This is a genomic window from Caulobacter sp. GW821-FHT10A06 (assembly GCF_059415805.1).
Window position 1 is genome coordinate 723,232 of record NZ_JBWKNY010000001.1, and the last position, 109,521, is coordinate 832,752.

Annotated in this window: 114 protein-coding genes and 3 pseudogenes (1 of these 117 only partly in view); 78 read left to right on the forward strand and 39 right to left on the reverse strand. The window is 67.3% G+C overall.

All coding sequences use genetic code 11. The annotated features are described in order from the left end of the window. The first annotated feature begins 306 nt into the window (after window positions 1-306). The 29 genes and pseudogenes from AC07NF_RS03150 to AC07NF_RS03290 all read left to right on the forward strand — a co-directional run bounded on the left by AC07NF_RS03150 (window position 307) and on the right by AC07NF_RS03290 (window position 24,100). On the forward strand, window positions 307-684 hold the full coding sequence (locus AC07NF_RS03150; protein WP_494631081.1) for an NADH-quinone oxidoreductase subunit A: 378 nt from the start codon (window positions 307-309) through the stop codon (window positions 682-684). Next, on the forward strand, window positions 654-1,250 hold the full coding sequence (locus tag AC07NF_RS03155) for a NuoB/complex I 20 kDa subunit family protein (RefSeq protein WP_492081828.1): 597 nt from the start codon (window positions 654-656) through the stop codon (window positions 1,248-1,250). Before AC07NF_RS03150 ends, AC07NF_RS03155 begins: the two co-directional genes overlap by 31 nt. Continuing rightward, on the forward strand, window positions 1,247-1,840 hold the full coding sequence (locus AC07NF_RS03160; protein ID WP_454716355.1) for an NADH-quinone oxidoreductase subunit C: 594 nt from the start codon (window positions 1,247-1,249) through the stop codon (window positions 1,838-1,840). Before AC07NF_RS03155 ends, AC07NF_RS03160 begins: the two co-directional genes overlap by 4 nt. 20 nt (window positions 1,841-1,860) lie before the next feature. Then, entirely contained in the window at window positions 1,861-2,256 is a 396-nt protein-coding gene (locus AC07NF_RS03165; protein ID WP_492810942.1) for a hypothetical protein, read from the forward strand. Between the two features lie 2 nt (window positions 2,257-2,258). Further along, window positions 2,259-3,509, forward strand: a complete 1,251-nt coding sequence (locus AC07NF_RS03170) for an NADH-quinone oxidoreductase subunit D (protein ID WP_494631067.1) — start codon at window positions 2,259-2,261, stop codon at window positions 3,507-3,509. After that, the gene (locus tag AC07NF_RS03175; protein WP_454716350.1) at window positions 3,506-3,838 is read left to right on the forward strand and encodes a nuclear transport factor 2 family protein; all 333 of its coding nucleotides are present in this window, start codon (window positions 3,506-3,508) and stop codon (window positions 3,836-3,838) included. Before AC07NF_RS03170 ends, AC07NF_RS03175 begins: the two co-directional genes overlap by 4 nt. Before the next feature lie 10 nt (window positions 3,839-3,848). Next, window positions 3,849-4,538 (forward strand): NADH-quinone oxidoreductase subunit NuoE, encoded by a 690-nt coding sequence (gene nuoE, locus AC07NF_RS03180; RefSeq protein ID WP_492810938.1) that lies wholly within the window; start codon window positions 3,849-3,851, stop codon window positions 4,536-4,538. Window position 4,539: 1 nt separating this feature from the next. Further along, window positions 4,540-4,764, forward strand: coding sequence for a hypothetical protein (locus AC07NF_RS03185; RefSeq protein WP_454716348.1), 225 nt, complete (start codon window positions 4,540-4,542; stop codon window positions 4,762-4,764). Beyond that, a complete protein-coding gene (locus AC07NF_RS03190; protein ID WP_492810935.1) occupies window positions 4,761-5,027 on the forward strand; it encodes a hypothetical protein in 267 nt (88 codons plus the stop codon). Before AC07NF_RS03185 ends, AC07NF_RS03190 begins: the two co-directional genes overlap by 4 nt. A gap of 3 nt (window positions 5,028-5,030) precedes the next feature. Continuing rightward, complete coding sequence (gene nuoF, locus AC07NF_RS03195; protein ID WP_492925777.1) at window positions 5,031-6,350, forward strand: NADH-quinone oxidoreductase subunit NuoF; 1,320 nt, start codon at window positions 5,031-5,033, stop codon at window positions 6,348-6,350. 5 nt (window positions 6,351-6,355) lie between these two features. Next, entirely contained in the window at window positions 6,356-8,416 is a 2,061-nt protein-coding gene (gene nuoG / locus AC07NF_RS03200; protein ID WP_494631050.1) for an NADH-quinone oxidoreductase subunit NuoG, read from the forward strand. Window positions 8,417-8,419: 3 nt separating this feature from the next. Continuing rightward, on the forward strand, window positions 8,420-9,481 hold the full coding sequence (gene nuoH / locus AC07NF_RS03205) for an NADH-quinone oxidoreductase subunit NuoH (RefSeq protein ID WP_494631046.1): 1,062 nt from the start codon (window positions 8,420-8,422) through the stop codon (window positions 9,479-9,481). Beyond that, entirely contained in the window at window positions 9,481-9,720 is a 240-nt protein-coding gene (locus AC07NF_RS03210; RefSeq protein WP_494631041.1) for a hypothetical protein, read from the forward strand. Before nuoH ends, AC07NF_RS03210 begins: the two co-directional genes overlap by 1 nt. 231 nt (window positions 9,721-9,951) lie before the next feature. Continuing rightward, entirely contained in the window at window positions 9,952-10,443 is a 492-nt protein-coding gene (gene nuoI, locus AC07NF_RS03215) for an NADH-quinone oxidoreductase subunit NuoI (protein WP_184719347.1), read from the forward strand. 82 nt (window positions 10,444-10,525) lie between these two features. After that, complete coding sequence (locus AC07NF_RS03220) at window positions 10,526-11,143, forward strand: NADH-quinone oxidoreductase subunit J (RefSeq protein WP_291878130.1); 618 nt, start codon at window positions 10,526-10,528, stop codon at window positions 11,141-11,143. Beyond that, window positions 11,140-11,445 carry an NADH-quinone oxidoreductase subunit NuoK gene (nuoK, locus tag AC07NF_RS03225; RefSeq protein WP_013079344.1) on the forward strand — a complete coding sequence of 102 codons (306 nt, stop codon included), beginning with the start codon at window positions 11,140-11,142 and terminating at the stop codon, window positions 11,443-11,445. Before AC07NF_RS03220 ends, nuoK begins: the two co-directional genes overlap by 4 nt. A gap of 8 nt (window positions 11,446-11,453) precedes the next feature. Beyond that, window positions 11,454-13,538: an NADH-quinone oxidoreductase subunit L gene (nuoL, locus tag AC07NF_RS03230; RefSeq protein WP_494631027.1), complete on the forward strand. Its 2,085-nt coding sequence runs from the start codon at window positions 11,454-11,456 to the stop codon at window positions 13,536-13,538. Further along, window positions 13,535-15,037, forward strand: coding sequence for an NADH-quinone oxidoreductase subunit M (locus AC07NF_RS03235; protein WP_494631024.1), 1,503 nt, complete (start codon window positions 13,535-13,537; stop codon window positions 15,035-15,037). The genes nuoL and AC07NF_RS03235 overlap by 4 nt, the downstream gene beginning before the upstream one ends. A 7-nt stretch (window positions 15,038-15,044) precedes the next feature. After that, window positions 15,045-16,490 (forward strand): NADH-quinone oxidoreductase subunit NuoN, encoded by a 1,446-nt coding sequence (gene nuoN, locus AC07NF_RS03240; protein ID WP_492810924.1) that lies wholly within the window; start codon window positions 15,045-15,047, stop codon window positions 16,488-16,490. Next, the gene (locus AC07NF_RS03245) at window positions 16,477-17,232 is read left to right on the forward strand and encodes a biotin--[acetyl-CoA-carboxylase] ligase (protein WP_492810923.1); all 756 of its coding nucleotides are present in this window, start codon (window positions 16,477-16,479) and stop codon (window positions 17,230-17,232) included. Before nuoN ends, AC07NF_RS03245 begins: the two co-directional genes overlap by 14 nt. Beyond that, entirely contained in the window at window positions 17,229-18,014 is a 786-nt protein-coding gene (locus AC07NF_RS03250) for a type III pantothenate kinase (RefSeq protein WP_494631706.1), read from the forward strand. Before AC07NF_RS03245 ends, AC07NF_RS03250 begins: the two co-directional genes overlap by 4 nt. Further along, window positions 18,014-19,693, forward strand: coding sequence for a ribonuclease J (locus AC07NF_RS03255; RefSeq protein WP_494631013.1), 1,680 nt, complete (start codon window positions 18,014-18,016; stop codon window positions 19,691-19,693). Before AC07NF_RS03250 ends, AC07NF_RS03255 begins: the two co-directional genes overlap by 1 nt. A 111-nt stretch (window positions 19,694-19,804) precedes the next feature. Beyond that, entirely contained in the window at window positions 19,805-20,221 is a 417-nt protein-coding gene (mce, locus tag AC07NF_RS03260) for a methylmalonyl-CoA epimerase (protein WP_454760122.1), read from the forward strand. A gap of 1 nt (window position 20,222) precedes the next feature. After that, window positions 20,223-20,483 (forward strand): DUF1467 family protein, encoded by a 261-nt coding sequence (locus tag AC07NF_RS03265; RefSeq protein WP_492810917.1) that lies wholly within the window; start codon window positions 20,223-20,225, stop codon window positions 20,481-20,483. Between the two features lie 18 nt (window positions 20,484-20,501). Continuing rightward, window positions 20,502-20,709, forward strand: a pseudogene (locus AC07NF_RS03270) (hypothetical protein); the annotation flags it as partial. A 29-nt stretch (window positions 20,710-20,738) separates the two neighbouring features. Beyond that, a pseudogene (locus tag AC07NF_RS03275) lies at window positions 20,739-20,840 on the forward strand (hypothetical protein); the annotation flags it as partial. Next, the gene (proS, locus tag AC07NF_RS03280; RefSeq protein WP_494631005.1) at window positions 20,807-22,138 is read left to right on the forward strand and encodes a proline--tRNA ligase; all 1,332 of its coding nucleotides are present in this window, start codon (window positions 20,807-20,809) and stop codon (window positions 22,136-22,138) included. The pseudogene AC07NF_RS03275 and the gene proS, both read left to right, overlap by 34 nt. After that, window positions 22,138-23,418: a lipoprotein-releasing ABC transporter permease subunit gene (locus AC07NF_RS03285; RefSeq protein WP_494630999.1), complete on the forward strand. Its 1,281-nt coding sequence runs from the start codon at window positions 22,138-22,140 to the stop codon at window positions 23,416-23,418. The genes proS and AC07NF_RS03285 overlap by 1 nt, the downstream gene beginning before the upstream one ends. Continuing rightward, a complete protein-coding gene (locus AC07NF_RS03290) occupies window positions 23,411-24,100 on the forward strand; it encodes an ABC transporter ATP-binding protein (protein ID WP_492810912.1) in 690 nt (229 codons plus the stop codon). The genes AC07NF_RS03285 and AC07NF_RS03290 overlap by 8 nt, the downstream gene beginning before the upstream one ends. Here AC07NF_RS03290 and AC07NF_RS03295 read toward each other — a convergent pair. Then, on the reverse strand, window positions 24,097-25,326 hold the full coding sequence (locus AC07NF_RS03295; protein WP_494630991.1) for a hypothetical protein: 1,230 nt from the start codon (window positions 25,324-25,326) through the stop codon (window positions 24,097-24,099). The two genes, AC07NF_RS03290 and AC07NF_RS03295, sit on opposite strands and share 4 nt — an antisense overlap. Before the next feature lie 44 nt (window positions 25,327-25,370). After that, window positions 25,371-26,327, reverse strand: coding sequence for a nucleoside hydrolase (locus AC07NF_RS03300; protein ID WP_494631705.1), 957 nt, complete (start codon window positions 26,325-26,327; stop codon window positions 25,371-25,373). 168 nt (window positions 26,328-26,495) lie between these two features. On the opposite strand from AC07NF_RS03300, the gene sidA reads away from it, so the two are divergent. The 4 genes from sidA (at window position 26,496) to AC07NF_RS03320 (ending at window position 31,263) form a co-directional block, all read left to right on the forward strand. Continuing rightward, window positions 26,496-26,585, forward strand: a complete 90-nt coding sequence (gene sidA, locus AC07NF_RS03305; RefSeq protein WP_156136740.1) for a cell division inhibitor SidA — start codon at window positions 26,496-26,498, stop codon at window positions 26,583-26,585. Between the two features lie 47 nt (window positions 26,586-26,632). Further along, window positions 26,633-30,064, forward strand: a complete 3,432-nt coding sequence (dnaE, locus tag AC07NF_RS03310; RefSeq protein WP_494630984.1) for a DNA polymerase III subunit alpha — start codon at window positions 26,633-26,635, stop codon at window positions 30,062-30,064. A 118-nt stretch (window positions 30,065-30,182) separates the two neighbouring features. Next, a complete protein-coding gene (locus AC07NF_RS03315; protein ID WP_494630979.1) occupies window positions 30,183-30,533 on the forward strand; it encodes a GFA family protein in 351 nt (116 codons plus the stop codon). A 97-nt stretch (window positions 30,534-30,630) separates the two neighbouring features. Continuing rightward, entirely contained in the window at window positions 30,631-31,263 is a 633-nt protein-coding gene (locus AC07NF_RS03320) for a class I SAM-dependent methyltransferase (RefSeq protein ID WP_494630976.1), read from the forward strand. A gap of 30 nt (window positions 31,264-31,293) precedes the next feature. Here the strand turns inward: AC07NF_RS03320 and AC07NF_RS03325 are convergent, their stop codons facing one another. Next, window positions 31,294-31,944, reverse strand: coding sequence for a haloacid dehalogenase-like hydrolase (locus tag AC07NF_RS03325; protein WP_494630971.1), 651 nt, complete (start codon window positions 31,942-31,944; stop codon window positions 31,294-31,296). Window positions 31,945-32,310: 366 nt separating this feature from the next. On the opposite strand from AC07NF_RS03325, the gene rpsB reads away from it, so the two are divergent. The 17 genes from rpsB to AC07NF_RS03410 all read left to right on the forward strand — a co-directional run bounded on the left by rpsB (window position 32,311) and on the right by AC07NF_RS03410 (window position 49,316). Next, window positions 32,311-33,183 carry a 30S ribosomal protein S2 gene (gene rpsB, locus AC07NF_RS03330; RefSeq protein WP_492810898.1) on the forward strand — a complete coding sequence of 291 codons (873 nt, stop codon included), beginning with the start codon at window positions 32,311-32,313 and terminating at the stop codon, window positions 33,181-33,183. Between the two features lie 154 nt (window positions 33,184-33,337). Beyond that, a complete protein-coding gene (tsf, locus tag AC07NF_RS03335; RefSeq protein ID WP_492810896.1) occupies window positions 33,338-34,276 on the forward strand; it encodes a translation elongation factor Ts in 939 nt (312 codons plus the stop codon). 179 nt (window positions 34,277-34,455) lie between these two features. Then, a complete protein-coding gene (pyrH, locus tag AC07NF_RS03340; protein ID WP_494630963.1) occupies window positions 34,456-35,193 on the forward strand; it encodes a UMP kinase in 738 nt (245 codons plus the stop codon). Between the two features lie 28 nt (window positions 35,194-35,221). After that, window positions 35,222-35,788 carry a ribosome recycling factor gene (gene frr / locus AC07NF_RS03345; protein ID WP_492810893.1) on the forward strand — a complete coding sequence of 189 codons (567 nt, stop codon included), beginning with the start codon at window positions 35,222-35,224 and terminating at the stop codon, window positions 35,786-35,788. Between the two features lie 50 nt (window positions 35,789-35,838). Then, the gene (gene uppS / locus AC07NF_RS03350; protein ID WP_492810892.1) at window positions 35,839-36,615 is read left to right on the forward strand and encodes a polyprenyl diphosphate synthase; all 777 of its coding nucleotides are present in this window, start codon (window positions 35,839-35,841) and stop codon (window positions 36,613-36,615) included. Then, window positions 36,593-37,420, forward strand: coding sequence for a phosphatidate cytidylyltransferase (locus tag AC07NF_RS03355; protein ID WP_492810891.1), 828 nt, complete (start codon window positions 36,593-36,595; stop codon window positions 37,418-37,420). Before uppS ends, AC07NF_RS03355 begins: the two co-directional genes overlap by 23 nt. Continuing rightward, the gene (gene dxr, locus AC07NF_RS03360; RefSeq protein ID WP_494630958.1) at window positions 37,408-38,610 is read left to right on the forward strand and encodes a 1-deoxy-D-xylulose-5-phosphate reductoisomerase; all 1,203 of its coding nucleotides are present in this window, start codon (window positions 37,408-37,410) and stop codon (window positions 38,608-38,610) included. Before AC07NF_RS03355 ends, dxr begins: the two co-directional genes overlap by 13 nt. 21 nt (window positions 38,611-38,631) lie before the next feature. Beyond that, window positions 38,632-39,828: a M50 family metallopeptidase gene (locus AC07NF_RS03365; protein ID WP_494630953.1), complete on the forward strand. Its 1,197-nt coding sequence runs from the start codon at window positions 38,632-38,634 to the stop codon at window positions 39,826-39,828. A gap of 20 nt (window positions 39,829-39,848) precedes the next feature. Further along, window positions 39,849-42,212: an outer membrane protein assembly factor BamA gene (bamA, locus tag AC07NF_RS03370; RefSeq protein ID WP_492810886.1), complete on the forward strand. Its 2,364-nt coding sequence runs from the start codon at window positions 39,849-39,851 to the stop codon at window positions 42,210-42,212. Between the two features lie 2 nt (window positions 42,213-42,214). Further along, complete coding sequence (locus AC07NF_RS03375) at window positions 42,215-42,853, forward strand: OmpH family outer membrane protein (RefSeq protein WP_492810884.1); 639 nt, start codon at window positions 42,215-42,217, stop codon at window positions 42,851-42,853. A 53-nt stretch (window positions 42,854-42,906) separates the two neighbouring features. Beyond that, complete coding sequence (gene lpxD, locus AC07NF_RS03380) at window positions 42,907-43,926, forward strand: UDP-3-O-(3-hydroxymyristoyl)glucosamine N-acyltransferase (protein WP_494630946.1); 1,020 nt, start codon at window positions 42,907-42,909, stop codon at window positions 43,924-43,926. Window positions 43,927-43,928: 2 nt separating this feature from the next. Beyond that, window positions 43,929-44,408 (forward strand): 3-hydroxyacyl-ACP dehydratase FabZ, encoded by a 480-nt coding sequence (fabZ, locus tag AC07NF_RS03385; protein WP_291878197.1) that lies wholly within the window; start codon window positions 43,929-43,931, stop codon window positions 44,406-44,408. Continuing rightward, window positions 44,405-45,196, forward strand: a complete 792-nt coding sequence (lpxA, locus tag AC07NF_RS03390) for an acyl-ACP--UDP-N-acetylglucosamine O-acyltransferase (RefSeq protein ID WP_492810879.1) — start codon at window positions 44,405-44,407, stop codon at window positions 45,194-45,196. The genes fabZ and lpxA overlap by 4 nt, the downstream gene beginning before the upstream one ends. Before the next feature lie 9 nt (window positions 45,197-45,205). Then, window positions 45,206-46,048 carry a UDP-2,3-diacylglucosamine diphosphatase gene (gene lpxI, locus AC07NF_RS03395; protein WP_494631704.1) on the forward strand — a complete coding sequence of 281 codons (843 nt, stop codon included), beginning with the start codon at window positions 45,206-45,208 and terminating at the stop codon, window positions 46,046-46,048. Further along, window positions 46,048-47,217 (forward strand): lipid-A-disaccharide synthase, encoded by a 1,170-nt coding sequence (lpxB, locus tag AC07NF_RS03400; RefSeq protein ID WP_494630941.1) that lies wholly within the window; start codon window positions 46,048-46,050, stop codon window positions 47,215-47,217. Before lpxI ends, lpxB begins: the two co-directional genes overlap by 1 nt. A 57-nt stretch (window positions 47,218-47,274) precedes the next feature. Further along, complete coding sequence (gene fliK / locus AC07NF_RS03405; protein WP_494630939.1) at window positions 47,275-49,056, forward strand: flagellar hook-length control protein FliK; 1,782 nt, start codon at window positions 47,275-47,277, stop codon at window positions 49,054-49,056. Beyond that, window positions 49,053-49,316, forward strand: coding sequence for an EscU/YscU/HrcU family type III secretion system export apparatus switch protein (locus AC07NF_RS03410; RefSeq protein ID WP_494630937.1), 264 nt, complete (start codon window positions 49,053-49,055; stop codon window positions 49,314-49,316). The genes fliK and AC07NF_RS03410 overlap by 4 nt, the downstream gene beginning before the upstream one ends. A gap of 96 nt (window positions 49,317-49,412) precedes the next feature. Here AC07NF_RS03410 and gltA read toward each other — a convergent pair whose 3' ends face one another. Together gltA and gltX are read right to left on the reverse strand one after the other, a co-directional pair. Beyond that, window positions 49,413-50,693, reverse strand: a complete 1,281-nt coding sequence (gltA, locus tag AC07NF_RS03415) for a citrate synthase (RefSeq protein ID WP_492811763.1) — start codon at window positions 50,691-50,693, stop codon at window positions 49,413-49,415. Window positions 50,694-50,769: 76 nt separating this feature from the next. Beyond that, window positions 50,770-52,185, reverse strand: a complete 1,416-nt coding sequence (gene gltX / locus AC07NF_RS03420; RefSeq protein ID WP_494630934.1) for a glutamate--tRNA ligase — start codon at window positions 52,183-52,185, stop codon at window positions 50,770-50,772. Window positions 52,186-52,392: 207 nt separating this feature from the next. On the opposite strand from gltX, the gene AC07NF_RS03425 reads away from it, so the two are divergent. Both AC07NF_RS03425 and AC07NF_RS03430 read left to right on the forward strand, forming a co-directional pair. Then, a complete protein-coding gene (locus tag AC07NF_RS03425) occupies window positions 52,393-54,528 on the forward strand; it encodes a ComEC/Rec2 family competence protein (RefSeq protein WP_494630932.1) in 2,136 nt (711 codons plus the stop codon). Window positions 54,529-54,558: 30 nt separating this feature from the next. Beyond that, window positions 54,559-55,314, forward strand: coding sequence for an isocitrate lyase/PEP mutase family protein (locus AC07NF_RS03430; protein WP_494630930.1), 756 nt, complete (start codon window positions 54,559-54,561; stop codon window positions 55,312-55,314). 164 nt (window positions 55,315-55,478) lie between these two features. Here the strand turns inward: AC07NF_RS03430 and lexA are convergent, their stop codons facing one another. The 7 genes from lexA to AC07NF_RS03465 all read right to left on the reverse strand — a co-directional run bounded on the left by lexA (window position 55,479) and on the right by AC07NF_RS03465 (window position 61,111). Then, window positions 55,479-56,186, reverse strand: coding sequence for a transcriptional repressor LexA (gene lexA / locus AC07NF_RS03435; RefSeq protein ID WP_454716296.1), 708 nt, complete (start codon window positions 56,184-56,186; stop codon window positions 55,479-55,481). A gap of 171 nt (window positions 56,187-56,357) precedes the next feature. Beyond that, window positions 56,358-57,143, reverse strand: coding sequence for a class I SAM-dependent methyltransferase (locus AC07NF_RS03440; RefSeq protein ID WP_494630924.1), 786 nt, complete (start codon window positions 57,141-57,143; stop codon window positions 56,358-56,360). 50 nt (window positions 57,144-57,193) lie between these two features. Then, window positions 57,194-57,985, reverse strand: coding sequence for a signal peptidase I (gene lepB, locus AC07NF_RS03445; protein ID WP_494630920.1), 792 nt, complete (start codon window positions 57,983-57,985; stop codon window positions 57,194-57,196). Between the two features lie 63 nt (window positions 57,986-58,048). Continuing rightward, the gene (locus AC07NF_RS03450) at window positions 58,049-58,615 is read right to left on the reverse strand and encodes a lysophospholipid acyltransferase family protein (RefSeq protein ID WP_494630917.1); all 567 of its coding nucleotides are present in this window, start codon (window positions 58,613-58,615) and stop codon (window positions 58,049-58,051) included. A gap of 86 nt (window positions 58,616-58,701) precedes the next feature. Further along, window positions 58,702-59,490, reverse strand: coding sequence for an indole-3-glycerol phosphate synthase TrpC (gene trpC, locus AC07NF_RS03455; RefSeq protein ID WP_492925866.1), 789 nt, complete (start codon window positions 59,488-59,490; stop codon window positions 58,702-58,704). After that, window positions 59,487-60,512 (reverse strand): anthranilate phosphoribosyltransferase, encoded by a 1,026-nt coding sequence (trpD, locus tag AC07NF_RS03460; RefSeq protein WP_494630912.1) that lies wholly within the window; start codon window positions 60,510-60,512, stop codon window positions 59,487-59,489. Before trpD ends, trpC begins: the two co-directional genes overlap by 4 nt. Before the next feature lie 2 nt (window positions 60,513-60,514). Then, complete coding sequence (locus AC07NF_RS03465) at window positions 60,515-61,111, reverse strand: anthranilate synthase component II (protein WP_454760095.1); 597 nt, start codon at window positions 61,109-61,111, stop codon at window positions 60,515-60,517. 115 nt (window positions 61,112-61,226) lie between these two features. On the opposite strand from AC07NF_RS03465, the gene AC07NF_RS03470 reads away from it, so the two are divergent. Beyond that, window positions 61,227-61,433 (forward strand): hypothetical protein, encoded by a 207-nt coding sequence (locus AC07NF_RS03470; protein ID WP_494631703.1) that lies wholly within the window; start codon window positions 61,227-61,229, stop codon window positions 61,431-61,433. A 39-nt stretch (window positions 61,434-61,472) separates the two neighbouring features. On the opposite strand, the gene trpE is transcribed toward AC07NF_RS03470, so the two are convergent. Both trpE and AC07NF_RS03480 read right to left on the reverse strand, forming a co-directional pair. Further along, entirely contained in the window at window positions 61,473-63,008 is a 1,536-nt protein-coding gene (gene trpE / locus AC07NF_RS03475; protein WP_494630908.1) for an anthranilate synthase component I, read from the reverse strand. Further along, a complete protein-coding gene (locus tag AC07NF_RS03480) occupies window positions 63,008-64,969 on the reverse strand; it encodes a peptidyl-prolyl cis-trans isomerase (protein ID WP_494630903.1) in 1,962 nt (653 codons plus the stop codon). The genes trpE and AC07NF_RS03480 overlap by 1 nt, the downstream gene beginning before the upstream one ends. 139 nt (window positions 64,970-65,108) lie before the next feature. Between AC07NF_RS03480 and tpiA the strand changes: the two genes are divergently transcribed. Together tpiA and aspS are read left to right on the forward strand one after the other, a co-directional pair. Beyond that, a complete protein-coding gene (gene tpiA / locus AC07NF_RS03485) occupies window positions 65,109-65,870 on the forward strand; it encodes a triose-phosphate isomerase (RefSeq protein ID WP_492810849.1) in 762 nt (253 codons plus the stop codon). 89 nt (window positions 65,871-65,959) lie between these two features. Continuing rightward, window positions 65,960-67,798: an aspartate--tRNA ligase gene (aspS, locus tag AC07NF_RS03490; RefSeq protein WP_494630895.1), complete on the forward strand. Its 1,839-nt coding sequence runs from the start codon at window positions 65,960-65,962 to the stop codon at window positions 67,796-67,798. A 67-nt stretch (window positions 67,799-67,865) separates the two neighbouring features. On the opposite strand, the gene AC07NF_RS03495 is transcribed toward aspS, so the two are convergent. The 3 genes from AC07NF_RS03495 to AC07NF_RS03505 form a co-directional block, all read right to left on the reverse strand. Beyond that, entirely contained in the window at window positions 67,866-68,735 is an 870-nt protein-coding gene (locus tag AC07NF_RS03495; protein ID WP_494630893.1) for a pentapeptide repeat-containing protein, read from the reverse strand. 99 nt (window positions 68,736-68,834) lie between these two features. Beyond that, window positions 68,835-69,326: a pentapeptide repeat-containing protein gene (locus tag AC07NF_RS03500; RefSeq protein ID WP_492810844.1), complete on the reverse strand. Its 492-nt coding sequence runs from the start codon at window positions 69,324-69,326 to the stop codon at window positions 68,835-68,837. 70 nt (window positions 69,327-69,396) lie between these two features. Further along, window positions 69,397-72,123, reverse strand: a complete 2,727-nt coding sequence (locus tag AC07NF_RS03505; protein ID WP_494630888.1) for a TSCPD domain-containing protein — start codon at window positions 72,121-72,123, stop codon at window positions 69,397-69,399. 278 nt (window positions 72,124-72,401) lie between these two features. On the opposite strand from AC07NF_RS03505, the gene AC07NF_RS03510 reads away from it, so the two are divergent. Then, window positions 72,402-72,797, forward strand: a complete 396-nt coding sequence (locus tag AC07NF_RS03510) for an NADH:ubiquinone oxidoreductase subunit NDUFA12 (protein WP_492810840.1) — start codon at window positions 72,402-72,404, stop codon at window positions 72,795-72,797. A gap of 5 nt (window positions 72,798-72,802) precedes the next feature. After that, entirely contained in the window at window positions 72,803-73,447 is a 645-nt protein-coding gene (locus tag AC07NF_RS03515) for a DUF2155 domain-containing protein (RefSeq protein WP_494630880.1), read from the forward strand. On the opposite strand, the gene aat is transcribed toward AC07NF_RS03515, so the two are convergent. Genes aat through aroQ form a run of 4 tightly spaced genes read right to left on the reverse strand, consistent with a single transcriptional unit; the run spans window position 73,384 to window position 76,419 of the window. Then, window positions 73,384-74,037, reverse strand: a complete 654-nt coding sequence (aat, locus tag AC07NF_RS03520; protein ID WP_494630876.1) for a leucyl/phenylalanyl-tRNA--protein transferase — start codon at window positions 74,035-74,037, stop codon at window positions 73,384-73,386. The genes AC07NF_RS03515 and aat overlap by 64 nt on opposite strands. A 13-nt stretch (window positions 74,038-74,050) precedes the next feature. Continuing rightward, entirely contained in the window at window positions 74,051-75,397 is a 1,347-nt protein-coding gene (gene accC, locus AC07NF_RS03525; protein WP_494630872.1) for an acetyl-CoA carboxylase biotin carboxylase subunit, read from the reverse strand. A gap of 5 nt (window positions 75,398-75,402) precedes the next feature. After that, window positions 75,403-75,918 carry an acetyl-CoA carboxylase biotin carboxyl carrier protein gene (accB, locus tag AC07NF_RS03530; RefSeq protein WP_492810834.1) on the reverse strand — a complete coding sequence of 172 codons (516 nt, stop codon included), beginning with the start codon at window positions 75,916-75,918 and terminating at the stop codon, window positions 75,403-75,405. A gap of 60 nt (window positions 75,919-75,978) precedes the next feature. Further along, a complete protein-coding gene (gene aroQ / locus AC07NF_RS03535) occupies window positions 75,979-76,419 on the reverse strand; it encodes a type II 3-dehydroquinate dehydratase (protein WP_454716275.1) in 441 nt (146 codons plus the stop codon). Between the two features lie 79 nt (window positions 76,420-76,498). Between aroQ and thiS the strand changes: the two genes are divergently transcribed. Beyond that, window positions 76,499-76,699 (forward strand): sulfur carrier protein ThiS, encoded by a 201-nt coding sequence (gene thiS, locus AC07NF_RS03540; protein ID WP_492810831.1) that lies wholly within the window; start codon window positions 76,499-76,501, stop codon window positions 76,697-76,699. Window positions 76,700-76,744: 45 nt separating this feature from the next. Then, window positions 76,745-77,554, forward strand: coding sequence for a thiazole synthase (locus tag AC07NF_RS03545; RefSeq protein ID WP_454716272.1), 810 nt, complete (start codon window positions 76,745-76,747; stop codon window positions 77,552-77,554). Here AC07NF_RS03545 and AC07NF_RS03550 read toward each other — a convergent pair. From AC07NF_RS03550 to AC07NF_RS03575, 6 genes are all read right to left on the reverse strand, one after another. After that, window positions 77,551-77,934: a type II toxin-antitoxin system VapC family toxin gene (locus AC07NF_RS03550; RefSeq protein ID WP_494630860.1), complete on the reverse strand. Its 384-nt coding sequence runs from the start codon at window positions 77,932-77,934 to the stop codon at window positions 77,551-77,553. The genes AC07NF_RS03545 and AC07NF_RS03550 overlap by 4 nt on opposite strands. After that, window positions 77,931-78,197 (reverse strand): type II toxin-antitoxin system Phd/YefM family antitoxin, encoded by a 267-nt coding sequence (locus AC07NF_RS03555; protein ID WP_494630858.1) that lies wholly within the window; start codon window positions 78,195-78,197, stop codon window positions 77,931-77,933. The genes AC07NF_RS03550 and AC07NF_RS03555 overlap by 4 nt, the downstream gene beginning before the upstream one ends. A 67-nt stretch (window positions 78,198-78,264) precedes the next feature. Next, window positions 78,265-79,005, reverse strand: coding sequence for a DsbA family protein (locus AC07NF_RS03560; protein WP_494630856.1), 741 nt, complete (start codon window positions 79,003-79,005; stop codon window positions 78,265-78,267). 26 nt (window positions 79,006-79,031) lie between these two features. Beyond that, window positions 79,032-80,447, reverse strand: a complete 1,416-nt coding sequence (locus AC07NF_RS03565; RefSeq protein WP_492810827.1) for a M48 family metalloprotease — start codon at window positions 80,445-80,447, stop codon at window positions 79,032-79,034. 145 nt (window positions 80,448-80,592) lie between these two features. Beyond that, window positions 80,593-83,349, reverse strand: coding sequence for an Rne/Rng family ribonuclease (locus AC07NF_RS03570; RefSeq protein WP_492810825.1), 2,757 nt, complete (start codon window positions 83,347-83,349; stop codon window positions 80,593-80,595). Beyond that, a complete protein-coding gene (locus tag AC07NF_RS03575) occupies window positions 83,273-83,491 on the reverse strand; it encodes a hypothetical protein (RefSeq protein ID WP_291878285.1) in 219 nt (72 codons plus the stop codon). Before AC07NF_RS03575 ends, AC07NF_RS03570 begins: the two co-directional genes overlap by 77 nt. A 366-nt stretch (window positions 83,492-83,857) precedes the next feature. On the opposite strand from AC07NF_RS03575, the gene AC07NF_RS03580 reads away from it, so the two are divergent. The 3 genes from AC07NF_RS03580 to prfB all read left to right on the forward strand — a co-directional run bounded on the left by AC07NF_RS03580 (window position 83,858) and on the right by prfB (window position 88,792). Next, window positions 83,858-85,048, forward strand: a complete 1,191-nt coding sequence (locus tag AC07NF_RS03580; RefSeq protein ID WP_494630852.1) for an N-acetylmuramoyl-L-alanine amidase family protein — start codon at window positions 83,858-83,860, stop codon at window positions 85,046-85,048. 170 nt (window positions 85,049-85,218) lie between these two features. Further along, window positions 85,219-87,585, forward strand: a complete 2,367-nt coding sequence (locus AC07NF_RS03585) for a penicillin-binding protein 1A (RefSeq protein ID WP_492810822.1) — start codon at window positions 85,219-85,221, stop codon at window positions 87,583-87,585. 84 nt (window positions 87,586-87,669) lie between these two features. After that, a protein-coding gene (prfB, locus tag AC07NF_RS03590; protein ID WP_494630849.1) for a peptide chain release factor 2 occupies window positions 87,670-88,792 on the forward strand; the annotation gives its coding sequence in 2 pieces (ribosomal slippage) (window positions 87,670-87,738 and window positions 87,740-88,792; 1,122 coding nt in all). 71 nt (window positions 88,793-88,863) lie between these two features. Here prfB and AC07NF_RS03595 read toward each other — a convergent pair. Continuing rightward, window positions 88,864-89,181 (reverse strand): helix-turn-helix domain-containing protein, encoded by a 318-nt coding sequence (locus AC07NF_RS03595; RefSeq protein ID WP_494630847.1) that lies wholly within the window; start codon window positions 89,179-89,181, stop codon window positions 88,864-88,866. A 79-nt stretch (window positions 89,182-89,260) separates the two neighbouring features. Between AC07NF_RS03595 and AC07NF_RS03600 the strand changes: the two genes are divergently transcribed. Then, the gene (locus AC07NF_RS03600; RefSeq protein ID WP_492810818.1) at window positions 89,261-89,629 is read left to right on the forward strand and encodes a VOC family protein; all 369 of its coding nucleotides are present in this window, start codon (window positions 89,261-89,263) and stop codon (window positions 89,627-89,629) included. 58 nt (window positions 89,630-89,687) lie between these two features. On the opposite strand, the gene AC07NF_RS03605 is transcribed toward AC07NF_RS03600, so the two are convergent. The 5 genes from AC07NF_RS03605 to AC07NF_RS03625 form a co-directional block, all read right to left on the reverse strand. Next, window positions 89,688-90,182 (reverse strand): bactofilin family protein, encoded by a 495-nt coding sequence (locus AC07NF_RS03605; RefSeq protein ID WP_494630842.1) that lies wholly within the window; start codon window positions 90,180-90,182, stop codon window positions 89,688-89,690. Further along, window positions 90,163-91,314 (reverse strand): M23 family metallopeptidase, encoded by a 1,152-nt coding sequence (locus tag AC07NF_RS03610; RefSeq protein WP_492810814.1) that lies wholly within the window; start codon window positions 91,312-91,314, stop codon window positions 90,163-90,165. Before AC07NF_RS03610 ends, AC07NF_RS03605 begins: the two co-directional genes overlap by 20 nt. A gap of 234 nt (window positions 91,315-91,548) precedes the next feature. Then, window positions 91,549-92,010, reverse strand: coding sequence for a peroxiredoxin (locus AC07NF_RS03615; RefSeq protein ID WP_172271364.1), 462 nt, complete (start codon window positions 92,008-92,010; stop codon window positions 91,549-91,551). 72 nt (window positions 92,011-92,082) lie between these two features. Then, complete coding sequence (gene tyrS / locus AC07NF_RS03620) at window positions 92,083-93,408, reverse strand: tyrosine--tRNA ligase (RefSeq protein ID WP_494630832.1); 1,326 nt, start codon at window positions 93,406-93,408, stop codon at window positions 92,083-92,085. Between the two features lie 95 nt (window positions 93,409-93,503). Continuing rightward, on the reverse strand, window positions 93,504-93,554 hold the full coding sequence (locus tag AC07NF_RS03625) for a hypothetical protein (protein ID WP_024265744.1): 51 nt from the start codon (window positions 93,552-93,554) through the stop codon (window positions 93,504-93,506). A 42-nt stretch (window positions 93,555-93,596) separates the two neighbouring features. Between AC07NF_RS03625 and AC07NF_RS03630 the strand changes: the two genes are divergently transcribed. After that, a complete protein-coding gene (locus tag AC07NF_RS03630; RefSeq protein ID WP_494630830.1) occupies window positions 93,597-94,697 on the forward strand; it encodes an anhydro-N-acetylmuramic acid kinase in 1,101 nt (366 codons plus the stop codon). Between the two features lie 4 nt (window positions 94,698-94,701). Continuing rightward, a pseudogene (locus tag AC07NF_RS03635) lies at window positions 94,702-94,818 on the forward strand (hypothetical protein); the annotation flags it as partial. On the opposite strand, the gene AC07NF_RS03640 reads toward AC07NF_RS03635, so the two are convergent. Both AC07NF_RS03640 and AC07NF_RS03645 read right to left on the reverse strand, forming a co-directional pair. Continuing rightward, window positions 94,814-96,094, reverse strand: a complete 1,281-nt coding sequence (locus tag AC07NF_RS03640; RefSeq protein ID WP_494630828.1) for an NAD(P)/FAD-dependent oxidoreductase — start codon at window positions 96,092-96,094, stop codon at window positions 94,814-94,816. The pseudogene AC07NF_RS03635 and the gene AC07NF_RS03640 sit on opposite strands and share 5 nt — an antisense overlap. 94 nt (window positions 96,095-96,188) lie before the next feature. Then, entirely contained in the window at window positions 96,189-96,839 is a 651-nt protein-coding gene (locus AC07NF_RS03645; protein WP_454716254.1) for an alpha/beta hydrolase, read from the reverse strand. Between the two features lie 180 nt (window positions 96,840-97,019). Between AC07NF_RS03645 and AC07NF_RS03650 the strand changes: the two genes are divergently transcribed. Genes AC07NF_RS03650 through AC07NF_RS03695 form a run of 10 tightly spaced genes read left to right on the forward strand, consistent with a single transcriptional unit; the run spans window position 97,020 to window position 104,443 of the window. Beyond that, window positions 97,020-97,481, forward strand: a complete 462-nt coding sequence (locus AC07NF_RS03650; protein ID WP_494630825.1) for an Rrf2 family transcriptional regulator — start codon at window positions 97,020-97,022, stop codon at window positions 97,479-97,481. Continuing rightward, window positions 97,478-98,608, forward strand: a complete 1,131-nt coding sequence (locus tag AC07NF_RS03655; protein WP_494630823.1) for a cysteine desulfurase family protein — start codon at window positions 97,478-97,480, stop codon at window positions 98,606-98,608. The genes AC07NF_RS03650 and AC07NF_RS03655 overlap by 4 nt, the downstream gene beginning before the upstream one ends. Continuing rightward, complete coding sequence (gene sufB, locus AC07NF_RS03660; protein WP_454716251.1) at window positions 98,608-100,077, forward strand: Fe-S cluster assembly protein SufB; 1,470 nt, start codon at window positions 98,608-98,610, stop codon at window positions 100,075-100,077. Before AC07NF_RS03655 ends, sufB begins: the two co-directional genes overlap by 1 nt. Continuing rightward, entirely contained in the window at window positions 100,074-100,463 is a 390-nt protein-coding gene (locus AC07NF_RS03665) for a hypothetical protein (RefSeq protein WP_494630814.1), read from the forward strand. Before sufB ends, AC07NF_RS03665 begins: the two co-directional genes overlap by 4 nt. After that, complete coding sequence (gene sufC / locus AC07NF_RS03670) at window positions 100,456-101,202, forward strand: Fe-S cluster assembly ATPase SufC (RefSeq protein WP_494630812.1); 747 nt, start codon at window positions 100,456-100,458, stop codon at window positions 101,200-101,202. Before AC07NF_RS03665 ends, sufC begins: the two co-directional genes overlap by 8 nt. Next, window positions 101,199-102,227 carry a Fe-S cluster assembly protein SufD gene (sufD, locus tag AC07NF_RS03675; protein WP_494630809.1) on the forward strand — a complete coding sequence of 343 codons (1,029 nt, stop codon included), beginning with the start codon at window positions 101,199-101,201 and terminating at the stop codon, window positions 102,225-102,227. The genes sufC and sufD overlap by 4 nt, the downstream gene beginning before the upstream one ends. Beyond that, window positions 102,227-103,441 carry an aminotransferase class V-fold PLP-dependent enzyme gene (locus AC07NF_RS03680; RefSeq protein ID WP_494630806.1) on the forward strand — a complete coding sequence of 405 codons (1,215 nt, stop codon included), beginning with the start codon at window positions 102,227-102,229 and terminating at the stop codon, window positions 103,439-103,441. The genes sufD and AC07NF_RS03680 overlap by 1 nt, the downstream gene beginning before the upstream one ends. 8 nt (window positions 103,442-103,449) lie before the next feature. Then, window positions 103,450-103,824 carry an SUF system Fe-S cluster assembly protein gene (locus AC07NF_RS03685; RefSeq protein ID WP_494630804.1) on the forward strand — a complete coding sequence of 125 codons (375 nt, stop codon included), beginning with the start codon at window positions 103,450-103,452 and terminating at the stop codon, window positions 103,822-103,824. Window positions 103,825-103,838: 14 nt separating this feature from the next. Further along, a complete protein-coding gene (locus AC07NF_RS03690) occupies window positions 103,839-104,243 on the forward strand; it encodes a HesB/IscA family protein (protein WP_492810795.1) in 405 nt (134 codons plus the stop codon). Then, a complete protein-coding gene (locus tag AC07NF_RS03695) occupies window positions 104,243-104,443 on the forward strand; it encodes a hypothetical protein (RefSeq protein ID WP_492810794.1) in 201 nt (66 codons plus the stop codon). The genes AC07NF_RS03690 and AC07NF_RS03695 overlap by 1 nt, the downstream gene beginning before the upstream one ends. Here the strand turns inward: AC07NF_RS03695 and AC07NF_RS03700 are convergent. Then, entirely contained in the window at window positions 104,440-105,228 is a 789-nt protein-coding gene (locus AC07NF_RS03700; protein ID WP_494630801.1) for a lysophospholipid acyltransferase family protein, read from the reverse strand. The genes AC07NF_RS03695 and AC07NF_RS03700 overlap by 4 nt on opposite strands. Window positions 105,229-105,241: 13 nt before the next feature. Beyond that, window positions 105,242-105,802 (reverse strand): TetR/AcrR family transcriptional regulator, encoded by a 561-nt coding sequence (locus AC07NF_RS03705; protein WP_494630800.1) that lies wholly within the window; start codon window positions 105,800-105,802, stop codon window positions 105,242-105,244. Window positions 105,803-105,897: 95 nt separating this feature from the next. Between AC07NF_RS03705 and AC07NF_RS03710 the strand changes: the two genes are divergently transcribed. The 3 genes from AC07NF_RS03710 to AC07NF_RS03720 are packed head-to-tail and all read left to right on the forward strand — an operon-like array spanning window position 105,898 to window position 107,681. Continuing rightward, a complete protein-coding gene (locus AC07NF_RS03710; protein ID WP_494630799.1) occupies window positions 105,898-106,872 on the forward strand; it encodes a glycosyltransferase family 9 protein in 975 nt (324 codons plus the stop codon). Then, the gene (locus tag AC07NF_RS03715; RefSeq protein WP_494630798.1) at window positions 106,873-107,277 is read left to right on the forward strand and encodes a DUF6165 family protein; all 405 of its coding nucleotides are present in this window, start codon (window positions 106,873-106,875) and stop codon (window positions 107,275-107,277) included. After that, window positions 107,274-107,681 (forward strand): ACT domain-containing protein, encoded by a 408-nt coding sequence (locus tag AC07NF_RS03720; protein ID WP_494630796.1) that lies wholly within the window; start codon window positions 107,274-107,276, stop codon window positions 107,679-107,681. The genes AC07NF_RS03715 and AC07NF_RS03720 overlap by 4 nt, the downstream gene beginning before the upstream one ends. On the opposite strand, the gene AC07NF_RS03725 is transcribed toward AC07NF_RS03720, so the two are convergent. Both AC07NF_RS03725 and AC07NF_RS03730 read right to left on the reverse strand, forming a co-directional pair. Continuing rightward, on the reverse strand, window positions 107,668-108,471 hold the full coding sequence (locus tag AC07NF_RS03725) for an enoyl-CoA hydratase/isomerase (protein ID WP_492810784.1): 804 nt from the start codon (window positions 108,469-108,471) through the stop codon (window positions 107,668-107,670). The two genes, AC07NF_RS03720 and AC07NF_RS03725, sit on opposite strands and share 14 nt — an antisense overlap. Window positions 108,472-108,605: 134 nt before the next feature. Next, window positions 108,606-109,521: the 3' portion of a GGDEF domain-containing protein gene (locus AC07NF_RS03730; RefSeq protein WP_492810782.1), read on the reverse strand. Its footprint extends 146 nt past the window's final position; only the last 916 of its 1,062 coding nucleotides appear in the window; its start codon lies off the right edge, out of view — the gene reads right to left on this strand; the stop codon is at window positions 108,606-108,608.

Consider the following 109,521-nt stretch of genomic DNA (forward strand, 5'->3'; position numbering starts at 1 on the left):
TCCGCATATCCCTTCGCCGAAGCGAAAGTGCGACCCGCCCTGCGGCGAGGGGCGTCTGATATGTCGCTCGAAGACTCGTGTCAACGGCCATATCGAAGAAGCGACAATTCGCTGCTGTGCGACACCCGAATTCGTGTGGATAGTCGCCAAGAACAGCTGTGGGGCCTGATCATCCGGACCCTTGTTTTTCCCAGACCGGCGTTAGGGAAAGCAGGTCTAGTTGCGATCGTTTCTCAATGTGCCTCGGGCGTTTGAAGCGTTGACGACAGTGGGCTACAACCCGCTCGATTCAAGCCAAGGGCTGTCATGACCGCCTTCCTTCTCCAGTATCTGCCGATCGTGATCTTCCTAGGGATCGCGGCGGCTATCGGCATCGTCTTCATTCTGGCGGCAGCCGTGTTCGCGCCGAGGGCGCCGGACCCGGAAAAGCTCTCCGCGTACGAATGTGGCTTCAACGCCTTCGACGACGCGCGCATGAAGTTCGACGTCCGGTTCTATCTGGTGTCGATCCTCTTCATCATCTTCGACCTGGAAGTGGCGTTCCTGTTCCCCTGGGCGGTCACGCTGATGAAGCTGCCGCACGACGCGGCCCAGTTCGCCTTCTGGTCGATGATGACCTTCCTGGGCGTGCTGACCGTCGGCTTTATCTATGAATGGAAGAAGGGCGCCCTCGAATGGGAGTGATCGTTCCCGCCACCACCGTTCCGGCGCTTTCTGGCGGCCGCTCGACGGTCGAGGGCTATGACCCCAAGCTGCACGACCCGTTCTTCGACGGCGTCTCGCAACAGCTGGCCGACAAGGGCTTCATCACGGCCGCCGCCGACGATCTGATCACCTGGGCACGCACGGGCTCGCTGATGTGGATGACGTTCGGCCTGGCGTGCTGCGCCGTCGAGATGATGCACTCGGCCATGCCGCGCTACGACCTGGAGCGCTACGGCTTCGCGCCGCGCGCCAGCCCGCGTCAGTCGGACGTGATGATCGTCGCCGGCACGCTGACCAACAAGATGGCTCCGGCCCTTCGCAAGGTCTACGACCAGATGCCGGAGCCGCGCTACGTCATCTCGATGGGCAGCTGCGCCAATGGCGGCGGCTACTACTATTACAGCTACAGCGTCGTGCGCGGCTGCGACCGCGTCGTGCCGATCGACATCTACGTGCCGGGCTGCCCGCCCACGGCCGAAGCCCTGGTCTACGGCGTGCTGCAGCTCCAGAAGAAGATCCGTCGCATGGGTACGATCGAGCGATGAGCCAAGATCTCGAAACCCTGGGCCAGGACATCGTCGCCCGCGCGCCCGGCGTGCTGGGCCATTCGGTGGCGTTTGGCGAACTGACGATCGTGGCCAAGGCCGAGGGCGTCGTCGACACCCTGACCTTCCTGCGTGACGACGCCGCGACCCGCTTCCACCAGTTGGTGGACCTGACGGCGGTCGACTATCCCGAGCGCGCCGCGCGCTTCGACGTGGTCTACCACCTGCTGTCGATGGTGAAGAACACGCGCATCCGCTTGAAGGTGATGACGGACGAGGACACCCCGGTGCCCAGCGTCACGCCGGTGTTCCCGGTCGCCGACTGGTTCGAGCGCGAGGCGTTCGACATGTACGGCGTGTTCTTCTCGGGCCATCCGGACCTGCGCCGGATCCTGACCGACTACGGCTTCCACGGCCATCCGCTGCGGAAGGACTTCCCCATGACGGGTTATGTGGAAGTTCGCTACGACGACGAGCTCAAGCGCGTCGTGTACGAACCCGTCAAGATTACCGAGTTCCGTGCGTTCGATTTCCTCTCGCCCTGGGAAGGCGCCAAGTACGCGCTGCCCGGTGACGAGAAGGCTCAATAGCGAGCAGGGGATGATCACTCATGGGTTTGCGACGGCCGACGTTCCGTTCCGCCACCTCGTTCTTTCTGGTCGCCTTTTCGACTGCGTTCCTGATGACCATCGGGATGCGGCTGACGGGGTGGTTCACCAAGGCGCCGGTGATCAGTCCGGAGCAGAACAAGTCGTTGGGCGTCGCGATCATGGTTTCGGTGATCATGCTGGCCGTCGGCGCCAGCATCCGGCGAATGGAAGTGGCCGAGCTGCGCAGCGCGCTGCTCGGAGCGGCTTCCGTCCTGCTGGCTCTGCCGCTCTCACAGGCCGCGATTTCTCAAAGCTGGGACGTCGCGACCACCATCATCACCTTGCTGGGCGTGGTTCTGCTGATCGCAGGACTGCTTGTGTCGCTCAGCATCGAGCAGCGTAACGAAGGTCCGTAGCCATGACCGGCACGAACTCGCCCGCCGCGGCGACCGACTTCTTCCGTGACGAACCGACGACTCCGGCCATCCCGGAGACGCCCGTCCGCAAGTTCAACATCAACTTCGGCCCACAGCACCCGGCCGCGCACGGCGTGCTGCGCCTGGTGCTGGAGCTGGACGGCGAAATCGTCGAACGCGTCGATCCGCACATCGGCCTGCTGCATCGCGGCACCGAGAAGCTGATGGAAGCGCGCACCTACCTGCAGAACATCCCGTACTTCGACCGCCTCGACTACGTGGCGCCGATGAACCAGGAGCATGCGTTCTGCCTGGCCATCGAGAAGCTGCTGGGCGTCGAAGTGCCCAAGCGCGGCCAGATCGTCCGCGTGCTGTTCTGCGAGATCGGCCGGATCCTGAACCACCTGCTGAACGTGACCACCCAGGCCATGGACGTCGGCGCCCTGACGCCGCCGCTCTGGGGCTTCGAGGAACGCGAGAAGCTGATGATCTTCTACGAGCGCGCTTGCGGCGCTCGTCTGCACGCCAACTACTTCCGTCCGGGCGGCGTCCACCAGGACCTGACGCCCGAGCTGATCGACGACATCGAGACCTGGGCGAAGGCTTTCCCCAAGATCTGCGACGACATCGAAGGCCTGATCACCGACAACCGTATCTTCAAGCAACGCAACGTCGACATCGGCGTCGTGAGCAAGGAAGACGCCTGGGCCTGGGGCTTCTCGGGCGTGATGGTGCGCGGTTCGGGCATCGCCTGGGATCTGCGCCGCAACCAGCCGTACGAGAACTACAACGAGTTCGAGTTCGACATCCCGCTGGGCAAGAACGGCGACTGCTACGACCGCTATCTGTGCCGCATGCAGGAAATGCGTGAGAGCACCAAGATCATCCTGCAGGCCGTCGCCATGCTGCGCGGCACGCCGGGTCCAGTGCTGACCGAGGACAACAAGGTCAGCCCGCCCCGTCGCGCCGAGATGAAGCGCTCGATGGAAGCCCTGATTCACCACTTCAAGCTCTATACCGAGGGCTTCAAGACGCCGGAAGGCGAGGTGTACGCGGCCGTCGAGGCCCCCAAGGGCGAGTTCGGCGTCTACGTCGTCAGCAACGGCACCAACAAGCCGTACCGCGTGAAGATCAAGGCTCCGGGCTTCTCGCACCTCGCGGCCATGGACTGGATGAACCGCGGCCACCAGCTGGCCGACGTCTCGGCCATCCTGGGCTCGCTCGACATCGTGTTCGGCGAGGTCGACCGGTGAGCCTGGAAGCTATCGCCCAGGCGCAACTCGACGCCTACAACGCTCAGGACCTGGACGCCCACTGCGCCCACTTCGCCGACGACGTCGTCGTGGCGGGCCTGAATGGCGACGTGGCGCGCACGGGCCTCGACGCCTATCGCGCCTTCTACGCCAAGACCTTCGCCGAGTTCCCCAAGAACAACGCGAAGCTGCTGAACCGCATCGTGGTCGGGTCCAACGTGATCGACCACGAGCATGTCGACCGCGGCAACGGCGATGCGCCGTTCCAGGTCGCCGCCATCTACACCTTCAAGGGCGACAAGATCGTCCGCGTGGATTTCGCCCGATGAGCGCCCTGAAATGAGTGTGAGACGTCTCGCCAAAGAGCAGCCCGCCAGCTTCGCCTTCTCCAAGGACAGCCAGGCCAAGGCCGATTGGTGGAAAGCCAAGTATCCCGCCGTCCGCAAACAGTCGGCGGTGATCCCGATGCTGTGGCTGGCCCAGAAGCAGGAAGGCTGGATTTCCGAGCCGGCGATCCAGGAGATCGCCAAGCAGCTGGAAATGCCGGTCATCCGCGTGCTGGAAGTGGCCACCTTCTACGTGATGTTCCAGCTGCAGCCGGTCGGCAAGGTCGCCTTCGTGCAGCTGTGCGGCACCACGCCGTGCCAGCTGCGCGGCGCGCTGGACCTGAAGGCCGTGCTGAAGGCCAAGATCGGCGACGCCAACCACGTCTCGGCCGACGGCAAGTTCAGCTGGGAAGAGGTCGAGTGCCTGGGCGCGTGCTGCAACGCCCCGATGGCCGCGATCAACGACTACTACTACGAGGACCTGACGCCGGAGAGCCTGGCCCAGATCCTGGACGACTTCGCGGCCGGCAAGGACCCGAAGCCGGGCAGCTACGAAGGCCGCGTGTCGTCGGAGCCGAAGGGGGCGATCCACACCCTGACGGACCCGAAGCTGTACGACGGCTCGTACGCCAAGAAGATCAAGATTCCGAACCTGCCCGAGAAGCCCAAGGCTACGAAGGCAAAGCCGGAGCCGACCGCCTAACATGACCGCCGACGCCGTCCTCCAGAAGAAGCGCCTGACCGTGATGATCGCCATCACCTCGGTCTGCTTCGTGCTGGCCGGCGTGGCGATCGTTGGCGCGGTGTCGCTGAAGATCGACTGGCTGCTGCCGGTCTTCTTCGTGGCGCTGGTCGGGGGTCTTGGCTCGCAGATCTGGTTCATCCTGGGCTGGATGCGCGCGGCCAAGAGGGAAGGGACTTCGTCATGATCGACGACAGCGCCCTGAACACCCGCAAGGCGGCCTATTTCGACACCATCCGGGCCCTCGGCCGCCGCGAACGCGGCATGGGGCTCGTGGCGTGCATGGTCGGCGCGATCCTGTTGATCTGGGGTCGCACCGCGCAAGGCGCGCCGTTCTGGGCGGTTGTCGCCGGTCTCGTCACGATTGGCGCGGGCTGGCTGCTTTTCGCCTATGTCATCATTCGTCGGACGCGCTATGTGCGCGCCCATCCATTCGATCCGCAAAGCTGAGTCATGGTCGGTATCCTCGAAGACAAGGACCGCATCTTCACGAACCTCTACGGTCTCCAGGATTGGGGCCTCGAGGGCGCGAAGAAGCGCGGCTGCTGGAATGGCACCAAGGACATCCTGGACGCCGGGCGCGACTGGATCATCGACAACATGAAGAACTCCGGCCTGCGCGGCCGGGGCGGCGCCGGTTTCTCGACCGGCCTCAAGTGGTCGTTCATGCCCAAGGAAGTGAAGGACGGTCGTCCGCACTACCTCGTGGTCAACGCCGATGAATCCGAGCCGGGCACCTGCAAGGACCGGGAGATCATGCGGCATGACCCGCACCTCCTGATCGAAGGCTGCCTGATCGCCTCGCGCGCCATGCTGGCCCACGCCTGCTACATCTACATCCGTGGCGAGTACGTCTTCGAGCGCGAGCGCCTGGAAGCGGCGATCAAGCAGGCGTACGAGGCCAACCTCGTGGGCAAGAACAACGTCCATGGTTGGGACTTCGATATCTACGTCCACCACGGCGCCGGCGCTTACATCTGCGGTGAAGAGACCGCTCTGCTGGAAAGCCTGGAAGGCAAGAAGGGCCAGCCGCGCCTGAAGCCGCCGTTCCCGGCTGGCGCTGGCCTCTACGGCATGCCGACCACGGTCAACAACGTCGAGAGCATCGCCGTCGCCGGTACGATCCTGCGTCGCGGCGCCGCGTGGTTCGCGGGTTTCGGCCGTCCCAACAACGCCGGCACCAAGCTGTTCTGCGTCTCGGGCCACGTGAACCTGCCCTGCAACGTCGAAGAAGCCATGAGCATCCCCTTCCGTCAGCTGATGGAAGACCACTGCGGCGGCATCCGCGGCGGCTGGGGCAACCTCAAGGCCGTCATCCCGGGCGGCTCGTCGGTTCCGATGATCCCGGCCGAGCAGTGCGAAGACCTGCCGATGGACTTCGACGCCCTGCGGAACCTGAAGTCGGGTCTCGGCACGGCCGCCGTCATCGTCATGGACAAGGACACCGACCTGGTCCGCGCCATCGCCCGCCTGTCGTACTTCTACAAGCACGAGAGCTGCGGCCAGTGCACGCCCTGCCGCGAAGGCACCGGCTGGATGTGGCGCGTCATGGAACGCATGGCGACCGGCGAGGCCGATCCGAAAGAGATCGACACCCTGCTGGACGTCACGACCCAGGTCGAGGGTCACACCATCTGCGCCCTGGGCGACGCGGCCGCCTGGCCGATCCAGGGTCTGTTCCGCCACTTCCGCCACGAGGTGGAGGAGCGGATCGCTTCCTATCGTAGCGGTCGCCTGCACGTGCAGGGCGCCAAGCTGATCGCGGCGGAGTAACAAGAATGGCTATCGCCAAGGTCAACGGCGTCGAGGTCGAGTTCGAGCCCGGCATGACGGTTCTGCAAGTCGCGGAACTGGCTGGGGAAGAGATCCCGCGCTTCTGCTATCACGAACGTCTGTCCATCGCCGGCAACTGCCGGATGTGCCTGGTCGAGGTTAAGCCCGGCCCGCCGAAGCCGCAGGCGTCTTGCGCCCTGCCGGCCGCCGAGGGCCAGGAGATCTTCACCAAGACTCCGATGGTCAAGAAGGCCCGCGAAGGGGTGATGGAGTTCCTGCTCATCAACCACCCGCTGGATTGCCCGATCTGCGACCAGGGCGGCGAGTGCGACCTGCAGGACCAGGCGGTCGGCTACGGCCGCGACGACAGCCGCTACGACGAGAACAAGCGCGCGGTCGAAGAGAAGGCCATGGGCCCGCTCATCAAGACCGTGATGACGCGCTGCATCCAGTGCACCCGCTGCGTCCGCTTCATCACCGAAGTCGCCGGCTCGCCGGAGATCGGCCTGATCTCGCGCGGCGAAGACGTTGAAATCACGACCTATCTGGGCGCGGCGGTGACGTCGGAGCTCAGCGCCAACGTGATCGACCTGTGCCCGGTCGGCGCCCTGACCTCCAAGCCCTACGCCTTCGAAGCCCGTCCGTGGGAACTGAAGAAGACCGAGAGCGTCGACGTCATGGACGCCCTGGGCTCGTCGATCCGCGTCGACGCCCGCGGCGCGGCCGTGCTGCGCGTCCTGCCGCGCATCAACGAGGACGTCAACGAAGAGTGGATCTCGGACAAGACGCGCTACGCCGTCGACGGCCTGGGCCGTCAGCGCCTGGACCGTCCGTATGTCCGCGTGAACGGCAGCCTGAAGCCGGCCACCTGGGCCGAAGCCTTCGCCGCCGTCGCTGGCAAGATCAAGGCGACCGCGCCGGACCGCATCGGCGTCATCGCCGGCGACCTGCAGGACGCTGAAAGCCTGAAGGCGACCAAGGACCTCTTCACCGCCCTGGGCGTGAAGAACCTGGATAGCCGCCAGGACGGTTCGGCCCTGGGCGCTGGCCCGCGCGAAAGCTGGCTGTTCAACTCGACCCTGGCCGGCATCGAGAATGCCGACGTGGTGCTGTTCGTCGGCGCCAATCCGCGCCTTGAGGCCCCGGTCCTGAACGCTCGCTTCCGCAAGCAGTGGATCGCCGGCAAGACCCGCTTCGGTGTCATCGGCGAGCAAGCCGACCTGACGTTCGACTATGACTACCTTGGCGCTGGCGCCAAGACCCTGTCGGGCCTGGCCAAGGCCAAGAACGACTTCGTCGCCGCCCTGAAGGCCGCCGAGCGTCCCGCCATCATCATCGGCCAGGGCGCTCTGTCGCGCGCCGACGGCGGCGCGATCCTCAAGGCCGCCGCCGGCCTCGCCAAGACCGTCAAGGTCGTGCGTGAAGGCTGGAACGGCTGGAACGTCCTGCACACCGCCGCCGCGCGCGTGGCCGGCCTCGACATGGGTTTCGTCCCGGCCGAAGGCGGTCTGGCCGCTAGCGACATGCTGAAGCCGGGCGCCGTGGACGTCCTGTTCCTGCTGGGCGCCGATGAGTGCGAGGCCTCGGCTTCGAGCGCTTTCAAGATCTACCTGGGCACGCACGGCGACGCCGGCGCGCACAAGGCCGACGTGATCCTGCCGGGCGCCGCCTACACGGAAAAGAACGGCCTGTATGTGAACACCGAGGGGCGCGTCCAGCTGGGCCGCCGCGCGGTGTTCCCGAAGGGCGAGGCCAAGGAAGACTGGTCGATCCTGCGCGCCCTGTCGGAAGTGCTGGGTCACAAGCTGCCCTACGACAGCCTGGACCAGCTGCGCGCCAAGCTGTTCGCCGACCACCCGACCTTCGGCCAGATCGACTATGCGCCCGGTTCGGTCGCCACGTCGTTCGATGTCGGCGCCCTGGGCGCTGACGGCGAAGCCTCGGACGCGCCGTTCGAAAGCCCGATCAAGGCTTTCCACCTGACCAACCCCATCGCGCGCGCCAGCGTGACCATGGCCGAATGTGCGGCCGTGGCTTCCGGCGCCGCCAAGATCGCGGCGGAGTAGACCGTGGGCCCGACGAATCCGCTTCTCTGGTTTGGTCTCACGACGGGCGGCATCCTGCTGGTCGTGATCTGGGTTCTGCTGAGCCTGGCCTTCCTGCTGCTCGCCGACCGCAAGATCTGGGCCGGCGTCCAGATGCGCAAAGGTCCCAACGTCGTTGGTCCCTTCGGCCTGCTGCAGTCCTTCGCCGACTTCTTCAAGTTCGTGCTGAAGGAAATCGTCATTCCGGCCGGCGCCGACAAGGCGATCTTCCTGCTGGCGCCGCTGGTCAGCCTGATCTTGGGCTTCGTCGGCTGGGCCGTGGTGCCGTTCGCGCCGGGCTGGGTCGTGTCGAACCTCAATGTCGGCATCCTGTACCTGCTGGCGATGAGCTCGCTGGGCGTCTACGGCATCATCATGGGCGGCTGGGCTTCGAACTCGAAGTATCCGTTCCTGGGCGCCCTGCGTTCGGCCGCTCAAATGGTGTCGTACGAAGTCTCGATCGGCCTGATCATCATCACGGTGATCCTGCTGGCCGGTTCGATGAACCTGTCGACCATCGTCGAGAAGCAGTCGGGCTGGTTCTGGAACTGGAACGTCTTCGGCGGCGGCCTGAAGAACATCATCCTCGTGCCGGTCATGATCGTCTCGATGGGCATGTTCTACATCTCGGCCCTGGCCGAGACGAACCGCCCGCCCTTCGACCTTCCGGAAGCCGAATCCGAACTCGTGGCCGGTTACCAGGTCGAGTACAGCTCGACCCCGTACCTGCTGTTCATGGTCGCCGAGTATTCGAACATCGTCCTGATGTGCGCCATGATCAGCGTGCTGTTCTTCGGCGGCTGGAACCCGGGCTTCCCGATCACCTTCACGGCCGGCTGGCCGCCGTTCCTGGTCAACTTCCTGTTGGCCTTGGTGTTCTACGCCAAGATCGTCTTCTGGTTCTTCATGTTCGCCATGGCGAAGGCCATCGTGCCTCGCTACCGCTACGACCAGCTGATGCGCCTGGGTTGGAAGGTGTTCCTGCCGACCTCGCTGGTGCTGGTGGCCGCGGTCGCCGCGTGGCGCGTGTTCGGTCCGGGGGCCTGATGCGCCGCGCCCTGATCCTTGCTGTAGGCCTTTCCGGCCTTGCCCTGACGGCCTGTGCGGGCGTCGCGGCGGCGGATCGGTCCTATTCGCTGGGCGATGGGGTCGTCAGCTACGACGACCTGCGTCGCGAAGGCGACAAGTGCAAGGCCTCGGGCGGGATCATCCAGGCCAAGCAGGACGGGGGAGACCCCGCCCAGCTGTCGAACTACACCTGCGTCATTCCCAAGGCTGGGAAATGAGGCGGATTGTCCTCGGGATCGTGACGGTGGGCCTCCTGGCCGGCTGTTCGACCTGGGGACGCGGTATTCAGCGACCGCCGCAGCGGACGCACGATGAGCAGGTCGAGGCGCGACGAGATCGCGACGCCAAGACCAACAAATGCGTCATCGAGCAGACGATGCGGCGGCAGCAGAAAGAGCAGGGCAGGGACGTCCGTCCTTTCCCCAAGGAAAAGTGTTAGGAGAGCTCTGGTGTTCCAGCGCATCACTCAAGCGGCCAAGGGCGCGGCCCTTCTGGACTTCGCCGGCGCCTTCGGCCTGGCCATGAAGTACCTGGTCGCGCCGAAGAAGACGGTGATCTACCCGAACGAGCGTGGCCCGCAGTCGCCCCGTTTCCGGGGTGAGCACGCTCTGCGCCGTTATCCGTCGGGCGAGGAGCGCTGCATCGCGTGCAAGCTGTGCGAGGCCATCTGCCCCGCCCAGGCGATCACGATCGAAGCCGAACCGCGCGAGGACGGCAGTCGCCGCACGACCCGCTACGACATCGACATGGTCAAGTGCATCTACTGCGGTCTGTGCCAGGAGGCCTGCCCGGTCGACGCCATCGTGGAAGGTCCGAACATCGAGTTCGCGACCGAGACCCGCGAAGAGCTCTACTACGACAAGGAACGCCTTCTCGATAACGGCGACCGTTGGGAACGCCTGATCGCGAAGAATCTGGAGTTGGACGCGCCCTACCGCTAAGGGAGGGGCGAATCCGAAGCGGGCGGCGCGTCGTTCTGGCGGGCCGTCGTTGGACTTAAGTTATCAGGGGAGCCCTGGGCCGATGCCCTTGCAGGCGATCGCTTTCTATTTGCTGGCATTCGTGACCATCGCGGCGGGTCTTCTCGTCGTGTCGGCGCGCAATCCCGTGCACTCGGTGCTCTTCCTGATCACCGCCTTCTTCTCGGCCGCCGGCCTCTTCGTCCTGTTGGGCGCGGAGTTCCTGGCGATGCTGCTGATCGTCGTCTACGTCGGCGCGGTGGCGGTGCTGTTCCTGTTCGTCGTCATGATGCTGGACGTCGACTTCGCCGAGCTCCGCCAGGGCTTCGCCCAGTACCTGCCGATCGGCGGTCTGGTCGGGGGCATCCTGACGCTGGAGATGGTGTTCGTCGCCGCCACGGTGGCCACCAACGGCGCGGCCTCGAAGAACCCGCTGCCGAACGCCTCGCCGGGCGGCGTCCCCAACACCGAAGCGATCGGTCGCGTGCTCTACACCGATTACGTCTTCTTCTTCCAACTGGCGGGCCTGGTGCTGCTGGTCGCCATGATCGGCGCCATCGTCCTGACCCTGCGCCACAAGCCGGGCGTCAAGCGCCAGGACATCGGCAAGCAGGTGGCCCGCACGCCCAAGACCGGCATGGAGCTGGTCCAGATCAAGCCGGGTGAGGGGATCTCCGAATGATCGGCCTGCCGCACTATCTCGTCGTCGCCGCGATCCTCTTCACGATCGGCGTCTTCGGCATCTTCGTGAACCGCAAGAACATCATCGTCATCCTGATGTCGATCGAGCTGATCCTCTTGGCGGTGAACATCAATCTCGTGGCGTTCTCGGCCTACCTGCACGACGTGGCGGGGCAGATCTTCGCCATGTTCGTGCTGACCGTCGCCGCCGCCGAGGCGGCCGTGGGTCTGGCCATCCTTGTGACCTTCTTCCGAAACCGCGGCGACATCGCGGTTGACGACGCCAGCATGATGAAGGGCTAAGCGACGTCATGCAGACGCTTGTCACCATTCTCGTTTTCGCGCCGATCATCGCCGCGGCCATCGCCGGCCTGTTCGGCCGCCGCATCGGCAACGTGGCCTCGCAATCGGTCACCACCGGCGCGCTGATCCTGGCCTGCGGCCTGTCCTGGTACACGTTCAGCCAGTGGACCTGGGGGCACATGGAGGCCTTCACCGTCCACCTGCTGCCGTTCATCAGCATCGGCGACTTCCAGGCCAACTGGTCGATCCGCATCGACGCCCTGTCGGCGACCATGCTGATCGTGGTCACGACGGTTTCGGCCCTCGTGCACATCTATTCCTGGGGCTACATGGCCGAGGACGACAGCAAGCCGCGCTTTTTCGCGTACCTGTCGCTGTTCACCTTCGCCATGCTGTCGCTGGTCACCGCCGCCGACTTCATGCAGCTGTTCTTCGGCTGGGAAGGCGTGGGCCTGGCCTCGTATCTGCTGATCGGCTTCTGGTTCAAGAAGCCCTCGGCCAGCGCCGCGGCCATCAAGGCCTTCGTGGTCAACCGCGTCGGCGACTTCGGTTTCGCCCTCGGCATCATGACCACCTTCTGGGCCTTCGGCACGATCCAGTTCGCCGAGCTGTTCCCGATGATCGCCAGCCATGCCGGCAAGACCTGGGAATTCGCCGGTCACACCTGGCCGCTGATGGATATCGCCTGCTTCCTGCTGTTCATCGGCGCGATGGGCAAGTCGGCGCAGTTCTTCCTGCACACCTGGCTGCCGGACGCCATGGAAGGCCCGACCCCGGTCTCGGCCCTGATCCACGCGGCCACCATGGTGACCGCCGGCGTCTACATGCTGTGCCTGCTGTCGCCGATGTTCGAATACGCCCCGGTGGCCAAGAACATCGTCACGGTCATCGGCGCGGTGACGGCCCTGTTCGCCGCCACGGTCGGCCTGACCCAGAACGACATCAAGCGCGTGATCGCCTATTCGACCTGTTCGCAGTTGGGCTACATGTTCTTCGCGGCCGGCGTCGGCGCCTATCAGGCGGCCATGTTCCACCTGTTCACCCACGCCTTCTTCAAGGCCTTGCTGTTCCTGGGCGCCGGTTCGGTGATCCACGGCATGCACCACGAGCAGGACATGCGGAAGTACGGCAATCTGGCCAAGCTGCTGCCGGTGACCTTCCTGGCCATGACGATCGGCACGATCGCCATCACGGGCCTGGGCTTCCCGCCGCTGCACCTGGGTTTCGCCGGCTTCTACTCGAAGGACACCATCATCGAAGCGGCCTTCGCCGCCGGTGGCCACAATTCGATCGCCATGTTCGCGTGGGTGATCGGCGTGCTGGTGGCGGGTCTGACCTCGTTCTACTCGTGGCGCCTGGCCTTCTTCACCTTCAACGGCAAGGCCCGTTGGGGTCATGACGACCACCACGCTCACGACGATCATGCGCACGACGCCCATGGCGCCGCGCACGAGACGCACGACGAGCCTCTGGCCGATGACCACGCGCACGACGACCACGGCCATGGCCATGGTCACGACCACAAGCCGCACGAGAGCCCTTGGGTGATGCTGTTCCCGCTGGTCGTGCTGTCGCTGGGCGCGATCCTGGCCGGCTTCGTGTTCGTCGACTACTTCGTCGGCCACCACCAGGAAGAGTTCTGGCGCGGCGCCATCTACACCGCCCCGACCAACCACGTGCTGCACCAGGCGCACGAAGTGGCCGAGTGGGTGAAGTGGAGCCCGCTGATCGCCTCGCTGCTTGGCCTGCTGATCGCGGTCTATGTCTACCTGATCAAGGGCAACGAGCGCCTGGGCCTGAAACTGGCCGAGCGCAAGGGTCCGCTGTACGTCTTCTTCTACAACAAGTGGTTCTTCGACGAACTCTACGCGGCCACGTTCGTGCGCTTCGCCAAGTTCCTCGGCGACCTGTTCTGGAAGGGCGGCGACCAGAAGATCATCGACCGGCTGGGCCCGGATGGCGTTTCCAACCTCTCGTATGAGATCGGAAAGCGCACCGGCAAGCTGCAGACCGGCTATCTCTACCACTACGCGTTTGTCATGCTGCTCGGCGTCGCCGGTCTGCTGACCTTCGCCCTGTACGCCTTCCGTTGAGGGGGACGGAGCTAATGAGCGGCCTTCTCAGCCTTACGACCTTCGCGCCGATCGTCGGCGTCGCGGTGATCCTCGCCGCGCGCGCCTTCAACGGCGAGAGCGCCAAGACCGACACGCTGGCCAAGTGGATCGCGCTCGTGACCACCTTGGTCACGTTCGGCCTGTCGATCGTCCTGACCCTCCAGTTCGACCCGAAGAACTCCGGCTTCCAGTTCGTGGAAGACTTCGCTTGGTTCGCGGGCATCCACTACCGCATGGGCGTCGACGGCATTTCGGTGCTGTTTGTCCTGCTGACCGCGTTCCTGCTGCCCATCTGCATCATCGCCAGCTGGAAGTCGGTCGAGAAGCGCGTCGTCGAGTACCTGATCGCCTTCCTGGTCCTGGAGACCCTGGTGATCGGCGTGTTCTGCGCGCTGGATCTGATCCTCTTCTATCTCTACTTCGAGTTCAGCCTGGTTCCGATGTTCCTGATCATCGGCATCTGGGGCGGCAAGCGCCGGATCTACGCGGCCTACAAGTTCTTCCTCTACACGCTGCTGGGTTCGATCCTGATGCTGGCCGCCATCCTGGCCATGATCAACATCGCCGGCACCTCGTCGATCCCGACGCTGATGACGTTCAAGTTCGCGCCGTGGCTCCAGACCTGGCTGTGGCTGGCCTTCTTCGCCTCGTTCGCCGTGAAGATGCCGATGTGGCCGGTGCACACCTGGCTGCCCGACGCTCACGTGGAAGCCCCGACGGCCGGTTCGGTCATTCTGGCCGGCATCCTGCTGAAGCTCGGCGGTTACGGCTTCATGCGCTTCAGCCTGCCGATGTTCCCCAATGCCTCGGAGATGTTCCAGCCGCTGGTGTTCGTGATGTCGGCCATCGCCATCGTCTACACCTCGCTGGTCGCCTTCCGTCAGACCGACATCAAGAAGCTGATCGCCTATTCGTCGGTCGCCCACATGGGCTTCGTGACCATGGGCATCTTCTCGGGCAACGCGGCGGGCGAGCAGGGCGCTCTGTTCCAGATGCTGAGCCACGGGGTGATCTCCGGCGCGCTCTTCCTCTGCGTCGGCGTCGTCTATGACCGCATGCACACCCGCGAGATCGCTTTCTACGGCGGCCTGACCAACCGCATGCCGCACTACGCCTTCGTGTTCCTGCTGTTCACGATGGGCAATGTCGGCCTGCCGGGCACCTCGGGCTTCGTCGGTGAAATCCTGACGATGACCGGCGTCTACAAGGCCTCGACCTGGACGGCGATCGTGTCGGCCACCGGCGTGATCCTGTCGGCCATGTACGCCCTGACCCTGTACCGCCGGGTCATGTTCGGCGAGATCACCAATCCCGAGCTCAAGACCATCACGGATCTGGACGCTCGCGAGATCCTGCTGTTCGTGCCGCTGATCGCGATGACCCTGATCCTGGGCGTCTATCCCAATCTCGTGTTCAACCTGACCGCGACGTCCGTCGACGCGCTCGTCGGCGCCTGGCGCGCCGCCGTGGGCGGGTGAGGAGCCAATGACCTTTTCCGACCACTTCTCGCTCGTCCTGCCTGAGATCGTCCTGGCGATCGCGGCGCTGGTTCTGCTGGTCGCCGGCGCCTTCCGGGGCAAGGTCGGGGCCATCTTCACCCTGGCCGCCGTCGCCTCGCTGGTCGCGGCCGCCGCCACGGCGGTCCTCGGCCCGCATGGTCACGCCTTCGGCGGCGTCTACGCGGCCGACGCCGCGGCGACCTACGCCAAGGTGGCCATCTACCTCTCGAGCGCCATCGCCGTGGTGCTGGGCGACCGCTGGCTGGCTCAGCGCGGCGACCAGAAGTTCGAATACGCCGTCCTGGTTGTCCTGGCCGCCCTCGGCATGGGCGTCACCGCCTCGTCGGGCGACCTGATCAGCCTGTATGTGGGCGTCGAGCTGCAATCGCTGGCCCTGTACGTCCTGGCCGCCATGCGCCGCGACGACGCCAAGTCGTCGGAAGCGGGCCTGAAGTACTTCGTGCTGGGCGCGCTGTCGTCGGGCCTGCTGCTGTACGGCAGCTCGCTGATCTACGGCTTCACCGGCTCGACCCACTTCAGCCAGATCGCCCTGGCCGCCGCCCATGGCGGTTCGCACGGCGTGGGCCTGCTGTTTGGCTTGGTGTTCCTGATCTGCGGCCTGGCGTTCAAGGTCTCGGCCGCGCCGTTCCACATGTGGACACCGGACGTCTACGAAGGCGCCCCGACCCCGGTCGTCGGCTTCTTCGCCGCCGCGCCGAAGCTGGCCGCCATGATGATGTTCGCCCGCGTGCTGGGCGACGCTTTCCCGGGCTCGGTCGACCAATGGCGCCAGATCCTGGTGATCGCGGCCCTGCTGTCGGTCTTCGTCGGCGCCTTCGCGGGCCTGGCCCAGACGAACCTCAAGCGCCTGTGGGCCTATTCCTCGATCGCTAATGTCGGTTACGCCCTGCTGGGTGTCGCCGCCGGCGGTGAGGTCGGCCTGCATGCGATGCTGGTCTTCATGGTGCTCTACATGGTCGATGTCACCGGCTTCTTCGCCTGCCTGCAGGCGCTGAACCGCGACGGCAAGCCCATGGAGACGATCGAGGACATGGCGGGCCTGATCAAGGAACGTCCGGGCATCGCCCTGGCCATGACCGCGTTTTCGCTGTCGGCCCTGGGCCTGCCGCCGTTCTCGGGCTTCTGGTCGAAGTACTACGTCTTCAAGGCCGCGCTGGGCACGGGCGATGTGCTGCTGCAGTGGGCCGCCGTTCTGGGTCTGGTCGGGTCGGTCGTCGCGGCGTTCTATTACCTGCGCCTGATCAAATCGATCTGGTTCGACGCCTCGACCGGTTCGGTCGACGCGCCGTCGCCCTCGGCCCGCGCCGTCGGCTATGCGGCCGCGTTCTTCTCGTTCCCGATCGTGCTGGTGGCCCTGGTTTGGCTGGATCCGGCCGCCAAGGCCGCCGCGGCCGCCTTTGGTCACGCGTGACGTGACGGGCGTCCCGCCCGTCGTCGTCCTCGACGAGATCGACTCTACCAACGCCGAAGCCCGTCGCCGGGCCGAGGCGGGCGAGGCCGGCCCCGTGTGGCTGGTCGGCCTCCGCCAGACCTCGGGCCGCGGCCGTCGCGGTCGGGCCTGGGAAACGGGCGAGGGCAACCTCGCCGCCACGCTGCTCTTCCGCACCGACAAGCCGCCAGCCGAGGCCGCCCAGGTCTCGTTCGTCGCCGCCCTGGCCGTGGCCGACATGCTGGGTCAGTACGTGCCGGCCTCGCTGGTCAGCCTGAAGTGGCCCAACGACCCGCTGCTGGGCGGCCTGAAGGTCAGCGGCATCCTCATCGAGTCCGGCGCTTCACCCCAAGGCGGTCTGTGGATCGCCGCCGGCATCGGCGTGAACCTGGCCCGCAAGCCGATCGACGCCGAGCGTCCCGCTACCTCGATCGCCACCTATCGCGAGATCCCACCGCCGCACCCGACCGAGGCCATCGAGGCCCTGGCCGGCGCGTTCGAACGTTGGTTCCGGACCTGGGGCGCCCTGGGCTTCCCGGCCATCGCCGACGCCTGGACGGCCCGCGCCCACGGCCTGGGCGAGCCCTGCGTCGCCCGCCTGGGGACCGAGACGGTCGAGGGCATCGCCGAAGGCCTGGACGGCGACGGCGCGCTGCGCCTGCGTCTGGATGACGGGCAGGTCCGCCGGATCACCGCCGGTGACGTCTTCTTTGGAGCCGCCTGATGCTGCTGGCCATTGAACAGGGCAACACCAACACCATGTTCGCCATTCACGACGGCTCGTCGTGGGTGGCCCAGTGGCGTTCGGCGACCGAGAGCACCCGCACCGCCGACGAGTACGTCGTGTGGCTGTCGCAGCTGCTGTCGATGCAGGGCCTGGGCTTCCGGGCCATCGACGCGGTGATCATCTCCAGCGTCGTGCCGCAGTCGATCTTCAACCTGCGCAATCTCAGCCGCCGCTATTTCAACGTCGAACCGATCGTGATCGGCGAGAACGCCAAGCTTGGCATCGACGTCCGTATCGAGAAGCCTTCCGAGGCTGGCGCCGACCGCCTGGTCAACGCCATCGGCGCGGGCATGGTCTATTCTGGCCCGCTGATCGTCATCGACAGCGGCACCGCCACCACCTTCGACATCGTGGCCGCCGACGGCGCGTTCGAGGGCGGCATCATCTCGCCCGGCATCAATCTTTCGATGCAGGCCCTGCACGAAGCGGCGGCCAAGCTGCCCCGCATCGCCATCCAGAAGCCGGCCGGTAACAGGATCGTGGGGACGGACACCGTCTCCGCCATGCAGTCCGGCGTGTTCTGGGGGTATATCTCTCTGATCGAGGGTCTCGTCTCGCGCATCAAGGCTGAGCGCGGCGAGCCCATGACCGTCATCGCCACCGGCGGCGTCGCCTCGTTGTTCGAGGGCGCCACCGACAGCATCGACCACTTCGACTCCGACCTGACGATACGGGGTCTTCTCGAAATCTATCGTCGAAACACCGTTTCCGAGACCTGATGAAAAAATCCAAGAACGACGAGCTCGTCTTCCTGCCGCTAGGCGGGTCGAACGAGATCGGCATGAATTTCAACCTGTATGGCTTCGGCCCGGCGCACGATCGCAAGTGGATCGTGGTCGACCTGGGCGTGACCTTCGGCGACCAGACGACGCCCGGCGTCGAGATCATCCTGCCCGATCCGTCGTACATCGAGCCCTATGCCAAGGACATCGTCGGCATCGTCCTGACCCACGCCCATGAAGACCACCTGGGCGCGGTGCACTGGCTGTGGCCGCGCCTGAAGGCGCCGGTGTTCGCCACGCCGTTCACCGCCTTCCTGCTGCGCGAGAAGCTGCGTGACGCCGACCTGCTGGACGAGGTGTCGATCACCGAAGTGCCGCTGGGCGGCAAGTTCTCGCTGGGTCCGTTCGACCTGGAACTGATCACCCTGACCCATTCGATCCCCGAGCCGAACGGCTTGGCGATCAAGACGCCGCTGGGCACGATCCTGCACACCGGCGACTGGAAGATCGATCCCGAGCCCCAGCTGGGCGCGCCGACCGACGACGCCGCGCTCCGTCGCCTGGGCGACGAGGGCGTGCTGGCCATGGTCTGCGACAGCACCAACGTGTTCGTCGAAGGCGAGGCCGGTTCGGAAGCCGACGTCCGTGTGGCGTTGGGCAACCTGATCCAGAGCCTGTCGGGCAAGATCGCCGTGGCCTGCTTCGCCTCGAACGTGGCGCGCATGGACACCGTGATCCGCGCGGCCCAGGCCAGCGGCCGCAAGGTCTGCCTGGCCGGTCGCTCGATGCACCGCATGGCCGCCGCCGCCCGCTCGGTCGGACTGCTGCAGGGCCTGGAGCCCTTCATCACCGACGACCAGGCCAAGCACATGCCTGAGAACGAGATTCTCTTCCTGTGCACCGGCAGCCAGGGCGAGGCCCGCGCGGCCCTGTCGCGCATCGCCGACGGCAGCCACCCGCATGTGAAGCTGGGGCAGGGTGACCACGTGGTCTTCTCGTCGCGGGTCATCCCGGGCAACGAGATCCCGATCCGCAACCTGCAGAACAAGCTGGCCGATCGCGGCGTGCGCCTGCACACCGAACGCGACACGCCCGGCATCCACGTCTCGGGCCACCCGTGCCGTGAAGAGCTGCGCCAGATGTATGCGTGGGTGCGCCCGCACATCGCCGTGCCGACCCACGGCGAGCGTCGTCACCTGATCGAGCACGCCGCCTTCGCCAAGGACCTGCAGGTCCCGCATGCGGTCAGCCCGCGCAATGGCGACATGGTGCGGCTGGCGCCCGGCCAGCCGGGCATTATCGACGAGGTGCCGGCCGGTCGTCTGTACGTGGACGGCGGCGTGGTCACGCCCGAGAATGGCGACGCCCTGCGCGAGCGCCGTCACGCGGCGTTCAACGGCATGCTGGCCGTGTCGATCGTCCTGGACGGTCGCAACAAGATCGTCTCGGGCCCGCAGGTGCGCGGCATCGGCCTGACCGGCGACGAGGAATACAGCCTGGACGACGCCCTGGACGACCTCGCCGAGGAAGCCGAGGGCGCCTACAAGAAGCTGCAAGGCGACACTCGCGAGCTGGACGAAGCGATCGAAAGCGCCATCTCGCGCGCCGTGAAGAAGGCCGCGTTCCGCATCTGGGAACGCAAGCCGGTCGTCGAGACGACGGTCCTGCGGATCTAATGAGGGTAGGGCGGCCACGGAAACGCCGTGGTCGCCCTATCTTTCCGCGCTGCGGCCCTGGTGCTAGGCCAATCGGCAAAGACCAGAAAAGCGCAGCGGGAGCTCTCTAGGATGATCGGCAAGCTCAACCACGTCGGCGTCGCCACGCCGTCGATCGACGACTCGGTGAAGATGTACCGCGACCTCCTAGGCGCCACCTCGGTCACCGAGAAGTGGGCGATGCCCGAGCAGGGGGTCTGGGTCTGCTTCGTCAACCTGCCCAACAGCCAGATCGAGCTGATCGAGCCCTATGGCGAAAGCTCGCCGATCCACGGTTTCCTGGCCAAGAACCCCAAAGGCGGCCAGCACCACATCTGCTTCGAGGTCGAGAACATCTACGAAGCCCGCGATGACCTGGTGGCCAAGGGCGCGACCGTGCTGGGCGAGCCCCGCATCGGCGCCCACGGCACGATGATCATCTTCGTTCACCCCAAGGACATGGGCGGCCTGCTGGTCGAGCTCATGGAAACCCCGAAAGAAGCTCACTGACATGAGCCCGATCACCTGGTTCGCCATCTACCTGACCATCTGGTGGACGGTGCTGTTCGCCGTGCTGCCGCTCGGCTCGCGCAGCTTCCACGAGGCGGGGATCACGCCGCCGCCGGGCGCGGATCCCGGCGCGCCGGTCAATCCGAACCTGAAGCGCAAGTTCATCACCACGACCTGGGTCTCGGCCATCGTGTTCGTGGTGTTCTTCGTGATCGTGCACTTTCACCTGGTGACTCTGCCGGATCTTCCGGCCGCCATCTGACGTGCGAATGCACAAGCCTTGGGCGCGATGCGGTCGATTTGCCTGCATTCGCCCAAGCCTTGGGCGAACCACCTCATTGTTAGCGCTTCCCATGGATGGTCGTGCCCCAACGCCCGTTCGGTCGGTAAGGTGACTTCAGGAGATCGGCCTAGCCGGTCTCGCTCTGTGGCGTCTTCCCCGACGATGACTTGAAAGGCCGCGCGGCGATCCGCGCGGCCTCTCTTTTTTCCACGGTGGAGCCTTAGTTTAGCCTCGCGCGTTGCCAAGCTGTCGGGGGAGGGGCTATCTCAGGCCCTTCTCGAATTCCCGGAGTTTCCACGCGCATGCGCTTGTCGCGCTATTTCCTGCCGGTGCTGAAGGAAGCACCGTCCGACGCCCAGATCGTTTCGCACCAGCTGATGCTTCGCGCCGGCATGATCCGCCAGGAAGCGGCGGGCATCTATGCCTGGCTGCCACTGGGTCTGCGTGTGCTGAACAAGATCGAGCAGATCGTCCGCGAGGAAATGGATCGCGCTGGCGCCATCGAGCTGCTGATGCCGACCATCCAGCTGGCCGAGCTGTGGCGCGAAAGCGGTCGTTACGACGACTACGGCGACGAGATGCTGCGCATCACCGACCGCCACAAGCGCGAGCTGCTGTTTGGCCCGACGGCCGAAGAGGTCGTCACAGACATCTTCCGCGCCTCGGTCAAGAGCTACAAGGACCTGCCCAAGAACCTCTACAACATCCAGTGGAAGTTCCGCGACGAGCGCCGTCCGCGCTTCGGTGTGATGCGCGGCCGTGAGTTCCTGATGAAGGACGCCTACAGCTTCGACCTCGACGCTGACGGTGCACGCAAGTCCTACAACCGCATGTTCGTGGCCTATCTGAACCTGTTCGCGCGGATGGGCCTAAAGGCCGTGCCGATGCGCGCCGACACCGGCCCGATCGGCGGCGACCTGAGCCACGAGTTCATCGTCCTGGCCGAGACCGGCGAAAGCGCCGTCTTCTGCCACAAGGACCTGGTCGAGATGCCGGCCCCGGGTCCGGACCTCGACTGGATTAATGGCGACCTGCAGCCGCTGGTGAACCAGCGCACGGCGCTGTACGCCGCGACCGAGGAAATGCACGACGAAGCCGCCTTCAACGCGCTGCCGGAAGGCGACCGCCTGTCGGCGCGCGGCATCGAGGTCGGCCACATCTTCTCGTTCGGCACCAAGTATTCCGAGCCGATGAAGGCCACGGTCCAAGGGCCGGACGGCCAGCAAACGCCGGTCCAGATGGGCAGCTACGGCGTCGGCGTCTCGCGCCTGCTGGGCGCGATCATCGAGGCCAGCCACGACGAGGGCGGCATCATCTGGCCGGAAAGCGTCGCGCCGTTCGACGTCGGCATCGTCAACATGCGTCAGGGCGACGAAGCCTGCGACGCGGCTTGCGAGACCGCCTACAACGCGCTGAAGGCCGCCGGTAAGGACGTGCTGTACGACGACACCGACGCCCGCGGCGGCGCCAAGTTCGCCACCATGGACCTGATCGGCCTGCCCTGGCAGCTGATCGTCGGCCCCAAGGGCATCGCCGAGGGCGTGGTCGAGATCAAGAATCGCAAGACCGGCGAGCGCCACACGGCCTCCCTGGAATCCGTCCTCGACGGCCTGACCAAGAGCAAGACCGCCTGATGCCAGACGCCCGCGCCGCCGGTCCCTTCAGTCGCTGGGAGCGCTCTGTCGCTCGCCGGTATCTGTTCGCCAAGCGCAAGAACGGCGGCGTGGCGCTGATCTCGGTCATCTCGTTCAGCGCGGTGATGTTGGCGGTCTTCGCCCTCATCACCGTGATGAGCGTCATGAACGGTTTTCGGGCCGAGCTGCTGGGCCGGATCCTGGGCTTCAACGGCCACCTCTACGCTCAGTCGCCGATGATCAATGGCCCCGACCGCGACACCGTGATCCGCCGGATCAGGGCCGCGCCAGGCGTCATCCAGGCCGCGCCGATGGTCGAAGCCCAGGCCATGGTGCTGGGCCCGACCCAGGTGACCGGCGCCATCGTGCGCGGGGTCACCACCTCGGACCTGCGGCACATGTCGCTGATCGCCAGCAACATCAAGAAGGGCTCGATGGACGGCTTCGGCGTCGGCGAATACGGCGGCGAGATCGTGCTGATCGGCGACCGCATGGCCCAGAGCCTGGGCGTGCAGCCCGGCGACCCCATCACGCTGATCTCGCCCTCGGGTCCGTCCACCGCCTTCGGCAGCTCGACCCAGGAAAAGAACTACATCGTCGGCGGCGTCTTTAGCGTCGGCATGAGCCAGTTCGACGAGGCCTTCGTCTATATGCCCCTGGAGCAAGCCCAGCTGTTCTTCGGTCGCGACACCTCGGTGGACTATGTCGAGATCAAGCTCGATGACCCCGACAAGGCCAAGGAGCTGAAGCACGACGTCGAGGTCGCCAGCGGCCCCGGCGCCCTGGTCAGCGACTGGCAGGACAAGAACCACAGCTACTTCACCGCCCTGCAGGTCGAGCGGAAGGTCATGCGCCTGATCCTGGGCTGCATCGTCGCCATCGCCACCCTGAACATCATCTCCAGCCTGGTCATGCTGGTGAAGAACAAGGGCAAGGACATCGCCATCCTGCGCACCATGGGCGCGGGGCAGGGCGCGATCCTGCGGATCTTCGTCATGGCCGGCGCCTCGATCGGCGTGGCCGGCACCGTGTGCGGCCTGGCCCTGGGCGTGGTGTTCTGCGCCTACATCACCCCGATCCAGAACTTCGTGGAATGGGTCACCGGCACGGCCGTGTTCAGCGCCGACGTCTACATGCTCTCGCACATCCCGGCGAAGATCGACTGGACCGAGATCGCGGGCATCGTGTCCCTGTCGGCCCTGTTCAGCATCCTGGCGACCCTGCCGCCGGCCTGGCGCGCCTCGCGTCTCGATCCGGTGGAGGCGCTGCGTTATGAGTGATCCTATCCTGGCCCTGCGTGGGGTCGAGCGCGTCTACAAGACGGAAGCCGGCCCGCTGCCCGTGCTGCGTGGCGTCGATATCGACGTCTATCCGGGCGAGGTCGTCGGCCTGATCGGGCCCTCGGGCTCGGGCAAGTCGTCGCTGCTGCACTCGGCGGGCCTGCTGGAGCGGCCCGACGCCGGCTTGGTGGCCCTGGAAGGCCGCGACTGCTCCAAGCTGTCCGAGCGCGTGCGCACCCGCATCCGCTTGGGCACGGTCGGCTTCGTCTACCAGTTCCACCATCTGCTGCCCGAGTTCTCGGCCATCGAGAACGTGGCCATGCCGCTGACCATCGCCGGCAAGAGCCGCAAGGACGCCGAGGCGCGCGCCAAGGAGCTGCTGGAAAGCTTAGGGTTGGGCCATCGCCTGACGCACCAACCGGCCCAGATGTCGGGCGGTGAACAGCAGCGCGTGGCCATCGCTCGCGCCCTGGCCAATCATCCGAAACTGCTGTTGGCCGACGAGCCGACGGGCAACCTCGACCCGGCGACCTCGGCGGCGGTGTTCCAAGCGCTGTATCAGGTGTGCCGCCAGCAAGGCGTCGCGGCCGTGATCGCCACGCACAACATGGAGCTGGCTCGATACATGGACCGGGTGCTCGCCCTGAGAGACGGCCACCTGGAAGCGCAGCAGTTTAGCTAGAACTGGTGGCGGAAGGCGGTCTGCACGACCGTCTGACGCTGGCGCGCATCCAGGGCGAAGCGCGTGCGGTCGCGGCGGAAGCTGTCGATATACAGCGCCTCGAACACGACCTGGGCGTTCGGCTTGACGTCCCAGCGATAGGCCGCCAGCCCCGACCAGCCGTGCTCGGCATTGTTGTCGAACGCCTTGTTAGTGCGGTCCGTCGTCGAGAAGTGGTCCAGGCGTGCGGTCGCCGAACCCGGCCCCAGCGCCTTGCTGGCCGAGACATAGGCCGCCTCGAAGCCGACATCGGCCCAGATGCCGAAGGCATTGGAATAGCCCATCAGGGTCTCGCCGGTCATGACTTGGGCCTTCACCGCGACGGCGTCCAAGTCGAGCCGCATCCCCAGGTTCCAGAACCGCGTCTCCCACGACCATTCGCGGTCGGCGTTGACGCTGGTCCGATCGCCCTCGTTGTCATAGCGGAAGAGATCGAAGGCCAGCCGCGATGACGGCCGCCACTCGATCCGTCCGTAATAGCCGAACCGACCGTCGATCTCGGCCAGGGGCGTGGTCGACGGCGCTTGGCGCGAGGCCATGCGCCCGGCCAGCGGCGGCAGCGGGAAACGACCGAAGACCGGCGACTTGATGTCGTGCAGCGCCCAGCCCCGGAAGGTCAGCTCGGTGCCGGAGGTGTCGCCGTTCTTGAAGACGCCGACCGTGAAGCCGAACGTCTGGCCGGCCAGGCTGCGCCGGATTGTGGCCTCGACCCCGACGACCTTGGTCTCCTCGGCCACCCAACTGTTGATCGCTGAGGGCGTGATGGTGTCGGGCACGGACCAGTCAAGGCCGTCATGTTCGAGTGAGATGGTTGGATAGAAGACGCCGGCTCGGGCCGACAGGCGCAGGGCCGAGCCCGGCCGCGAGCGATAGGCCAGATAGCCTTCGCCAAGGTCGACCAGATGCCGCTGGCCGTCCTGGCTCTCGGCCACGACCACGGCCGACAGGGTGTCGGTAAAGCGCGGGTTCCAGACCAGGGCGGCCTCGCCCAGGCGCAGGCCCTGGTGGTCGTCGCCGAACCGGGCCTTGCCCAGGCCGCCGTCGATCCAGGATGTCTCGCCATCGGCCGCTGCCAGGCGCAGATCGACCAGGCCTGAGAGGGTGTCGCGCGAGAACAGGTCCGCCTGCGCCCACGCCGAACCGGCGCTCGCCAAGACCAGGGCCGTCCCCACAACGGTCGAAGCCACTCTCCCCATGATCCGAAGTCTGAGGGAAGACCGCTGCGATTGAGTTAAAGCAGGGCCGTCTTCATGGCCGCGAAGAAACCGGCTTGGTCGATCTTCTTGATCACCCGCGCATTGGGCGGCCGGCGCTTCAGGGCCGGATCGGCGATCTCGATGTCCGGCAGGATCGAGTGCGAGACGCTGAGATAGCCACGGGTCAGCTCGCCCAGGGTCTCGACGTCGACGACGCAGTCCTCGGCCTCCAGGATCAGGCTTTCGTCCAAGGCCATGGCGCAGGTGAGGGCGTCCGGGTGCAGGCTGCCGTCCAGCCCCTCGGTCTCGCGGGCGAAGGCCAGGGAGGCGCGGTTCACGTCGGTGAAGAAGCGGGCCTTGTCGGTGCCCAGGGCTTCCAGTTCCGCCAGCTGCGCGGTGCTCCACAGGCCGTCGTTCAGCGTCAGGGTCCAGGTGGCGATCGTGAGGTTGAAGCCGGCGTTGACGACGATCTTGGCCGCCTCCGGGTCGACATAGAAATTGTACTCGGCCGCCGGGGTGACATTGCCGACGCCATTGTCCGTGCCGCCCATGACCCACAAATGCTTCAGGGCCTTGGCGATGCGCGGCTCGCGTAGATAGGCGAGGGCGATGTTGGTCAGCGGGGCCTGGGCGATCAGGGTGATCTCGCCGGGGGCGTCCATGATCCGCCGCACCAGTTCGTCGACCGCGTGGCCGTCGGCGGGGCGCTGGGCGGCCTGGGCGAAACCGCTGTCGCTCATGCCGTCGTGGCCGAAGACATAGGCCGCATCCAGGGGCGCGCGGGTGAACGGCGCCTGGGCGCCCAGATAGACCGGGATCCCGGCCTGGCCGCATTGCTCCAGTGTGACCAGCGCATTCTCGGCATGCTGGACGAAGCCGACATTGCCGTGGGCGATGGTGATGGCTTCGACGGTCACGCCGGGGCGGGTGAGGGCCAGCACCAGCGAGAAGACGTCGTCGCCAGCGGTGTCGGTGTCGATGATCAGGCGCATGGCGTCGATCTGAACCGATCCGGCGGGCTTGGCCATATCGATTATCGCTGTGGTGCGCGGCCTAACAAGTGACTCGGGCAAAGAAAATGCGGTGGAACGTCGCGGAACATCTTGTGAACAGAACAAAACCGGAATATGGAACAAAACAAGAAATCTGTGGAGGCTCTTATGATCCGTATCGCGCGTGAGTCTTTGGCCCTTGTGTCGGTCGCCAGCTTCGTCTGGATGATGTGCACGGTCGCCCAGCTGGTGGCCTGAATCGTGTAGATGAGGCTCTGGTGAGAGTCGCGTAGCGGAGGTCGGTCATGGCGGATGCGGAAGGACAGGGTTTCGTCCACCTGCGGGTCCGCTCGGCCTATTCGCTGCTCGAGGGCGCCATCAAGGCCGATCAGATTGGCAAGCTGGCCGCCGCGATCGGCATGCCGGCGGCGGCGATCGCCGACCGGGCCAATCTGTTCGGTGCGCTGGAATATTCGTCCTATGCCAAGGACGCGGGGGTTCAGCCGATCATCGGCTGCGCCATTCCCGTCGTCGGCATCGGCGGCGGCCCGACCGAGCGTTGGGCGCGTGCGCCGACGATCATGCTGCTGGCCCAGAACGAGCTGGGCTATCTGAACCTCTCGGAACTGTCGTCGATCGCCTATCTCGACAGCGCCGAATTGCCCGAGCCGGTCGTGCCCTGGGCCAAGATCGCCGAGTACAGCGAAGGCCTGATCATGCTGTCGGGCGGCACGGACGGTCCGGTCGACGCCCTGTTCGCCGCCGGCAAGAACGCCGAGGCTTCCGCGGCTTTGGCCGAGATGCACCGGGTGTTTGGCGACCGCTTCTATGTCGAGCTGCAACGCCACGGCCTGCCCAAGCAGGCGGCGGCCGAGCCGGGCCTGGTCAACTGGGCCTATGACCACGACGTCCCGCTGGTCGCCACCAACGACGTCTATTTCGCTAAGGAAAGTTTCTACGACGCGCACGATGCGCTGCTGTGCATTTCCGACGGCTCGTTCGTCGGCCAGGACGAGCGCCGCCGCGTCACGCCCGAGCACTGGTTCAAGCCGGCGGCGGACATGCGCAAGCTGTTCTCCGACCTGCCGGAAGCCTGCGACAACACCCTGGATATCGCCCGCCGTTGCGCCTTCATGGTGCACAAGCGCGACCCCATCCTGCCCAGCTTCCCGACCGGTGACGGCCGCAACGAAGCCGAAGAGCTGCGCCACCAGGCGCGCGAGGGCCTGAAGGCGCGCTTCGTGGGCCTGACCATGTCGGCGCCCGAACAGGACTACTGGGACCGGCTCGAGTTCGAGCTGAACATCATCGAGAAGATGGGCTTCCCCGGCTACTTCCTGATCGTGTCGGACTTCATCAAGTGGGGTAAGAACCACGGCATTCCGGTCGGTCCGGGGCGGGGTTCGGGCGCCGGGTCGCTGGTCGCCTGGGTGCTGACCATCACCGACCTGGACCCACTGCGGTTCGGCCTGCTGTTCGAGCGCTTCCTCAATCCCGAACGGGTTTCGATGCCCGACTTCGACGTCGACTTCTGCCAGGAGCGACGCGAAGAGGTGATCTCCTACGTGCAGGAGAAGTACGGGCGCGATCGCGTGGCCCAGATCATCACCTTCGGTTCCCTTCAGGCTCGCGCCGTGCTGCGCGACGTCGGTCGCGTGATGCAACTGCCGCTGGGCCTGGTCGACCGTCTTTGCAAGATGGTGCCCAACAACCCGGCCGCGCCGGTGACCCTGGCCCAGGCCATCGACTTGGAGCCGCGCCTCAAGCAGGCCAAGAAGGAAGACGCCAACGTCTCGGCCTGCCTGGACGTAGCCCTGCAGCTGGAAGGCCTGTTCCGGAACGCCTCGACCCACGCCGCCGGCGTGGTGATCGGCGACCGGCCGCTGACCCAGCTGACCCCGCTGTACAAGGATCCGCGTTCGGACCTGCCGGCCACTCAGTTCAACATGAAGTGGGTCGAGAGCGCCGGCCTGGTGAAGTTCGACTTCCTGGGCCTGAAGACCCTGACCGTGCTGGACCGCGCGGTGAAGCATCTGAAGAAGCGCGGCTTCGAGATCGATCTCGGCAAGCTGCCCTTCGACGACGCCACGACCTACGAATTGCTTGCCTCCGGCCAGACGGTCGGCGTGTTCCAGCTGGAAAGCCAGGGCATGCGGGACACGCTGCGCAAGATGCGCTGCGGCTCGATCGAGGAGATCACCGCGCTGATCTCGCTCTATCGCCCGGGCCCGATGGATAACATCGACACCTTCGTCGACTGTAAGTTCGGCCGCAAACCCGTCGACACCCTGCACCCGTCGCTGGAGACGGTGCTGAAAGAGACCTACGGTGTCATCGTCTATCAGGAACAGGTGATGCAGATCGCCCAGATCCTGGCGGGCTACAGCCTGGGCGAGGCCGACCTTCTGCGTCGCGCCATGGGTAAGAAGAAGAAGGAGGAGATGGATCTCCAGAAGATCCGTTTCGTCTCCGGCGCCAAGGAGAAGAACGTCCCCGAAGAACAGTCGGGCTCGATCTTCGAACTGGTGGCCAAGTTCGCCGGCTACGGCTTCAACAAGTCGCACGCCGCCGCCTACGCCTTCATCTCGTACCAGACAGCCTGGCTGAAGGCGAATACGCCGGTCGAGTTCTTCGCCGCCTCGATGAGTCTGGACTTGTCGAACACCGACAAGCTGGCCGTCTTCCACCAGGACGCCCGCAAGTTCGAGATCACGGTGCGCGCGCCGGACGTCAATGTCTCGGGCGCCGACTTCGAGGTCGAGAACGGCGAGGTGCTGTACGCCTTGGGCGCCATCCGCAACGTCGGCCTGGAGGCCATGAAGCACCTGGTAGCGATCCGCGAGGAAGGCGGGCCGTTCCGCGACATCTTCGACTTCGTCGAGCGGATCGATCCCAAGCAGGTCAACAAGCGCGCCATCGAAAACCTGGCGCGGGCCGGGGCGTTCGACCAGATTCACAAGAACCGCGCCCAGATCGTGGCCTCGGCCGACGTGCTGATCGCCCACGCGCAGAGCTGCCACGCCGACCGTCAAGGCGGGCAGGGCGGTCTGTTCGGCTCGGATCCGGGGGCAGGGCGTCCGCGCCTGGCCAAGACCGAGAACTGGAACCAGGTCGACCTGCTGGACGAGGAGCTGTCGGCTGTCGGCTTCTACCTGACCGGTCACCCGCTGGAGGATGTGGTCGGCATGCTGCGCCGCAAGCGCGTGGCTCTGGTGACCGAGGCCATGTTGCAGGCCGAGGCCGGCATGGAAGCCCTGCGCATGTGTGGCGTGGTTCGGCGCCGCCAGGAGCGCGCGTCGCAGAGTGGGGAGAAGTTCGCCTTCGTCTCGCTGTCCGACCCATCCGGCGAGTACGAGGTGCTGTTCCCGCCCGAGAGCCTGCGCAAGTGTCGCGACGTGCTGGAGCCCGGCAAGGCCGTGGTCATCAAGGTCCGCGCCAAGGCCCGTGACGGCGAAGTCCGTTTCTTCGGCGATGACGCCGAGCCGATCGAAAAGGCCATCGAGAACGTGGTGGCCGGTCTGCGCGTGCACCTGTCACCATCGGCGACCGAGATCGAGGCGCTGAAGCGCCGCCTCGAACCGGCCCAGGGCCAGAAGGGCGGCGAAGTGACCTTCGTCGCCGCGATCGGCGGCGGCCGCGAGATCGAGTTGCGTCTGCCGGGCCGCTATTCGCTGGACGCGGCGCTGCGTGGCGCCCTGAAGACCGCGCCGGGCGTGGCGCTGCTGGAAGACGTGTAGGAATATTTTCCTATTTCTGCGTTGGCGGAGACGGAGGGATTCGAACCCTCGATACCGTCGATGCCGATTGAACATACAGGGATGAGCCCGAAGCGGGCCACGAACAGGGAGAAGATCGATGGCCAGGCATGAAGGCGGATGTCAGTGCGGGCGCGTGCGCTTCACGGTCGAGATGGGTCTGGAGGACCTGATCAGCTGCAATTGTTCGCGTTGCGGCAAGCTGGGCTCGATCCTGGGCTTTGCTGGGACCGACGCCTTCGAGCTGCAGAGCGGCGAAGACGCCCTGACTGAGTACAAGTTCAATACCCACAACATCGCGCACTTCTTCTGCGAGACCTGCGGCATCCAGTCGTTCGGTCGCGGAACCGCGCCGAATGGGCAGGCGATGGTGGCGATCAATGTCCGCACCCTGGACGGCGTCGACGTCTTCGCGCTGAAGCCCCAGCAGGTGGACGGCAAGGCGTTCTGACGATGCGTGGGCGCCGGACCAGGGTGCTCGCCGTGAGTACTTCCGAAGCGCCGAGCGATCATGGCATCGCCCTTTCTGCCGTGGCGAGAGGGCGTCGATGAAACCGTCCGCCGCTGATGCGCCGGCGCCGGTCGCGCATGACGCCGCGACACTGCGGTTCTATGCCGACGAGGCGCAGACCTACGCGGCGCGCGGGCGTGATGGCGCGAGCCGACGTCTGGAGGCGTTTCTCGAGCACCTCGCGCTAGGCGCTCGCGTCTTGGAACTAGGCTGCGGGGATGGCCGCGACAGCGCGGCGATGCTGGCCCGGGGCTTCGAGGTCGATCCCACGGACGGGAGCGAAGCCATGGCGCGGGAGGCCGAGACGCGGCTGGGCCGCCCCGTCCGCGTGATGCGGTTCGACGAGCTGGACGCGACATCGGCCTATGACGGCGTCTGGGCCCAGGCCTGTCTGCTGCATGCGCCTCGGCCCGCTTTGCCCTGTATCCTGTCGCGCATCTTCTGGGCGCTGAAGCCCGGTGGACTGCATGTTGCTACGTTCAAGGCCGGCGGCGCCGAGGGGCGAGATGGCTTGGGGCGCTACTTCAACTACCTCTCGGCGGAGGAGGCGGAGGCCGCCTATCGCGGCGGGGCGGCGTGGGAGAGGCTGTCGGTCGAGAGCTATGCTGGCGGCGATTACGAGGGCGGACAGAGGCCCTGGTTGGCCATCACCGCACGCCGGCCGGCTTGAGATCGGCCGTCTTTGGGTCTTCGGGCGAGCCTACCAAGCCGCCGCCCGGCCGTTCGCCAGGCCTGCCCTGAACAGCCGTCGCTCGGCCGCCTTGCCGCCCTTGACGATCACCGGCCGGTCCGCGCCGCGCAGCAGCGGCAGGTCATCGAGGCTGTCGGAATAGGCATAGGCCCAGTGCTCGCCATGGCCGGCCTCGGCCAGGGCCTGGCATTTGCGCTGGTGGCGGCAGTGGATGTCGGCGACCCAGCCGCCGGCGCGGGGCTTCAACGAGGTGCCGAGCACCTCGATGGGCTGGCCCAGTGGCCCGATCAGCGCCCGGGCCAGGAGCGCCGGCGCGGCCGTGACCACCACGACGCGGTCGCCGGCCTTGAGATGCTGGCGCAAGGCCGCCATGCCGCCGGCGCGCCAGGACAGGGCGCTGTGTCCGGACCGGAACGACTCGCCGAACTGGTCGCAGGACCGGCGCAGGCCGTTTTCGGAGAGCCCGGCCGTGGCGATCCACAGCAGGATCGAAGCGCCGGCGCGGCGCGTGCGGGGCAGGGCGACCATCGGGCCCGCCAGCGGCAGGACCGCCAGGATCGCAAGCGCGCGAAGCGGCGAGCGCTTGACCCGGTCCCAGAGCCACAAGGCCGTGGAGTCGCCGTCCAGCAAGGTTCCGTCCAGGTCGAAGACCGCCAGCATCAGACATCCTCCGGCGTCTTCAGGGTGAAGACGCATTTATTGCGCCACGGTTCTGTGTCGGAACGACGACGATTTCGCGGAGGGACTGTGGAGCGTCGGTGGATGGGCGCGGCTTTTCGGGGATGATCGTGCGCTCGAGCCGCAGGAGCGGGCGTCCAAGGTGCGAGAAAAGGGCTGAAGACGGACGGATAATGCGGTCAGGGCTTGCCTTTTTGTCCCTGAGAGACTATTTGCGCCGCCATTCCACACGTGGACGTTCGGTTGCACCGGGGAGACATCCCGGCGTCGCCGTTCCGGTCCCGCTTCCAGAATGGTCTGGAACGGGGGTGTCCGCGGAGGTTCAACCGGAAAAAGGATTAAGGCCCGATGGCTCTTCCCGAATTCTCCATGCGTCAGCTCCTGGAAGCCGGCGCCCACTTCGGCCACCAGACGCACCGCTGGAACCCGAAGATGGACCGCTACATCTTCGGCTCGCGCTCGAACATCCACATCATCGACCTGTCGCAGTCGATCCCGCTGCTGCACCAAGCCCTGGTGAAGGTCCGTGAAGTCGCCGCCGCCGGTGGCCGCGTGCTGTTCGTCGGCACCAAGCGCCAGGCCAGCGACCCGGTCGCCACGGCCGCTAAGCGCTGCGCCCAGTACTATGTGAACCACCGCTGGCTCGGCGGCACCCTGACCAACTGGCGCACCGTCTCGGGCTCGATCGCTCGTCTGCGCGAGCTGGAAGGCGTCCTGGGCGGTGAAGCCCTGGGCCGTTCCAAGAAGGAACTGCTGCAGCTGACGCGCGAGCGCGACAAGCTGGAACTGTCGCTGGGCGGCATCAAGGACATGGGCGGCATCCCCGACATCATGTTCGTGATCGACACCAACAAGGAAGCGATCGCGATCCTGGAAGCCCGCAAGCTGAACATCCCGGTCGTCGCCATCCTCGACACCAATTGCGATCCGGACGGCATCACCTATCCGATCCCGGGTAACGACGACGCCGCTCGCGCTCTGCAGCTGTACTGCGACCTGATCGCTGACGCCGTCCTCGACGGTCTGGCCGCTGGCCAAGCCGGCGCTGGCGTCGACCTGGGCGCCGCCGTGAACCCGACCGAGCCGGTCCTGGCCCGCGCTCTGGCTCCGGAACCGGAAGCCGCTCCGGCCGCCGTTGAAGCCGCCCCGGCTGCTGAAGCTGCTCCGGAAGCCCCGGTTGAAGCCGCCGCCGAAGCGGCTCCGGAATCGGCCGAAGGCTGATTTCCTACGGGCTCCCGCGCGGCCTTGGGCCGCTCGCGGGAGCCGTCGCGACCCTGACATGCGACCGGGCTATCAAGCCCGGTCGCATACGCATTAGAGACTATGGCGGGCTACCCAAGCCCAGTCGCTAACCGTTTGAATCTGGAGATTTTCGATGGCTGAGATCACCGCCGCCCTCGTCAAAGAACTGCGCGAAAAGTCCGGCGTCGGCATGATGGACTGCAAGAAGGCGCTGTCGGAAAACAACGGCGACATCGAAGCGTCCATCGACTGGCTGCGCGCCAAGGGCCTGTCCAAGGCCGCCAAGAAGGCTGACCGCGCCGCCGCCGAAGGCCTGGTGGCCGTCGCCACCGCCGACCAAGGCGCTGGTGAAACCGCCACGGCCGTCGAAGTGAACGCCGAAACCGACTTCGTGTCGCGCAACGACCTGTTCCAGGGCGCTGCCCGTCAGATCGCCGGCGCCGCCCTGGCCACCGACGGTTCGGTCGACGCCATCACCGCCGCCAAGCTAGCCGGCGGCGAGAGCGTGCAGGACCACCTGACCAACCTGATCGCCACGATCGGCGAGAACATGATGGTCCGTCGCGCCGCCAAGCACACCGTCGAGAACGGCGTCGTCGCCTCGTACATCCACAACGCCACCGCGCCGGACCTCGGCCGCATCGGCGTGCTGGTGGCCGTCGAGTCGACCGGCGACAAGGCCGCCCTGCGCGAGCTGGGCCGCAAGATCGCCATGCACGTCGCCGCGACCGCTCCGCTGTCGCTGTCGCCGGACGATCTGGACCCGGCCGCCATCGAGCGTGAAAAGGCCGTGTTCACCGAACAGGCTCTGGAGTCGGGCAAGCCGCCGGCGGTCGTCGAAAAGATGATCGACGGCCGTATCCGCAAGTTCCTGGAAGAAGTCGTGCTGCTGAAGCAAGCCTTCGTCATGAACCCGGACCAGACCGTCGAGCAGCTGGTCGCCGAGACCGGCAAGACCCTGGGCGCGCCGATCACCATCAAGGGCTTCACCCGTCTGGCCCTGGGCGAAGGCGTGGAAAAGAAGCAAGACGACTTCGCCGCCGAAGTCGCTTCGATGACCGGCCAAGCCTAAGGCTTGCCGTCGGGAGCCTTTAGGGCTCCTGGCAAACAATTAGGGCGCGGCGCGTCTAGACGCGCGCCGCGCCCTTTTTGCGCCTGCCGTATGGCTGCGAAGCCTGGTTGGCAAAACACATCCCACTTCTGTAGAACGCACCGTAATGTGCGTGCCGACGACTCAGGAATAGCGGTCCCATGTCCGATACCAACGCACCTCAGAAATACCGCCGCATCCTGCTGAAGGTGTCCGGCGAGGTCCTGATGGGCGACACGCCCTACGGTATCGACACCAACACCGTCGGATCCGTGGCCCAGGACGTGGCCGAGATCGTCAAGTCGGGCGTCGAACTGTGCCTGGTGATCGGCGGCGGCAACATCTTCCGCGGCATGGCCGGCGCGGCCAAGGGCATGGAGCGTTCCAGCGCCGACTACATGGGCATGCTGGCCACCGTCATGAACGCCCTGGCCATGCAGGACGCCCTGGAGCGCATCGGCGTCCAGACCCGCGTGCAGTCGGCCATCCCGATGGCCACCGTCTGCGAGCCCTACATCCGCCGTCGCGCCCAGCGTCACCTGGAAAAGGGCCGCGTCGTGATCTTCGCCGCCGGCACCGGCAACCCGTACTTCACCACGGACACCGCCGCGGCCCTGCGCGCGGCCGAGATGGAGTGCGACGCCCTGTTCAAGGGCACCAGCGTCGATGGCGTCTACACCGCCGATCCCAAGAAGGATCCGACGGCCGAGCGCTACGACCACCTGACCTATATGGACGTCCTGGCCAAGGACCTGCGGGTCATGGACGCCTCGGCCGTGGCGCTGATGCGCGACAGCAACATTCCGATCGTGGTCTTCTCGATCAAGGGACGCGGCAACCTGCTGAACGTCCTGCGAGGCGAGGGGACGCACACCGTGGTCTCCGACCGCGCCGCCTGAAGATAGAGAATAGCGAGGAGAGCCCGCCATGGCCGCCGCCGAGAAACCCGTTCTGCAGCGCTACCGCGACCGCATGGACAAGACGATCGCCGCCCTGAAGGACGAATTCGCCAGCCTGCGCACCGGCCGTGCGTCGGCCAGCCTGCTGGATCAGGTGATGGTCGAGGCCTACGGCTCGACCACGCCGCTGAACGCGGTGGCTTCGGTCAGCGTGCCCGAGCCGCGTCAGATCAATGTCAGCGTCTGGGATCGCGGCGTCGTCGTCTCGGTCGAGAAGGCCATCCGCGCGTCGGGCCTGGGCCTGAACCCGGTCGTCGAAGGTCAGAATCTGCGCATTCCGATCCCGCCGCTGACCGAAGAGCGCCGCAAGGATCTCTCGAAGATCGCCGGCAAATACGCCGAGCAGCAGAAGATCGCCGTCCGTAACGTCCGCCGCGACGCCAATGACGACCTGAAGAAGGCCGAGAAGGACGGCGCTATCGCCGAGGACGAACGCAAGAAGATGGAAACCGAGGTCCAGAAGATCACGGACGAGGCCATCAAGCGGGTCGACGAGGCCTTGAAAATCAAAGAACAAGAGATCATGCAGGTCTAAGCGCCTCCCTTGAGAGTTAGTGGGGAGACGACGAGGGAAGGTTGAAGACAATGCCGGCGACCACCGGTCTGCAGAACGTTTCGGAACGCGCCGACGGCGCTTCCGGCCAACGTCTGCACGTGGCCATTATCATGGATGGCAACGGCCGCTGGGCAAAGCAGCGGGGGATGCCGCGCGTCCTCGGCCACCGGGCCGGGGTCAACGCCCTGAAGCGCACCGTCGAGGGCGCTCAGAGCCAGAACGTCGGTGTGCTGACGGTCTTCGGCTTCTCGACCGAGAACTGGCGCCGGCCGGCGCACGAGGTCTCCGAGCTGATGAGCCTGCTCAAGGCCTATGTCGAATCGGACCTCGAGCGCCTGGCCAAGGCGGGCGTCCGCGTCCGCATCATCGGCCGTCGCACCGGCCTGTCGGCCGATATCGCCGAGGTCATCGACCGGGCCGAGAAGCGCACCGCCGGCAATACCGAGTTCACCCTGCAGGTGGCGTTCAACTATGGCGGCCAGGCCGACATCACCGACGCCGCGCGGGCCTTCGCCGAGAAGGTCGAGCGGGGCGAGGCCAAGGCTTCGGACCTGACCGAAGAAACGTTCGAGCGGTTCCTGTCGACCGCCTCGTCGCCGGCTCCGGACCTGATCGTGCGCACCAGCGGCGAGCGCCGCATCTCGAACTTCCTGCTTTGGGAGTGCGCCTACGCCGAGCTGGTGTTCCAGGACGTGCTGTGGCCCGACTACGGCCCCGAGGCCCTGGCCGCGGCCATCGCCGACTATCGCCGTCGCGATCGACGTTACGGAGGGATCGCGGCCGATGACGTCGCCGTCGCCGGCTAAGCGCTTCAACTGGGGCAATCTGAAGACGCGTGTGGTTTCGGCCACCGTGCTCGTGCCTACGGTCGTGGCCGCCGTCTGGCTGGGGAATTTCTGGTTCCTGGCCCTGGCCCTGGTCTGCACCGCGCTGTTGGCGCGTGAGTGGGGCAAGATCAGCGCGCCCAAGGCCCCCAACGCCGTCGGCGCCGTGGTCGGCCTGTTTTGCGCCATCGCGGTTATCGCCGCCTATCTGCATCAGTTCTTCATCGCCTGGTCGGTCGTGCTGGTCGGCGCGTTCCTGGCTGGGCTGATCGCGCGCGGCGCGGTCGAACGCCGGGCCGATGCGGCCTATGGCGTCGTCTATATCGCCCCGGCGGTCATCGCCCTGGTGTGGGTCCGCTCGCTGCCGGACGGCCTGTGGTGGACGCTGCTGCTGTTCGTGGTGACCTGGTTCGCCGACATCTTCGCCTATGTGGCCGGCAGCCTGCTGAAGGGGCCCAAGCTGTGGCCTCAGATCTCGCCTAACAAGACCTGGTCGGGCTTCATCGGCGGCCTGGTGGCGGCGACGATCGGCGCCGTGCTGGTGGCCCATTTCGCCCATCTGAGGCTGGTTTGGCCCGCTGCTGCCCTGGTCGGCCTGCTGGGCGGCCTGGCCACCATGGCCGGCGACCTTTGGGAATCGATGCTCAAGCGCCGGTTCGGCGTGAAGGACAGCGGCGACATCATTCCGGGTCACGGCGGCCTGCTGGATCGCGTCGACGGGCTGATGTTCGCGGCGATCGTGGTCGCCGCCGTCCGCCTGGTCGACCATGTGGGATGGTCCCATTGACCCTTCCCCGTAAGGTGGTGGTGCTGGGTTCGACCGGATCGATCGGCCTTTCCACCCTTAGCCTCTTCGAAGAATCCGGCGTCGAGGTCGAGATCCTGGCCCTGACGGCGGGGCGTAATGTCGAGCGCCTGATCCAGCAGGCGGTGCGCTGGAAGCCGCAGGTCGCGGTCATCGAGGACGAGGCCAAGCTCCAGCGCCTGAAGGATGGCCTGGCCGGAACCGGCGTGCGCGCCGCCGCCGGCGCGACGGCGATCAATGAGGCCGCGGCCATGGGCGCGGACTGGGTGATGTCGGCCATCGTCGGCGCGGCGGGCCTGGCGCCCACCCTGGCCGCCGCCCGCACCGGCGCGGTGATCGCCCTGGCCAACAAGGAAAGCCTCGTCTGCGCGGGGCCGGCCCTGCTGGCCATCGCCAAGGCGGCCGGCGGCTCGGTGATTCCGGTCGACTCCGAACATTCCGCAATATTCCAGGTGCTGCAGCCCGACTGTGCGCACCGTGTGGCCCGCCTGATCCTGACCGCCTCGGGCGGTCCGTTCCGCACCTGGGACAAGGCCGCCATGGCCGTGGCGACCCCGGAACAGGCCATCGCCCATCCTAACTGGTCGATGGGCGCCAAGATTTCGGTCGATTCCGCGACGATGATGAACAAGGGGCTCGAGATGATCGAAGCCTCGTACCTGTTCGGAACCCCGGAAGACCGCGTTGACGTCGTGATCCACCCCCAGTCCGTGATCCATAGCCTGGTGGAGTACGCCGACGGCTCGACCCTGGCCCAGCTGGGCGTGCCGGACATGCGGCCGCCGATCGCCTGCGCCTTCGCTTGGCCTGACCGCCTGCCTTGGCCCGCCAAGCGTCTGGACCTGGCCGCCTACGGCCAGCTGACCTTCGAATCGCCCGATCTGGACCGCTTCCCGTCGATCGCGATCGCCCGTGAGGCGCTAAGGCTGGCGGGCGCGGCTCCGGCGGCTATGAATGCCGCCAACGAGGTCGCCGTAGCCGCCTTCCTTGACCGGCGTATCGGGTTTCTCGATATTGCCGCCTCGGTGGCGGGGACCCTCGAGCGTATGAACAGTCTTGGCAGTCTCTCCGCCACGAATAACGACGATGCGGTCGAGAACGCGATGATGATTGACGCCAGCGCTCGCCGCATTGCGGCCGAGGTTGTCGCTCAAAAGCATCGCGGGCGCTGACCCGGGGGACCCGGCCATCTCATGACCGACGTTTTGATCTTTATCCTGTCCACGGTCTTCGTGCTGTCCGTCGTGGTGACCATCCACGAGCTGGGGCACTATTGGGCCGCGCGCGCCTGTGGCGTGGCGATCGACTGTTTCTCGCTGGGCTTTGGCCCGCCGCTGGTCTCGTGGCGCGACAAGCAGGGCGTCGAGTGGCGCATCGCCTCGATCCCCCTGGGCGGCTATGTCCGCTTCTCGGGCGACGAGAACGCCGCCAGCGTGCCCGACCAGGACAACCTGGCCGCCATGCGCGAGTCGATCGTGCGGCGCGAAGGCGAAGAGGGCGTCGCCAAGTATTTCCATTTCAAGCCGGTCTGGCAGCGGGCGATCATCGCCGCGGCGGGGCCGATCTCGAACTTCGTCCTGGCCATCCTGATCATGGCCGTCTTCCTGGTGATGGTCGGCACGCCGCAGCGCGCCGCCACGGTCAACGGCGTCGTGCCCGGCGGCGCGGCCGAGGCAGCCGGCTTCAAGAAGGGCGACGTGATCGTCGCCGCCGACGGCCGCAAGATCAGCACCTTCCAGGACCTGCAGGGCTATGTCTCGCTGCGCGCCAACCTGCCGATCAAGTTCACGGTCACCCGGGGCCCGCAGCAGGTCCAGCTGACCGCCACGCCGCGCCTCGTCGAAATCAACGACAAGATCACCGGCCGCATGAAGACGGGCCAGCTGGGCATCGAGAATGCCGGGATCACCCAGTTCAAGCGCTCCAGCGTGTTGTCGGCCATTCCCGACGCCACGGTCGAGGTGTGGGGCATGATCAAGACGATCGGCTTCTACCTGGGTCGTCTCGTCACCGGTCAGCTCCCCGCCGACCAGATCAGCGGCCTGATCGGCATCGGCCACACGGCCGGCGCCGTCACCAAGGCCAGCGCGGCTGGCGCGCCCGATGTCGCCACCATGGCGCTGCGCGTCTTCATCTCGTCGATGCTGCTGATCGCCAGCCTGTCGGTCAGCATCGGCTTCATGAATCTGCTGCCGATCCCGGTCCTCGATGGCGGCCATCTGCTGATGTACGCCTACGAAGCCATCGCTAAACGTCCCCTGCGGGCGGATTTCCAGGCAGCCGGTTTCCGCGCGGGGCTTGCCTTGATCCTGGGTTTCATGCTGTTCGCGGCATGGAACGACCTCAACCGCTACGACGTGTTCAAATTCATCGGCGGCCTGTTCACGTGAACAGCGCTCGCCCTCCGTCCATGATTGGTCACATGAACAAACTTCGCGCCCACAGCGCCGCGTTCGCCACGGGTATGGCGCTGCTCCTCGGCTCGACGGCCCTGGTGGCTCCGCAGCAGGCCTTCGCGCAGTCCGCCCAGACCGGGGTGGTCCAGCGCATCGTCGTGCAAGGCAACGAGCGTATCGAGCAGGGCACGGTTCTGTCGTATCTGCCGATCCAGCCGGGCGACACGGTCGACTCCCAGCGCCTTGACCTGGCGCTGAAGACCCTGGCCCGCACCGATCTGTTCGCCGACGTGAAGATCGAGATGCAGGGCGGCGACCTGGTCGTGAAGGTCGTCGAAAACCCGATCATCAACCAGGTGGTCTTCGAGGGGAATTCGTCCCTGAAGGAAGACAAGCTGAAGGACGAAGTGCAGATCCGCCCGCGCGGCATCTTCACCCGCGCCAAGGTGCAGGCCGACGTCCAGCGCATCATTGAACTCTATCGCCGTTCGGGCCGTATCTCGGCGACCGTGACGCCCAAGGTGGTCGAGCTGCCGCAGAAGCGCGTCGACCTGGTGTTCGAAATCGCCGAAGGCCCCAAGAGCGGCGTGCTCGGGATCAACTTCCTGGGCAACAGCGAGTACTCGGACAACGACCTGCGCGACGTGGTCGTGACCAAGGAAAGCCGCTGGTACAAGATCCTGACCAGCAACGACAACTACGACCCCGACCGGATCGAGTACGACCGCGAGCAGCTGCGCAAGCACTACCGCAACCGCGGCTTCTTCGACTTCCGCGTCGTCTCATCGGTGGCCGAACTGGCGCCGGACAAGAACGGCTTCGCCGTCACCTACACCCTGGACGAGGGTCCGAAATACAAGTTCGGCAAGGTGACCGTCGAAACGGAACTGAAGAAGCTGGACGGCAACCTGCTGGCCCAGATCCTGCCGATCCGCGCCGGTCAGCTGTACGAAGACGAGAAAATCGAGCAGGCCACCGACGCCCTGACCTTCGCGGCGGGCGCCGCCGGCTTCGCCTTCGTGGACGTGCGTCCCAAGTACGTGCCCAACCGCGAGACCAAGACCGTGGACGTGGTCTTCCAGGTCCGCGAAGGCCCGCGCGTCTATGTCGACCGCATCGACATCGTCGGCAACACCCGCACGCTGGACTATGTCCTGCGCCGCGAACTGGAAGTGGCCGAGGGCGACGCCTACAACCGCGTGCTGGTCGATCGCTCGAAGAACAACATCCGCCGCCTGGGCTTCTTCAAGGAAGTCGAGATCGAGGACGCGCCGGGCTCGGCCCCGGACCGCACCGCGCTGCGGGTCAAGGTCGAGGAGCAGCCGACGGGCGAACTGTCGTTCAGCGCCGGGTACAGCTCGATCGACAAGCTGGTGCTGGACGTCGGCATCACCGAGCGGAACTTCCGCGGTCGCGGCCAGAACCTGCGCGCCCGCGCCTCGGTCGGTTCGCTGCGCCAGCAGATCGACTTCGGCTTCTCCGAGCCGCGCTTCCTGGGCCGCAACCTGGTCGCCGGTGTGAACCTGTACACCTTCCGCTACGACCTGTCGGACTACGCGGCCTATGACACCAAGTCGGTCGGCGGCGACGTCCGCTTCGGCTTCCCGCTGACCAACGACTCGTCGATGAACCTGCGCTACACGATCCGCCAGGATAACGTGGACGTGGCCGACAACCTTTGCACCAGCGGCTCGGTCTCGCAGATCCTCTGCCTGCAGCGCGGCGCCTACATCACCTCGCTGATCGGCTACGGCCTGCGCATCGACAAGCGCAACGACCCGATCAACCCGACCCGCGGCTGGTTCGCCGACCTGAACCAGGACCTGGCCGGCATCGGCGGCGACGTGAAGTACCTCAAGACCGAAGCCGACGCCGGCTGGTACTGGGGCTTCACCAAGGACCTGATCTTCAGCGCCACCGGCTCGTTCGGCTATATCGAGGGCTGGGGCGGCGACAACGTCCGCATCAACGACCGCTTCTATCGCGGCGGCACCTCGTTCCGCGGCTTCGAGATCGCCGGTATCGGTCCGCGCGACATCTCGAGCAACAACAACTCGATGGGCGCCAAGCTTTACGCCATCAGCACCTTCGAGCTGACCGTTCCGACCTTCCTGCCCGAGCAGTACGGCATCAAGGCCGCGCTGTTCAGCGACGTGGGTACGGCCGGTCTGCTGGATGACGTGGATCGCCAGAGGTCGCCCGGCATCTTCGATCCCAACATCAAGGATAACCTTGGCCTGCGTGCCACGGCCGGTATCTCGATCGACTGGAAGTCCCCCATGGGTCCCATCCGATTCGATATCAGCCGTATTTTGGCCAAGGAAAGCTACGACCGAACCGAAACGTTCCGGTTCTCCACCTCCACAAGGTTCCAATAAACATGTCCAAGTTCCTGTCCGCGGCCGCGTCCAGCGTTGTCGCCCTCGCTATCGCGACCAGCGCTTCGGCCCAGACGGCTCCTGCCGCCGCGCCGGCCGCTGCGGCCATCTCGCACGGTCCGGCCCTGCCGGGCATCTGCATCCTGTCGACCCAGAGCGTCGTTGGCGGCTCGCAAGTCGGCAAGGCGGTCTCGGCTCGCCTGCAAACCATCACCCAGCAAGTGACCGCCGAACTGAACGGCGAGCGCACGGCTCTGGAAAATGAAGGCAAGGCCCTGGACGCCAAGAAGGCGACCACGGCTCAGGACGCCCTGGAGCAGCAAGCCGCCGCCCTGCAGGTCAAGGCCAACGCCTGGCAGCGCAAGGGCCAGCTGCGCCAGCGCGAAGTGGAAGCCACCGAGCAGAAGGCCCTGTCGCGCGTCTATCAAGAGATGGACACGCCGATCAAGCAGGCCTACCAGGCCGCCAAGTGCAGCGTCCTGTTCGACCGTGAGTCCGTGATGCTGGCCAACCCGGCCATGGACATCACCGGCGCCGTGGTGACCGCTCTGGACGCCCGTATCAAGACGCTGACCTTCGACCGCGAACGTCTGGACCAGCAGGTCCCGGGCGCTGGCGCGCTGCAGCCGTCCAATAAGTAAGCGAATCGTCTCCCTTAGGATTACCTAGGGGAACGTTTTTGCCGTGAGGAGCCATGCCGGACCCGCGTTTCTTCGATAGCCCGGGTCCGGCGTCGCTTTCCGAGTTGGCCCGGGCCGGCGCCGCCGAACTGGCGGACGCCGGTGCGGGCGACCGCTTGATCGCCCGTGCCGCGCCGCTTGATACGGCCGACGCGCAGGGCGTCACGTTCTTCTCCGACGCCAAGCGCAAGGACGCCGCCGGGGCCACCCAGGCCGGCGCCTGTTTCGTGCGTCCGGAGCACAAGGATTTCCTGCCCGCGTCCTGCGCCGCCTTGGTCACCAAGCATCCGCAGGCCGCCTGGGCCGCTGCCGCCAACCTGTTGCACGCGCCGCGCCGCCATGAAGCGGGCGCCGCCGCGATCCATCCCGAAGCCGAACTCGAGGATGGCGTCCTGCTGTCGCCGAACGTGACGATCGGGCAGGGCGCTCGCATCGGGCGCGGCACACGGATCGGACCCGGGGCCGTGATCGGTCCGGGCGTTCTGATCGGCCGCGACGGCGTGATCGGCGCCAACGCCGTGATCGGCTTTGCCTTACTGGGCGACCGGGTGTCGATCTCGGCCGGCGCGGTGCTGGGCGAGGCGGGCTTTGGCGCCGCCGCCGGGCCGCGCGGCATGGTCGACATGCCTCAGCTGGGGCGGGTGGTGATCCAGGACAACGTCACCATCGGCGCCAACAGCTGTGTCGACCGCGGGGCTTTCGCCGACACGACGGTTGGTGAGAACACCAAGATCGACAACCTGGTGCATGTCGCGCACAACGTCCGTGTAGGACGCAATTGCGTGCTGGCGGCCTATACGGGGCTGTCGGGCAGTACGGTCGTCGGCGACGGCGTCGCGTTCGGCGGGAAGGCCGGCGTCGCCGACCACTTGAACATCGGCTCGGGCGCGAGCATCGGGGCGGCCGCCTCGGTGTTCAAGGACGTGCCGGAGGGTGAAACTTGGACGGGATTCCCGGCGCGACCGCTCAAGCGGTGGCTTCGGGAGACCGCATGGCTGTCGCGCATGGCGGGCGGCCGAGGGACGAAGGGCTGACAATGACCGAGAACACCGAGCAAACGGTGCGCACCGACATCGACATCGCCGAGATCCTGGCGCGCATCCCGCACCGCTATCCGTTCCTGCTGGTCGATCGCGCCGAGGACTACCAGGCCCACAAGTCGATCGTCGGCATCAAGTGCGTGACGGTCAACGAGCCTTTCTTCCAAGGCCACTTCCCGGGCAATCCGGTGATGCCGGGCGTGCTGATCATCGAAGCCCTGGCCCAGACGGGCGCGGTGCTGATGAGCAAGAGCCTGGAGGTCGACACCGAGGGCAAGACCATCTTCTTCATGTCGGTCGACAACGCCCGTTTCCGCACGCCCGTGCGTCCCGGCGACGTGATCCGCATGGAAGTCGAGGTGCTGCGCGCCCGCTCGTCGATCTTCAAGTTCAAGGGCGTGGCCAAGGTCGGCGACAAGGTCGCCGCCGAGGTCGAGTTCGCCGCCATGGTCGTCGAGACGGGGCCCAAGGCATGACGATCCATCCCACCGCCATCGTCGCTCCCGAGGCCAAGATCGCCTCGGACGTCCAGATCGGGCCCTACAGCATCGTCGGCCCCGACGTGACCCTGGAAGCCGGCGTGCGCCTGCTGTCGCACGTGGTGGTGGAAGGTGCGACGACCCTGGGCGAAGGCTGCACCGTGCATCCGTTCGCCAATCTGGGCGGACCGCCGCAGCACCTGGGCCACAAGGGCGAGAAGACCGAGCTCCTGATCGGTCCGCGCAACATCATCCGCGAACACGTCACCATGCACACGGGCACGGCCTCGGGCCGCGGCGTGACCACGATCGGTTCGGACGGCCTCTACATGGTCGGCTCGCACGTCGCCCACGACTGCATCGTCGGCGACTTCGTGGTGCTGGCCAAGGGCGCGACCCTGGGCGGCCACGTCTCGATCGGCGATTACGTGTTCATGGGCGGCCTGGCCGCCGCGCATCAGTTCTCGCGCATCGGCCGCTACAGCTTCATCGGCGGCCTGGCCGCCGTGACCAAGGACGTCATCCCGTACGGCTCGGTGTGGGGCAACCACGCCCACCTCGAGGGCCTGAACCTGGTCGGCCTGAAACGCCGGGGCTTCTCGCGCGAGACGATCAACGCCCTGCGCGCCGCCTATCGCCTGATGTTCGCCGACGAAGGCACCTTCCAGGAGCGCCTGGACGACGTGGCCGAGATCCATGCCGGTAATTCGGAAGTCATGGAGATCGTCGACTTCATCCGCGCCGACGCCAACCGCCCGCTCTGCCTGCCCGAGCGGGAAGTCTAGAGTCTGATGATGCGCAAGCTGGGTCTGATCGCCGGCGGCGGGTCGCTTCCCGTCGAACTGGCGGCCCATTGCGAGACCGCCGGGCGGGCGTTTTCCGTCATGCGTCTGCGCGGGTTCGCCGAACCGACCCTGGCCCGCTATCCCGGCGTTGAGGTCGGCATCGGCGAGTTTGGCAAGGCGTTCAAGGCGTTGAAGGCCGAGGGCTGCGAGGTCGTCTGCTTCGCCGGCAATGTCAGCCGTCCCGACTTCGCCAAGCTGATGCCCGACGCCCGAGGCGTGAAGGTTCTGCCCAGCCTGATCGTCGCCGCGCGTAAGGGCGACGACGCCTTGCTGCGCCGGGTGCTGGACGAGTTCGAGAAGGAAGGCTTCGAGATCGAGGGCGCTCACGAGGTGATGGGCGAGATGACCCTGCCGCGCGGCCGCCTGGGCAAGCACACGCCCAAGCCCGAACAGATGGCCGACATCGACAAGGCCCTGCACGTGGCCCGCGAGATCGGCCGGCTGGACGTGGGGCAGGGCGCCGTGGTCTGCGACGGCCTTGTCCTGGCCGTCGAGGCCCAGGAGGGCACCGACGCCATGCTGCGCCGCGTGGAGCAACTGCCCCAGGCTGTCCGAGGCTCGGCCGAGCGTCCGCGCGGCGTGCTGGCCAAGGCCCCCAAGCCGATCCAGGAGACCAAGGTCGACCTGCCCACCATCGGCGTCGCCACCATCCAGCGCGCCGCCCGCGCGGGCCTGGTCGGCGTGGTCGGCGAGACCGGCCGCCTGCTGGTGGTCGACCGCGAGGCGGTGATCGCCTGCGCCGACGATCTGGGCCTCTTCGTGCTGGGGGTCGATCCGCAGGGGCGGCCCTGATGGTTCTGAAAGTCATGCTGGTCGCCGCCGAGGCTTCGGGCGACGCCCTGGGCGCCAGCCTGGCCAAGGCGCTGCGGGCACGGCTGGGCGACCAGGTGACTTTTGTCGGTATCGGCGGGGCCAAGATGGCCGAGCAGGGGGTGACCAGCCCCTTCGACATCGCCCAGCTATCGATCCTGGGCATCTGGGAGGGGCTGAAGGCCTATCCGACGGTCAAGGCCCGCCTGGACGACTCCGTGGCCCTGGCGGCCCGGGAAAAGCCTGATGTGGCGATCCTGATCGACAGCTGGGGTTTCAACATCCGTCTGGCCCACGCGCTGCGGAAGCTGGACCCCAAGCTGCCGCTGGTGAAATACGTCGCGCCGCAGGTCTGGGCCTATCGCGAAGGCCGCGCCCGGGGGCTGGCCAAGGCCGTCGACCTGCTGCTGTCGATCCAGCCGATGGACAAGCCGTATTTCGACGCCGCCGGGCTGAAGAACGTCTTCGTCGGCAACTCCGCTTTGGCCAAGCGCTTCGACCACGCCGACGGCGCGCGTTTGCGGGCCGCCGTGGGCGCTTCGGCGACGGATCAGGTGCTGCTGGTGCTGCCCGGCAGCCGTCCGTCCGAAATCGAGCGTGTCATGCCGGCCTTCGAGGACGCCGTGCGCCGGCTGAAGGCTGACCGGCCCGAGTTGGTGGTGGTGATCCCCGCCGCCTACACCGTGGTCGAGGCCGTGAAGGCCCGTGTCGCCGGCTGGCCGTTCCGCGCCCACGTCATCGAGGACGAGGCGCTGAAGGACGACGCCTTCGTCGCCGGCGACGTCGCCCTGGCGTGCAGCGGCACGGTGACGACCGAACTGGCCCTGGCCGACGCGCCGATGGTCGTCGGCTACAAGACCGGCGCGATCACCTACGCCATCCTCAAGCGTCTGATGAAACCCAAGTGGGTGACGCTGTTCAACATCGCCGCCGGCAAGGCCGTGGCGCCTGAGCTGCTGCAGGACGCCTGCGACGGCGAAGGCCTGGCGCGCGAGGTCGGCCGACTGCTCGACGACCCGGCCCTGCGCGCCCGCCAGGCGGCCGAGCAGAGCGCCGCCCTGGACAAGATGGGTCGCGGCATGCCCGACCCGTCAGAGGCCGCCGCCGATGCTCTGCTGGCCTTCCTGAAGGTCCACGGTCAAGGTGGTTAACCAGAGCTTTACGCTCGACTCATAGGTTCAGGACACCTGTCACCCGGAGCCGTCGTCGTGGCCATCGACCCGACCACGCCCCTGACCCCGATCCTTCCATCCCATCCGGCTGGAACCCCTCCGGATTCGGTCGCTGTCCTGCAGGCCATGGCCCGCCAGGCCCTGACGAACATGAGCGCCGAGCTGGGCCAGATCGTGGGGCGTCCAGCCGCCACGCCCCAGACCGTCAAGCCCGGCGCGCCGGTCGAGCAGGTAGGCCAGACCTCTACGCAGGACGCGGGCCATACCGCTGACGCCGCCGGCGCCGCCAAGGGCGCGCCGCTGGCGCAACAGCAAGCCTTGGCGACCAAGGCGACGCCCGAGACCCGCATGGCCCGCGCCGTGCGCACCGCCGCCGCCGAGGCCGTGCCGCGCCAGATCGGGGTCGCGCCGCTGATGGCCAATGTCCGCGCCGTCATCGACCGTCCCGACATGCCGCCCGAGGTCCGCGAGGCGGGCAGGGCGCTGCTGGCCCACACGCCGCAGGCCGCCGAACTCGCCACGCCTCAGGGCCTGAAGCAGGCCGTGGAGCGTTCCGGCGTGTTCCTGGAAGCCCGCATGGCCCGGGCGGCCGCGACGCCGCCGACGCCGGCCGGTGAGGCTACGCCCGCGCTCTCGCAAGCCAACGACATGAAGGCCGCCCTGCTGGTGTTCCGGGGCGCGCTGTCGGCCTGGTTGGCCCGCGCCGTACCGCAGACGGTCGCCGAGCCACCGGCGGAGCCCGCTGGCGAGACGCCCTCGACTCCGGCGGAACCCGGCGAACCCACGGTCCGCGCCGCGCCGCAGAGCGCCAGCGCTCCACAAGTCCCGACCCAGACGGCTCTACGCCCCTCGACCCCAGCGCCGGCCCAGCCGAGCCTGGCCGAGGTCCCGAAGGACGCGCCGACGGTCACGACGCAGGCGGCTTCCACGCCTTCGCCGCAGGCCGCACAGACTGAAGAAGCCGTCCCGGCGCCAAAGCCGGATACGCCCGCGCCGCAGCCGCCTGAGGACGAGCAACTCGCCGCGCGCTTCGGCTCCTTCGTCGCGCCGCCCAAAGCGTCACCACATCCCGTGACGACCGCCCGGCAGGCGCTGTCGCCGCTGATCCAGGCCGGCCTACTGGCCGAGGAAGCGGTCGCCGAAGAACCGCCGCTCAATCCGCAGGCCGAAGCCAAGACCGTCGTCACTCGCGGCTATGGCGCCCCCGCCGCTGACATCGCCCGCTCCAAGGTTCCGCCGCCGCCCTATGCCGGCGGCCCGATGGCCGGCCAGAAGCCGACGCCGCCGGCGCTGTCGCTGGGCCAGCCGACCATCGACGTCGTGCGCGGCCTGCTGAAGGGCGCGAGCGGCGCCCTGGCCCGCCAGGACCTGATGCAGATCGCCTCTCTGCCTGAGGGGCAGCACCACGAGCTCGAGACCGCGGAAGTCCGCCAGCCCGGCGCGCGTCTGAACCTGGATCTGCCGTTCGTCACGCCGCAGGGCGTGGCCGTCGCCCAGTTCGAGATCAGCCACGACGGCGGCGGTTCCGGCGGCGGCGCGGTGGGACCGGCCGAGCGCACCTACAAGGCCCGGTTCTCGATCGACATCGAGCCGCTGGGTCCCGTCCACGCCATGGTGACCCTGACCGGCGCCCGTACGCGGGTCTCCCTGTGGGCCGAGCGCGCCGAGACCATCGCCCGCTTCCGCGCCGGCGAAGAAAGCCTGGCCGCCGCCCTACGCGAGGCCGAGCTGACACCAGAGGTCGCCGTCCATTCCGGCGCGCCGCCATCGCCTGGCGGCGTCAGCCCGCTGGGCCATTTCGTGGATCAGGCCTCATGAGCGGGATCAGCGGACCCTCCGCGCGCGGCCGCATCGCCGTGGCCTTGCTCTACGAAGAGCCCAACGCCCCCAAGGTCGTGGCCTCGGGTCAGGGCTGGGTGGGTGAGAAGATCATCGAGACGGCCCGCGAGCACGGCGTGCCGATCGAGGAAGACCCGGTGCTGGCCCAGGCCCTGTCGACCATCGAGATCGACGAGGAGATCCCCGAGGTCCTCTACCGCGCCGTGGCCGAGGTCATGAGCTTCCTGCTCAAGCGCTGAAACGAAAAAGGCCCCGCCGAAGCGGGGCCTGATCCATTGTCCTGAAGACGAAGCGCTTAGCGCTTCTCCGGACATTTTTGCTTTGTTGAAAAGCGCTTAGCGCTTTTCAACCGGCACGTAGTCGCGTTGCGTGGCGCCCGTGTAGAGCTGACGCGGACGACCGATCTTGCGGGTGGGGTCCTCGAACATTTCCTTCCACTGGCTGATCCAGCCGACGGTGCGAGCCAGGGCGAACAGCACGGTGAACATGTTGGTCGGGAAGCCCATCGCGCGCAGGGTGATGCCCGAATAGAAGTCGATGTTCGGGTACAGCTTGCGGTCGATGAAGTACGGATCGCTCAGGGCGACCTTTTCCAGTTCCTGGGCGACCTGCAGCAGCGGGTCGTTGTTGTGGCCCAGTTCCGCCAGCACTTCGTGGGCGGTCTTCTGCATGACCTTCGCGCGCGGGTCGAAGTTCTTGTACACGCGGTGGCCGAAGCCCATCAGCTTGTACTTGCGGTCCTTCACGCCCTGGACGTAGTCCGGGATGTTCTCGACCGAGCCGATGGTTTCCAGCATCTCCAGGGCTTCCTGGTTGGCGCCGCCGTGCGACGGGCCCCACAGGCAGGCGATGCCGGCGGCGATGCAGGCGAACGGGTGCGCGCCCGACGAACCGGCCAGGCGGACGGTCGAGGTCGAGGCGTTCTGCTCGTGGTCGGCGTGCAGGATGAAGATCCGGTCCATGGCGCGGGTCAGCACCGGGTTCGGCTTCCAGTCCTCGGCCGGCACGGCGAAGCACATGCGCAGGAAGTTTTCCGAGTACGACAGGTCGTTGCGCGGCGACACGAACGGCTGGCCGACCGTGTACTTGTAGGCGCGGGCGGCGATCGTCGGCATCTTGGCGATCAGGCGATGGGCGCTGATCTCGCGCTCACGGGCGTCGTCGACATTGATGCTGTCGGCGTAGAAGGCCGACAGGGCGCCGACGGCGCCGGTCATCACGGCCATCGGGTGCGCGTCGCGGCGGAAGCCTTGGAAGAAGGCGTCGAACTGCGCGTGCAGCATCGTGTGGTAGGTGATGTTCTTTTCGAACTTGGCGAATTCGTCGGCCGACGGCAGTTCGCCGTTCAGCAGCAGGTGGCAGACCTCGAGGAACGAGGACTTCTCGGCCAGCTGGTCGATGGGATAGCCGCGGTGCAGCAGAATCCCGGCGTCGCCATCGATATAGGTGATCTTGCTTTCGCACGACGCCGTGGACGTGAAGCCCGGATCGAACGTGAAGTGGTCGCTTTCAGCGTAGACCTTTCGGATGTCCAGAACGTCCGGACCCGTGCTGCCCTTGAGGATCGGCAGTTCGTAGCTCTTGTCGCCGATCGTCAGCGTGGCTTTATCGGTCATCATTAGACCCCTTCATAAATTGGAACGAGCAGTCCAACTTTCGTTTTCGCAGGTGCGTTATAGCGCCTCATGCGCGCTACGCCAGGGCGTCGTCAAGGCGCCCCAAACTCTCTTCGCGGGCGAGCGCGGCCATGGTCTTGTTCAGGTCCGGAGCCGGCGAACCGCCGGTCAGGATCCCGCGCAGGGCAGGGCCGAACTTGCCGAAGCCGACGCCCTCGGATTCCGCGAACGTTTTCAACGCGGTTTCCAGCGAGGCGGCGTCGAAGCTGGCGACCGAGGCCAGTTGGTCCCGCAGGCGCTTCAGGCGCTCGACGGTTTCCTCGGTCAGCTGCTTTTGGGTTTTCTCTTCCAGGGCCAGCGGTCGCGTCTTCAGCGCGAAGGCGCAGTGGTCGACTAACTCCAGGATGGTCTTGGCGCCTTCCTTCACTTCCGGGACGGTGCGGGCGATGCGCTCGCGGGCGTCGGCCGGCAGGGCCTCGCCACGCTTCTGGGCGGCGTCGAGGGCCAGGTCGGTCAGGCGCTCATCGTCGGCCTTGCGCAGGTGCTGGGCGTTGATGTGGTTCAGCTTGGCCCAGTCCAGGCGCGCCGGCGCCTTGACCACGTCGGCCACGTCGAACCAGCTGATCGCCTGTTCGTCGTTGAAGACCTCGTCGTCGCCATGGCCCCAGCCCAGGCGCGCCAGGTAGTTGCGCATGCCTTCGGGGATGTAGCCCAGGTCGGCGAACTCGCCGACGGCTTGGGCGCCGTGGCGCTTGGACAGCTTGGCGCCGTCCGGACCGTGGATCAGCGGAATGTGGGCGAAGGCCGGCACGTCCCAGCCAAGGGCCTTGTAGATCAGGCTCTGGCGGGCGGCGTTGTTCAGGTGGTCGTCGCCGCGGATCACGTGGGTGACGCCCATGTCGTGGTCATCGACGACCACGGCCAGGTTATAGGTCGGCGCACCGTCCGCCCGAAGCAGGACCAGGTCGTCCAGCTCGATGTTGCGGAAGGTCACCGGACCCTTGACCATGTCGTCCACGACGGTCTCGCCGTCCAGCGGACCCTTGAAGCGGATCACGTGCGGGACCGACAGGTCGCCTTCCGGCGCGTCGCGCCAGGGCGAGCGGATGGCGCGGCCTTCGGCGCGGGCCTTCTCGCGGGCGACTTCCAGTTCCTCGACGGTCATCCAGCAGCGATAGGCGCGGCCGGCGGCCAGCATTTCCTGCACGGCCTCGACGTGGCGCGGGGCGCGAGTGTGCTGGAAGACGACCTCGGCGTCCGATTCCAGGCCCAGCCAGTTCAGGCCCTCGAAGATGGCCGCGACAGCCGCTTCGGTCGAACGTTCGCGATCGGTGTCCTCGACGCGAATAAGGAACTTTCCTCCCGTGTGGCGTGCATATAACCAGTTGAACAGCGCCGTGCGGGCGCCGCCGATATGCAGGAAACCGGTGGGCGAGGGCGCGAAGCGCGTGACGACGCCAGTCGAGGGGCCGGTAGGAGTGGGGTTCGACATGAGCTTCAAGACTGTGGGGCTGCACGCCGAGATGGCGTCTAGGAACGCGGACCGCAAGGCGACTGCTGAGCGCCTTGGGGCGGGGCGTCTTAGCATGCCGCTTCGTTCCGGGACCAGCCATATTCCGCATCGCGGCGAACTTGGCTTAACCGTCAAAAATACAGTGGTTTCCGGGTGTTAGGCGCGGAACTTGCCGATACCGCGCCGGTGACAGCGGCAACGCGGGTCTCTTGGCGAGACGCCGCGGCGCTGACGGCCGCCGAACTGCGAGTCAACACGGCGCGCGCCTTCTTGTGGACGCCGGTGGCCTTCGGCCTCGGCGCGGCGGGCTATCTGGAAGCAGGGCGCGAGCCGTCGCTGTGGTTGCTGGCCGGCGTGACGTTCGTTCTGGCCGCTGCCTGGTGGGCGCTTCGCCAGAGAAACGCAGCGGCGCTGCTGGTCGCCCTGGTCAGTCTGGCGGCCTGCGGGGCGGCCGGAGGCCTCGCCGCCAAGGTCCGCAGCGACCGCGTGGCCGCGCCGGTCATGGCCGGGGAGCGGGTTGTGCGGCGGGTAGAGGGCTTCGTCGTCGATGTCGTTAGTCCCGGCGCGGGCGGGCCACGCCTGCTGATTGCGCCGGCCTGGGTGTCGGGTCTGCCGCCTGACCGCACGCCGCGCCGGATCCGGGTGACGATCGGCGAGAACGAAACCCCGGCGCCGGGCCAGCCGATCCGCTTGCGGGCCATGTTGGGACCGCCGCCGCCGCCGGCCGCGCCGGGATCCTACGACTTCGCCCGCGACGCCTGGTTCGACTCGATCGGCGGCGTGGGCTTCATCATCGGCGACTGGGACGCCGCGCGGCTCGATCCGCCGCCCTGGCGGCTGCGGTTGTCCATGGCGGTCAACGCCTTCCGCTGGAGCCTGGCCCAACGGATCCTGGCGCGGATGGGACCGACCAGCGGCGGCCTCGGCGCGGCCATGGTCACCGGTCACGAGGCCTGGATCACCCAGGACCAGACGGACGCCATGCGCGCCTCGGGCCTGGCGCACATCATCTCGATCTCTGGGCTGCACATGGCCATCGTCGGGGGCTTCATGTTCGGCGTGGTGCGGCTGGGCGTCGCCGCCTGGCCGTGGCTGGCTCTGCGAGCGCCGGGCAAGAAGATCGCGGCCATCGCGGGGCTCGTCGCCGTGCTGGGCTATCTGGTGATCTCCGGCGCGCCGCCGCCGGCCGAGCGGGCGGCGATCACGGCCAGCGTAGCGTTCCTGGCCATCCTGTTCGACCGCCGGGCCATCACCCTGCACGGCCTGGCGGTGGCGGCGCTGATGATCCTGGCGATGAAGCCCGAGACAGCCGGCGAGCCGGGCTTCCAGATGTCGTTCGCCGCCACCGCCGCCCTGGTGGCCCTGGCCGAGGCCTGGCCGCGACCGGTGAAGGAGATCTCGACGCCGTGGTGGATCCGCTGGCCGCAAGCGGGGATCGTCTGGTTGGCGGCTTCGGTCGCGGCCAGCCTGGTGGCGGGCCTGGCCACCGCGCCGTTTGCCATGCAGCATTTCAACCGCGTCGCCGTCTGGGGCCTGCCGGCCAACTTGGCGGTCGCGCCGCTGTCGTCGTTCGTGATCATGCCGTTCCTGGCCATCGGCACCTTGCTCGAGCCGTTCGGCCTGGGCGCGCCGTTCCTGGCCGTGGCCGGGTGGGGCATTGACGCTATGGTCGGGATCGCCAACGGCTTCGCCGACGCCCACGGGGCGCAACGGATCGTGGCCAGCGCGCCGCCTCAGGTGCTGGTGGTCGCCTTCCTGGGCCTGATGATCCTATGCCTGTGGAAGGGCCGCCTGCGCTGGATCGGCGCGCCCATGGCCCTGGCGGTAGCCTTGTGGCCCCGGCCCACGCCGCCGGACGCCTGGATCGCCGCCGACGGGGCGACGGCCGCTGTCCGCTCGGGCGATGCGGCGGTGCTGCTGCGCACCGACGCCAAGCGGTTCGGGGCCGAGCTGTGGGCGCGGCGGCGCGGCCTCGAGCCGGCGACCTGGAGCCTCTATGCCTGCGATAAGCGGGTCTGCGCGCCGGCCCCGGGCGCGCCGGTGCGGCTGTCCTTGGCCTGGAGCCGCAAGACACCCGACGCCGAGACGCTGTCGGGGATGTGCGTGGCCAGCGAGATCGTGGTGATCCGGGGGCCTGCGCCGCAGCGCATCCCGCCGCTGTGCGCCGATGCGGTGCTGCTGACGGCCGAGGATTTCGCGCGGGGCGGGGCCGCCGAGCTCTATCATCGCCCCGACGGCTGGCGCATCGTCTGGGCTCAGCCGTTGCGCGGCGATCGGCCTTGGTCTCGCCTGCTGACACCTGATGTCACGAGGGACGGCTAAGCCTCGCGCCGACCTTCTGGAGGATCCCGCATGTCCAACCCGTTCGCCGCCCGCCGCGCCGCTTTCCGCGCCCTGCACGCCGAGGGCTGCTTCGCCCTGCCCAATCCCTGGGACGTCGGCAGCGCCAAGCGACTGCAGAAACTGGGCTTCAAGGCCCTGGCCTCGACCAGCGCCGGGGCGGCCTGGGCTTTGGGCAAGGACGACGGCCAGATCACGCGCGACGAGGTCATCGAGCACCTGCGGATCCTGTGCGCCGCCACCGACCTGCCCGTGAATGCCGACTTCGAAGCCGGCTTCTCCGACACCGCCGAAGGCGTGGGCGAGAGCGTCACCCTGGCCATCGAGGCTGGCGTTGCGGGCCTGTCGATCGAGGACTGGTCGGGTTCGGCGCTCTACGACCTGCCGGTGGCCCTCGAGCGCCTGAAGGCCGCGCGCGCCGCCATCGACGCTTCGGGTCAGGACGTGATCCTGGTCGGCCGGACGGAGGGCTATCTGCGCGGCAATCGTGATCTGGCCCCGACCATCGAGCGCCTGAAGGCCTATGCCGAGGCTGGCGCGGACTGCCTGTACGCTCCGGCGGTGACCGATCCCGACGAAATCCGCGCCATCGTCCAGGCCGTGGCGCCCAAGCCGGTCAACGTCCTGTTCTGGGGCTCGGACATGTCGGTCGAGAGCCTGGGAGCGCTGGGCGTACGCCGGGTCAGCACGGGCGCTTCGCTGGCGGCGGCGGCCTGGGCCGGGTTCGACAAGGCCGCCAAGCGTCTGGCGGAGGAGGGGCGTCTCTAGGCCCTAGATAGGAAAAGGCCCCGAACCTCGGCTGAGGTCGGGGCCTATCTACTGTGTCATCCCGGAAGCCTCGTAGAGGCTGTCCGGGACCCAGGGCCACCGCACTGCCGGCTGCCCTGGGTCCCGGCTCTCCGCTTCGCTGCGGCCGGGATGACACTATGTTTTCAGTGGTACCGGCGGATCAGGCCCACCAGCTTGCCCTGCACCTCGACCTGGTCGGGACCGAAGATGCGGGTCTCGTACTTGGGGTTGGCGGCTTCCAGGGCGATCGAGCCGCCCTTCTTGCGCAGGCGCTTCAAGGTGGCTTCTTCGCCGACCAGGGCGACGACGATCTCGCCCGAGGTGGCGGTGTCGCCCTTCTTGATGATGACGTAGTCGCCGTCGAGGATGCCGGCCTCGATCATCGAGTCGCCCTGCACCTCGAGGACATAGTGCTCGCCATTGCCCAGCATGGCCTCGGGCACCGGCAGGCGCTCGCGCTCGTGCTGGATGGCGTCGATCGGGGTGCCGGCGGCGATCTTGCCCAGGATCGGCAGGTCGCGGCTGTCATTGGCCGGAGCGGAAGACGCGGCCGGGGCGGGCGGGGGCGAACCGCCGCCCTCGAACACCTGCGGACGGAACGCGCCGCGGCCCTTGGGCGGGGCGGCCGTCGTGGCCTGCTGCGGCAGCTTCACCACCTCCAGCGCCCGAGCCCGGTGGGCCAGGCGACGGATGAAGCCGCGCTCTTCCAGGGCCGTGATCAGCCGGTGGATGCCCGACTTGGAGGCCAAATCCAGGGCCTCCTTCATCTCGTCGAAGGACGGGGAGACGCCGGTCTCCTTGATCCGTTCGTGGATGAACATCAGCAGTTCGTGCTGCTTGCGGGTGAGCATGACGACCTCGATTGGAGCGCGGAACAAACCGCAAACCTTTCGAATGTTCTCTAGGCGTTCCGCGTTAAAGTCAAGTCGAGCGTTGTTCGTCGTAGAAAGGCGAGGAAAATCAACGATTAGCTTGGCTATCAGGGTAAATGTCGACCAGAATCAAAAGCTTAACGAAAGCTTTCAAGCGCGCTTGCGGGCCACGATGATGTCCTGGTCCTGCATCGGCTGGCGACGCCAGACGCCGAGGGCGACGTTCAGCACGTCCAGGCCCAGAGCTTCGTACTGCGCCAGGATCGAGGCCAGGCCGTAGGCGATCGTGTCCTCGGGCATTTCCGGATTGGCCGTCCAGCAGCCGTCCAGGGCGTGGACGAAGTCGAAGGCGATCTGGCCGTCGCCGGTGTTGGCGCGGGCCTCGTCGTCGATCAGGTACCAGGAGATGACGCTGGTCCCGGCGGGCTTCAGCACCCTGGCGATCTCGCGGGCGAACTGGGTCTGGTCGGCGGCCAACAGGTGGGTGAACACCGAACCCAGCCAGACGAAGTCGAAACTGGCGTCGGGATAGGGGAAGACGAAGCGGCTGGCCGGTTGCGAACCTTCCGGGTTGTACCGGTCGCTGTGCATGTCGGCGTGGGTGAATTGGAAGCGCGGGTCGCCGATGGCGATATTGGCCCGGCACCAGTCGATGGCCTGGGCCATGACGTCGAAGCCGGCGTAGCGGCCGGTCTCGTCCAGATAGTCGACCAGCGGCGCCGCCGCGCGGCCGATGCCGCAGCCGACGTCGAGGATGGCGTGGTGCGGCTGCAGGCCCGCGTCGATGAACAGCTGCTTGAACTGTTGGCCGACACGCACGTAGTCGGCGTCAGCGGCGCCGACCAGATGCCAGAGCTCTTGCGGGGCAGCCACGGCCTCGGCCACGGGTAGTGCGGGCGACAGAGCGCGACGCAGCTTGGACAGAAAGGCCCGCATCCGATTCCCTCAAACTCGAACTGGCGCGGACCCTAGCGACGGTTGCGGGCTCAGCCAACCTTGGGGGCGGGCAGCGCCTTGAAGGTGCGGTCCAGGCGCAGGCCGTGGCCGGTCCACGAGAACAGGATCCGCTCGGCGCGGCCGACCAGGTTTTCGGCGGGGATGAAGCCCATGCCCAGCTCCGGCGGCAGATCGGCGTCGCGGGCCACGTCCCAGGCGCAGGAGGCATAACCCTTGGGCGTCGAGCCGGGGTTGAAGCGGCTGTCCAGCGAGTTGTCGCGATTGTCGCCCATAACAAAGTAGCAGCCGGCCGGCACGGTGTAGACGCCGGTATTGGCGGCCTGGGTCTCGGCGCCAAAGCTGTTGGTGGCGTAGGTGCGGCCATTGGGCAGGGTCTCGCGCAGATGGCGCACCGGGATCGGCCAGGCGCCGGGCGAGCCGTTGGCATCGATTCCGGTCAAGGTCTGGGTCACCGGCGCGCCGTTGATGTGCACCACGCCGCCGCTCATCTGGATGCGGTCACCGGGCAGGCCGATGACGCGCTTGATGACGTCGGTGCGGCCGTCGCTGGGCTTCTTGAACACCACGATGTCGCCGCGCTCGGGCGCTTGGCCCAGCAGGCGGCCGTGGCCCACGGGCGGGCTCAGCGGGATCGAGTGGCGGCTGACCCCGTACGGATATTTGGAGACCAGAATGTAGTCACCGACCATCAGCGTCGGCTGCATAGACTCCGAGGGGATCGTGAACGGCTGGCAGAAGACCGTGCGCGGGATCAGGAACACCACCAACACGATGGCGGCCGTCTTGGCGGCTTCGATCAGGCCTTCAGTCCACTTGCGCATCGCCGTTCCCTTGCTTGGCTCAAGCTAAGGTTAGGGCGGGGAGCTTGGCTAAATCGTGGCGCTTTACAGGATGGTCTTCAGTTCCGGATGCCTGGGCGTGACCGGCGCATAGAACGCCGCCAGCGCCGCCAGATCCTTCTCGTAGTCGCCGCTGGGCATCATGGCCGGACCCAGGCCCACCACCTTGCGCTTGTAGTCCATGAAGCCGGGGACCATCGGCACGCCGGCCTTCAGGGCGATGTTGTAGAAGCCGGTCTTCCAGCCGCTGGCCTTGCCGCGCGTGCCCTCGGGCGCGATCGTCAGCATGAACTCGTCGCGGCGGGCGAACTCGTCGGCCATGGCCTGGACCGTGTCGCGCGACTGCGAGCGGTCGATCGGCACGCCGCCCAGGTCCTTCATCAGCCGCTCGAACGGCCAGCGGAACAGCGAGGCCTTGCCCATGAAGCTGAGCTTCAGGTTCAGCGCGTCGGCCGCGCCCAGGAAGTAGACGAAGTCCCAGTTGCTGGTGTGGGGCGCGGCGATGATCACGAACTTGCGGGTCGTCGTCGGGGCCGAGCCCTCGATCGTCCAGCCTTCGCGCTTGAAGAAGGCGACGAGAGACCAATTCACCACGCGGGCGAGCCAATGCATTCGCGTTTCCTCGCGCGGCAGTGTTCTTGTTGAGGCGACTGTGAGCGGGCGAGGCAGAAAACGCCAGACGGCGCGTACCCGATCCGTTAGCCGAGCAGCGCCTTGGTGGCGGCCGTGACGTCGGCCTGGCGCATCAGGCTTTCGCCCACGAGCATGGCCTTGGCGCCGGTAGCCTCCATCCGCACGACGTCGTCGTGGGTGAAGATGCCGCTCTCGGTGACCAGCAGGGCGTCCTTCGGGGCCAGGGCCTGGAGGCGCTCGGTGACGGCCAGGTCGACGACGAAGCTCTTCAGGTCGCGGTTGTTGATCCCGACCAGGTCAGAGCCCAGGGCGCCGGCGCGTTCCATCTCGGCCTCGTCGTGGACCTCGACCAGGGCGTCCATGCCCAGGCGCTTCGCTTCACTCATCAGCTCGGCGGCCAGGACGTCGTCGATCATGGCCAGGATGACCAGGATGGCGTCGGCGCCCAGGGCGCGGCTCTCGGCCACCTGCCAGGGATCGACGAGGAAGTCCTTGCGGATGCAGGGTAGGCTGACGGCCGCGCGGGCGTCGATCAGATAGGCGTCGGCGCCCTGGAAGCTGGGGCCGTCCGTGAGCACGGAGAGACAGGACGCGCCGCCGGCTTCGTAGTTGCGGGCTAGGGCCGGCGGATCGAAGTCGGCGCGGATCAGGCCCTTGGACGGCGAGGCCTTCTTGATCTCGGCGATCAGCGACAGCTTGCCGGGCGCGTGGCCGGCGATCAGCGCCTGCTTGAAGCCGCGCGGCGACGAGGCGTTGCGGGCGGCGTTCTCGAGCGCGCCCAGGGTGCGGCGACGCTTGCGGTCGACGACCTCCTCAAGCTTGTAGGCGGCGATCTTGGCGAGGATGTCGGTCACGCGGGTACTTCCGAATTGGTGGCGGCCACCAGGCCGGCGAGGGCGGCCTTGGCGCGGCCTTCGTCGATGACGTCGGCGGCCAGCTCGATGCCTTCGACCAGGGTCTCGACCTTGTCGGCCACCAGGAAGGCGGCGGCGGCGTTCAGCAGCACGATGTCGCGATAGGCGCCCGTCTCGCCGTCGAACAGGCGGGTGAGCGCGGCGGCGTTGAAGTCGGGATCACCGCCGGTGATGTCGGCCAGCGAAGCGCGCGGCAGGCCGACGGCTTCCGGCGTGATCGTGAACAGGTGGATGCGGCCGTCGCGCCATTCGGCGACCTCGGTCTCGCCCGTGGTGGTCAGTTCGTCCATGCCCGAACCGTGCACCGACCAGGCGCGCTCTGCTCCAAGAGCCCCCAGGGCCTTGGCGATCGGCTCGACGAAGCGCGGCGCCGAAACCCCGACCACCTGCCGCTTGGCGCCAGCCGGATTGGTCAGCGGGCCCAGCAGGTTGAAGATGGTGCGGAAACCCAGCTGCTGGCGGATCGGCGAGACGTGCTTCATCGCCCCGTGATGGGCCTGGGCGAACAGGAAACAGATGCCGGCATCGTCCAGGGCCCGGCGCTGCTGCTCGCGCGTGGCGTCGATATTGACGCCGAGAGCGGTCAGGACGTCGGCGGTGCCGGACTTGGACGTGATGGCGCGGTTGCCGTGCTTGGCGACTTTCAGACCCCCGCCAGCGGCAACGAAGCCCACGGCGGTCGAGATGTTCAGCGTGTGCAGGCCATCACCGCCGGTGCCGCAGACGTCGATGACGTCGTACGGATGCTCCAGCTGCACGGCGGCGCGGCGCATGGCGCGGGCGCAGGCGGCGATCTCGCCCACCGTCTCGCCACGCAGGCGCATGGCGGTGACGGCGGCGGCCACTTGGGCCGGGGTGGGCTCGCCGCGCAGGCAGGCGGCGAAGAACACCTCGGCGTCATCGTCGCCCAGGGTCTGGCCGTCGGCCAGCTTGGCCAGCAGCGGCTTGAAAGCGTCGGACATGGCTAGACCCAGATCTGCGCGTCGCGCTTGACGTTCGCCAGGTCCATGAAGTTGGCCAGCATCTGGTGGCCGCCCTCGGTGGCGATCGATTCCGGGTGGAACTGGACGCCGAACACCGGACGGGTCTTGTGCTGCACGCCCATGATCTCGCCGTCGTCGGTCCAGGCGGTGACCTCCAGCTCGGGCGGCAAGTCTTCGCGGCGGACGGCCAGCGAGTGGTAGCGCGTGGCGGTGAACGGGTTGGGCAGGCCCTTGAAGATGCCCTTGTCGTCGTGGCGGACCTTGCTGACCTTGCCGTGCATCACGGCCTTGGCGCGGATCACCTCGCCGCCATAGGCCTGTCCAATGGCCTGGTGGCCCAGGCAGACGCCCAGGATCGGCAGGCCCTCGGGCGCGGCCTGCAGCAGCGGCAGGCAGATGCCGGCCTGGTCCGGGGCCTTGGGGCCGGGCGACAGCAGGACGGCGGCCGGCGCCAGGCCCAGGGCCTCCTGCACGGTGAGCGCGTCGTTGCGGTAGACGACCGTCTCGGCCCCCAGCTCGTTCAGATAGTGGACGAGGTTGTAGGTGAAGCTGTCGTAGTTATCGATGACGAGGATCATGACGCCGCCTTTCGGAGGTCGGTTCTAGCCTGCGCGAGCCCTTTGTGTAGCGGCATTTTCGCGCGCGGCTTTCAGTTACGGTTACAGCGGACGCGGTCTCAAGCATCATATGGGCATGGACCCGCGTGATTCCGCCCTGGACCCTGTCGCCGTCGCCTATGTCCGCGCTCTGCTGCGGCCGAAGACGCGCATCCAGAAGATGGCGCCGGTGTTGGCCGCCGCGGCCTTCGCCGCGATCTGTGCGCTGAGCTTCGCCACGGTGATGGTGCTGGCGCCGCCTGCGGTCACTCAGCACCTCCCGGGCGATCGCCTAGGCGACTAGTCCCCAAAAAGGTCAGGGGCGGGAAGATAGCCCTAAGGCTCAGCTGAATCGCCAGGCTTCCTCGGCCGCGCGCTTGAGGGCGCGGGACTTGTGCAGGGTCTCGTCGTATTCGGCGTCCGGATCGCTGTCGGCGACGATGCCGCCGCCGGCCTGGACGTACATCATGCCGTCCTTGACCAGCGCCGTGCGCAGCACGATGCAGGTGTCGACCGAGCCGTCGGCGCCGAAATAGCCGACCGCGCCGGCATAGCCGATGCCGCGCTTTTCGACTTCCAGCTCGTCGATGATCTCCATGGCCCGCACCTTGGGCGCGCCCGAGAGCGTGCCGGCGGGCAGGGCGGCCATCAGCACGTCGACCGGATCGACGCCGTCGGGCGCCGTGCCCTCGACGTTCGAGACGATGTGCATGACGTGGCTGTAGCGCTCAATCTTGAAGCTCTCGGTCACGCGGACGTTCGGGCCCTTGGGGCGCTCAGCCGGGGCATTGCGGCCCTGGTGGTTGAGCATGGCCACGCGGCCGACGTCGTTGCGGCCCAGATCCAGCAGCATCAGGTGCTCGGCGCGTTCCTTGGGATCGGCCAGCAGCTCGGCTTCTAGCGCCGCGTCCTGCTCGGGCGTGGCGCCGCGCGGACGGGTGCCGGCGATCGGCCGGATGGTGATCTTGTTGTCGCGCAGGCGGACCAGGATCTCCGGGCTGGAGCCGACCAGGTTGAAGCCGTCCAGGTTCAGGAAGAACAGGAACGGCGACGGATTGGTCCGGCGCAACGAGCGGTACAGGGCGAACGGCGGCAGGTCGAAGGGCGCGCGGAAGCGGTGGCTGGCCACGACCTGGAAGATGTCGCCGGCGGCGATGTAGTCCTTGGCCTTGGCGACCACGTCGGCGTAGTCGGCGCGGCTGACCGGGGTCGTGAACTCCATCGGATCGCGGGCCGGACGCGGCGCGTCATGGCCCAGCGGGCGATGCAGGTCGGCCATGACGATCTCGATCCGCGAGCGGGCGGCGGCGTAAGCGTCTTGCGCCGAGACGCCGGCCTGGGGCCGCACAGCCGTCGTCAGGATGATCTCCTGGGCGATGGCGTCGAAGATCGCCACGATCTGCGGGCGGGTCATGATCCCGTCCGGCAGGCCCAGCGTGTCCTCGTTGATGTCGGGCAGGCGCTCGACCAGGCGCACCAGGTCATAGCCCAGGGCGCCGAACACGCCGGCGGCCATGGGCGGCAGGCCCTTGGGCAGGTCCATGCGCGAGCGCGCCACCAGGTCACGCAGGCTGTCCAGCGCGCCGCCCGGCTGGGGCGTGTAGCGACCGGCGGCGATGTCGTCGCCTTCCGCGATCTCGGCCTGGTCGCCGCGGCAGCGCCACACCAGGTCCGGGTTCATCGTGACGATCGAGTAGCGACCGCGCCAGGTCCCGCCTTCGACGCTCTCGAACAGGAAGCTGTAGGGACGCGTCTGGGCGATCTTCAGATAGGCCGAGACCGGGGTCTCGAGATCATCGATCAGACGGGTCCAGACGACCTGCTGCCGTCCGGAATCATAGGCTTCCGAAAAGGCGTCGAACGCGGGTTCCAGACTCATTACTCGGCTTTCTTTCCGGCCTTGGCGGCGTCGGCCTTGGCCAGGGCGTCGGTGTCGACGCCGATGGCCTGGCGCGCCAGGGTCAGGTTGCTCTTGGTCTTCAGTTGGACCTTGGCGGCGTTGCGCGAAGCCTCGCCCAGGTCGCGCATCAGGCCGCCGGCCGTCTGCTGCTGGGTGAGGGCTGCGATCTGAGCCACTTGGGCCGACGGCGCGGCCTTCACGCCTTCCAGCTTGGCGACGACATAGGCCTCGCCCTGCTGACCGGCGCGGGCCACGAAGGTCTCGCCCGACTTGGCCGAGAAGGCCGCGCCCAGGAATTCCTGGCCCAGGCCCATGTGCTGGCGGGCGTTCTGACGCGACAGGCCGGCGACCTTCTGGACGTTCGACTGGGCCGAGGCGGCGACGGCTTCCAGGCTCTCTCCCTTCTTGACGCGGGCGGCCAGGGCGTCGGCCTTGACCTTCAGGCGCTTGCCCATCTCCTGGTTCAGCCAGATGGCGGTCAGCTGCGGCTTGACCTCGGCCAGCGGCGGCATGGCGGCCGGATTAATCTTCTCGACCTTCACGGCGTAGTATTCGCCCTTGCCCAGCTCGACCAGTTCGCTCTCGCCGCCTTGCGACAGGCCGAAGGCGGTCTTGATGATGTCCGGGGTCAGGCCGGGGGCCGGTTGGCCGACCGGGTCGGCGCCCTGGGCCGTCAGCGGCGCGGTCGTGGCGACCATGGCGCCGGCCTTGGTGGCGGCGGCGATCAGGTCGGCGCCGGCGTCGTGGGCGTCCTGATAGGCCTGGGTCTGGTCATAGGCCTTGCTCTGGGCGGCCTGGGCGCGAACCTCGGCCTCGATCTGCGGGCGGACGCTTTCCAGCGTGGCCACGACGCCCGGGGTGACCTTGGTGACCTTGATCACCGAGACGCCCAGCTCGCCGGCGATCGGCGCGCTGACCTGGCCGGCGGCCAGGGTGAAGGCGGCGTCGGCGACCTTGCGGTCGGGCACGGCGGTCTTGGGCTTGTCGACCAGGACCAGCGGGGTCTTGCCGTAGGCCTTGGCGACGGCGACGGGGTCCTCGCCCTTCTTCAGGCGGTCGGAGATCGTGGCGGCCGCCTTGGCGTCCGGAGCGGCGATCTGGATCAGCGAGCGGGTTTCCGGCTTGGCCAGGCTGTCCTTGCGGAAGTCGAAGGCTTTCTGCACGGCGGCCTGATCGATGGTGACGGTCGGCTCCAGGGCTTTGGCGCTGACGCGCATGATCGACAGCACGCGGGTCTCCGGACGCGTCAGGCGCTCGGCGTTCTCCTTCATGAAGGCGGTCAGCTGGGCGTCGGTCGGCGGAGCGGGGCGTTCCACCGAGGCCGGGTTCACGGCGAAGGCGGCGACGTCGCGGGCTTCCAGCAGATAGGCGCCTTGCAGGGCGGCATAGATGCGCGGGGCCTTCAGGCCGTCGGCCACGGCCGAGAAGAAGTGGGCGTTGGCGATCTCGTCGCGCAGCGAGGCCTCGTAGACCGGCGGCGTCAGGCCGTTCTGGGCCAGCAGCGCGGCATAGGCCTGCTGGTCGAACTTGCCGGTGATCGGGCTGAACGGGCGCTGGCCGGGCGGCAGGGCGCTCATCTGCTGGTGGACGATGTCGCCGACCAGCTTGTCCGACGGTTTGACGCCCATCTTCTGGATCGCGGCGGCGATCGATTCCTGCAGCGTCAGCTCCTGGACGATCTGGCGGTCGATGCCGCGCTCGACGGCGATGTCCGGGGTGATGGCTTCACCGCCGCGCTGTTCCATCGCCTTGCGATAGTTGTCGAAGCGCGCCTTGAAGTCCTGGGCGGACATCGTGCGCGAGCCGGCGCTGATGACGCCCGAGCCTTGCGGGCCCTTGAACACGTCGCTGATGCCGAAGATGGCGAAGCTGACGATCAGCAGGCCAAACAGCAGCACCGCGAACGGCGATTTGGCGAAGGAGCGGAAACCGGCGAGCATGCGATCGAAAACCTTCTAGGCGGACCGCCAAGCGAATGGGCAAGGAGGTCGAGAGCAGCGGGTATAGTAGAGCCGCAGGGGACCGGGCAAGCGGCCTGGGCTTGACTTCCCAAGCGAGGGTGACGCCAAGAAGGCGTCCATGACCCTTTCGAGCACGACTCCCCGGCCGCTGATCGCCGGAAACTGGAAGATGAACGGCTTGTCGGCCGCTCTCGACGAGGCCCGCGCCGTCGCGGCGGGCCTGGACGGCCGTCCGGCCGGCGCCCGCGTCGCCATCTTCCCACCCGCCACCCTGCTGCATCGCCTGGCCCAGGTGGTGGAGGGCTCGTTCGTCCTGACCGGAGGTCAGGACTGCCACGGCAAGGCCAGCGGCGCCCACACGGGCGACACCTCGGCCGAAATGATCGCCGACGCCGGCGGGACCCTGGTCATCGTTGGCCATTCCGAACGCCGCACCGATCATGGCGAGACCTGCCAGCTGGTGGCCGGGAAAGCCGAAGCGGCCATCGCCGCGGGGCTGGAGCCGATCGTCTGCGTCGGCGAGAGCCTGGCCCAGCGCGAGGCGGGCGAGGCGGTCAGCTTCGTGATCAACCAGCTGCACAATTCGCTCCCGCTCAGCCTCAAGGGCCAGGCGTTCAACGTCGCCTACGAGCCGCTGTGGGCCATCGGCACCGGCCACGTGGCCTCGGTGGACAACATCGTCGAGATGCACGCGGCCATCCGCGCCGAGCTGATCAGCCTGTTCGGCGAGCAGGGCGAGACGATCCAGATCCTGTACGGCGGCTCGGTGAAGCCCGAGAACGCCCGCGAGATCCTGGCCGCGCCGAATGTCGGCGGGGCCCTGGTCGGCGGCGCCTCGTTGAAGGCCAAGGATTTCCTGGCCATCATCGAAGCGGCCTGAACCGTCGGAAGTGGGCCAGAATCCTTGACATCGGGGCGCCCACGTGCGCCTTACCGCGCCTTGCAAATCACCGCGTATTCAAGACTTTCATGACCTCCATGCACGCCTATCGCACCCACAACTGCGGCGCCCTGCGCGCTTCCGACACCGGTTCCTCGGTGCGCCTGTCGGGCTGGATCCATCGCAAGCGCGACCACGGCGGTCTGGTCTTCATCGACCTGCGCGACCACCACGGCCTGACGCAGCTGGTCCTGCACCCGGAAACCCCGGGCTTCGCGATCGTCGAGCGCCTGCGCGCCGAGAGCGTGATCCGCGTCGACGGCGAGGTCATCGCCCGTGACGCCAGCGTGGTGAACGCCAACCTGCCGACCGGCGAGATCGAGATCCGCGTCTCGGCCGTCGAGGTGCTGTCGGAAGCCGCCGAGCTGCCGCTGCCGGTCTTCGGCGAGCCGGACTATCCGGAAGAGATCCGCCTCAAGCACCGCTATCTCGACCTGCGTCGCGAGACCCTGCACAAGAACATCGTCCTGCGCTCGCGCGTGATCCAGTCGATCCGCAACCGCATGTTCGCCCAGGGCTTCAACGAGTTCCAGACGCCGATCCTGACGGCCAGCTCCCCGGAAGGCGCGCGCGACTTCCTGGTGCCGTCGCGTCTGCACCCCGAGAAGTTCTACGCCCTGCCGCAGGCGCCCCAGCAGTTCAAGCAGCTGCTGATGGTCTCGGGCTTCGACCGCTACTTCCAGATCGCCCCGTGCTTCCGCGACGAAGACCTGCGCGCCGACCGTTCGCTGGAATTCTACCAGCTGGACGTCGAGATGAGCTTCGTCACGCAAGAGGACGTGTTCGCGGCCATCGAGCCGGTGATGCACGGCGTCTTCGAAGAGTTCTCGAGCGGCAAGCCAGTCTCGCCGATCTCGGGCACGCACACCTTCACCAACGACCTGGGCGACTCGTTCGAGCACCAGGGCTTCGAGCGCCTGACCTACATGCAGTCGATGGCCTGGTACGGCAGCGACAAGCCGGACCTGCGCAACCCGATCAAGATGCAGAACGTCTCGGAGCACTTCCGTGACGGCGGCTTTGGCCTGTTCGCCAAGATCCTGGGCGCCGACGCCAAGAACCAGATCTGGGCGATCCCGGCCCCGACCGGCGGCTCGCGCGCCTTCTGCGACCGCATGAACAGCTGGGCGCAGGGCGAAGGCCAGCCGGGCCTGGGCTACGTGTTCTGGTCGGAGGACCAAGGCGGCTGGGGCGGCCCGATCGCCAAGAACCTGGGTGAACCGACGCAAGCCCTGATGGAATCGCTGGGCCTGGGCGCCGGCGACGCCGCCTTCTTCGTGGCCGGTGACCCGTCCGTGTTCGCCAAGTTCGCCGGCCTGGCCCGCACGCGCGTGGGCACGGAACTGAAGCTGGTCGACGAAAACCAGTTTAAGTTCTGCTGGATCGTCGACTTCCCGATGTTCGAGTGGAACGAGGACGAGAAGAAGGTCGACTTCAGCCACAACCCGTTCTCGATGCCGCAAGGCGGTCTGGAGGCCCTGGAGACCCAGGACCCGCTGACCATTCGCGCCTACCAGTACGACATCGTCTGCAACGGCTACGAGCTGTGCTCGGGCGCGATCCGGAACCACAAGCCCGAGATCATGCTCAAGGCCTTCGCCACCGCCGGCTACGGCCCGGAAGTGGTCGAGGAGCAGTTCGGCGGCATGCTGAACGCCTTCCGTTACGGCGCCCCGCCGCACGGCGGTCTGGCCCCCGGCATCGACCGCATCGTCATGCTGCTGGCCGACCAGGTCGCCATCCGTGAAGTCATCGCCTTCCCGCTGAACCAGCAGGGCCAGGACCTGCTGATGAACGCGCCGGCCAACGTGCTCGACAAGCAGCTCAAGGAGCTGCACATCCGCACCGCGCCCCCCATCAAGGTCTAAGGCGCGGGCGGCAGAGCCCAGAAACAAAGAAGCCCTCCGGTCTGAGATCGGAGGGCTTTTTTCTTGGTCAGTACTTCGGAGGTTTGGGCGGCTTCGGCGGGGCCGGAGGCGGGGGCGGCGCCTTGGGCATCTCGCGCAGCAGCATGAAGCGCGCGTTCCGCACGCCGTTGCAGGGGCGGATGGTGAAGCCCGAGGGCAGGCGCATGCCGTCGGCGCAGGCCTCGTCCAGCTGATCCTGGTCCAGGCCCCGGGCGCCTGAGAAATCCGCGCCGGTCAGCACGGCGGCGCTGAAGTCGGCGTTGCGGAAGTCGACGCCGGTGAAGACCGCGCCGCGCAGGTTGGCGGCGGTCAGGTCGGCGTTACGGAAGTTGGCGCCGTCGAACTTGCCGCCGGTCAGGTTGGCATGGGTCAGGTCGGCGTTCGAGAAGTCGGCGTCGCGGGCGTTGACGCCCTGCAGGCTGGAGCCGGTCAGCTCGGCGTTCGACAGGCGGGCGCGCTGCAGATTGGCGCCGACCAGCTGCGAGCCGTGCAGCTCGGACGACGACAGGTCGACACGGACCATGGTGGCCGATTGCAAGTTCACGCCGCTGCTTTCGACGCCCGACATCTTGGCGTCGGTGAAGTTGGCGGCCACGAAGTTGGCGCCCCGCATCTCAGCGCCGCGCAGGTCGGCGCGAGTCAGGTCGGCGGCGGCGAAGTTCGAGCCATAGAACATGGCGCCGCGCAGGTCTGCGCCGATCAGGACGGCCTTGGCGAAGTTGGCGCCGGCGAACTTGGCGTTCATCAGCTTGCGGCCGGCGAGGTCACAGTTGGCGCACATACCGCCGAAGGAGGTCAGCTTGGCGACGTCCTTGTCTTCGATCGAGGCGTGAGCCTGGCCGGTCAGGGCCAGCAGGCTCAGCGTCAAGGCGGCGATTGAAACGCCCAAGCGGGACATCGACTTCTCCGTGCCAGTCCAACGATACGCGACTGTGTGAGTTACGGTTTGAACCGTCGGAGGGCCAGACACCACTTAAATTGCGGTAATGACGGGGATTTAACGGCAGCGCGGAATGGAAAGACCACGCGGCAGCAACGTGGAGTCGTCGCCGCAGGCGCCGTTCAACTGGCCTTGGCTGAGACCCACGGCGCGGTTCATCTCGGCGCCCGAGAAATTGACGCCCGACAGTCGCGCGCCCGAGAAGTTCGCGCCTTGCAGATAGGCGCCGACGAAGCTGGCGTTGGTCAGGTCGGCGCGGGCGAAGCTGGCGCCGGTCAGCACCGCGCCATAGGCGTTGACGTCGCGCAGGTCGCCGCCGGCGAAGCTGGTGCGGTTCATGACCGCCGTCGAGAAGTCGGCTTGGCGCAGACGGGCGCCGGCCAGGTTCTTGTTCTTCAGCTCCAGGTTCGACAGGTCGGCCTGGAACAGGTTGCAGCGCGGGCAGTTGGCGCCGTTGCGCACGGCCGAGATCTGGCCGGCGTTCTGGGCGCTGGCGGTCGTCGCGGCGGTCAGCGCCGCGAGCACGGCGATAAGGGCAAACGGTTTCATTCTGGCGCAGGTCCTACGCGAAAGGATCGTATTCACCCTGACGCAGCAACCTTAATGCCAGCCGAACGGCCTACGACGAGGCGACAGGACCTGGGCGATCCGACTGCGCCCCGCAGGTGTCGCAGACGGTCAGTCCGCCACGACGGATCAGCGAGAGGTCGCCGCAGGCCGGGCACATCTCGCCCTCGGCGCCAGGGCGATCTGCGCCCTCGAGCCTTTTGCGGCCGAACGAGGCGAAGACCAGGTTGTCGGGCGTGGCGCCGCGCGAGAAACCCTTGGAGATGAACTTGCTGGCCAGGACGGGGTCCAGGCCGACATCGTCGATCTCGTCGTCCTCCAGCGGCTTGCCCCAGCCCAGGCCGTCGGCGTTGAACTGGCCGCTGTCGCCATTGGCCAGGTCGTCGCGACCCAGGTACGACACGCCCAGCTCACGGAAGATGTAGTCCAGGATCGAGGTGGCCGACTTGATCGAGTCGTTGCCCGACACCGGGCCAGCCGGCTCGAACTTGGTGTAGACGAAGGCGTCGACGAACTCTTCCAGCGGCACGCCGTGCTGCAGGCCCAGCGACACGGCGATGGCGAAGTTGTTCATCAGGCTGCGGAACGCCGCGCCTTCCTTGTGCATGTCGATGAACAGCTCGCCCAGTTCGCCGTCCTCGTACTCGCCGGTGTGCAGATAGACCTTGTGGCCGCCGACGGCCGCCTTCTGGATATAGCCTTTGCGGCGATCGGGCAGGCGGCGACGGGCGCGGTCGCGCTCGACGATCTTTTCGACCACGCGCTCGGTGACGACGGGCTCACGGACGGGCGTGGCGGCGCGGGTCGGTTCGGGAGCGGCCTCTTCGGGCAGGTCCAGCTTGAAGTCGATCGGAGCGCTGGCGCGTTGCAGGCGCAGGGCGCGGATGCCGGCGCGGGCGGCTGCGGCCTGGGCGCGCACGGCGTCGGCCGGGCGGCTGTCGAAGGCCACCGGCACGGTGACGGGTGAGGGCAGGCAGGCGAAGCCCTCGACGGCGGCCAGCATGGCCAGGCGCTCGGCGAAGGCCGGGGCCTCTATCGAGCGGAAGGCCTCGCGCAGGTCCGGGTTCAGCGCCTCGCAGTCGCCCAGCGTGCCCGAGCCCAGGGCGTGGCGCTCGGCGGTGGCGATCTCAGTGGCCGAGAAGTCGGCGAAGGCCAGAGTGTCGAAGTCGCGGCGGGCAACGTCTTCAGCCGAGGCGCCCAGCACGTCGCGCAGGAAGCCCGCGCCGACGACGGCCGGGGCGAAGGCGGCGCGGAGGCCGTGATGCTCGCGAAGGGCGTTCTCGGCCTTCTCGATCTCGTGAGCGGTGAAGCCGCGGGCCTGCAGCATCACGTGGTCGATGGCCGGGCTGTCCAGCAGCGAGCCATGACCCAGGGCGTGGCGGCGGGCGGCGTCCAGGTCGACGCCTTCGGTCGACAGGGCCTCGAAGGCGGCGGGGCTGAAGGCGGGCAGCAGCCAGCCGTCGGCGGTCTGGGTGACCGACACTGGCGACACCGCGCCGGCCGGACCGACCGGGGCGCCGCCCAGGCGCAGGGACGCCTCGACATCCTCGAAGGGACCGACCAGGGCGGCCGAGCGCAGGCCGTGCTTGCGGGCCAGGGCGTGGGCGGTGGCCAGCGACGCAGCGGCCTCGGTGGCCAGGGCCGAGCGCAGGGCGGCGGCGCGGACGCGGCGTTCGGCGACGCCCTTGAGGATGCTCTGCTTGTCTTGGGTGAAGGCTTCGTCCGGGCCGAGAACGGCGGCGGCCTCGGCGCTGGCCGACAGGGCCGCGCCAACCGCCAGGGCCCACAGGGCGGCGGCGCCGTCGCGGCCCTCGATGCTGGTCTGGGCCCAGCCCTGGGTCAGCAGGCAGTCGCCGACGCCGGCCAGGCCCAGGCGGGCGGGGCGGTCGCCGCGCGCCAGCTCCAGGGCCGTGCCCCACAGGTGGCAGACATAGGTGAAGCGCTCGACGTCGAAACCGTCCTCGTCGAGGAAGGCGCTGGCGTCGATGGCGGCGCTGACGCCCGCGCCGCGCGAGACCAGCTCGGCGTCGGTCGGCGACAGGGCCAGGGTCAGGGCGCTGGTCTCCCAGCCGACCTGGGCGGCCAGGGCCGAGGCTTCATCGCCGGCGGCGACGGCCTGGCGCGAGGCCGAGGCGACCATCGAGAGCTCACGCTCTTGCGCTTGCTCGCCCAGCGCCGGGCGCGGGATGTCGGCGGTGGCGATAGCGTCGAGAATGGTGCGGTCGTCGGCGCCCAGCTCGCGGGCCTTGCGGGCGGCGCGGGCCAGGGCGGGGTTCTTGCGCACGTCGCTGCAGGCGCGGGCGTCGCCCGAGCAGCGGCGGACGGCGTCGGCGACCTGGGCCAGGGCGGCGTCCAGGCGCGCGGCGGCCTGGGCGGCCAGCAGGCGGCCCCGGCGCTGGGCCAGGGTGGTCTTCACCGCGCTCTGGAACTCGAACTCGCCGATGTCGGGCAGCAGCTCCAGGCCGGCCTGGCCGATGGCCGGGGTGGCGACGCCCGCCAGCATGGTGGCCAGCAGGGCTTCCCGGAAAGCGTTGGCGTCGGCCTTGTCGCCGAACAGGCCGCGCGAGAGGCCCGCCTGGGCGATGCGCTCGGCATAACGCGCCGGTCCGCCGCCCAGCGGGGCCTTGGGCTCGATCTCGCCGGCCCAGTCCAGCCAGGCTTCAACGCGGGCGTCGCTCCACGACGACGGCGCGGAGACCACGACGATCTCGTCGGCGCGTTCGAGGTCGCGCCATTCCATGGCGGGGACAAGTCCGGCGGCTTTGGCGGGCGTGCGCATGGGCGAGTTCCGGTCCGGGCGGCGGTCGTGATATCTTACCAAATCCCTAACGACTGATTCCGTGCCGTCGGGATGCGCGTAAGGTCGCACCCCAAGCTAGAACCTCGATCGCCGAGCCTCAATAGATGTCGTGGGTCGTGGGGCTCTAATCCACAAGATGTTGAAGTTGGCCCTGACCTAGCGGCGCTGGACGCTGCGAGCCCGGAGCGCTATGTTCCGGCCGCTTCGCCACGCGTCTCGTGGTGAGCCAAAGCCTTGCAATTTCAGGTGCGAACGTAGTGCTGAAAGCGATCTTCACGTGGTGGAACGGCGCGACCCTGGGTCAGCGCTTCCATATCGGCCGCCGTGGCGTGTTCATCGGTCAGGACGAACAGGGCAACCGCTACTTCGAAGCCCGCGACAACAGCGACAGCTACGATCAGCGCAAGCGCCGCTGGGTGATCTACAACGGCTATGCCGAAGCCTCGAAGGTCCCGCCGGACTGGAGCGGCTGGCTGCACTACACCTTCGACGAGCCGCCGACCCAGGTTCCGCTGCCGCGTCGCGCTTGGGAAAAGGATCACCTGCCCAACCTGACCGGCACCGTGCACGCCTGGCGTCCGAAGGGCTCGCTGACCCGTGGCGGCGAACGCGCGGTCGCCACCAGCGACTACGAAGCCTGGAAGCCGGAATAAGCCGCATGGCCCGTCGGGCGTCCCTGGTCGCCGCCGTTGTGGCCCTGTCCGGCTTGACCGCGACGGGCGCCGCCCTGGCGCGCCAGAACTCGACGTACCAGCCGCCGGCCGCGCCCCTGGCCCCGCAGGCTCAGCCCGCGCCGCGTCCGGCCCCCGCGCCGACGCCGGCCGGCGAGGCCCAGCCGGTTCAGGTGACCCCGGCGGTCGCTAATCCCGTGCCGCCGGCCTCGCCCAAGCCCGGCGCCGTGGCGACGCCCAAGCCGACGACCCTGGCCAAGCCGGTCGAGCCCGCCAAGCGCCTGCGCTACTCGGTGGCCATCGTCCAGGCCCTGGACAAGGTCACGACCGAGACCATGCGGTTCGAGGTCCCAGTGGGCCAGCCGATCCGTTACAAGACCCTGATCTTCACCGTCCGCGCCTGCGAGACGGCCGCTTCGGACGAGATCGCGCCGGAAACCTCGGCCTATGTCGTGATCGACACCCAGCCCAAGGCCCAGGCCGGCCGCGCCGCGCCTCCGGGACGCCAAGTCTACAAGGGTTGGATGTACGCCAGCACGCCGGGCCTGCACCCGCTGGAGCACCCGGTCTATGACGCCTGGCTGATCGCCTGCAAGCAGTCGCTGCCGGTCGCCCCGCCCGCCAAACCGTAGAAGTCGCCCGGGATCAGCAGGGCCTTGGCCAGCCGCCGGCGATAGTCCGCGCGGCTGATCTCGATCGTCCCGAACTGCGTCAGGTGATCGGTCAGGAACTGGGTGTCCAGCAGCTGATAACTGCCGGCCACCAGCCGTGCGACCAGATGCACCAGCGCCACCTTGCTGGCGTCGCGCGCCGTCGAGAACATGCTCTCGCCGAAGAACGCACCGCCTAGCGCCACACCGTACAGGCCGCCGACCAACTGGTCGCCTTCCCAGGTCTCGACGCTATGGGCCAGGCCACGCGCGTAGAGCTGGCCGTACAGGCGCTGGATGGGGTGGTTGATCCAGGTATCGACCCGGCCCGGCTTGGAGGCCGCGCAGCCCTCGATCACCGCGTCGAAGGCGGTGTCGATCTTGACCTCGTAGGGACCGTTGCGAACGGTGCGGGCCAGGCGCTTGGGGATGTGAAAGTCCCCGAGCGGCAGGACGCCCCGCCGCTCGGGATCGATCAGGAACAGGCTTTCGTCCTCGCGGGCGTCGGCCATGGGGAAGACGCCACGCGCGTAGCAGGCGATCAGGTCGTCGACCGTGAAGGCGTCTTCCATAGTTGCGCCTGGACTAGGCTTCCTGGGCTTTGATCCAGCGTTCCAGCCAGTGGATGTCGTACTCGCCGGCCAGGATGTCGGGCTGCACCAAGAGGTCCTGGAACAGCGGGATCGTGGTCTCGACACCACCGACGACCATCTCGCCCAGGCAGCGCTTCAGGCGCGCGATGCACTCGGCGCGGTCGCGGCCGTGCACGATCAGCTTGCCGATCAGGCTGTCGTAATAGGGCGGGATCGCATAGCCGGTGTAGATCGCCGAATCCAGGCGAACACCCAGACCGCCGGGAGCGTGGAAGTCGGTGATCGTGCCGGGCGAGGGCGTGAAGGTCCGCGCGTTCTCGGCGTTGATCCGGCACTCGATGGCGTGGCCCTCGAAGACGACGTCTTCCTGGGTGAACGACAGCGGCAGGCCGGCGGCGATGCGGATCTGCTCACGGACCAGATCGATGCCGGTGATGGCTTCGGTGACCGGGTGCTCGACCTGCAGGCGGGTGTTCATCTCGATGAAGAAGAACTCGTCGTTCTCCCACAGGAACTCGATGGTCCCGACGCCCAGGTAGCCGATGGCCTTGACGGCGTCGACGACGACCTTGCCGATCTTGGCGCGGCCTTCGGCCGACAGGGCCGGCGAGGGGGCTTCTTCCAGCACCTTCTGGTGGCGGCGCTGCAGGGAGCAGTCGCGTTCGCCCAGGTGAACCACGTTGCCGTGGCTGTCGGCGATGACCTGCAGCTCGATGTGGCGCGGCTTCTGGAGGTAGCGCTCCATATAGACCGTGTCGTCGCCGAACGCGGCGCGAGCCTCGGCGCGGGCCGTCGAGACGGCTTCGGCCAAGTCTTCACGCGTCTGGGCGACCTTCATGCCGCGACCGCCACCGCCGGCGGCGGCCTTGATCAGCACGGGGAAGCCGATCTTCTCGGCGGCCTCGAAGGCCTCTTCCTCGGTCGAGACGCCGCCATCCGAGCCGGGGACGACCGGAATGCCGGCGTCCTTCACGGCCTGCTTGGCGGTGATCTTGTCGCCCATCATCCGGATGTGCTCGGGCTTCGGGCCGATGAAGGTGAAGCCGTGCGCGCCGACGATCTCGGCGAAGCGGGCATTCTCCGACAGGAAGCCGTAGCCCGGGTGGATACCCTGGGCGCCGGTGATCTCGGCCGCCGCGATGATCGACGGGATGTTCAGGTAGCTCTTGGCGGCTGGCGCGGGGCCGATGCAGACGCTTTCGTCCGCCAGGCGCACCCACATGGAGTTGCGGTCGGCCTCGGAGTGGACCGCCACGGTGGCGATGCCCATTTCCTTGCAGGCGCGGTGAACCCGGAGCGCGATCTCGCCCCGGTTCGCGATGAGGATCTTGTCGAACATGAGCGTTACTCGATGACGACGAGCGGCTCGCCGAACTCGACGGGCTGGGCGTCCTCAACCAGGATCTCGACGATCTTGCCGGCCTTGGGGGCCGAGATCGGGTTCATGGTCTTCATGGCTTCGACGATCAGCAGGGTCTGGCCGGCCGAGACCGTATCGCCGACCTTGATGAAGGCGTCGGCGCCCGGCTGCGGCGACAGGTAGGCGGTGCCGACCATCGGCGACTTCACGGCGTCGCCACGAGCGGCGGCCGGAGCCGGAGCGGCTTCAGCGGCGGGCGCGGCGGCGGCGACCGGGGCCGGGGCGGCGACCGGAGCAGGCGCATAGGCCGGGGCGGCGGCCTGGACGTAGTTGACCGGCGCGGCGTGCAGTTCGCGGGCGACGCGGATCTTGAGGCCGGCGTGCTCGACTTCGATCTCGGACAGGCCCGTGTCCTTCAGGATGTCCGCCAGCTTGCGGACCAGACGGGCGTCGATGGCCGGAGCTTCGACCGGATCGGCGGGGGCCTTGGGGTTCGACATGGAAGCTTACCTTGTTCTTCTGAGCGCCCCGGCGGCGGAAAACGCCGGGCGTTATCGTTGCTAAACGCGGATCAGGCCGAAAGCGGCCTCGATCGCCAGTTCATAACTCGCCGCGCCGAAGCCGGAGACGATCCCCGTAGCGGCCAGCGACACATAGGTGTGGCGGCGGAATTCCTCCCGCGCCGCCGGGTTGGACAGGTGGCACTCGATCACCGGGATGCTCAAGGTCTTGAGCGCATCCAGAAGCGCGATCGAGGTGTGGCCGTAGCCGGCCGGATTGAGGATCAGGGCCGAGGCCGACTCACGCGCCTCCTGCACCCAATCGATCAGCACACCCTCATGGTTGGACTGGCGGAAAACCACCTCGACGCCACGCGAAGCCGCCCGCGCCTCACAGCGCGCACGGACATCGTCGAGCGTGTCCTTGCCATAAATCTCGGGCTCGCGGGTCCCCAACAGGTTGAGATTGGGTCCGCTCAGCACGTGGATCGGTTTTACCATGCGGCTCCGCCGTCGATTCCGGGAGGTCTTGTATAGCCGGTTCCGCCGGGTCACAAGCACGGCTCGCTTCGGAGGTGAGATGAGGCTTTTGCTGAACGGGGAAGAGCGGGACGTGGCCGAGGTGGTCACGATCGCCGATCTGGTGGCCGCCCTGGGCCTGGACGCCCGCAAGGTGGCGGTCGAGCGCAACCTCGAGATCGCCCCACGCTCGACCTATGCCGAGACCGCGCTGACGGACGGCGACCGCATCGAGATCGTCACTTTCATCGGCGGCGGTTGATCATCCGCATTTGAAACGCGGGCTGACGGGGCGTAAACCGACCGCATGAACGCGCACGTTTCCCCCGACTCCGCCGTCGCTGACGCCGACGAAACCTGGACCGTCGCCGGCCGCACCTTCCGCTCGCGCCTGATCGTCGGCACGGGCAAGTACAAGGACTATGCGACCAACGCCGCCGCCGCCCGCGCGGCCGGGGCCGAGATCGTCACCGTGGCCGTGCGCCGCGTGAACCTGACCGACCCGACCCAGCCGCTGCTGGTCGACTACATCAAGCCCACCGAATTCACCTATCTGCCCAACACTGCGGGCTGCTTCACCGGCGAGGACGCCGTGCGCACCCTGCGCCTGGCCCGCGAGGCCGGCGGCTGGGACCTGGTCAAGCTGGAGGTCCTCAGCGACCCCAAGACCCTGTTCCCGGATATGGAAGAGACCCTGCGCTCGCTGAAGCTGCTGGTCGCCGAGGGCTTCCAGGTCATGGTCTATTGCTCCGACGACCCGGTCTATGCCCGCAAGCTGGAAGAAGCCGGCGCCGTGGCGATCATGCCGCTGGGCGCGCCGATCGGCTCAGGCCTGGGCATCCAGAACCGCGTCAACCTGCGGATCATCGTCGAGAACGCCAAGGTCCCGGTCCTGGTCGACGCCGGCGTCGGCACCGCCTCGGACGCGGCGATCGGCATGGAGCTGGGCTGCGACGCCATCCTGATGAACACCGCCATCGCCGAAGCCAAGGACCCGATCCGCATGGCCAAGGCCATGAAGCACGCGGTCATCGCCGGGCGTGAGGCCTATCTGGCTGGCCGGATGCAGAAGCGGCTGTATGCGGATCCGAGCTCGCCGTTGGCGGGGTTGATCTAGAGCGCCGAGACGACGTCGGTTCTGGCGAAGTCGTTCCCCACGAACAGCAACGGGCAACCGTGTTCGTGGGCGAGCGCATAGGCGAAGCAGTCACCGAAGTTCAGGGCGGCAGGATGAAAGCCCTTGCCCCAGCGGCGGTAGGTGCTTGCGATCTTGCCGACGTCGTCGGCCGTCACAGGGACGGTGTGAAACTTAAAGCCCTGAAGAAGATCGTTCATTTCGCCGGCAACAGCCTTGCGATGAGCGACGATCATAGCTTCAGTGGCCGTCGCGGCGGATATCAGGACCTCAGCTTCGCTGGCCAACGCCATATGGCATGCCGAGGCGCTCGGCTCGCCTAGCACGATTGCCATCAGAGCCGATGTATCGACGACGATCACCCTGGGAGGCCATCGTCATCGTATAGAAAGTCCTGGCTGCGGGCGGCGGATACGCCGTCTTGGATAGCCTTGGCGCGCCCTCTGTCGCTGATCTCTTGAAGTCGACGAAGGCGATCCGCCACATCAATCGGCGATACCTGCGGGATGGGCGTTAGCCGCACGGCGGCCTGGCCCTCGCGGGTGAGGATGATTTCCTCGCCCGCTTCGGCGCGGCGGACCAGTTCGGTCAGTTGGCCTTCAGCTTCGGCAAGCGCGACGCGCACGGTGATGCTCCTTGAAGCGTCCACGGGAAGATAGTGGCTCCTCGTGGACCACGCTTCAAGGCGCGGATCAGCCCGCCTTCGCCTTACCCGACCGCGTCTGCTCGATCGCCAGCTTCAGCGCGTTGATGTCGGCGCCCGGGATCAGGGTGTCGCCGACGATGAAGGCCGGGGTGCCGGAGAGTTGCAGGGTCTTGGCCAGGGCTTCGGTGTCGGCCAGGTGCTGGGTGACTGCCTGGCTTTCGCCGGCGGCTCGGGCCTTGGCCATGTCGATACCCATGCCTTGCGCGATGCGCAGGGCGCCGGCGGCGTCCAGGGCGTTCTCGGCCATCAGGGCCTTGTAGAGCTCCAGGCTCTTGCCCTGGTCCTTGGCGCCCAGCATCAGGCGGGCGGCGGCCTCGCTGTCGTTGCCGAAGATCACGAAGTCCTTCAGCACCAGGCGCACGTCGGGGTTCTTCTGCACCAGCTCGACGATCTCGGGTGCGGCGTGGCGGCAGTAGCCGCAGCGGTAGTCGAAGAACTCGGTGACCGTGATCGAACCATTCGGGTTGATGACGACGTCGCGCGGGTCGCGCTCAATAGCCTGGCGATACTGGCCGATCGCCTGCTGGGCCGAGACGGCCTGCTGCTTGGCCTGCTTTTCCTGCAGTTTCTGGCTGGCTTCCATCAGCACCTCGGGGTGCTCGAGCAGATAGGCGCGGACCTTCTCGCCGAATGCCTTGTCGGGCTTGGCCGGGCCGCAGCCCGCGAGGGTCAGGCCGGCGATGGCGAACGGAACGGCGAGGGTCGCGGCGCGACGGAAGACGGTCATCGAGATCTCGGAAATAGGAGAGGGCCCTATTGGGCCAGGTTGGATTGGGCGAGGCCTTCCTTGGCCAGGTCTTTCAGTTCCTGGTTGGTCGGTCGCGAGGCCAGGACGATGTCGGTGGCCCGACGCCATTCGGGCGTGTTCTTGGTCAGCAGTTCGCGGGCCCGCATGGCGAAGACCTTGGCTTCGCGCACGGCGCCTAGCGAATAATACTGCTCGGCGGTAGCCAGGCGGGCCTGGCCGTCCTTCTTCTGGGTGTCGTAGGCCTGGGCCAGCAGGCGCCAGGTGACGGCGTTGTCGGGATCGTTCAGCAGGCTGCGCTTCAGCTCCTGGACGCCTTCCTCGATCTTGGCGGGATCGTTCAGACTGATCAGGGTCTGGCCCAGATTGATGCGCAGCAGGGCGGCGTCGGGCTTGAGCTGCACCGACTTGCGCTGCGGCTCCTCGGCCAGGGCGATGCGGTTGAATTCGAACAGGATCTGGCCCTTCAGCTCCCACAGATAGGGATTGTCGGGGTGCTGGTCGATCAGCGGCTGCAGCAGGTTCAGGGCCCGGTCGGGGTCCTTCATCTGGTAGTAGGCGATGGCGCGCGCGTAGCGGGCCGGGAAGCCGGTGTCGGTTTCCTTGTACTTCATCAAGGCGACCTGTGGGTTCAGGAACCCTTCCAGCTTGGCCTTCATCACCTCGTGCTGGGCCAGGTCTTCCGGCGTGTCGACGGCGCTGTAGTGCGGCTGGCGCTCGACGCGGCTGCGCAGCACCTCGATCCGTTCGGACGACAGGGGGTGGCTGCGGAAATAGGCGAAGCGCCGGGCCTGGTCGAAGACCTCCTGGTAGCGGAAGTTGTCGAAGAACTCGACGAGCCCGCGGCCCGACTGATTGGTGGCTTCCAGGAAGCCGGCGCCGGCCTGGTCGGCGCGCGATTCCTGTTCGCGGCTATAGCCGAGAGCGCCAAGCGCCCCGGCGTACTGCGCATTGCCGAGGAGCATGGCGGCGCCGTCGGCGGACCCGGCCAGGGCCGCCAGGATGCCCAGGCCCATGGTCAGGATCATCGGCTTGAGCCCGGCCCTCATCATCTCGTCGGAGCGGATCGGGTGGCCGCCGGCCAGGTGTCCGGTTTCGTGGGCGATGACGCCGCGCAACTGGTTGGGATTTTCGGTCTGCAGGATCAGGCCGGTGTTGAGGCCCATCTGCAGGCCCTGGGTCGCGAAGGCGTTCAGGGACTTGTCGCCGATGATCAGGATGCGAACGTTCCGCGCGTCCAGCCCCGCCGCCGTGAAGATCGGATCGGCGTCGTGGTGCAGGATCTCCTCGATCTCGGTGTCGCGGATCAGGGAGGGGCCGCCGTCCTGGGCCCGGGCGACCTGGGGAACTCCGGACGCGAGCACGGCCAGGGCGGACAAAGTCACGCCCAGCGTCTTCCCGGCACGCCCGCTACGCGAGGTCATCGAATGATCTCCAGATCGCGCCCCCGCGAACGACGACCAGTCTAACTTGGAAGTCCGGCGCGAGGGAACAAGGGTTTCCAGGTCTCGCCGAAACGAATTTGGCCCGCGCGTCGGTCAAGGACGCGCGGGCCAGCATCAGGTCACCTTACCGGCGCCACCAGCCCTTGCGGGGCTTTTCGGGCGGGGTGGTGATCTCGTTCGGGTCCGGCTCGGCCGGGGCGGCCGGTTCGGCCTCCAGGACGGGTTCGGGCGCGACAGTCTTTGACGCAACGGGCGCGGGCGCCGGTTCCGGAGCAGCCTCGACGACCGGTTCCGGGGTCGGTTCTGGCGGAACCACGGCGACGCTCTCGGTCACGGCCTCGGCGACGGCCTCGACGGCTTCCGGCGCGGCCTCGGCGGCTTCGGCGGTCGCCTTCTTGCCGCGAGCGCGGGTGCGCTTGGGCTTCTTGGGCGCTTCCTCGGTCTCGGGCAGTTCGACCCAGACGTCGGCCGGCGGGCCTGCGATCACCGGCGGGGCCAGGATCGGGGCTTCGAACGGCTCGGCCGGTTCGGCGGCTTCAGTCACCACTTCGACAGCGGAAACCGTCTCGGCGGCGACGGGCGCTTCATCGCGGTTGCGACGACCGCGGTCGCGGCCACGACGACCGCGTTCACGGCCCGAACGCTCTTCGCGCTCGGGATGCTCGGCGCGCTTCGGACGTTCGACGACTTCCGAGTCATCGGCGCGGGCTTCCGGCGCCGGGCGGCGCGGTTCGCTGTTGCCGCCGACCAAAGCCGCCGGGTCGTGCCACGTGAAGACGTTCTCGCCGAACGGGACGCGCGGACGGATCCAGACGAAGGCGTCGGTCGGACGATCGCCGTCCTCGCGACCGCCGCGACGGCCGCCACGGCGGCCCCGGCGACGACGACGGCGGGCGCCGTCATCGTCATCGCCAAATTCGGCGCGGTCTTCGGCGTCGCCTTCCAGCTCCTCTTCGTCGCTCTCGGCTTCGGCCGGAGCCTCGCCTTCGGTCTCGCGCTCGTCGCGACGGTTGCGGCCACGGCCACGATCGCGGCGGCCACGGCGGCCCTTGCGGTCGCCACGATCGTCGTCGCGGGCCTGCTTGCGGGCCGAAGCGTCGTCGTCGTCCGAGTCCTCGCGCTCGATATCGTCTTCGTCGTCTTCGGAGATGATCTCGTCGTCTTCTTCCTCGTCCTCGAAGGCCGTGGGATCGAAATCGTCGTCTTCCTCGACATAAGGCGGGGGCGCGACGGCGATGCGTTCGCCCAGCTCGGTGCGCTCGATCTCCTGGTCGCCGGCGTGCAGGCTGTCGTCGACCATGACGGTGACGTGCAGGCCGTGCGTCGCTTGCAGGCGCTGCAGATAGGCGCGCTTTTCGTTCAGGATGTAGAGGCCGACCGAACGCGAGACCTTCAGGATCACGGCGCCGGAGCCCTTCAGGGCCTCGACCTCGACCGCGCGCAGGGCGGCCAGGGCGCTGGACTCGACCGAGCGGACGCGGCCGGTGCCTTCGCAGTGCTCGCAGACGTGGGTGGTGCCTTCCAGGACGCCGGTGCGGCGACGCTGGCGGCTGATCTCCATCAGGCCAAAGCCCGAGATCTTGCCCATCTGGATGCGGGCGCGGTCGTCCTTGAGCGCGTCCTTCAGGACCTTCTCGACCGTGCGGTTGTTCTTGCCTTCATCCATGTCGATGAAGTCGATGACGATCAGGCCGGCCAGGTCGCGCAGGCGCAGCTGGCGAGCGGCTTCCTCGGCGGCTTCGACGTTCGTCTTGAGCGCCGTGGCCTCGATGTTGCGCTCGCGCGTGGCCTTGCCCGAGTTGACGTCGATGGCGACCAGGGCCTCGGTCTGGTTGATCACCAGATAGCCGCCCGAACGCAGCGGCACGACCGGCGAATAGATCTGGGCCAGATGGTCCTCGATCTTGTTCTTCACGAACAGCGGGGTCGGGTCGCGGTAGTTGAAGACCTTTTTGGCCTGGCTCGGCATCAGCATGCGCATGAAGTCGCGCGCTTCTTTATAGCCGGCGTCGCCCTCGACCCAGATGCCCTCCAGGTCCTTGTCGTACATGTCGCGGATGGCGCGTTTGACGAGGTCTTCTTCCTCGTAGATCAGCGCCGGGGCGACCGAGTGCAGCGTGTTGTCGCGGATGTTTTCCCACAGACGCAGCAGATATTCGTAGTCGCGCTTGACCTCGGCCTTGGTGCGCTTGGCGCCCGCCGTGCGGACGATCAGGCCCATGCCCTGCGGCACGTCCAGGCTGTTGACGACGCTCTTCAGGCGACGGCGGTCGGACACGGCCGTGATCTTGCGGCTGATGCCGCCGCCACGGGCGGTGTTGGGCATCAGGACGCCGTAGCGGCCGGCCAGCGACAGGTAGGTGGTCAGGGCCGCGCCCTTGTTGCCACGCTCTTCCTTGACGACCTGAACCAGCATGATCTGCCGGCGGCGGATCACTTCCTGGATCTTGTACTTGCGCATCAGGCGGCGCTTGCGGCGCGCCAGCTCTTCTTCGACGTCGTCTTCATCGTCGTCGATCGCGTGATCGGCGCCGTTGTCGTCCTCGTCGTCGCCACCCGAGGCGCGGCGCGAGATCGGGGTGTCGTCCTCGTCGTCGCCCGAGTCGTCGCGCATCAGCGCTTCGCGATCCGCGACCGGGATCTGGTAGTAATCCGGGTGGATTTCGTTGAAGGCCAGGAAGCCGTGGCGATTGCCGCCGTACTCGATGAACGCAGCCTGCAGGCTGGGCTCTACGCGCGTGACCTTGGCGAGATAGATGTTACCGCGAAGCTGTTTGCGGGTCTGGCTCTCGAAGTCGAACTCTTCAACCCGGGTTCCGTCCACGACGACCACACGCGTCTCTTCTGCGTGTGCTGCGTCGATCAGCATCTTCTTCGACATTAAGGAAGTCTCCGCGGCGCGCAGCGGGCGCGAGGCCCGGTCGCCGATCTGAATGAAGGGCGCGCGCGTCGCCGATCGTCGCACCGTCAGCGCGGTTGCGGAGGATCGGGTGCCAAAGGCGATCGGGTGCGGCGCAGCCCATTGAGGTTTCGTTTGTCCCTACCGCGCCAGGCGCGGATTGGATGGCGCGTCGTCGCCGGGAAGGCGTTTGAGCCCGACGCGGGCCCCGTGGCGCGGCGTTTCGGCAGGCGTCGTGCCCGTCAGATCAGCTGCGTCTCGAACTATCTAGTCTGCCGTCTTCGCTTCGGAAGAGGTTCAGGACCACTTTCGAGGCAAAACCGGCTCGCATGGAGTCGTGACGATCACGGACTCCGCACGCGGCGGGACTGTAGCCACATCGGCGAGCAAAAGAAAAGCTTTCGACGGATGATCTGGACTTAACCCTTTGGCTACCGCCTCCCAGCGATATTGACGTTCGGTTCACCAGTTCCGGATACCGCGGGCGGGTATGCGTAAGGTTCTTATCAGTTTGGCCCGCATGGGCTGGGTCCGCGCGGCGCTGATTATCGGCGGCCTGACGACGGCCGGCGTCGCCGTGGCGACCGCCCAAGGCCCCGCCGCGCCCGCCGGCGTGCAGAAGGTCCGCTTCGGCGGCGACCGCATGGAAACGCGCGTGGTCATCGACCTGGACCGCGCCGCGGCCGGCAAGCTGATTTCCGACGGCATGAGCGACCAGCGCCTGGTCATGGCGCTGCCCAACGTCCTGGTGTCCGGCGATCTGCAAGGCACGGGTCAGGGCCTGGTCAAGCGCTGGGTCATCGACGAGGCCGCCGGCGGCGCCCGCCTGCGCCTCGATTTGGCCGGCAAGGCCGAGGTTCGCCGCCGCTTCCTGCTGCCGCCCGGCGACGGCGCCAGCGCCTATCGTTATGTCATCGACCTCAAGGCCGTGGAGGGCGCTAGCGCGGCTCCGAACGCGCCGCGCCTGACCGTGGCCAGCATGCCGGTCAAGGCCGCGCCGCTGCGCATGAAGAAGGTCATCGTCATCGACGCCGGTCACGGCGGCAAGGATCCCGGCTCGCTGGGCGCCAATGTCTTCGAAAAGGACGTGACCCTGGCCGCCGCCAAGGCGCTGAAGGAGCGTCTGGAGCGCACGGGTCGTTATCAGGTCGTGCTGACCCGCGAGACCGACACCTTCATCCCGCTGGAATCGCGCGTGCAGATCGCCCGTCGCGCCGACGCGGATCTCTTTATCTCCATGCACGCCGACTCGGGGCCCGACACCAGCACCCGCGGGGCGTCGGTCTATACGCTCTCGGACAAGGGCACCGACCGGGTCGGCCTGGTCCTGGAGAAGGACGATTGGCTGATGAAGGCCAATGCGCCGGGCCGCGACCGCGCCGTCAGCCAGATCCTGCTGGACCTCTCCCAGCGCGCGACCAAGAACCGCTCGGCCGCCTTCGCCCAGCTGCTGCTGGCCAATGTCAGCCAGGAAACGACGCTGCTGCGCCGCAGCCACCGCGACGCCGGCTTCATCGTGCTGCTGGCCCCGGACGTGCCGGCCGTGCTGCTGGAGATGGGCTTCATCACCAATCCGGACGACGAGGCCTTCCTGACCACCAAGAGCAGCCGCGCTCGCCTGGTGGGGGCCGTGGCCGACTCGATCGAGGCCTATTTCTCGGCGGGTCTGCGGAAGTCCTGACCCTTAAAGGGGGACTACGCTTCCCCTTTTCCCCGCGCCGCTCTAATCACAGGGTGATCGTTCGCGCTTCGCCTGGCGAAGGTGCGACCGCAAAACCGCTTACGGTTCGGCGACAAGCGATCTAGTGAAGGGTGTGCGGCAGGCGAGGGGGTCTGCCCGACGGAGGTCGCGTGGATCTGAAACCCACCGAACGATGGATGGCCATCGCGGGCGTGGCAGTGCTTTCGGCTATCGCCGTCGCGGGCTTCGCGATCGCGATCTATGCCGCCTGGCTGTTCCACGACATGCCCGACGCCGGTGAGCTGCAGGACTATCGTCCGCCGACGGCCACGCGCGTCTATGCGTGGGACGGAACCCTGATCGGCGAGTACTCCAAAGAGCGCCGGATCTTCATTCCCTACGATCAGATCCCGCCGCAACTGGCCCAGGCCTTCCTGGCGGCCGAGGATCGCAACTTCTTCCAGCATGGCGGCGTCGACGTGGGCGGCCTGTCGCGCGCCATGATCAAGAACGTCGGCAACGCCATCCGCGGCCGTCGCCTCGAGGGCGGTTCGACGATCACCCAGCAGGTGGCCAAGAACGTCCTGCTGACCAGCGACGCCACGGTCGGCCGCAAGTTCAAGGAAGCGATCCTGGCCCACCGCCTGGAGCAGTCGCTGACCAAGCAGCAGATCCTCGAGCTGTATCTGAACGAAATCTGGCTGGGCTATCGCTCGTTCGGCGTCGGCGCGGCCGCCTACAACTATTTCGGCAAGTCGTTGCCCGACCTGACCCTGGCCCAATGCGCCTATCTGGCCTCGCTGCCCAAGGGGCCCGACAACTACCACCCGATCCGCAACAAGGCCAAAGCCCTGGGACGCCGCAACTGGGTGCTGGGCCAGATGGCCGAGCAGGGCTGGGTCTCCAAGGAAGACGCCGCCAAGGCGATGGCCGAGGACCTGGTGGTCCAGGCCGCGCCCAAGCGCGCCGCCTATCGCGACGCCGACTACTTCGTCGAAGAAGTGCGCCAGCGCGGTATGGCCACGCTGGGTCCCCGCCTGAACGAAGGCGGCTACTACATGCGCACCACCTTGGATCCGCGCCTGCAGACGGCCGCCCGGGTCGCGCTTATGGACGGCCTGGAAAAGTACGACCGCCGCCATGGCTGGCGCGGCGCCTGGGGTCACGTCGAATCGACCGACCTGGCCTGGGAAAAGACCGCGCTGGCCAAGCCGGTTCCGTCCGAGCGCCGCGACTGGCGTCCGGCCCTGGTCGTCTCCAATGACGGGCGCGTGCGCCTGGTCAAGAAGGAGGGCGAGGGCCAGATTGTCGGCGAGGACATGGCTTGGGCCAAGAACGGCAAGGGCCTGAAGGCCGGCGACCTGGTATTTGTCGAGAAGACCGACGCCGGCTTCCGCCTGCGCCAGGTGCCCGCCGTCAACGGCGCCATGGTGGCCATGGAGCCCTATACCGGCCGGATCGTCGCCCTGGTCGGCGGCTATTCCTACTCGCTGTCGAACTTCAACCGCGCTACCCAGGCGATGCGCCAGCCCGGCTCGGCGTTCAAGCCGTTCGTCTACGCCACGGCCCTGGAGAACAACTACACGCCCGCCAGCGTCGTCGTCGACAGCGCCATCACCTTCAAGGGCGCGAACGGCGAGGACTGGAGCCCGGAGAACTACCATAAGGAGTTCTATGGGGCGCAGCCGCTGCGCAAGGGTCTGGAGCAGTCGATCAACGCCATGACCGTGCGCCTGGCCCAGGGCGTCGGCATGAAGAAGATCGTCGACTTCGCCCAGCGCGCCGGCGTGGTGAAGAGCATGGATCCCGTGCTGGCCATGGCCCTGGGCGCGGGCGAGACGACGCCGTTCAAGCTGACCGCGGCCTATGCCGCCTTCGTCAACGGCGGCCGCCGCGTCGACCCGCACCTGATCGAGCTGGTCCAGGACCGCGAGGGCAAGGTGATCTTCCGCGCCGACAAGCGCGACTGCGAACGTTGTGAAGCCGGCTTCAACGGCGATGAGAGCCCGCGCTTCGCCGCGCCGGGCGAGCAGATCATGGACCCGGTCACCGCCTATCAGATCACCTCGATGCTGCAGGGCGTGGTCCAGCGCGGCACCGCCGCCGCCGTCAGCTCCCTCGGCCGCCCCTTGGCGGGCAAGACCGGCACGACCAACGAGTACCGCAGCGCCTGGTTTGTCGGCTTCTCGCCGAACCTGGTGGTGGGCGTGTTCGTCGGCTTCGACGACAACCGCTCGCTGGGCGAAGGCGAGACCGGCGCCACGGACGCCGTGCCGGTGTTCACCGACTTCATGAAGGTGGCGCTGGACGGCCAGCCGATTGTCGACTTCAAGCCGCCGAAGACGGCCAAGTTCGCCATGGTGCGCGGCATCCGCGAGGCCTTCCGTCCAGGCACCGAGCCGCGGGTCGAGGTCGCGCCGACGGGGCCGATCCCGTACGAGCAGCTGTCGCCAGGCCTGCCGCAGCCGGTCCAGCAAGCGCCGCAACCCGGCAAGCCGCCGCCGCCCAAGGCAGATCCGCTAAGTGGCCTCTATTAGAGCGCGGATTGTACTGACGTCATTGCGCGGGAGAGCGACGCGCGTTATCTCCCGCGCCCTTCAACACTGTCACGGAGTAACGTGATGCGACCGGATGTCGAGGCCGCTGCGGCTGACATCGAGCAGTCCGTGGGACTGCTCAGGAGGCGTCTTTGACTGGGATGTCGCCCTCCGAAAGCTCGATGAGCTGAACGCCCGGGTCGAAGACCCGACCCTGTGGGACCGCCCGTCGGAAGCCCAAGCCGTCTCGCGCGAACGCGCCGCCCTGGCCGCCAAGGTCGAGGCCGTGCAGGCGATCGAACGCGACGTCAAGGACGCGATCGAATACGCCGAGCTGGCCGACATGGAGGCCGACGAGGACTCCCTGAACGACGCTCGCGCCCAGCTGAAGGCCATCCGGGAACGCGCGGGTCGCGCCGAGCTGGAAGCCCTGCTGTCGGGCGAGGCCGACGGCAACGACGCCTATGTCGAAATCAACTCCGGGGCCGGTGGCACCGAGTCGTGCGACTGGGCCGGCATCCTGCTGCGCATGTACACCCGCTGGGCCAACGCCCACGGCATGACGACCGAACTGATCGAAGAGACCGACGGCGACCAGGCCGGTATCAAGTCTGCGACTCTCTTGGTGAAGGGCCCGAACGCCTATGGCTGGCTGAAGACCGAGGCTGGCGTGCACCGCCTGGTGCGCATCAGTCCCTACGACAGCAGCGCCCGTCGCCACACCTCATTCGCCTCGGCCTGGGTCTATCCCGTGATCGATGACACCATCGAGATCGAGATCAATCCGTCCGACGTGCGGACCGACACCTACCGCGCTTCCGGCGCCGGCGGTCAGCACATCAACAAGACGGACTCGGCCGTGCGTCTGACGCACATCCCGACCGGCATCGCGGTGGCCTGCCAGGCCGGCCGCTCGCAGCACCAGAACCGCGAGGAAGCCTGGAAGATGCTGCGCGCGCGCCTCTATGAGGCCGAGCTGCAAAAGCGCGAAGCCGCCCAGCAGGCGCTGGAAGACACCAAGACCGACATCGGCTGGGGTCACCAGATTCGCAGCTACGTCCTGCAGCCCTACCAGATGGTCAAGGACCTGCGGACCAACGTCGAGACCTCCGACACGGCCGGCGTGCTGGACGGCGACCTCGACGCTTTCATGGGCGCCTCGCTGGCACAGCGCGTGGGTCACACCCGCGATGGTGGCGAGGCTTAAGCACTGCGTGGTCCTCGTCCTTCGACAAGCTCAGGATGAGGACCATTGCTACCGCCGGCGCTCAAGAAACCTCACCCTGAGCCTGTCGAAGGGCGAGGTTTCCGCCACGGCGTCAGCGGGACATAGGTCGCTGCTTCGGTCGGCCCCTGGCGGCTGACCGCGATCAATCCCCGCCTTTTCAGGTTCTCGACGGCGTTCTGGACGGTGCGCCGGGACTGACCCGTGCGTTCTGCCAGCTCCGCGTGGCTGAAGCTCGCGCGACCGTCGGCATGCGCCGCCGTGATCGCCAGATAGACCAGGAAGGACGACGGCTTGTGGTCGTGACCCACGAGGTCGGCCATCAGGATGTCGAGCACGTAGCGGTCGATCTCATAGCTTGGCGCAGTCATTGCTATAGCATTGCCTGCATGGCTTCACCGGCGCAAGCCGACCGCGCTAACCCCTGAGCCTAGCAGGAGAGGGGACGCCATGAGCGTGATCAGCAAGGTAAAGTTCGTCAGCATCCCGGTCAGCGACCAGGACCGCGCCTTGGCCTTCTGGACCGAGAAGGTGGGCCTGCGCGTCGCCACCGATCAGCCGATGGGCGCCCAGCGCTGGATCGAACTCAGCATCCCCGGCGCGGAGACGGGCTTGGTGCTGTTCACGCCCGAGGGGCACGAGAACCGCATCGGCAGCTTCTTCAACGGCTCGCTGGCTTGCGACGATGTCGAACACGCCTATCGCAAGCTCTCCGAAAAGGGTGTGGAATTCGAAGGGCCGCCGGAGAAGCAGCCGTGGGGAACCTTCGCCAAGTTCAAGGACCCGGACGGCAACACCTTCGTGCTGTCGAGCCGCTGAAACGAAAAACGCCCCGGATCGCTCCGGGGCGTTCTTTGTATCGGAAGGTCCGAAGACCTCAGCCGGCGACCGGCTTGGCCTGGGCGATGGCCAGCGGCGCGGCTTCGGTGTGCGGCGCGGGCTGCTGGACCGGCGCCGGGCGCTGGAACTTCAGGCTGCGGCCCTGGAAGAAGGCGCCGGTTTCCATGGCCAGCTGTTCGTGAGTGATGTCGCCATCGACATACGAGGTGCCGTACAGGCGGACCTGCTTGGAGGTGATGGCGCCGACCACGCGGCCGCGTACTTCCACCACCTCGGCATAGACACCGCCTTCGATGTGGCCGGTCTCGCCGACGGTCAGGCGGCCGACGCGGACGTCGCCCTTGACCACGCCGTCGATCTGCAGCTCGCCTTCGCCGGTGACGCTGCCTTCGATGGTGATGTCGGCCGAGAGCAGCGAGGCCACCTTCGGCGGGGCGCGGCGGGCCTGGTCGACCGGAGCGACCGCCATCGGCGTGGGCAGGGGTTCGATACGCGCCGGAGTCTTGCCGGACTTAGCTTGCTTGCTGAACATACTCACCAGCCTTCAAGAAACGATTGGGGTTCTGGGCCTTACCGTTGACCCAGACTTCGTAGTGCAGGTGCGGACCGGTCGAGCGGCCGGTCGAGCCCATGGCTGCGATCCGGGTGCCGATGGTCACGCGCTGGCCGACGCGAACGCCGATGGTGGCAAGGTGCGCGTAGCGGGTCTTGAAGCCGCCGCCGTGGTCGATCTCGACGGTGTTGCCGTAGCCCGAACGGACCCCCGTGAACGAGATGACGCCCGGCGCGGTGGCCATGATCGGGGTGTAGAAGGCGCCGGGGAAGTCCAGGCCCGAATGGAAGGCCGGGCGGCGCGTGAACGGGTCGAAACGGACGCCGTAGCTGGACGACAGGGCCGGATTGCTGGTCGGACGGTAGAAGGGCAGCTTCTTGCTGGCCGCGCCCAGGGCGCGCATGTCCGACATGTCGTTGGCCGCGTGCTGGATGCGGCTGGCGAAGTCCTCGTCGACGTCCAGGACGGCGGCCAGGGCGCGCGGGTCCTTGGCCTCGATCAGCGGGCCGCCCAGCGACACGCCGCGGCCGGTGAAGTTGGAGGCGTCCAGGCCGGCCATGCGCATGGCCAGGCGCAGGCGCTCGGCGCGGCTCTTGGCGAAGCCTTCGGCGGCGTCGATCAGGCGCTCCTGGTCCATGCGCGTGGCCTGGATGCGCTGCACGGGGCTGGCGGCCAGCAGGCGCGGCTTGGCGACCTTCAGCGCGTCGGCGGCGCCGGGCACGCCCTTGAAATCCGAAACCAGCAGGGCGAGGGCGGCGTGGCGCTTTTCGACCGAGGTGGCCAGGTCGTCCAGATTGCCGTTGGTGGCCGACAGCTGGGCGACGGCGCTGTTCAGGCGCGCCTGGCGGTCGGCATTCAGGCGCTCGTAATAGGCTTTTTGCTTGATGACCTGCTGGTCGGTCGAGCTGACGGCCAGGGCGTTGACCGCCATGGCGGCAGTGCAGACGCCCATCCACAGAGCCGTGACGGCGACGCCGGTCGCGCCCAGGAGTTGCTTGTTGGTGGAGAAGACGTAGCCGCGCATCTCGCCGCCGGAGCGGATGTAGATGTGCCGTTCGGGAAATAGGGCTTCGAGAGAGTGCCGCAGTCGCTTGAAGCGCTTAATCGCCATCGCCCGAGAACCCCCGTTTCAGGTTCGGCGATATGCTACGAGAAAGCGGGAACGTGCAAGACTCTTCGCGCCCGAAGTGAGCGCGAGTCGCAAAATATTACTTTGCGCCCCGATCCTTAACGTTTCCTGACCCCAAGCGTCACCTGTTAAGGTCGTGCTTGCGCGAAAAGGTCACAGGTAGAGGCGCCCGTACAACACCGTGGCGACCAAACCGTTCCCCTGAGAGACGAAATTTTACTTGATGGCCTTGGCGGCGTTCATCACGGCCTTGATGTGGCCGGGGACCTTGACCTTGCGCCAGACCTCGCGAACGACGCCTTCGCGGTCGATCAGGAAGGTCGAGCGGTCGATGCCCATGTACTTGCGGCCGTACATGCTTTTCTCGACCCAGGCGCCATAGGCCTCGACGATGTCGCCCAGCGGGTCGGCGGCCAGCTCGATGGTCAGGTCGTGCTTCTTGCGGAACTTGGCGTGCGAGGCGGCGCTGTCCTTGGACACGCCGACGATCACCGCGCCCAGCTTCTGGAATTCCTCGACTTCCGACGAGAACTGCAGGGCCTCGGACGTGCAGCCGGCGGTGTCGTCCTTGGGATAGAAGTACAGGACGACGTTCTTGCCCTTCAGGCCGGCCAGGCTGACGCGGCCGGTGTCGGTCGGCAGGTCGAAATCAGGGGCCTTGTCGCCGGGCTGCAGCATCGAACGCGTCTCCAGAAGGGGGAACCCCCGACCCTTGGCTACGCCAGGGCCGGGAGCACAATCAACCCATAACTAAACAGGCTTCACCAAGACGATCTTCTTCTTGCCGGCGGCCAGCTTGACCACGCCTTCGACCAGGTCGGCCGAGGTGATCACGCGGTCCGCGCTGGCCTCGGCCTTGTCGTTGACCTTCAGGCCGCCGCCCTGGGCCAGGCGACGCGCCTCGCCGCGCGAACCAGCCAGGCCGGCGTCGGTGAACAGCGCCGCCAGCACGATACCGGCTTCCAGGTCCGCGGCGGGCACCTCGAAGGTCGGCAGGTCGGCCGAGAGCGCGCCTTGTTCGAAGGCCTTCTCGGCGGCGTCGCGGGCCTTGCGGGCCTCTTCGTCGCCGTGGGCCATGCGGGTGGCCTCGTCAGCCAGCACCTTCTTGGCGTCGTTGATCTGGGCGCCTTCGAGGGCTTCCAGCTTGGCGATCTCGTCCAGCGGCAGGTCGGTGAACAGGCGCAGGAACCGGCCGACATCGGCGTCCTCGGCATTGCGCCAGAACTGCCAGTAGTCATACGGGCTCAGCTGCTCGGCGTTCAGCCAAACGGCGCCCGACATGGTCTTGCCCATCTTGGCGCCCGAGGCGGTGGCCAGCAGCGGCGTCGTCAGGCCGAAGGCGGCCTTCTGGTCGACGCGGCGGGTCAGCTCCACGCCGTTCAGGATGTTGCCCCACTGGTCCGAGCCGCCCATCTGCAAAACGCAATTGTACTTGCGGTTCAGCTCCAGGAAGTCGGTGGCCTGCATCAGCATGTAGTTGAATTCGAGGAAGGTCATCGGCTGCTCGCGCTCGAGCCGCAGCTTGACCGAGTCGAAGGCCAGCATCCGGTTGACCGTGAAGTGCACGCCGTAGTCGCGCAGGAACTGCACGTAGCCGAACTTCGAGAGCCACTCGTCGTTGTCGACCATGATGGCGTCGGTCGGGCCGTCGCCGAACGTCAGGAACTTGGCGAAGACCTGCTTGATGCCGGCGATGTTGGCCTGGATGTCGGCGTCCGACAGCAGCTTGCGGCTCTCGTCCTTGCCGGTCGGATCGCCGACCTTGGTCGTGCCGCCGCCCATCAGGACGATCGGCTTGTGACCGGCCTGCTGCAGGCGGCGCAGCATCATGATCTGGATCAAGGACCCGACATGCAGGGACGGCGCGGTGGCGTCGAAGCCGATGTAGGCCGTGACGATCCCGCTGGCCGCAGCGGCGTCCAGCTCATCCGGGTGGGTGATCTGGTGGATGTAGCCGCGCGCCTCCAGGGTTCGCAGGAACTCCGACTTGAAGGACGTGGCGGCGGACATGGATCGACTCTCTGAATTGAACGACGGGCCGTCTAGCACGGCGAGGTCTGATTGTGGGGGCTTCATTTCGTGACTCCAGGCAGGAAGCCGGAGCGCATGATCGACTTGGAATGGAGCGACCCCGGCGAGGCGGGGTGGCGACGTGGCTGATCGTCCTCCCGCTATGGCAGCGGGCGGTAATACGGACGGGCCAGGACGAAAGCGTCGATCATGGGGCCTAGCTACCGTTTCGCGACCGTGGCAGTCAACGCTTCATGCGTATCCTTGGATTCATGACCGGCACCTCGCTCGACGCGGTCGACATGGCGGTGCTGGAAACCGACGGCCACGAGATCCAGGCCTTTGGCCCGGCGGGCGAACGTAAACTGCGCGAAGAGACCCGCGACCTGCTGCTGGTGGCGACCGAGGTCGCCCGAGGCTGGCCGCGCGACAAGGCCGAGCCGGAGATCTTCGCCGAGGCCGCCCGCGCCGTGGCCGACGAGCATCTGCACGCCGCCGAGAGCTTCCTGGCCGAGCATGGCCTGGCCTGGAGCGATTTCGACCTCCTGGGCGTGCACGGCCAGACCGTCTTCCACGAACGCCCGACGCCCGAGCGGATCGGTCGCACGGTGCAGCTGCTGGACGCCGAGCGGCTGGCCAAGGCGACGGGACGGCCGGTGGCCTTCGACTTCCGCACCGCCGACGTGGCGGCCGGCGGGCAGGGGGCGCCGCTGGCTCCGATCTACCACGCCGCCCGCGCCCGTGCGTCGGGCCTGGCCGCGCCGGTGGCGGCGCTGAACATCGGCGGGGTGGCCAATATCACCCTGATCGGTGAGGACGACCTGCTGGCCTTCGACACCGGCCCCGGCAACGGCATGATCGACCTGATGCTGCAGGAGCGGGGCCTTGGCCGTTTCGACGAGAACGGCCGCCTGGCCGCGTCGGGCCGCGTGGATCAGACGATCCTCGATACGTTCCTGGCCAGTTCGTACTTCGCCGGCCCGGCGCCCAAGTCGCTGGACCGCTACGACTTCCCACTGGATCTGGTCGAGCCGCTGTCGGCCGAGGACGCCGCCGCCACCCTGGTGGCCTTCACCGCCGAGGCGGTGATCAAGGCCTTCGAGCATGGGGCACGGCCTAGCGCCCTGATCGTCTGTGGCGGCGGGCGCCACAATCCGCAGATCATGAAGGTCCTCACCGAACGCGCCCCGGTGCCGGTCAAGACCGCCGAGGACTATGGCTGGCGCGGCGACAGCATCGAGGCCGAGGCCTTCGCCTACCTTGCGGCGCGCACGGCCAAGGGGCTGCCGATCAGCTTCCCGGGCACGACGGGCGTGAAGGCGCCGATGACCGGCGGCAGAATAGTTCAGCCATAACCTTTCGTGTCATCCCGGCCGTAGCGAAGCGGAGAGCCGGGACCCAGGGCAACCGCACTGCGCCGGCCCCTGGGTCCCGGATCGGCCTACGGCCGTCCGGGATGACACTGGCTTTATCAGTGCAGCTTCAGTCTTCCCGACACCCGCTGCTGTAGCAGTCGCGCCAGCGCCAGGGTCACCGTGCGGCCGATGCCCAGGATCGCCCGGTGGTGGTCCAGGTGCAGGGACATGTAGGCCCACTTGGCGATCAGGCCTTCGACGAAGAAGTTCGGGCCGCCCAGCCCGCCCATCAGCGCGCCGACGCCCTTGTCGTTGCCCAGCGACACCAGCGAGCCGAAGTCGCGATAGACGAACGGCGTCGTGACCCGGCCCTGGTGCAGGCGGGCGACCAGGGCGCGTTCCAGATAGCTGGCCTGCTGGTGCGCGGCCTGGGCGCGGGCGGGGATGGTCTTGCCGTCCTTCCACGGCGCGGCGGCGCAGTCGCCCAGGGCCCAGACGTCGGGCGCCGAGGTCTCCAGGTGGCCGTTGACCACGAACTGGTTGCCGCGATTGGTCTCGAGGCCAAAGCCGGTGTTCGTATCGGCAGCCTTGATGCCGGCGGCCCAGACGATCAGGTCGGCGGGGACGTCGCCCTGGCTGGTCTCCAGCCGGTCGGCATGGACGGCCAGCACCTTGGCGTCGGTCTTCACGGCCACGCCCTTGCGCTCCAGCGCCAAGGTAGCCTTGTCGGCGATCTTCTGCGGCAGGCCGCCCAGGATGCGCGGCGCGGCCTCGACCACGGTGATGTCCAGACGGAAGCGCTGCTCGTCGCCCAGGCTGCCGAGAAGTTCACGATGGGCTTCGATCAGCTCGGCCGACAGCTCGACGCCGGTCGCGCCGCCGCCGACGATGGCCACACGCATGATCTTCTCGGCCGAGAACGAGGCCTTGGTGAAGGCCGCCAGTAGCCGCGTGTGGAAGGCCTCGGCGTCCTCGGTGCGTTCCAGCAGGTGCGCCTGCTCCGCGCCGGGCGTCCCGAAGAGGTTCGAGCCGCTGCCGATCGCCAGCACGCCATAGGTGAAGCTGATGGCGCGCTCGGGCGCCAGGACCTGGCCGTTGTCGTCGGTGATCGCCTTCAGGGTCAGGCGCTTGGCGATCGGATCGAAGGTCTCCAGCTCGCCGAGCAGGAAGTTGAAGCCGTTCGAGCGGCCCAGGATCGAATACGAGATGCCTTCCTGGTGGACGTCCAGCGTGCCGGCCGCGACCTCGTGCAGGGTCGGCTTCCAGATGTGGAAGCTGGAACGGTCGATCAGCAGGACGCGGCGCGTGCCGTGTCGGCCTCCGAGCCTGCGGCCCAGCCGCGACGCCAGCTCCAGTCCGCCGGCGCCCCCGCCGACGATGACGATGTCGTAGTGCATCACCATCTCCAGTCATATTCATCGATCGATGAATTATATAGGCGATCGGTGTTCAACGAAAAAGGCCTCCCGGAGGGAGGCCTTCTGAAATCGTCTAGATCGGGTTTTCCGCCAGGCGCTTGTCGAGATATTCGCTAACGCTCTTCTCGACGCTGGGCAGGTGCTCGGCCCAGAAGTGGGTGGCCTTGTCGATGACCTCGTAGTCGATCGTGATGCCCTTCTGGGTCCGCAGCTTGGTGACCACGCGCTCCACCTCGACCGGCGGGGTGATGGTGTCGGCCGAGCCCGTCAGGAACAGGCCCGAGGCCGGGCAGGGGGCCAGGAAGCTGAAATCGTACATGTTGGTCGGCGGCGACACCGAGATGAAGCCGTCCGTCTCGGGGCGGCGCATCAGCAGTTGCATGCCGATATAGGCGCCGAAGTCGAAGCCGGCGACCCAGGTCTGGCTGGCGGCCGGGTTCGAGGTCTGCAGCCAATCCAGCGCCGTCGCGGCGTCGGCCAGCTCGCCGATGCCGGCGTCGAACTCGCCCTGGCTGCGGCCCACGCCGCGGAAATTGAAGCGCAGGGTTGCGAAACCCCGCTTCATGAACAGGTGATACAGCTGCACGGCCACCGGGTGGTTCATGTGACCGCCGGCCTTGGGGTGCGGGTGCAAGATGAGGGCGATGGGCGCCGTTTCGGTCTTGCCCGGCGAGTAGCGACCTTCGATCCGCCCGGACGCGCCGGTCAAAATCACATCAGGCATATCGTTCCCTTGCGCTGGCAGCGGTCCATCTTCCGACGATTTGGGTCGCCAGAATACTTGACCGCTGCGCTTGGTCTTCCTAAATCGCAGCCAGCAAGCGGGCCGCTAGCCCGCGCGCGAAGTCGCGGCTTGTAGCACACGCAAAAGCCGATGCGCGCGGAATCTGCAAGGGGTAAGGCGATGCGCCTGAGCACCAAGGGACGATACGCGGTCATGGCGATGACCGACCTGGCCAAGCGCCAGGACGAAAGCGAGGGCCGCGCCGTGGCCCTGGCCGAGATCGCGTCACGCCAACAGATTTCGCTGTCCTATCTGGAGCAGCTGTTCGCACGGCTGCGCCGCAAGGGGCTGGTGATCAGCGCTCGCGGCCCCGGCGGCGGTTATCGCTTGGCCAAGACCGCGACCGAGACCTTCATTTCCGACATCGTGCTGGCGGTCGACGAGCCGCTGCGCGCCACCCGCTGCAACTTCACCAAGGGCCAGGCCAAGGGCTGCATGGCCGGCGGCGAGCGCTGCATGACCCACGGCCTGTGGGAAGAGATGGGCCGCCAGATCCATGGCTACCTGGCCTCTGTTTCGGTCGCCGACGTCCTGAAGGGCGAGCTGCGTCCGACTCGTCCGCTGGAGATGGCGGCCGAGTGAGCATCACCCGCACATCGGTCTATCTCGACTACAACGCCACGGCCCCCCTGCGGCCGGAAGCGCGAGAGGCGCTGCTGCGCGCCCTGGAGAGCCCGGCCAATCCCTCGTCGGTCCACGCCGCCGGCCGCGCTGCGCGCGACGTCGTCGAGCGCGCCCGCGCCGAGGTCGGGACCCTGGTCGGCACGCCCGCCGGTTCGGTGACTTTCGTCAGCGGCGGCACGGAAGCCAACGCGCTCGCTATTCAGAGCGCCAAGGTCGACCGCATCATCATTTCCGCTATCGAGCACGACGCGGTGACCGAGACAGCCAAGGCCTCGGGCCTGCCGGTCGAGATCCTGCCGGTCGATGGCGATGGCGTCGCCGACCTGGCCTGGCTGGCCCAGGCGCTGGAAGCGCCGGGCAAGGCCCTGGTCTGCCTGATGCTGGCCAACAACGAGACCGGCGTCATCCAGCCGGTCGCCGAGGCTTCGGCCCTGGTGCGCGCCGCCGAAGGCCTGCTGCATGTCGACGCCGTCCAGGCGGCCGGCAAGATCGCCGTCGATTTCTCGGCCCTCGGCGCCGACACCATGGCGCTGTCGGCCCACAAGCTGGGCGGTCCGCAGGGCGTCGGCGCCCTGGTCGCCGGGACCCGCGCCAACGTCACCCGTCGCCAGCACGGCGGCGGCCAGGAGCGCGGCCGCCGGGCCGGCACCGAGAACGTGGCGGGCATCTCAGCCTTCGGCGCGGCCGCCCGCGCGGCGCAGGAAAGCCTTGCGTCGATGGTCGAACTGTCCCATTGGCGCGACGCCTTGGCCGAACGGCTCAAGGCCCAAGGCGCGGTCGTGCTCGGGGAGGGCGCTGATCGCCTACCCCAAACGTTGTGCTTCGCAGGCGAGGGCTTCGGCTCCGAGGTCCAGGTCATGAATATGGACCTGGCCGGGGTCATGGTCAGCGCCGGCAGCGCCTGCTCGTCGGGCAAGGTCAAGGCCAGCCGCGTGGTGGAAGCCATGGGCCGGCCCGACCTGGCTCCGTTCGCCCTGCGTGTCAGCGGCGGCTGGGCCAGCACGGAAGAAGATTGGATCAAGTGCGGCGACGCCTGGCTCGCCGCCTGGAAGCGTATCGGCGCTCGGCGCCGGGAGGTGGCGTAATGGCCGCGGTCAAAGAGACTGTCGAAACCGTCGCCGCGCTCGAGAAATACGAGCACGGCTTCACCACTGAGATCGACCAGGAGTTCGCCCCCAAGGGCCTCTCCGAGGACATCGTGCGCTTTATCTCGGCCAAGAAGGACGAGCCCCAGTGGATGCTGGACTGGCGCCTGGAGGCCTATCGTCGCTGGCTTGAGCTGGAAGAGCCGACCTGGGCGAAGGTCAACTTCCCCAAGATCGACTACCAGGACAGCTATTACTACGCCGCGCCCAAGACCAAGGAGGGGCCCAAAAGCCTCGACGAGGTCGATCCCGACATCCTGGCCGTCTATGCCAAGCTGGGCATCCCGCTGAAGGAGCAGGAAGTCCTGGCCGGCGTCGAAGGGGCTCCGCGCTACGCCGTGGACGCGGTGTTCGACAGCGTCAGCGTCGTCACGACCTTCAAGAAGGAATTGGCCGCCGTCGGCGTCATCTTCTGCTCGATGAGCGAGGCGATCCGCGAGCATCCGGAGCTGGTGCGTCAGTACCTCGGCTCGGTCGTGCCGACCTCGGACAACTATTTCGCCTGCCTCAACAGCGCGGTCTTCTCGGACGGCTCTTTCGTCTACATCCCGCCGGGCGTGCGCTGCCCGATGGAGCTGTCGACCTATTTCCGGATCAACGCCAAGGATTCCGGCCAGTTCGAGCGCACTCTGATCATCGCCGACAAGGGCGCCTACTGCTCGTACCTTGAGGGCTGCACGGCCCCGATGCGTGACGAGAACCAGCTGCATGCGGCCGTGGTCGAACTCGTTCTGCTGGACGACGCCGAGATCAAATATTCGACCGTCCAGAACTGGTACCCGGGCGATCCGGAGACCGGCAAGGGCGGCATCTACAACTTCGTCACCAAGCGCGCCGACTGCCGTGGCGACCGCTCCAAGGTGTCGTGGACTCAGGTCGAGACCGGCTCGGCCATCACCTGGAAATATCCGTCCTGCGTGCTGCGCGGCGAGGGCTCGTCGGGCGAGTTCTACTCGATCGCCGTGACCAACGGTCATCAGCAGGCCGACACCGGCACCAAGATGATCCACCTGGGCGCCAACACCAAGTCGCGGATCGTCGCCAAGGGCATCAGCGCCGGCAAGTCGACCTCGACCTATCGCGGCCTGGTCTCGGCTCACCCGAAAGCCAAGGGCGCGCGCAACTTCACCCAGTGCGACAGCCTGCTGATCGGCAAGGAATGCGCGGCCCACACGGTCCCGTACATCGAGGCCCGCAACGGCCAGTCGGTGTTCGAGCACGAGGCCACCACCACCCGCCTGTCGGACGACCAGCTGTTCTACTGCCAGCAGCGCGGCCTTTCCCAGGAAGAAGCCGTGGCCCTGCTGGTCAATGGCTTCGTCAAGGACGTACTGCAGCAGCTGCCGATGGAATTCGCCGTCGAGGCCCAGAAGCTGGTGGCGATCAGCCTGGAGGGCAGTGTCGGATGATCACCGTCACGCTCTACCAGCCGGTGAGCCTGGAAGAGCTGCAGGATATCAAGGCGTCGGGCTGGAAGGCCTTTCCGCCGCACGACATCGAGCAGCCGATCTTCCGTCCGGTCACCAGCGAGGCCTTCGCCGCCCAGCTGGCCCAGAACTGGAACGCCGCCCATACGACCTATCGGCGCGGCTATGTCGTCCGGTTCACGGTCAGCAAGGCTTTCCTGGACGAGTACGAGAACAAGGTCTCGGGCACGCCGGGGCACGAGGAATACTGGATCCCGCCCGAGGATCTTTCGCTGTTAAACGCCGCCATCCAAGGCCAGATCGCCGTCGCCGGAACCTTCGCGGGCCACGACGCGGAATACAGAAAACTCAACGAGACCCATGCTTAAGATCCAGAACCTTCACGCCCGCGTCGAAGAGAAGCCGATCCTGAAGGGCGTCACGCTGGACGTGCCGGCCGGCGAGGTCCACGCGATCATGGGTCCCAACGGCGCCGGCAAGTCGACCCTGTCGTACGTGCTGTCGGGCCGTGACGGCTATGAGGTCACCGAAGGCTCCGCCGAGCTGAACGGCGACGACCTGCTGGCGCTGGAGCCCAACGAGCGGGCCGCCAAGGGCCTGTTCCTGTCGTTCCAGTATCCGCTGGAAATCCCTGGCGTTCCGGCCCTGACCTTCATCCGCACCGCCCTCAACGCCCAGCGCCGCGCGCGCGGCGAGGACGAGATCGCCGCCCCGGCCTTCCTGAAGCTGGCCAAGGAGAAGGCCGCTTCGCTGAAGATCGACTTCGACATGCTCAAGCGCGGCCTGAACGTCGGCTTCTCGGGCGGCGAGAAGAAGCGGATGGAAATCCTTCAAATGGCGATGCTTTCGCCGAAGTTCCTGATCCTGGACGAGACCGACAGCGGCCTCGACATCGACGCCCTGAAGATCGTCTCGGAAGGCGTCAACGCCCTGCGCGGTCCCGATCGCGGCATGCTGGTGATCACCCACTATCAGCGCCTGCTGGACTACATCAAACCCGACAAGGTCCACGTGCTGGCCGCCGGCCGCATCGTCGCCTCGGGCGGTCCGGAACTGGCCCTGCAGCTGGAAGCCGAGGGCTACGACAAGTACGTGGCCGCCGCATGAGCCTCGCCTCCGCCCTTAAGACCGGCGACGTCACGGAGCTGCCCTCGCGGCGCGACGAGGACTGGCGATGGACCGACCTGCGGGGCCTGCTGCGGACCCTGCCGCCGGCCGCGCCGGCTCATGACGGTGAGGTTCCGGCCGGTCCGTTCGCGGGTCTGGCTGACGCCGAGACCGTGTTTGTCAACGGCCGCCGGATCGCCGAGACCGAAGCCGTCTCGGGCGTCGTGGCCCTGCGCTTCGTCGCCCTGGCCGACCAGGCCTCGCAGGCCGCCAGCCACGCCCTGGTCGTGAAGCCGGGCGAGACCCTGGTCCTGCTGGAAAGCCACGAAGGTCGCGCCAAGGGCTACGTCACCGACGTCGCCCTGGACATCGCCGTGGGCGAGGGCGCTTCGCTGGAACGCATCATCCTGGTCGAGGATGACGCCGAGGCGATCAACGTCGTCACCGCCGAGGTCGCCCTGGCTCCGGGCGCGAAGTTCGCCCAGACCGTCCTGACCTCGGGCGCTCGCCGCCAGCGGATCGAGACGCGGGTGAGCCACCCCGGCGCCCATGCGCAGGCTCGTCTCGACGGCGCCTATCTGCTGGACGGCCAGCGTCATGCCGACCAGACCACCGTGGTCACCCACGCCGGCGTTGACGGCGCGACCAGCCAGCTCACCAAGGGCATGGTCACCGACCAGGCGCGCGGCGTCTTCCAGGGCCGCATCGTCGTCTCGCCCGGCGCTGACCAGACCGACGCCCGCATGGGTCACCACGCCCTGATCCTGTCGGAAAAGGCCGAGATCGACGCCAAGCCGGAGCTGCTGATCTTCGCCGACGATGTCTCGTGCGCGCACGGCAACACGATCGGCGCCCTGGACGAGCAGGCCATCTTCTACGCCCGCCAGCGCGGCATCGCGGAAGCCGAGGCCAAGGCCATGCTGACCGTCGCCTTCGTCGGCGAAGTGGTCGAGCGCATCGAGCACGACGGCGCCCGCGCCATCGCCGCCGCCTGGGTCGCCAAGAAGCTGGGGAGCCCCGAATAATGGCTCTGGATATCGAAGCGATCAGGGCGCAGTTCCCGATCCTGCAGCGCTCGGTGCATGGCAAGCCGCTGATCTATCTGGACAGCGCCGCCAGCGCCCAGAAGCCCGACGCGGTGCTGGACGCCATGACGGGGCTGGCTCGGACCTCGTACGCCAACGTCCATCGCGGCCTGCACACGCTGGCGAACGAAACGACGGAAGCCTATGAAAAGGCCCGCGAAACCGCCGCCAAGTTCATCAACGCCCAGCCGACCGAAGTTGTCTGGACCAAGAGCGCCACGGAAGCGGTGAACCTGGTCGCGTCGTCGTTCGGCCTGAGCCTGAACGCCGGCGACGAGATCGTGATCTCCGAAATGGAGCACCACGCCAACATCGTGCCGTGGCACTTCCTGCGCGAGCGCAAGGGCGTGGTCCTGAAGTTCATTCCGGTGCTGGATGACGGACGCCTGGACATGGAGGCCTTCAAGGGCCTGCTGTCGGACAAGACCAAAATGGTCGCCGTCACCCACATGTCGAACGTGTTGGGCACGGTCAACGACGTCGCCGAGATCGTCCGCCTGGCCCACGCGGCCGGCGCGCCGGTGCTGCTGGACGGCTGCCAGGCCATCGTCCATTCCAAGGTCGACGTGAAGGCCCTGGACGTCGACTTCTACGTCTTCAGCGGCCACAAGCTCTACGGCCCGACCGGCATCGGCGTACTGTACGGCAAGGCCGAGCGCTTGGCCGCGTTGCCGCCGTACCAAGGCGGCGGCGAGATGATCGGCTCGGTCTCGATGGACAAGATCACCTATGCCGATCCGCCGCACCGCTTCGAGGCCGGCACCCCGGCGATCCTGGAAGCCGTCGGCCTGGGCGCGGCGATCGAATGGCTGAACGGCCTGGATCGCGACGCCGTCTTCGCTCACGAGCACGCCCTGTACGAACGCGTCGCCGAGCAGCTGCGCGGCGTCAACGGCGTGCGGATCCTGGGCGAGGCGCCCGGCAAGGGCGCGGTGCTGTCGTTCACGGTCGAGGGCGCCCACGCCCACGATATCGCCCAGGTGCTGGACCGTTACGGCGTCGCCGTGCGCGCCGGCACCCATTGCGCCGAGCCCTTGATGCGCCGATTTGGCGTCACTTCGAGCGCGCGCGCTTCGTTCGCCCTATATAACACCGAGGCAGAGGCCGACGCGTTCGTCGACGCGCTGGCCAAGGCCCGCAGTTTCTTTAGTTGAGCCGCCCGATGACCGACGCCGCCGCCACGCCCGAGCCCGTTTCCGCTGAAGCGCCCCCGGCGCTTTCGAAGGACGAGCTCGCCAAGATCACGGACCAGCTGATCGACAAGCTGAAGTCCGTCTACGACCCGGAAATCCCGGTCGACATCTATGAGCTGGGCTTGATCTACAAGGTCGATGTCAGCGACTCCAAGGACGTCGCCATCGACATGACCCTGACGGCGCCGGGCTGCCCGGTGGCCGGCGAGATGCCGGGCTGGGTGCGCGACGCGGTCATGGAGATCCCGGGCCTGAAGTCGTGCAATGTCGAGCTGGTCTTCGAGCCGCCGTGGGACGCCTCGCGGATGAGCGACGAGGCCAAGCTGCAACTGAACATGTTCTGATCGGTTCGAGAGCCATGGAAACCGCGATCACCGCACGTCCCCGCCGCCCGCGCCCCAAGGTCGTCACCCTGACCGACGCCGCGGCCGCGCGCGTGAAGGAGATCATGGCCCGCGCGGATAAGCCCTATGCGGGCTTGCGCGTCGGCGTGAAGAACGGCGGCTGCGCGGGTTCTGAGTACATCTTCGAATACGCCGCCGAGAAGGCCCCGCTGGACGAGGTCGTCGAGGACAAGGACGTCACCATCCTGATCGACGCCAAGGCGGTGCTGTTCCTGATCGGCACGACGATCGACTACGAGACCACCAAGCTGTCGTCGAAGTTCGTGTTCAATAACCCGAACGAGACCGACGCCTGCGGCTGCGGCGAGAGCGTGACGATCCAGCCGGCGCCGGAAGCCCCAATGGACAGCGAGCACTGATGCTGGCGCGCACGCCGTCCTGCGTGGAATGCGGCCTGGCCTGGGGCGCGCCGCGTTTCAAGCACGAGGACGAGGCGCCGCTGTACTGGTCGGACACCGGCCTGCTGTGCTCCAGCGGCTGCGCCCAGACCCACTTCGCCAAGCGCCGCGCTGAGGGCACGTTCGCGGGCGTCCCGGCGGAGTGCCCGGTCGAGGTCTAGGCCGACGCTTCGGCTGCCCTCGGCTCCGGCGTTTTCTTCTTCGGCGATTCCACCAGCACCGACGCCTTCACCGGCTCGCCGCGCGCTTCCGCGATCAGCTCATTGGTGCGCCCCTCAATGGTCGCCTCCAGCCGCTGCATGAACTCGGCCTTTTCCAGGCCTTGGGGCAGGGGCGGCAGGAATTCGACGGTGGCCGTGCCCGGCGTCTTCTGCTTGTCGGTCTGTTGCCAGAAGCAGCCCAGGTTCGTCGCCACCGGCACGACCGGCAGGCCGAAGTCCTTGCTCATGTAAAAGACACCCGTGCGGTAGCGGAAATGCTCGCCGGGCTTGGCCAGATGGCCTTCGGGATAGATCAGGATGCGCCGGCCCTCGGCCGCGACCTGGGCGGCGCTCTTGGACAGGGCCTCGCGCGCTTCGGGACCGCCGCAGCTGTCGACGACGATGGCCCCGAACTTTTTCAGGATCGCTCCGACCAGCGGGAACTTCTCCAGGTGGTCGCCGGTGACGAAGCTGAGGTTCTCGACATTGGCGAACATCACGAAGCCGTCGCCCCAGCTGTGATGCTTGGCGGCGATGATGAAGGGGCCGGCGGGCAGGTTTTCCTGGCCCTTCAGCTGCACCTTCACTCCGGCGAAGAACCCCAGCGCCCACAGCATCCGCTGGCTGTAGAGCCGCAGGGCGAAGGCCACCGGCTTGCGGCCGGGCGCCAGGGCGGCGAAGGCGGCCGACAGGCCGTAGAAGATCGACAGGACCCAGTAGTAGGCGTTGAACAGCGCGCTGCGCATTTGTGTTCGATCCTTAGCGGGCGAAGAGAACGGCCTGGACGGCCGCGGTCATGAGAGGGGCGTGGGCCGACAGGGCGTCAGCGCCCAGGCGGCCATAGGCCTTGTTCTGCGCGGTCTGGGTGATCACGCCGATGGCCATGGCGGCCAGCACGCGCGGGTCGCCCGGCGGCAGCTCGGCATTGATCATCGCCCGCTTGATCACGGTCTCGACCTGGGTGACCGGGTCGCGGCCGTCCTCCTGGTAGTAGGGCAGGAAGTGGTGCAGCTGCAGCAGGTGGAACGAGAACAGCAGCCAGTCCTCGTCGGCCACAGCGCAATAGGCCTGCACCAAGGCGGCGGCCTTGGCCTTGATGCCGTCGGCGGCGCTAGCCTCGTCCTCAATCAGGGCCGAGAGACGGCGGTGGCAGTCCATGAACAGGCCGACGGCCAGCTCGTCCTTGCTCTTCCAGTGGCGATAGATCGCGCCTTCAGAAACGCCCGCGCGAGCTGCGATGGTCTTGGTGGTGGTCGCGTCGACGCCTTCGACGACGAAGGCCTCGAGGGCGGCACGTTCGATACGGGGCTTGGCGCTCATGACGACGACCATCTCACGTCGTGCAAAATCTGCAAGTGAGTGTTCACTTACATTTTCGTGATGGACAGTTAGAAGCGACGCGGCGACACACGGCCATGGTCCAGACGGTTCTGATCTATTCGATGGGCGAGGTGATCGGCGACGGCCTGATCAAGCTGCCCTTCATCGCCGGCCTGCGGGCGGCGTTTCCGGACGCGCGCATCAGCTGGTGCGCGGCCAAGGTCGAGACGGTCTATGCCGGCGCTCTGAAGGGCGTGGTGGCCGGCTATATCGACGAGCTGATCCTGGAAGGCCGCAACGGTGGGCGTCCGCTGGACGCCATGCCGTGGAGCAAGCCGTTCGGCGGCCGCAAGTTCGATCTCGTCATCGACACCCAGGAACACATCGGCCGCAGCGGCGTCGCCCGGCGTGGGGCGGCGGGGCGCTTCGTCTCGGCCGCCCGCCATGCCCGCGACAAGGATTGGCCCGTGGCCGTCACCGACCGCCTCGCGCGGCTGCTGAACCTGGCGACGGACGGGCAGGGCGCTGTGCGGCCCCTGGCCCTGACCAACCCCGACGCCTTGAAGGCCGCCGAGGCCTTGTTGCCTGTCGGCCCGACCTATGTCGGCCTGGCGCCCGGCGCGGGCGGTCAGGACAAGCGCTGGCCGCTGGAGAACTACCTGGAACTCGCCCGCCGCATCGTCGCCAAGGGCTGGACGCCGGTCTTCTTCTTCGGCCCGGACGAGGCCGAGGACGCCGCCGTGGCCGCGCGTGAGGTGCCGCAGGCCCTACAACCCGAACGCAACCGCACCGACGGCTTCACGGGCGTGAAGGGGCCGCTGCTGGTCATCGCCCTGGCCGGACGCCTGGCCGCCGGCGTCGCCAATGACGCCGGCCCCGGCCACATGCTGGCCGCCGGGGGCGCGCCCTTGCTTTCCCTGCAACAGGACCGCCGCAAGTCGGTGAAGTTCCGCCCGGCCGCCCAGCGGCTTGAGATGCTGGTCGCGGAGGACTACGGAAGCGGCATGGGCGCCCTGCCGGTCGACGCGGCCTGGGAAGCGCTCGAAAAGTTGGTTTCCGGAGCGTCCTGAATGTCCATCCTCGCGCCGATCTCGGCGGGCGAACTGGTCGACAAGATCACCATCCTGCGGGTCAAGGCCCAGCGCATCGGCGATCCGGCGAAAGAGGCCAATGTCCGTAAGGAGCTGGCCCTGCTGGAGGCCACGGCGGCCGAGCACCTGCCCGACAACGCCGAGATCGCCCGCCTGACTGAAGAGCTTACGGCGGTCAACGCCGCCTTGTGGGACATCGAGGAGGGCAAGCGCGACTGCGAACGCCGCCAGGACTTCGGCCCGGACTTCGTGGCCCTGGCCCGCCGCGTCTATATCGACAACGACCAGCGCGCCGCCATCAAGCGGGCGATCAACGAAGCCGCCGGCTCGGACATCGTCGAGGAGAAGAGCTACAAGCCCTACCTCGGCGCCTCAGACAAATGACGCAAGTCGTTCGCGATGCTCGCGAAATGGTCGCGGGCATGACGCCGGCGCTGAAGTCCGGCCAATACGTCTTCTGCGCCGCCGGCGATCGCGATTGGGCGGCACTGGAGCCGCTGGCCATGTTCCGTGAGGCCGAGGGTGTCAGCCTGATCCTGGAGCGCGACGCGGCCCAGGCGGCCGGTCTCCCGGCCGAGGGGCCGATGGCCCTGATCACGCTGAACGTCTACTCAGCGCTGGACGGCGTCGGCCTGACCGCCGCCGTCGCGACCGCGCTGGCCCAGGCTGGGATCGCCTGCAACATGGTCGCGGCTCTGAATCACGACCATGTCTTTGTGCCATCCGAACGGGCCGATGAGGCCGTCGCGATCCTGCTCGACCTCCAGGCGGCTGCTAGCGCCCTTTGAACGCGGCCGCGCGTTTTTGGAGGAAGGCGCTGACGCCTTCGATGAAGTCTTCGGTCTTGCCGGCGACCTTCTGGGCCTTGCGTTCGGCGTGCAGCTGGCCGGTCCAGTCCTCGTCCAGGCTGTCCCAGACCAGCTTGCGGATCGCGCCCAGCGCGGCGGGACCCTGGGCCAGCTCGACGGCCAGGGCGTGGGCGGTCGGGATCAGTTCGGCGTCCGGGACGCAGCGGTTGACCAGGCCCCATTGCAGCGCCGTGGCGGCCGGGATCTTACCGCCCAGCAGCATCATCTCCATCGCCCGCGCCTTGCCGATCAGGCGCGGCAGCAGATAGGTCGAGCCGCCGTCGGGCACCAGGCCGATGCGGCGGAAGGCCTGCAGGAAATAGGCGCTCTCGGCCGCGACGATGATGTCGCCCATCAGCGCGATCGAGCAGCCGACGCCGGCCGCGGGACCATTCACCGCCGTCACGATCGGCAGCGGGAAGTCGCGCAGCAGCGTCATCAGCGGGTTGTAGGTGTTCTCCAGCGCCGAGCCGGCGTCGGGTTTGCCGTCGACGTCCAGCTCGCGCCCGGCCGCGCCGCCGCCCGACAGGTTGGCGCCCGAGCAGAAGCCGCGGCCTTCGCCGGTCAGGATCACCGCGCGCGCTTCGATCTTGCCGGCGGCGATGGACGAGAAGGCGTGGATCAGCTCGCGGGCGATCTCCAGGCTGGCGGCGTTCAGCGTCGTGGGATCGGCCAGGGTGACGGTGGCGACGCCGTCCTGCGTCGAGACACGGATCTTCTGATAGTCCACGGCGGCTCTCCCTTCGTTCGTTGGGGAGAGTCTAGGCGCCTTTGCCCCTTGGGAAGGCTAGCGGAATTTTCATAAGGAAACGCCGCCGATCCCGGAGGAGCGGCGGCGCCAGGTAGGTCTTCTGCTGAAGAAGCTTAGGCCGCGTTGGCCGAGGCCGGCATGGATTCCGCCGCCGTGACGCGGTTACGACCACCGCGCTTGGAGGCGTAGAGCGCCGCGTCGGCGCGTTCCATGATCGAGTGGCCGTGCTCGCCCGGCGTGCGCTCGGCGAAGCCCGACGAAATGGTGATGGCGCCCAGGTCCTCGTTGGTCGAGCGACGCTTGAGCATACGCGAGGAGACCTCGACGCGGATTTCTTCCAGGGTGGTGGCGACCACCGCGGCGCTTTCGCGCGGGAAGATCATCGCGAACTCCTCGCCGCCGTAGCGGGCGGCGAAGCGCGGCGGGGCGGCGACGCGGCCGATCACCGAGGCGACGTAACGGATGACCTGGTCGCCGGTCTGGTGGCCCCAGGTGTCGTTGAAGCCCTTGAAGTGGTCGATGTCGAGCACGGCCAGGCAGATCGTCGTGCCGGTGTCGTCGGCGTCCTGGCAGGCGCGGTCCAGCTCTTCGTCGAAGGCCTTGCGGTTGGCGAGGTTCGTCAGGCCGTCGGTGGTGGCGTCGCGGCGGACCTGTTCCAGGTGCTCGCGCAGGCGCTCGACCTCGGCGGTGGAGTCGGCCAGGCGCGTTTCCAGCGACTGGTTTTCCTTGTGCACGCGGCGGGTGGCGTCGGCCAGGTTGCCGACCACGGCCTTGATGGCTTCGACGTCGGTCGACTTGTCCAGGCTCTTGGTCGCGCCGGCCAGTTCCTTGCCGAAGGCGGCGTTGGACTTCTGGGCGTTCTGGATGGCCTTGGAGACGGCTTCCAGTTCCTTGGACAGGATGTCGCCGGCGTCGCGGATCTGTTCGTTCAGGCGGGCCTTGGGCAGATAGGTGGCGGCCAGCTCTTCGCTGACCAGCTCGGTCATCGGTTCGCCCAGGGAGATCAGACGGGTCAGCTCACGCGCCAGC

What these genes read in the sequence shown, in the direction of transcription:
- AC07NF_RS03640 (WP_494630828.1), bottom strand. Translation starts at nt 96,094, where the DNA reads ATGCACTACGACATCGTCATCGTCGGCGGGGGCGCCGGCGGACTGGAG.
- AC07NF_RS03265 (WP_492810917.1), top strand. Translation starts at nt 20,223, where the DNA reads ATGAGCCCGATCACCTGGTTCGCCATCTACCTGACCATCTGGTGGACG.
- AC07NF_RS03150 (WP_494631081.1), top strand. Translation starts at nt 307, where the DNA reads ATGACCGCCTTCCTTCTCCAGTATCTGCCGATCGTGATCTTCCTAGGG.
- AC07NF_RS03325 (WP_494630971.1), bottom strand. Translation starts at nt 31,944, where the DNA reads ATGCTGGCGGTCTTCGACCTGGACGGAACCTTGCTGGACGGCGACTCC.
- AC07NF_RS03705 (WP_494630800.1), bottom strand. Translation starts at nt 105,802, where the DNA reads ATGAGCGCCAAGCCCCGTATCGAACGTGCCGCCCTCGAGGCCTTCGTC.
- AC07NF_RS03665 (WP_494630814.1), top strand. Translation starts at nt 100,074, where the DNA reads ATGATCACCGTCACGCTCTACCAGCCGGTGAGCCTGGAAGAGCTGCAG.
- nuoN (WP_492810924.1), top strand. Translation starts at nt 15,045, where the DNA reads ATGACCTTTTCCGACCACTTCTCGCTCGTCCTGCCTGAGATCGTCCTG.
- AC07NF_RS03210 (WP_494631041.1), top strand. Translation starts at nt 9,481, where the DNA reads ATGCGCCGCGCCCTGATCCTTGCTGTAGGCCTTTCCGGCCTTGCCCTG.
- AC07NF_RS03710 (WP_494630799.1), top strand. Translation starts at nt 105,898, where the DNA reads ATGGTCCAGACGGTTCTGATCTATTCGATGGGCGAGGTGATCGGCGAC.
- AC07NF_RS03505 (WP_494630888.1), bottom strand. Translation starts at nt 72,123, where the DNA reads ATGCGCACGCCCGCCAAAGCCGCCGGACTTGTCCCCGCCATGGAATGG.
- AC07NF_RS03495 (WP_494630893.1), bottom strand. Translation starts at nt 68,735, where the DNA reads ATGTCCCGCTTGGGCGTTTCAATCGCCGCCTTGACGCTGAGCCTGCTG.
- AC07NF_RS03500 (WP_492810844.1), bottom strand. Translation starts at nt 69,326, where the DNA reads ATGAAACCGTTTGCCCTTATCGCCGTGCTCGCGGCGCTGACCGCCGCG.
- sufB (WP_454716251.1), top strand. Translation starts at nt 98,608, where the DNA reads ATGGCCGCGGTCAAAGAGACTGTCGAAACCGTCGCCGCGCTCGAGAAA.
- AC07NF_RS03430 (WP_494630930.1), top strand. Translation starts at nt 54,559, where the DNA reads ATGTCCAACCCGTTCGCCGCCCGCCGCGCCGCTTTCCGCGCCCTGCAC.
- lexA (WP_454716296.1), bottom strand. Translation starts at nt 56,186, where the DNA reads ATGCTCACCCGCAAGCAGCACGAACTGCTGATGTTCATCCACGAACGG.
- mce (WP_454760122.1), top strand. Translation starts at nt 19,805, where the DNA reads ATGATCGGCAAGCTCAACCACGTCGGCGTCGCCACGCCGTCGATCGAC.
- AC07NF_RS03290 (WP_492810912.1), top strand. Translation starts at nt 23,411, where the DNA reads ATGAGTGATCCTATCCTGGCCCTGCGTGGGGTCGAGCGCGTCTACAAG.
- AC07NF_RS03465 (WP_454760095.1), bottom strand. Translation starts at nt 61,111, where the DNA reads ATGATCCTCGTCATCGATAACTACGACAGCTTCACCTACAACCTCGTC.
- sidA (WP_156136740.1), top strand. Translation starts at nt 26,496, where the DNA reads ATGATCCGTATCGCGCGTGAGTCTTTGGCCCTTGTGTCGGTCGCCAGC.
- AC07NF_RS03605 (WP_494630842.1), bottom strand. Translation starts at nt 90,182, where the DNA reads ATGTTCAGCAAGCAAGCTAAGTCCGGCAAGACTCCGGCGCGTATCGAA.
- nuoG (WP_494631050.1), top strand. Translation starts at nt 6,356, where the DNA reads ATGGCTATCGCCAAGGTCAACGGCGTCGAGGTCGAGTTCGAGCCCGGC.
- dxr (WP_494630958.1), top strand. Translation starts at nt 37,408, where the DNA reads ATGGTCCCATTGACCCTTCCCCGTAAGGTGGTGGTGCTGGGTTCGACC.
- AC07NF_RS03300 (WP_494631705.1), bottom strand. Translation starts at nt 26,327, where the DNA reads ATGCGCCTGATCATCGACACCGACACCGCTGGCGACGACGTCTTCTCG.
- nuoE (WP_492810938.1), top strand. Translation starts at nt 3,849, where the DNA reads ATGAGTGTGAGACGTCTCGCCAAAGAGCAGCCCGCCAGCTTCGCCTTC.
- aroQ (WP_454716275.1), bottom strand. Translation starts at nt 76,419, where the DNA reads ATGGTAAAACCGATCCACGTGCTGAGCGGACCCAATCTCAACCTGTTG.
- AC07NF_RS03600 (WP_492810818.1), top strand. Translation starts at nt 89,261, where the DNA reads ATGAGCGTGATCAGCAAGGTAAAGTTCGTCAGCATCCCGGTCAGCGAC.
- AC07NF_RS03650 (WP_494630825.1), top strand. Translation starts at nt 97,020, where the DNA reads ATGCGCCTGAGCACCAAGGGACGATACGCGGTCATGGCGATGACCGAC.
- lepB (WP_494630920.1), bottom strand. Translation starts at nt 57,985, where the DNA reads ATGCGCAAGTGGACTGAAGGCCTGATCGAAGCCGCCAAGACGGCCGCC.
- gltA (WP_492811763.1), bottom strand. Translation starts at nt 50,693, where the DNA reads ATGACCGATAAAGCCACGCTGACGATCGGCGACAAGAGCTACGAACTG.
- AC07NF_RS03450 (WP_494630917.1), bottom strand. Translation starts at nt 58,615, where the DNA reads ATGCATTGGCTCGCCCGCGTGGTGAATTGGTCTCTCGTCGCCTTCTTC.
- AC07NF_RS03220 (WP_291878130.1), top strand. Translation starts at nt 10,526, where the DNA reads ATGCCCTTGCAGGCGATCGCTTTCTATTTGCTGGCATTCGTGACCATC.
- AC07NF_RS03645 (WP_454716254.1), bottom strand. Translation starts at nt 96,839, where the DNA reads ATGCCTGATGTGATTTTGACCGGCGCGTCCGGGCGGATCGAAGGTCGC.
- AC07NF_RS03320 (WP_494630976.1), top strand. Translation starts at nt 30,631, where the DNA reads ATGAAACCGTCCGCCGCTGATGCGCCGGCGCCGGTCGCGCATGACGCC.
- AC07NF_RS03545 (WP_454716272.1), top strand. Translation starts at nt 76,745, where the DNA reads ATGAACGCGCACGTTTCCCCCGACTCCGCCGTCGCTGACGCCGACGAA.
- thiS (WP_492810831.1), top strand. Translation starts at nt 76,499, where the DNA reads ATGAGGCTTTTGCTGAACGGGGAAGAGCGGGACGTGGCCGAGGTGGTC.
- AC07NF_RS03365 (WP_494630953.1), top strand. Translation starts at nt 38,632, where the DNA reads ATGACCGACGTTTTGATCTTTATCCTGTCCACGGTCTTCGTGCTGTCC.
- AC07NF_RS03170 (WP_494631067.1), top strand. Translation starts at nt 2,259, where the DNA reads ATGACCGGCACGAACTCGCCCGCCGCGGCGACCGACTTCTTCCGTGAC.
- nuoL (WP_494631027.1), top strand. Translation starts at nt 11,454, where the DNA reads ATGCAGACGCTTGTCACCATTCTCGTTTTCGCGCCGATCATCGCCGCG.
- AC07NF_RS03565 (WP_492810827.1), bottom strand. Translation starts at nt 80,447, where the DNA reads ATGACCTCGCGTAGCGGGCGTGCCGGGAAGACGCTGGGCGTGACTTTG.
- lpxD (WP_494630946.1), top strand. Translation starts at nt 42,907, where the DNA reads ATGCCGGACCCGCGTTTCTTCGATAGCCCGGGTCCGGCGTCGCTTTCC.
- pyrH (WP_494630963.1), top strand. Translation starts at nt 34,456, where the DNA reads ATGTCCGATACCAACGCACCTCAGAAATACCGCCGCATCCTGCTGAAG.
- AC07NF_RS03165 (WP_492810942.1), top strand. Translation starts at nt 1,861, where the DNA reads ATGGGTTTGCGACGGCCGACGTTCCGTTCCGCCACCTCGTTCTTTCTG.
- dnaE (WP_494630984.1), top strand. Translation starts at nt 26,633, where the DNA reads ATGGCGGATGCGGAAGGACAGGGTTTCGTCCACCTGCGGGTCCGCTCG.
- AC07NF_RS03440 (WP_494630924.1), bottom strand. Translation starts at nt 57,143, where the DNA reads ATGCGGGCCTTTCTGTCCAAGCTGCGTCGCGCTCTGTCGCCCGCACTA.
- gltX (WP_494630934.1), bottom strand. Translation starts at nt 52,185, where the DNA reads ATGTCGAACCCCACTCCTACCGGCCCCTCGACTGGCGTCGTCACGCGC.
- nuoK (WP_013079344.1), top strand. Translation starts at nt 11,140, where the DNA reads ATGATCGGCCTGCCGCACTATCTCGTCGTCGCCGCGATCCTCTTCACG.
- trpE (WP_494630908.1), bottom strand. Translation starts at nt 63,008, where the DNA reads ATGAGTCTGGAACCCGCGTTCGACGCCTTTTCGGAAGCCTATGATTCC.
- AC07NF_RS03255 (WP_494631013.1), top strand. Translation starts at nt 18,014, where the DNA reads ATGAAAAAATCCAAGAACGACGAGCTCGTCTTCCTGCCGCTAGGCGGG.
- AC07NF_RS03580 (WP_494630852.1), top strand. Translation starts at nt 83,858, where the DNA reads ATGCGTAAGGTTCTTATCAGTTTGGCCCGCATGGGCTGGGTCCGCGCG.
- tsf (WP_492810896.1), top strand. Translation starts at nt 33,338, where the DNA reads ATGGCTGAGATCACCGCCGCCCTCGTCAAAGAACTGCGCGAAAAGTCC.
- uppS (WP_492810892.1), top strand. Translation starts at nt 35,839, where the DNA reads ATGCCGGCGACCACCGGTCTGCAGAACGTTTCGGAACGCGCCGACGGC.
- AC07NF_RS03610 (WP_492810814.1), bottom strand. Translation starts at nt 91,314, where the DNA reads ATGGCGATTAAGCGCTTCAAGCGACTGCGGCACTCTCTCGAAGCCCTA.
- AC07NF_RS03700 (WP_494630801.1), bottom strand. Translation starts at nt 105,228, where the DNA reads ATGCGCAGCGCGCTGTTCAACGCCTACTACTGGGTCCTGTCGATCTTC.
- fabZ (WP_291878197.1), top strand. Translation starts at nt 43,929, where the DNA reads ATGACCGAGAACACCGAGCAAACGGTGCGCACCGACATCGACATCGCC.
- accB (WP_492810834.1), bottom strand. Translation starts at nt 75,918, where the DNA reads ATGTCGAACCCCAAGGCCCCCGCCGATCCGGTCGAAGCTCCGGCCATC.
- proS (WP_494631005.1), top strand. Translation starts at nt 20,807, where the DNA reads ATGCGCTTGTCGCGCTATTTCCTGCCGGTGCTGAAGGAAGCACCGTCC.
- AC07NF_RS03575 (WP_291878285.1), bottom strand. Translation starts at nt 83,491, where the DNA reads ATGGGCTGCGCCGCACCCGATCGCCTTTGGCACCCGATCCTCCGCAAC.
- AC07NF_RS03690 (WP_492810795.1), top strand. Translation starts at nt 103,839, where the DNA reads ATGGAAACCGCGATCACCGCACGTCCCCGCCGCCCGCGCCCCAAGGTC.
- lpxB (WP_494630941.1), top strand. Translation starts at nt 46,048, where the DNA reads ATGGTTCTGAAAGTCATGCTGGTCGCCGCCGAGGCTTCGGGCGACGCC.
- AC07NF_RS03190 (WP_492810935.1), top strand. Translation starts at nt 4,761, where the DNA reads ATGATCGACGACAGCGCCCTGAACACCCGCAAGGCGGCCTATTTCGAC.
- AC07NF_RS03155 (WP_492081828.1), top strand. Translation starts at nt 654, where the DNA reads ATGGAAGAAGGGCGCCCTCGAATGGGAGTGATCGTTCCCGCCACCACC.
- AC07NF_RS03470 (WP_494631703.1), top strand. Translation starts at nt 61,227, where the DNA reads ATGGACCCGCGTGATTCCGCCCTGGACCCTGTCGCCGTCGCCTATGTC.
- lpxI (WP_494631704.1), top strand. Translation starts at nt 45,206, where the DNA reads ATGCGCAAGCTGGGTCTGATCGCCGGCGGCGGGTCGCTTCCCGTCGAA.
- AC07NF_RS03630 (WP_494630830.1), top strand. Translation starts at nt 93,597, where the DNA reads ATGCGTATCCTTGGATTCATGACCGGCACCTCGCTCGACGCGGTCGAC.
- trpD (WP_494630912.1), bottom strand. Translation starts at nt 60,512, where the DNA reads ATGTCCGACGCTTTCAAGCCGCTGCTGGCCAAGCTGGCCGACGGCCAG.
- AC07NF_RS03515 (WP_494630880.1), top strand. Translation starts at nt 72,803, where the DNA reads ATGGCCCGTCGGGCGTCCCTGGTCGCCGCCGTTGTGGCCCTGTCCGGC.
- tyrS (WP_494630832.1), bottom strand. Translation starts at nt 93,408, where the DNA reads ATGAAGCCCCCACAATCAGACCTCGCCGTGCTAGACGGCCCGTCGTTC.
- AC07NF_RS03595 (WP_494630847.1), bottom strand. Translation starts at nt 89,181, where the DNA reads ATGACTGCGCCAAGCTATGAGATCGACCGCTACGTGCTCGACATCCTG.
- AC07NF_RS03560 (WP_494630856.1), bottom strand. Translation starts at nt 79,005, where the DNA reads ATGACCGTCTTCCGTCGCGCCGCGACCCTCGCCGTTCCGTTCGCCATC.
- nuoF (WP_492925777.1), top strand. Translation starts at nt 5,031, where the DNA reads ATGGTCGGTATCCTCGAAGACAAGGACCGCATCTTCACGAACCTCTAC.
- AC07NF_RS03285 (WP_494630999.1), top strand. Translation starts at nt 22,138, where the DNA reads ATGCCAGACGCCCGCGCCGCCGGTCCCTTCAGTCGCTGGGAGCGCTCT.
- AC07NF_RS03570 (WP_492810825.1), bottom strand. Translation starts at nt 83,349, where the DNA reads ATGTCGAAGAAGATGCTGATCGACGCAGCACACGCAGAAGAGACGCGT.
- sufD (WP_494630809.1), top strand. Translation starts at nt 101,199, where the DNA reads ATGAGCCTCGCCTCCGCCCTTAAGACCGGCGACGTCACGGAGCTGCCC.
- AC07NF_RS03410 (WP_494630937.1), top strand. Translation starts at nt 49,053, where the DNA reads ATGAGCGGGATCAGCGGACCCTCCGCGCGCGGCCGCATCGCCGTGGCC.
- AC07NF_RS03355 (WP_492810891.1), top strand. Translation starts at nt 36,593, where the DNA reads ATGACGTCGCCGTCGCCGGCTAAGCGCTTCAACTGGGGCAATCTGAAG.
- frr (WP_492810893.1), top strand. Translation starts at nt 35,222, where the DNA reads ATGGCCGCCGCCGAGAAACCCGTTCTGCAGCGCTACCGCGACCGCATG.
- AC07NF_RS03160 (WP_454716355.1), top strand. Translation starts at nt 1,247, where the DNA reads ATGAGCCAAGATCTCGAAACCCTGGGCCAGGACATCGTCGCCCGCGCG.
- aspS (WP_494630895.1), top strand. Translation starts at nt 65,960, where the DNA reads ATGACCTCCATGCACGCCTATCGCACCCACAACTGCGGCGCCCTGCGC.
- AC07NF_RS03185 (WP_454716348.1), top strand. Translation starts at nt 4,540, where the DNA reads ATGACCGCCGACGCCGTCCTCCAGAAGAAGCGCCTGACCGTGATGATC.
- AC07NF_RS03715 (WP_494630798.1), top strand. Translation starts at nt 106,873, where the DNA reads ATGTCCATCCTCGCGCCGATCTCGGCGGGCGAACTGGTCGACAAGATC.
- AC07NF_RS03695 (WP_492810794.1), top strand. Translation starts at nt 104,243, where the DNA reads ATGCTGGCGCGCACGCCGTCCTGCGTGGAATGCGGCCTGGCCTGGGGC.
- tpiA (WP_492810849.1), top strand. Translation starts at nt 65,109, where the DNA reads ATGACCCTTTCGAGCACGACTCCCCGGCCGCTGATCGCCGGAAACTGG.
- bamA (WP_492810886.1), top strand. Translation starts at nt 39,849, where the DNA reads ATGATTGGTCACATGAACAAACTTCGCGCCCACAGCGCCGCGTTCGCC.
- rpsB (WP_492810898.1), top strand. Translation starts at nt 32,311, where the DNA reads ATGGCTCTTCCCGAATTCTCCATGCGTCAGCTCCTGGAAGCCGGCGCC.
- AC07NF_RS03375 (WP_492810884.1), top strand. Translation starts at nt 42,215, where the DNA reads ATGTCCAAGTTCCTGTCCGCGGCCGCGTCCAGCGTTGTCGCCCTCGCT.
- AC07NF_RS03615 (WP_172271364.1), bottom strand. Translation starts at nt 92,010, where the DNA reads ATGCTGCAGCCCGGCGACAAGGCCCCTGATTTCGACCTGCCGACCGAC.
- AC07NF_RS03315 (WP_494630979.1), top strand. Translation starts at nt 30,183, where the DNA reads ATGGCCAGGCATGAAGGCGGATGTCAGTGCGGGCGCGTGCGCTTCACG.
- AC07NF_RS03480 (WP_494630903.1), bottom strand. Translation starts at nt 64,969, where the DNA reads ATGCTCGCCGGTTTCCGCTCCTTCGCCAAATCGCCGTTCGCGGTGCTG.
- sufC (WP_494630812.1), top strand. Translation starts at nt 100,456, where the DNA reads ATGCTTAAGATCCAGAACCTTCACGCCCGCGTCGAAGAGAAGCCGATC.
- aat (WP_494630876.1), bottom strand. Translation starts at nt 74,037, where the DNA reads ATGGAAGACGCCTTCACGGTCGACGACCTGATCGCCTGCTACGCGCGT.
- AC07NF_RS03680 (WP_494630806.1), top strand. Translation starts at nt 102,227, where the DNA reads ATGGCTCTGGATATCGAAGCGATCAGGGCGCAGTTCCCGATCCTGCAG.
- AC07NF_RS03685 (WP_494630804.1), top strand. Translation starts at nt 103,450, where the DNA reads ATGACCGACGCCGCCGCCACGCCCGAGCCCGTTTCCGCTGAAGCGCCC.
- accC (WP_494630872.1), bottom strand. Translation starts at nt 75,397, where the DNA reads ATGTTCGACAAGATCCTCATCGCGAACCGGGGCGAGATCGCGCTCCGG.
- lpxA (WP_492810879.1), top strand. Translation starts at nt 44,405, where the DNA reads ATGACGATCCATCCCACCGCCATCGTCGCTCCCGAGGCCAAGATCGCC.
- AC07NF_RS03720 (WP_494630796.1), top strand. Translation starts at nt 107,274, where the DNA reads ATGACGCAAGTCGTTCGCGATGCTCGCGAAATGGTCGCGGGCATGACG.